This window comes from Ruegeria sp. E1 (assembly GCF_056534225.1).
In genome coordinates this window covers 57,199-168,570 of the sequence record NZ_JBQFPE010000001.1, presented here as the reverse complement: position 1 = coordinate 168,570, position 111,372 = coordinate 57,199, and the positions used below count along the sequence as shown (strand labels likewise).

Annotated in this window: 116 protein-coding genes (2 of these 116 cut by a window edge); 48 read left to right on the top strand and 68 right to left on the bottom strand. The window is 59.0% G+C overall.

The window, feature by feature from the left end; translation table 11 throughout:
* The 4 genes from ACR0FG_RS00850 to ACR0FG_RS00835 form a co-directional block, all read left to right on the top strand.
* Positions 1 to 106 carry the 3' portion of a M48 family metalloprotease gene (locus tag ACR0FG_RS00850; RefSeq protein ID WP_480889138.1) on the top strand. Its footprint begins 1,277 nt before the window's first position, so only the last 106 of its 1,383 coding nucleotides appear in the window; the start codon falls outside the window, past its left edge; its stop codon occupies positions 104 to 106.
* The gene (locus ACR0FG_RS00845; protein WP_480889137.1) at positions 103 to 861 is read left to right on the top strand and encodes a DsbA family protein; all 759 of its coding nucleotides are present in this window, start codon (positions 103 to 105) and stop codon (positions 859 to 861) included. Before ACR0FG_RS00850 ends, ACR0FG_RS00845 begins: the two co-directional genes overlap by 4 nt.
* Before the next feature lie 282 nt (positions 862 to 1,143).
* Positions 1,144 to 1,704 carry a CHAP domain-containing protein gene (locus tag ACR0FG_RS00840; protein WP_480889135.1) on the top strand — a complete coding sequence of 187 codons (561 nt, stop codon included), beginning with the start codon at positions 1,144 to 1,146 and terminating at the stop codon, positions 1,702 to 1,704.
* A 290-nt stretch (positions 1,705 to 1,994) separates the two neighbouring features.
* The gene (locus ACR0FG_RS00835; protein WP_480889133.1) at positions 1,995 to 2,570 is read left to right on the top strand and encodes a Rieske (2Fe-2S) protein; all 576 of its coding nucleotides are present in this window, start codon (positions 1,995 to 1,997) and stop codon (positions 2,568 to 2,570) included.
* Between the two features lie 16 nt (positions 2,571 to 2,586).
* On the opposite strand, the gene ispG is transcribed toward ACR0FG_RS00835, so the two are convergent.
* From ispG to hemA, 3 genes are all read right to left on the bottom strand, one after another.
* Entirely contained in the window at positions 2,587 to 3,708 is a 1,122-nt protein-coding gene (ispG, locus tag ACR0FG_RS00830) for a flavodoxin-dependent (E)-4-hydroxy-3-methylbut-2-enyl-diphosphate synthase (RefSeq protein ID WP_480889132.1), read from the bottom strand.
* A gap of 70 nt (positions 3,709 to 3,778) precedes the next feature.
* Positions 3,779 to 4,996, bottom strand: coding sequence for a helix-turn-helix domain-containing protein (locus tag ACR0FG_RS00825; RefSeq protein WP_480889131.1), 1,218 nt, complete (start codon positions 4,994 to 4,996; stop codon positions 3,779 to 3,781).
* Between the two features lie 129 nt (positions 4,997 to 5,125).
* Positions 5,126 to 6,349, bottom strand: coding sequence for a 5-aminolevulinate synthase (gene hemA / locus ACR0FG_RS00820; RefSeq protein ID WP_480889130.1), 1,224 nt, complete (start codon positions 6,347 to 6,349; stop codon positions 5,126 to 5,128).
* 331 nt (positions 6,350 to 6,680) lie between these two features.
* On the opposite strand from hemA, the gene ACR0FG_RS00815 reads away from it, so the two are divergent.
* On the top strand, positions 6,681 to 8,066 hold the full coding sequence (locus ACR0FG_RS00815) for a dipeptidase (protein ID WP_480889129.1): 1,386 nt from the start codon (positions 6,681 to 6,683) through the stop codon (positions 8,064 to 8,066).
* A gap of 132 nt (positions 8,067 to 8,198) precedes the next feature.
* Here ACR0FG_RS00815 and lpdA read toward each other — a convergent pair whose 3' ends face one another.
* Positions 8,199 to 9,593, bottom strand: coding sequence for a dihydrolipoyl dehydrogenase (gene lpdA, locus ACR0FG_RS00810; protein WP_480889128.1), 1,395 nt, complete (start codon positions 9,591 to 9,593; stop codon positions 8,199 to 8,201).
* Between the two features lie 214 nt (positions 9,594 to 9,807).
* Here lpdA and ACR0FG_RS00805 point away from each other — a divergent pair, with 214 nt between their 5' ends.
* The gene (locus ACR0FG_RS00805; RefSeq protein WP_480889126.1) at positions 9,808 to 10,242 is read left to right on the top strand and encodes a hypothetical protein; all 435 of its coding nucleotides are present in this window, start codon (positions 9,808 to 9,810) and stop codon (positions 10,240 to 10,242) included.
* Here ACR0FG_RS00805 and ACR0FG_RS00800 read toward each other — a convergent pair.
* The 4 genes from ACR0FG_RS00800 to ACR0FG_RS00785 all read right to left on the bottom strand — a co-directional run bounded on the left by ACR0FG_RS00800 (position 10,239) and on the right by ACR0FG_RS00785 (position 16,764).
* The gene (locus tag ACR0FG_RS00800; RefSeq protein ID WP_480889125.1) at positions 10,239 to 10,820 is read right to left on the bottom strand and encodes a DUF924 family protein; all 582 of its coding nucleotides are present in this window, start codon (positions 10,818 to 10,820) and stop codon (positions 10,239 to 10,241) included. The two genes, ACR0FG_RS00805 and ACR0FG_RS00800, sit on opposite strands and share 4 nt — an antisense overlap.
* 107 nt (positions 10,821 to 10,927) lie before the next feature.
* On the bottom strand, positions 10,928 to 12,202 hold the full coding sequence (locus ACR0FG_RS00795) for an MFS transporter (RefSeq protein WP_480889123.1): 1,275 nt from the start codon (positions 12,200 to 12,202) through the stop codon (positions 10,928 to 10,930).
* A 105-nt stretch (positions 12,203 to 12,307) separates the two neighbouring features.
* Positions 12,308 to 13,354 (bottom strand): tRNA preQ1(34) S-adenosylmethionine ribosyltransferase-isomerase QueA, encoded by a 1,047-nt coding sequence (queA, locus tag ACR0FG_RS00790; RefSeq protein ID WP_480889122.1) that lies wholly within the window; start codon positions 13,352 to 13,354, stop codon positions 12,308 to 12,310.
* Positions 13,355 to 13,398: 44 nt separating this feature from the next.
* The gene (locus ACR0FG_RS00785; RefSeq protein ID WP_480889120.1) at positions 13,399 to 16,764 is read right to left on the bottom strand and encodes a YhdP family protein; all 3,366 of its coding nucleotides are present in this window, start codon (positions 16,762 to 16,764) and stop codon (positions 13,399 to 13,401) included.
* Between the two features lie 67 nt (positions 16,765 to 16,831).
* Here ACR0FG_RS00785 and ACR0FG_RS00780 point away from each other — a divergent pair, with 67 nt between their 5' ends.
* The 6 genes from ACR0FG_RS00780 to aqpZ all read left to right on the top strand — a co-directional run bounded on the left by ACR0FG_RS00780 (position 16,832) and on the right by aqpZ (position 21,640).
* Positions 16,832 to 17,293 carry a peroxiredoxin gene (locus tag ACR0FG_RS00780; protein ID WP_480889118.1) on the top strand — a complete coding sequence of 154 codons (462 nt, stop codon included), beginning with the start codon at positions 16,832 to 16,834 and terminating at the stop codon, positions 17,291 to 17,293.
* A gap of 80 nt (positions 17,294 to 17,373) precedes the next feature.
* A complete protein-coding gene (locus ACR0FG_RS00775) occupies positions 17,374 to 18,192 on the top strand; it encodes a ferritin-like domain-containing protein (RefSeq protein ID WP_480889542.1) in 819 nt (272 codons plus the stop codon).
* A 177-nt stretch (positions 18,193 to 18,369) separates the two neighbouring features.
* Positions 18,370 to 19,695, top strand: coding sequence for a DUF5930 domain-containing protein (locus ACR0FG_RS00770; protein WP_170715022.1), 1,326 nt, complete (start codon positions 18,370 to 18,372; stop codon positions 19,693 to 19,695).
* A complete protein-coding gene (locus ACR0FG_RS00765; RefSeq protein WP_480889117.1) occupies positions 19,685 to 20,185 on the top strand; it encodes a bactofilin family protein in 501 nt (166 codons plus the stop codon). The genes ACR0FG_RS00770 and ACR0FG_RS00765 overlap by 11 nt, the downstream gene beginning before the upstream one ends.
* Before the next feature lie 135 nt (positions 20,186 to 20,320).
* Positions 20,321 to 20,782 (top strand): hypothetical protein, encoded by a 462-nt coding sequence (locus tag ACR0FG_RS00760; protein ID WP_480889115.1) that lies wholly within the window; start codon positions 20,321 to 20,323, stop codon positions 20,780 to 20,782.
* A 168-nt stretch (positions 20,783 to 20,950) separates the two neighbouring features.
* Positions 20,951 to 21,640, top strand: a complete 690-nt coding sequence (gene aqpZ / locus ACR0FG_RS00755; protein ID WP_480889114.1) for an aquaporin Z — start codon at positions 20,951 to 20,953, stop codon at positions 21,638 to 21,640.
* A 44-nt stretch (positions 21,641 to 21,684) separates the two neighbouring features.
* Here the strand turns inward: aqpZ and ACR0FG_RS00750 are convergent, their stop codons facing one another.
* Complete coding sequence (locus ACR0FG_RS00750) at positions 21,685 to 22,233, bottom strand: peptidylprolyl isomerase (RefSeq protein WP_170713757.1); 549 nt, start codon at positions 22,231 to 22,233, stop codon at positions 21,685 to 21,687.
* Positions 22,226 to 22,732 carry a peptidylprolyl isomerase gene (locus ACR0FG_RS00745; protein ID WP_170713755.1) on the bottom strand — a complete coding sequence of 169 codons (507 nt, stop codon included), beginning with the start codon at positions 22,730 to 22,732 and terminating at the stop codon, positions 22,226 to 22,228. Before ACR0FG_RS00745 ends, ACR0FG_RS00750 begins: the two co-directional genes overlap by 8 nt.
* A 134-nt stretch (positions 22,733 to 22,866) precedes the next feature.
* Between ACR0FG_RS00745 and ACR0FG_RS00740 the strand changes: the two genes are divergently transcribed.
* The 7 genes from ACR0FG_RS00740 (at position 22,867) to ACR0FG_RS00710 (ending at position 28,961) form a co-directional block, all read left to right on the top strand.
* Complete coding sequence (locus ACR0FG_RS00740; RefSeq protein ID WP_480889112.1) at positions 22,867 to 24,057, top strand: phosphoglycerate kinase; 1,191 nt, start codon at positions 22,867 to 22,869, stop codon at positions 24,055 to 24,057.
* 115 nt (positions 24,058 to 24,172) lie between these two features.
* Positions 24,173 to 24,472, top strand: a complete 300-nt coding sequence (locus ACR0FG_RS00735; RefSeq protein WP_170713752.1) for a septum formation initiator family protein — start codon at positions 24,173 to 24,175, stop codon at positions 24,470 to 24,472.
* Positions 24,473 to 24,645: 173 nt separating this feature from the next.
* Positions 24,646 to 25,635: a pyruvate dehydrogenase (acetyl-transferring) E1 component subunit alpha gene (gene pdhA / locus ACR0FG_RS00730; protein WP_170713750.1), complete on the top strand. Its 990-nt coding sequence runs from the start codon at positions 24,646 to 24,648 to the stop codon at positions 25,633 to 25,635.
* Positions 25,636 to 25,650: 15 nt separating this feature from the next.
* Positions 25,651 to 27,018, top strand: coding sequence for a pyruvate dehydrogenase complex E1 component subunit beta (locus ACR0FG_RS00725; protein ID WP_480889109.1), 1,368 nt, complete (start codon positions 25,651 to 25,653; stop codon positions 27,016 to 27,018).
* Positions 27,018 to 27,278 (top strand): hypothetical protein, encoded by a 261-nt coding sequence (locus tag ACR0FG_RS00720; RefSeq protein ID WP_170713746.1) that lies wholly within the window; start codon positions 27,018 to 27,020, stop codon positions 27,276 to 27,278. The genes ACR0FG_RS00725 and ACR0FG_RS00720 overlap by 1 nt, the downstream gene beginning before the upstream one ends.
* Position 27,279: 1 nt before the next feature.
* Complete coding sequence (locus tag ACR0FG_RS00715; RefSeq protein ID WP_480889107.1) at positions 27,280 to 28,578, top strand: pyruvate dehydrogenase complex dihydrolipoamide acetyltransferase; 1,299 nt, start codon at positions 27,280 to 27,282, stop codon at positions 28,576 to 28,578.
* Between the two features lie 146 nt (positions 28,579 to 28,724).
* Positions 28,725 to 28,961 carry a hypothetical protein gene (locus ACR0FG_RS00710; RefSeq protein WP_170713741.1) on the top strand — a complete coding sequence of 79 codons (237 nt, stop codon included), beginning with the start codon at positions 28,725 to 28,727 and terminating at the stop codon, positions 28,959 to 28,961.
* On the opposite strand, the gene cysE is transcribed toward ACR0FG_RS00710, so the two are convergent.
* Positions 28,962 to 29,771 carry a serine O-acetyltransferase gene (cysE, locus tag ACR0FG_RS00705; protein WP_170713739.1) on the bottom strand — a complete coding sequence of 270 codons (810 nt, stop codon included), beginning with the start codon at positions 29,769 to 29,771 and terminating at the stop codon, positions 28,962 to 28,964.
* Positions 29,772 to 29,857: 86 nt separating this feature from the next.
* On the opposite strand from cysE, the gene ACR0FG_RS00700 reads away from it, so the two are divergent.
* Positions 29,858 to 30,196, top strand: a complete 339-nt coding sequence (locus ACR0FG_RS00700) for a TraR/DksA family transcriptional regulator (RefSeq protein WP_480889104.1) — start codon at positions 29,858 to 29,860, stop codon at positions 30,194 to 30,196.
* Here ACR0FG_RS00700 and ACR0FG_RS00695 read toward each other — a convergent pair.
* The 16 genes from ACR0FG_RS00695 to ACR0FG_RS00620 all read right to left on the bottom strand — a co-directional run bounded on the left by ACR0FG_RS00695 (position 30,177) and on the right by ACR0FG_RS00620 (position 42,685).
* The gene (locus tag ACR0FG_RS00695; RefSeq protein WP_480889102.1) at positions 30,177 to 30,473 is read right to left on the bottom strand and encodes a DUF7742 family protein; all 297 of its coding nucleotides are present in this window, start codon (positions 30,471 to 30,473) and stop codon (positions 30,177 to 30,179) included. The genes ACR0FG_RS00700 and ACR0FG_RS00695 overlap by 20 nt on opposite strands.
* A 5-nt stretch (positions 30,474 to 30,478) precedes the next feature.
* Positions 30,479 to 34,444, bottom strand: a complete 3,966-nt coding sequence (locus ACR0FG_RS00690; protein WP_480889100.1) for a baseplate multidomain protein megatron — start codon at positions 34,442 to 34,444, stop codon at positions 30,479 to 30,481.
* Positions 34,444 to 34,890: an NlpC/P60 family protein gene (locus ACR0FG_RS00685; RefSeq protein WP_480889099.1), complete on the bottom strand. Its 447-nt coding sequence runs from the start codon at positions 34,888 to 34,890 to the stop codon at positions 34,444 to 34,446. The genes ACR0FG_RS00690 and ACR0FG_RS00685 overlap by 1 nt, the downstream gene beginning before the upstream one ends.
* A complete protein-coding gene (locus tag ACR0FG_RS00680) occupies positions 34,887 to 35,774 on the bottom strand; it encodes a DUF2163 domain-containing protein (RefSeq protein WP_480889098.1) in 888 nt (295 codons plus the stop codon). The genes ACR0FG_RS00685 and ACR0FG_RS00680 overlap by 4 nt, the downstream gene beginning before the upstream one ends.
* Complete coding sequence (locus tag ACR0FG_RS00675) at positions 35,774 to 36,406, bottom strand: phage distal tail protein, Rcc01695 family (protein WP_480889096.1); 633 nt, start codon at positions 36,404 to 36,406, stop codon at positions 35,774 to 35,776. Before ACR0FG_RS00675 ends, ACR0FG_RS00680 begins: the two co-directional genes overlap by 1 nt.
* A 12-nt stretch (positions 36,407 to 36,418) precedes the next feature.
* Positions 36,419 to 37,081 (bottom strand): phage tail tape measure protein, encoded by a 663-nt coding sequence (locus tag ACR0FG_RS00670; RefSeq protein ID WP_480889094.1) that lies wholly within the window; start codon positions 37,079 to 37,081, stop codon positions 36,419 to 36,421.
* Positions 37,068 to 37,277, bottom strand: coding sequence for a rcc01693 family protein (locus ACR0FG_RS00665; protein ID WP_480889092.1), 210 nt, complete (start codon positions 37,275 to 37,277; stop codon positions 37,068 to 37,070). The genes ACR0FG_RS00670 and ACR0FG_RS00665 overlap by 14 nt, the downstream gene beginning before the upstream one ends.
* Positions 37,274 to 37,588 carry a gene transfer agent family protein gene (locus ACR0FG_RS00660; protein ID WP_480889091.1) on the bottom strand — a complete coding sequence of 105 codons (315 nt, stop codon included), beginning with the start codon at positions 37,586 to 37,588 and terminating at the stop codon, positions 37,274 to 37,276. Before ACR0FG_RS00660 ends, ACR0FG_RS00665 begins: the two co-directional genes overlap by 4 nt.
* Entirely contained in the window at positions 37,588 to 38,001 is a 414-nt protein-coding gene (locus ACR0FG_RS00655; protein WP_170396490.1) for a phage major tail protein, TP901-1 family, read from the bottom strand. Before ACR0FG_RS00655 ends, ACR0FG_RS00660 begins: the two co-directional genes overlap by 1 nt.
* Positions 38,002 to 38,021: 20 nt before the next feature.
* Positions 38,022 to 38,435 carry a DUF3168 domain-containing protein gene (locus ACR0FG_RS00650; RefSeq protein WP_480889090.1) on the bottom strand — a complete coding sequence of 138 codons (414 nt, stop codon included), beginning with the start codon at positions 38,433 to 38,435 and terminating at the stop codon, positions 38,022 to 38,024.
* The gene (locus ACR0FG_RS00645; RefSeq protein ID WP_480889089.1) at positions 38,432 to 38,770 is read right to left on the bottom strand and encodes a phage head closure protein; all 339 of its coding nucleotides are present in this window, start codon (positions 38,768 to 38,770) and stop codon (positions 38,432 to 38,434) included. The genes ACR0FG_RS00650 and ACR0FG_RS00645 overlap by 4 nt, the downstream gene beginning before the upstream one ends.
* Positions 38,767 to 39,366 (bottom strand): head-tail connector protein, encoded by a 600-nt coding sequence (locus ACR0FG_RS00640; protein ID WP_480889087.1) that lies wholly within the window; start codon positions 39,364 to 39,366, stop codon positions 38,767 to 38,769. Before ACR0FG_RS00640 ends, ACR0FG_RS00645 begins: the two co-directional genes overlap by 4 nt.
* A 170-nt stretch (positions 39,367 to 39,536) precedes the next feature.
* Complete coding sequence (locus tag ACR0FG_RS00635; RefSeq protein WP_480889086.1) at positions 39,537 to 40,715, bottom strand: phage major capsid protein; 1,179 nt, start codon at positions 40,713 to 40,715, stop codon at positions 39,537 to 39,539.
* 29 nt (positions 40,716 to 40,744) lie between these two features.
* Positions 40,745 to 41,290, bottom strand: a complete 546-nt coding sequence (locus ACR0FG_RS00630) for an HK97 family phage prohead protease (protein WP_480889085.1) — start codon at positions 41,288 to 41,290, stop codon at positions 40,745 to 40,747.
* 26 nt (positions 41,291 to 41,316) lie between these two features.
* Positions 41,317 to 41,532, bottom strand: coding sequence for a GTA head formation protein, RCAP_rcc01685 family (locus ACR0FG_RS00625; protein WP_480889083.1), 216 nt, complete (start codon positions 41,530 to 41,532; stop codon positions 41,317 to 41,319).
* Positions 41,525 to 42,685 (bottom strand): phage portal protein, encoded by a 1,161-nt coding sequence (locus tag ACR0FG_RS00620; protein WP_480889082.1) that lies wholly within the window; start codon positions 42,683 to 42,685, stop codon positions 41,525 to 41,527. The genes ACR0FG_RS00625 and ACR0FG_RS00620 overlap by 8 nt, the downstream gene beginning before the upstream one ends.
* Before the next feature lie 242 nt (positions 42,686 to 42,927).
* On the opposite strand from ACR0FG_RS00620, the gene ACR0FG_RS00615 reads away from it, so the two are divergent.
* Positions 42,928 to 43,410, top strand: coding sequence for a hypothetical protein (locus ACR0FG_RS00615; RefSeq protein WP_480889080.1), 483 nt, complete (start codon positions 42,928 to 42,930; stop codon positions 43,408 to 43,410).
* A gap of 96 nt (positions 43,411 to 43,506) precedes the next feature.
* On the opposite strand, the gene ACR0FG_RS00610 is transcribed toward ACR0FG_RS00615, so the two are convergent.
* Entirely contained in the window at positions 43,507 to 44,793 is a 1,287-nt protein-coding gene (locus tag ACR0FG_RS00610) for a DNA-packaging protein (RefSeq protein WP_480889539.1), read from the bottom strand.
* A gap of 783 nt (positions 44,794 to 45,576) precedes the next feature.
* On the opposite strand from ACR0FG_RS00610, the gene ACR0FG_RS00605 reads away from it, so the two are divergent.
* Positions 45,577 to 46,836, top strand: coding sequence for a DEAD/DEAH box helicase (locus ACR0FG_RS00605; RefSeq protein WP_480889536.1), 1,260 nt, complete (start codon positions 45,577 to 45,579; stop codon positions 46,834 to 46,836).
* 112 nt (positions 46,837 to 46,948) lie between these two features.
* On the opposite strand, the gene mltG is transcribed toward ACR0FG_RS00605, so the two are convergent.
* The 7 genes from mltG to fabD all read right to left on the bottom strand — a co-directional run bounded on the left by mltG (position 46,949) and on the right by fabD (position 53,289).
* Positions 46,949 to 48,106: an endolytic transglycosylase MltG gene (gene mltG, locus ACR0FG_RS00600; protein WP_480889078.1), complete on the bottom strand. Its 1,158-nt coding sequence runs from the start codon at positions 48,104 to 48,106 to the stop codon at positions 46,949 to 46,951.
* Complete coding sequence (gene fabF / locus ACR0FG_RS00595) at positions 48,107 to 49,372, bottom strand: beta-ketoacyl-ACP synthase II (RefSeq protein WP_480889076.1); 1,266 nt, start codon at positions 49,370 to 49,372, stop codon at positions 48,107 to 48,109.
* A gap of 206 nt (positions 49,373 to 49,578) precedes the next feature.
* A complete protein-coding gene (locus tag ACR0FG_RS00590) occupies positions 49,579 to 50,322 on the bottom strand; it encodes a 1-(5-phosphoribosyl)-5-[(5-phosphoribosylamino)methylideneamino]imidazole-4-carboxamide isomerase (protein WP_480889074.1) in 744 nt (247 codons plus the stop codon).
* A 122-nt stretch (positions 50,323 to 50,444) separates the two neighbouring features.
* A complete protein-coding gene (locus tag ACR0FG_RS00585) occupies positions 50,445 to 50,984 on the bottom strand; it encodes a GNAT family N-acetyltransferase (protein WP_170713722.1) in 540 nt (179 codons plus the stop codon).
* Between the two features lie 137 nt (positions 50,985 to 51,121).
* Positions 51,122 to 51,355 carry an acyl carrier protein gene (locus ACR0FG_RS00580; protein WP_039529899.1) on the bottom strand — a complete coding sequence of 78 codons (234 nt, stop codon included), beginning with the start codon at positions 51,353 to 51,355 and terminating at the stop codon, positions 51,122 to 51,124.
* A 212-nt stretch (positions 51,356 to 51,567) separates the two neighbouring features.
* The gene (gene fabG, locus ACR0FG_RS00575; RefSeq protein ID WP_480889071.1) at positions 51,568 to 52,305 is read right to left on the bottom strand and encodes a 3-oxoacyl-[acyl-carrier-protein] reductase; all 738 of its coding nucleotides are present in this window, start codon (positions 52,303 to 52,305) and stop codon (positions 51,568 to 51,570) included.
* 45 nt (positions 52,306 to 52,350) lie between these two features.
* A complete protein-coding gene (gene fabD / locus ACR0FG_RS00570; RefSeq protein WP_480889069.1) occupies positions 52,351 to 53,289 on the bottom strand; it encodes an ACP S-malonyltransferase in 939 nt (312 codons plus the stop codon).
* Between the two features lie 174 nt (positions 53,290 to 53,463).
* On the opposite strand from fabD, the gene ACR0FG_RS00565 reads away from it, so the two are divergent.
* Positions 53,464 to 54,690, top strand: coding sequence for a cytochrome b/b6 domain-containing protein (locus ACR0FG_RS00565; protein WP_480889068.1), 1,227 nt, complete (start codon positions 53,464 to 53,466; stop codon positions 54,688 to 54,690).
* A 163-nt stretch (positions 54,691 to 54,853) separates the two neighbouring features.
* On the opposite strand, the gene ACR0FG_RS00560 is transcribed toward ACR0FG_RS00565, so the two are convergent.
* Together ACR0FG_RS00560 and ACR0FG_RS00555 are read right to left on the bottom strand one after the other, a co-directional pair.
* Complete coding sequence (locus ACR0FG_RS00560) at positions 54,854 to 55,426, bottom strand: YceI family protein (RefSeq protein WP_480889066.1); 573 nt, start codon at positions 55,424 to 55,426, stop codon at positions 54,854 to 54,856.
* A gap of 127 nt (positions 55,427 to 55,553) precedes the next feature.
* The gene (locus tag ACR0FG_RS00555) at positions 55,554 to 56,072 is read right to left on the bottom strand and encodes a hypothetical protein (protein ID WP_170713712.1); all 519 of its coding nucleotides are present in this window, start codon (positions 56,070 to 56,072) and stop codon (positions 55,554 to 55,556) included.
* Between the two features lie 267 nt (positions 56,073 to 56,339).
* Here ACR0FG_RS00555 and rpsF point away from each other — a divergent pair, with 267 nt between their 5' ends.
* From rpsF to ACR0FG_RS00525, 6 genes are all read left to right on the top strand, one after another.
* Positions 56,340 to 56,693: a 30S ribosomal protein S6 gene (rpsF, locus tag ACR0FG_RS00550; RefSeq protein ID WP_170713710.1), complete on the top strand. Its 354-nt coding sequence runs from the start codon at positions 56,340 to 56,342 to the stop codon at positions 56,691 to 56,693.
* 27 nt (positions 56,694 to 56,720) lie between these two features.
* Positions 56,721 to 56,948 carry a 30S ribosomal protein S18 gene (gene rpsR / locus ACR0FG_RS00545; protein WP_005608650.1) on the top strand — a complete coding sequence of 76 codons (228 nt, stop codon included), beginning with the start codon at positions 56,721 to 56,723 and terminating at the stop codon, positions 56,946 to 56,948.
* A 12-nt stretch (positions 56,949 to 56,960) separates the two neighbouring features.
* Positions 56,961 to 57,581: a 50S ribosomal protein L9 gene (rplI, locus tag ACR0FG_RS00540; RefSeq protein WP_170713708.1), complete on the top strand. Its 621-nt coding sequence runs from the start codon at positions 56,961 to 56,963 to the stop codon at positions 57,579 to 57,581.
* Positions 57,582 to 57,738: 157 nt separating this feature from the next.
* Positions 57,739 to 58,227: a transglycosylase SLT domain-containing protein gene (locus tag ACR0FG_RS00535; protein ID WP_480889063.1), complete on the top strand. Its 489-nt coding sequence runs from the start codon at positions 57,739 to 57,741 to the stop codon at positions 58,225 to 58,227.
* 264 nt (positions 58,228 to 58,491) lie between these two features.
* Positions 58,492 to 59,193 carry a LuxR family transcriptional regulator gene (locus ACR0FG_RS00530; protein WP_170713703.1) on the top strand — a complete coding sequence of 234 codons (702 nt, stop codon included), beginning with the start codon at positions 58,492 to 58,494 and terminating at the stop codon, positions 59,191 to 59,193.
* 98 nt (positions 59,194 to 59,291) lie between these two features.
* Positions 59,292 to 60,149 carry an acyl-homoserine-lactone synthase gene (locus tag ACR0FG_RS00525; RefSeq protein ID WP_480889061.1) on the top strand — a complete coding sequence of 286 codons (858 nt, stop codon included), beginning with the start codon at positions 59,292 to 59,294 and terminating at the stop codon, positions 60,147 to 60,149.
* A 97-nt stretch (positions 60,150 to 60,246) separates the two neighbouring features.
* Here the strand turns inward: ACR0FG_RS00525 and tig are convergent, their stop codons facing one another.
* The 3 genes from tig to ACR0FG_RS00510 all read right to left on the bottom strand — a co-directional run bounded on the left by tig (position 60,247) and on the right by ACR0FG_RS00510 (position 64,798).
* Positions 60,247 to 61,578, bottom strand: a complete 1,332-nt coding sequence (gene tig, locus ACR0FG_RS00520; protein ID WP_480889059.1) for a trigger factor — start codon at positions 61,576 to 61,578, stop codon at positions 60,247 to 60,249.
* A gap of 182 nt (positions 61,579 to 61,760) precedes the next feature.
* Positions 61,761 to 62,906: a porin gene (locus ACR0FG_RS00515; protein ID WP_480889057.1), complete on the bottom strand. Its 1,146-nt coding sequence runs from the start codon at positions 62,904 to 62,906 to the stop codon at positions 61,761 to 61,763.
* Between the two features lie 311 nt (positions 62,907 to 63,217).
* Complete coding sequence (locus ACR0FG_RS00510) at positions 63,218 to 64,798, bottom strand: NAD(P)H-hydrate dehydratase (RefSeq protein ID WP_480889056.1); 1,581 nt, start codon at positions 64,796 to 64,798, stop codon at positions 63,218 to 63,220.
* Between the two features lie 168 nt (positions 64,799 to 64,966).
* Here ACR0FG_RS00510 and ACR0FG_RS00505 point away from each other — a divergent pair, with 168 nt between their 5' ends.
* From ACR0FG_RS00505 to ACR0FG_RS00485, 5 genes are all read left to right on the top strand, one after another.
* Entirely contained in the window at positions 64,967 to 65,305 is a 339-nt protein-coding gene (locus ACR0FG_RS00505) for a P-II family nitrogen regulator (RefSeq protein ID WP_260022631.1), read from the top strand.
* A 34-nt stretch (positions 65,306 to 65,339) separates the two neighbouring features.
* A complete protein-coding gene (glnA, locus tag ACR0FG_RS00500; RefSeq protein ID WP_480889054.1) occupies positions 65,340 to 66,746 on the top strand; it encodes a type I glutamate--ammonia ligase in 1,407 nt (468 codons plus the stop codon).
* Between the two features lie 98 nt (positions 66,747 to 66,844).
* Positions 66,845 to 67,474 (top strand): MSMEG_1061 family FMN-dependent PPOX-type flavoprotein, encoded by a 630-nt coding sequence (locus ACR0FG_RS00495; RefSeq protein ID WP_480889053.1) that lies wholly within the window; start codon positions 66,845 to 66,847, stop codon positions 67,472 to 67,474.
* A 68-nt stretch (positions 67,475 to 67,542) separates the two neighbouring features.
* On the top strand, positions 67,543 to 68,331 hold the full coding sequence (locus ACR0FG_RS00490) for a lytic murein transglycosylase (protein ID WP_480889051.1): 789 nt from the start codon (positions 67,543 to 67,545) through the stop codon (positions 68,329 to 68,331).
* Between the two features lie 195 nt (positions 68,332 to 68,526).
* On the top strand, positions 68,527 to 69,417 hold the full coding sequence (locus tag ACR0FG_RS00485) for a hypothetical protein (protein WP_480889049.1): 891 nt from the start codon (positions 68,527 to 68,529) through the stop codon (positions 69,415 to 69,417).
* 35 nt (positions 69,418 to 69,452) lie between these two features.
* Here ACR0FG_RS00485 and ACR0FG_RS00480 read toward each other — a convergent pair whose 3' ends face one another.
* Positions 69,453 to 70,187, bottom strand: a complete 735-nt coding sequence (locus ACR0FG_RS00480; RefSeq protein WP_480889047.1) for a heme-dependent oxidative N-demethylase family protein — start codon at positions 70,185 to 70,187, stop codon at positions 69,453 to 69,455.
* A 123-nt stretch (positions 70,188 to 70,310) separates the two neighbouring features.
* Between ACR0FG_RS00480 and dddP the strand changes: the two genes are divergently transcribed.
* Positions 70,311 to 71,654, top strand: coding sequence for a dimethylsulfonioproprionate lyase DddP (gene dddP / locus ACR0FG_RS00475; protein ID WP_480889045.1), 1,344 nt, complete (start codon positions 70,311 to 70,313; stop codon positions 71,652 to 71,654).
* A gap of 7 nt (positions 71,655 to 71,661) precedes the next feature.
* Here the strand turns inward: dddP and ACR0FG_RS00470 are convergent, their stop codons facing one another.
* Complete coding sequence (locus ACR0FG_RS00470) at positions 71,662 to 71,856, bottom strand: hypothetical protein (protein ID WP_480889044.1); 195 nt, start codon at positions 71,854 to 71,856, stop codon at positions 71,662 to 71,664.
* A gap of 272 nt (positions 71,857 to 72,128) precedes the next feature.
* On the opposite strand from ACR0FG_RS00470, the gene ACR0FG_RS00465 reads away from it, so the two are divergent.
* Positions 72,129 to 73,349, top strand: coding sequence for a bifunctional alpha/beta hydrolase/OsmC family protein (locus ACR0FG_RS00465; RefSeq protein WP_480889042.1), 1,221 nt, complete (start codon positions 72,129 to 72,131; stop codon positions 73,347 to 73,349).
* Here ACR0FG_RS00465 and ACR0FG_RS00460 read toward each other — a convergent pair.
* The 5 genes from ACR0FG_RS00460 to ACR0FG_RS00440 all read right to left on the bottom strand — a co-directional run bounded on the left by ACR0FG_RS00460 (position 73,346) and on the right by ACR0FG_RS00440 (position 75,816).
* Positions 73,346 to 73,684 (bottom strand): hypothetical protein, encoded by a 339-nt coding sequence (locus ACR0FG_RS00460; RefSeq protein WP_170713680.1) that lies wholly within the window; start codon positions 73,682 to 73,684, stop codon positions 73,346 to 73,348. The genes ACR0FG_RS00465 and ACR0FG_RS00460 overlap by 4 nt on opposite strands.
* A gap of 11 nt (positions 73,685 to 73,695) precedes the next feature.
* A complete protein-coding gene (locus tag ACR0FG_RS00455; RefSeq protein WP_480889039.1) occupies positions 73,696 to 74,256 on the bottom strand; it encodes a hypothetical protein in 561 nt (186 codons plus the stop codon).
* A gap of 142 nt (positions 74,257 to 74,398) precedes the next feature.
* The gene (locus tag ACR0FG_RS00450; RefSeq protein ID WP_170713675.1) at positions 74,399 to 74,986 is read right to left on the bottom strand and encodes a biotin transporter BioY; all 588 of its coding nucleotides are present in this window, start codon (positions 74,984 to 74,986) and stop codon (positions 74,399 to 74,401) included.
* 78 nt (positions 74,987 to 75,064) lie between these two features.
* A complete protein-coding gene (locus ACR0FG_RS00445) occupies positions 75,065 to 75,487 on the bottom strand; it encodes a DUF6314 family protein (RefSeq protein WP_480889037.1) in 423 nt (140 codons plus the stop codon).
* Positions 75,484 to 75,816 (bottom strand): hypothetical protein, encoded by a 333-nt coding sequence (locus ACR0FG_RS00440; RefSeq protein ID WP_480889035.1) that lies wholly within the window; start codon positions 75,814 to 75,816, stop codon positions 75,484 to 75,486. Before ACR0FG_RS00440 ends, ACR0FG_RS00445 begins: the two co-directional genes overlap by 4 nt.
* Positions 75,817 to 75,905: 89 nt before the next feature.
* On the opposite strand from ACR0FG_RS00440, the gene purB reads away from it, so the two are divergent.
* The 5 genes from purB to ACR0FG_RS00415 all read left to right on the top strand — a co-directional run bounded on the left by purB (position 75,906) and on the right by ACR0FG_RS00415 (position 80,312).
* On the top strand, positions 75,906 to 77,210 hold the full coding sequence (purB, locus tag ACR0FG_RS00435; protein ID WP_480889033.1) for an adenylosuccinate lyase: 1,305 nt from the start codon (positions 75,906 to 75,908) through the stop codon (positions 77,208 to 77,210).
* A gap of 124 nt (positions 77,211 to 77,334) precedes the next feature.
* Positions 77,335 to 77,487, top strand: a complete 153-nt coding sequence (locus tag ACR0FG_RS00430) for a carbohydrate-binding module family 14 protein (protein WP_170713667.1) — start codon at positions 77,335 to 77,337, stop codon at positions 77,485 to 77,487.
* A gap of 104 nt (positions 77,488 to 77,591) precedes the next feature.
* Positions 77,592 to 78,131, top strand: a complete 540-nt coding sequence (locus ACR0FG_RS00425) for a tetratricopeptide repeat protein (RefSeq protein WP_170713666.1) — start codon at positions 77,592 to 77,594, stop codon at positions 78,129 to 78,131.
* 98 nt (positions 78,132 to 78,229) lie between these two features.
* Positions 78,230 to 79,291: a flagellar motor switch protein FliG gene (locus ACR0FG_RS00420; protein ID WP_480889534.1), complete on the top strand. Its 1,062-nt coding sequence runs from the start codon at positions 78,230 to 78,232 to the stop codon at positions 79,289 to 79,291.
* Positions 79,292 to 79,388: 97 nt separating this feature from the next.
* On the top strand, positions 79,389 to 80,312 hold the full coding sequence (locus tag ACR0FG_RS00415) for a lysophospholipid acyltransferase family protein (RefSeq protein WP_480889032.1): 924 nt from the start codon (positions 79,389 to 79,391) through the stop codon (positions 80,310 to 80,312).
* Here ACR0FG_RS00415 and ACR0FG_RS00410 read toward each other — a convergent pair whose 3' ends face one another.
* Complete coding sequence (locus ACR0FG_RS00410) at positions 80,313 to 81,011, bottom strand: DUF1223 domain-containing protein (RefSeq protein ID WP_480889031.1); 699 nt, start codon at positions 81,009 to 81,011, stop codon at positions 80,313 to 80,315.
* A gap of 225 nt (positions 81,012 to 81,236) precedes the next feature.
* On the opposite strand from ACR0FG_RS00410, the gene acnA reads away from it, so the two are divergent.
* Complete coding sequence (acnA, locus tag ACR0FG_RS00405) at positions 81,237 to 83,927, top strand: aconitate hydratase AcnA (RefSeq protein ID WP_480889029.1); 2,691 nt, start codon at positions 81,237 to 81,239, stop codon at positions 83,925 to 83,927.
* A gap of 143 nt (positions 83,928 to 84,070) precedes the next feature.
* Entirely contained in the window at positions 84,071 to 84,772 is a 702-nt protein-coding gene (locus ACR0FG_RS00400; protein ID WP_480889027.1) for an SDR family NAD(P)-dependent oxidoreductase, read from the top strand.
* 24 nt (positions 84,773 to 84,796) lie between these two features.
* On the opposite strand, the gene ACR0FG_RS00395 is transcribed toward ACR0FG_RS00400, so the two are convergent.
* The 10 genes from ACR0FG_RS00395 to yajC form a co-directional block, all read right to left on the bottom strand.
* On the bottom strand, positions 84,797 to 85,336 hold the full coding sequence (locus ACR0FG_RS00395) for a DsbE family thiol:disulfide interchange protein (protein WP_480889025.1): 540 nt from the start codon (positions 85,334 to 85,336) through the stop codon (positions 84,797 to 84,799).
* Positions 85,329 to 85,487, bottom strand: coding sequence for a heme exporter protein CcmD (gene ccmD, locus ACR0FG_RS00390; RefSeq protein WP_480889023.1), 159 nt, complete (start codon positions 85,485 to 85,487; stop codon positions 85,329 to 85,331). Before ccmD ends, ACR0FG_RS00395 begins: the two co-directional genes overlap by 8 nt.
* Positions 85,484 to 86,257: a heme ABC transporter permease gene (locus ACR0FG_RS00385; RefSeq protein WP_480889022.1), complete on the bottom strand. Its 774-nt coding sequence runs from the start codon at positions 86,255 to 86,257 to the stop codon at positions 85,484 to 85,486. The genes ccmD and ACR0FG_RS00385 overlap by 4 nt, the downstream gene beginning before the upstream one ends.
* 61 nt (positions 86,258 to 86,318) lie before the next feature.
* Positions 86,319 to 86,975, bottom strand: a complete 657-nt coding sequence (gene ccmB, locus ACR0FG_RS00380; protein ID WP_480889020.1) for a heme exporter protein CcmB — start codon at positions 86,973 to 86,975, stop codon at positions 86,319 to 86,321.
* Positions 86,972 to 87,586, bottom strand: a complete 615-nt coding sequence (gene ccmA / locus ACR0FG_RS00375) for a heme ABC exporter ATP-binding protein CcmA (protein ID WP_170713648.1) — start codon at positions 87,584 to 87,586, stop codon at positions 86,972 to 86,974. The genes ccmB and ccmA overlap by 4 nt, the downstream gene beginning before the upstream one ends.
* A gap of 179 nt (positions 87,587 to 87,765) precedes the next feature.
* Entirely contained in the window at positions 87,766 to 88,119 is a 354-nt protein-coding gene (locus ACR0FG_RS00370; RefSeq protein WP_170713647.1) for an Mth938-like domain-containing protein, read from the bottom strand.
* A 9-nt stretch (positions 88,120 to 88,128) separates the two neighbouring features.
* Positions 88,129 to 88,875 carry a TSUP family transporter gene (locus ACR0FG_RS00365; protein WP_480889018.1) on the bottom strand — a complete coding sequence of 249 codons (747 nt, stop codon included), beginning with the start codon at positions 88,873 to 88,875 and terminating at the stop codon, positions 88,129 to 88,131.
* On the bottom strand, positions 88,868 to 89,836 hold the full coding sequence (gene secF / locus ACR0FG_RS00360; protein WP_480889016.1) for a protein translocase subunit SecF: 969 nt from the start codon (positions 89,834 to 89,836) through the stop codon (positions 88,868 to 88,870). The genes ACR0FG_RS00365 and secF overlap by 8 nt, the downstream gene beginning before the upstream one ends.
* A 1-nt stretch (position 89,837) precedes the next feature.
* On the bottom strand, positions 89,838 to 91,502 hold the full coding sequence (secD, locus tag ACR0FG_RS00355) for a protein translocase subunit SecD (protein ID WP_480889014.1): 1,665 nt from the start codon (positions 91,500 to 91,502) through the stop codon (positions 89,838 to 89,840).
* A 33-nt stretch (positions 91,503 to 91,535) separates the two neighbouring features.
* Entirely contained in the window at positions 91,536 to 91,823 is a 288-nt protein-coding gene (gene yajC / locus ACR0FG_RS00350; protein ID WP_170713637.1) for a preprotein translocase subunit YajC, read from the bottom strand.
* 202 nt (positions 91,824 to 92,025) lie between these two features.
* On the opposite strand from yajC, the gene ACR0FG_RS00345 reads away from it, so the two are divergent.
* Entirely contained in the window at positions 92,026 to 93,690 is a 1,665-nt protein-coding gene (locus tag ACR0FG_RS00345) for a mechanosensitive ion channel family protein (RefSeq protein WP_480889012.1), read from the top strand.
* 71 nt (positions 93,691 to 93,761) lie between these two features.
* Positions 93,762 to 95,054, top strand: coding sequence for a serine--tRNA ligase (serS, locus tag ACR0FG_RS00340; RefSeq protein ID WP_480889010.1), 1,293 nt, complete (start codon positions 93,762 to 93,764; stop codon positions 95,052 to 95,054).
* Between the two features lie 39 nt (positions 95,055 to 95,093).
* On the opposite strand, the gene ACR0FG_RS00335 is transcribed toward serS, so the two are convergent.
* From ACR0FG_RS00335 to ACR0FG_RS00315, 5 genes are all read right to left on the bottom strand, one after another.
* A complete protein-coding gene (locus ACR0FG_RS00335; protein WP_480889008.1) occupies positions 95,094 to 95,594 on the bottom strand; it encodes a helix-hairpin-helix domain-containing protein in 501 nt (166 codons plus the stop codon).
* Between the two features lie 92 nt (positions 95,595 to 95,686).
* Complete coding sequence (locus tag ACR0FG_RS00330) at positions 95,687 to 96,673, bottom strand: fatty acid desaturase (RefSeq protein WP_480889006.1); 987 nt, start codon at positions 96,671 to 96,673, stop codon at positions 95,687 to 95,689.
* Positions 96,674 to 96,834: 161 nt separating this feature from the next.
* Positions 96,835 to 98,298, bottom strand: a complete 1,464-nt coding sequence (gene der / locus ACR0FG_RS00325; RefSeq protein ID WP_170713629.1) for a ribosome biogenesis GTPase Der — start codon at positions 98,296 to 98,298, stop codon at positions 96,835 to 96,837.
* Between the two features lie 48 nt (positions 98,299 to 98,346).
* Entirely contained in the window at positions 98,347 to 99,669 is a 1,323-nt protein-coding gene (locus ACR0FG_RS00320) for a PQQ-like beta-propeller repeat protein (protein WP_480889004.1), read from the bottom strand.
* Between the two features lie 42 nt (positions 99,670 to 99,711).
* On the bottom strand, positions 99,712 to 100,383 hold the full coding sequence (locus ACR0FG_RS00315) for a hypothetical protein (RefSeq protein ID WP_480889002.1): 672 nt from the start codon (positions 100,381 to 100,383) through the stop codon (positions 99,712 to 99,714).
* A 225-nt stretch (positions 100,384 to 100,608) separates the two neighbouring features.
* Here ACR0FG_RS00315 and ACR0FG_RS00310 point away from each other — a divergent pair, with 225 nt between their 5' ends.
* Both ACR0FG_RS00310 and ACR0FG_RS00305 read left to right on the top strand, forming a co-directional pair.
* Positions 100,609 to 101,838, top strand: a complete 1,230-nt coding sequence (locus tag ACR0FG_RS00310; RefSeq protein WP_480889000.1) for an efflux RND transporter periplasmic adaptor subunit — start codon at positions 100,609 to 100,611, stop codon at positions 101,836 to 101,838.
* Positions 101,835 to 105,653, top strand: a complete 3,819-nt coding sequence (locus tag ACR0FG_RS00305) for an efflux RND transporter permease subunit (RefSeq protein ID WP_480888998.1) — start codon at positions 101,835 to 101,837, stop codon at positions 105,651 to 105,653. The genes ACR0FG_RS00310 and ACR0FG_RS00305 overlap by 4 nt, the downstream gene beginning before the upstream one ends.
* A 92-nt stretch (positions 105,654 to 105,745) precedes the next feature.
* Here ACR0FG_RS00305 and ACR0FG_RS00300 read toward each other — a convergent pair whose 3' ends face one another.
* From ACR0FG_RS00300 to ACR0FG_RS00290, 3 genes are all read right to left on the bottom strand, one after another.
* Positions 105,746 to 106,069, bottom strand: coding sequence for a hypothetical protein (locus ACR0FG_RS00300; protein WP_170713618.1), 324 nt, complete (start codon positions 106,067 to 106,069; stop codon positions 105,746 to 105,748).
* Positions 106,070 to 106,201: 132 nt separating this feature from the next.
* Positions 106,202 to 108,007 carry an ABCB family ABC transporter ATP-binding protein/permease gene (locus ACR0FG_RS00295; protein ID WP_480889533.1) on the bottom strand — a complete coding sequence of 602 codons (1,806 nt, stop codon included), beginning with the start codon at positions 108,005 to 108,007 and terminating at the stop codon, positions 106,202 to 106,204.
* A gap of 78 nt (positions 108,008 to 108,085) precedes the next feature.
* A complete protein-coding gene (locus ACR0FG_RS00290; protein WP_480888996.1) occupies positions 108,086 to 109,465 on the bottom strand; it encodes a LysM peptidoglycan-binding domain-containing protein in 1,380 nt (459 codons plus the stop codon).
* Between the two features lie 126 nt (positions 109,466 to 109,591).
* Here ACR0FG_RS00290 and ACR0FG_RS00285 point away from each other — a divergent pair, with 126 nt between their 5' ends.
* Positions 109,592 to 110,140, top strand: a complete 549-nt coding sequence (locus tag ACR0FG_RS00285) for an LOG family protein (protein WP_480888994.1) — start codon at positions 109,592 to 109,594, stop codon at positions 110,138 to 110,140.
* 37 nt (positions 110,141 to 110,177) lie between these two features.
* On the opposite strand, the gene ACR0FG_RS00280 is transcribed toward ACR0FG_RS00285, so the two are convergent.
* Entirely contained in the window at positions 110,178 to 110,630 is a 453-nt protein-coding gene (locus tag ACR0FG_RS00280; protein WP_480888993.1) for a baeRF12 domain-containing protein, read from the bottom strand.
* 207 nt (positions 110,631 to 110,837) lie between these two features.
* Positions 110,838 to 111,372, bottom strand: partial view of a metallophosphoesterase gene (locus tag ACR0FG_RS00275; RefSeq protein ID WP_480888992.1) — the 3' portion only. Its footprint extends 347 nt past the window's final position; only the last 535 of its 882 coding nucleotides appear in the window; its start codon lies beyond the right edge, outside the window; its stop codon occupies positions 110,838 to 110,840.

Here is a 111,372-nt window from a genome sequence, read left to right as displayed (position 1 = left end):
ACGCGCGGTCGGGCAGTTGCCCGAGGGTTCTCCGGGTTGGCAAAGGGCACAGGATGTGTTGATTGCATCGGAACGCGCAAAGAAAAAGAAAAGGAGAAGGAAATGATCCTCAGACATGCAGCACCCGCCCTTCTGGGGCTTTCCTTGATTGCAGGGCCTTCACAAGCGCTGGACCTGAACGCAATGACGGATGACGAAAGGGCCGAATTCGGCGCGCAGGTGCGCGAGTACCTGCTGGAAAATCCCGAAGTGATCATCGAGGCGATCAACATTCTGGAAGCGCGCAATGCCGCAGCCGAGGCCGAAGCCGATAAACAGCTGGTCCTCTCCAATATGGATGAGCTGGTGAATGACGGCTATAGCTGGGTGGGTGGCAATCCCGATGGTGACATCACCCTGGTCGAGTTCATGGACTACCGCTGCGGCTATTGCCGCCGCGCGGTGCCCGAAGTGGCAAGCCTGCTGGCCTCCGACGGCAACATCCGTCTGGTGATCAAGGAACTGCCTATTCTGGGAGACGCCTCGGTAATGTCGTCACGCTTTGCGGTGGCAACCAAACAGGTTGCAGGCGATGACGCCTATAAGCAAGTGCACGACGCATTGCTTGAGTTTGGTGGCGATCCGAACGAAGTCACCCTGAGACGCATTTCCGACGGGCTGGGGCTGGACAGCGACGCCATTGTTGCCGCCATGGACAGCGATCAGGTGACGGCCGAGATCAACCAGACCAGAGAGCTGGCGCGCAAGATGAACATCTCGGGCACGCCTTCATTTGTGCTGGGCACCGAAATGCTGCGCGGCTTCCTGCCTGCTGATCAGATGCAACAGATCGCGAATGGTGTCAGGGCCGAACGGGGATAAGCCCAGCCTGCGCGGCATAGCTGACCTCAGCTGATATCGAATTTGAGATACAGGCGGCCTTCAGTCGAACGCCGCCTGTGTTTTGCCGAAGCTTTTTTCAGCGCTCTTACTTAAGCGAAACCTACACCACTCGAGACCCGCACCGGCAGTTCGGTGTGGCCGATGGCCCACATAGTATGCGGAACTGGCGAAATTTTGCCGGGTCGCGGACAGACCTCTTTCCATAAATATTAAGATCGCCTTAAAACTTCATTACCACTCAAAAACCGGCACCGAAGTTTCTTGCAAAACAGCATTGGCGATACGAATAGGAATTGGTCGCGCCTGCGCACCACAGCCCGCACCGCGATTGCGATGGGGCTTGTTGCGATCCTTTCTGCCTGCGCTCAGAACCCGAACGAGGTGGATCTGAATCCGGAACGTCAGGCAATGGCGCTGCAAGAGGTTTCAAGAAAACATGCCCTAGGGCAACGGGTATGGTGCGTCCCTTACGCACGGAACCTCAGCGGCATCGAAATTCGCGGCAATGCCAAAGACTGGTGGGGCAAGGCGCGCAATATCTTCCAGCGTGGCAATGAACCGGTTGTTGGCTCGGTAATGTCGTTCCGGGCAACCCGAGGAATGCCCTTGGGCCATGTAGCGGTCGTATCCGACATTGTCTCCGAGCGCGAAGTTATCATCAATCACGCCAACTGGCACCGCAACAAAGTGACGTTGAAAATGGGCGTCAGAGACGTATCCAAAAACAACGATTGGACGGTGGTGCGGGTCGAAAGCCAGCCAGGACGATATGGCAGCCATTATCCGGTGAACGGGTTCATCTATCCAAATTTCGGCGAATAATCCGGATACGATTGACGACTGAGTCGCGGCTAGCCCTGCCCGCCAGATAGTTTGTGCGCGCGGTCGAGGCAAACCTTGCGCAGTATACTGAAACCCGACTCCGTCAGGGCACCAACTCTGGTCGCCTGAATTGTTCTACTGATTTCACTGCTACGGCTCCTTTCGCATTATTTCGAACGCTGCTATGCAAATCGAAACGCGCTTCACCACAACAACGCGCCAGATATCAAATTTCAAATCTGTTCTCTCTCCAGTGAGCAGCAAATCAAACCAATTTTGAGCAGATTTCAATGAAGACAAACGGTGTTTTTCTTTACTACGCGGCCGCTGGTTGGATTGCATTGGGTGTTGTGCTGGTCCTGTATTTTCTGTTCCAGAGCATGGAACCAACGGCGGACGTCAACGCCAGATATCAAAACCGACTTCGCTCTGTCCTTGTTGAAAACTGGGAACCCGGCGACGCGAAGACCCTTATGTTTGACGACAAGCCAGTTGTTTTATGGCGTCGCAGCATTGCGGAAATGGCGGCGGCAATGGCTCAGATCGAGCCAACCATCCCCGAGTCGGACTGGTTTGCCGCGCTCAGCGACGGGTCACTTAAACGCGACCTTGGGCCCGAGAAATTTTCCCGCCTGGAATGGTTAGCCATCAGCCCCATAAACACCGGAGGGTTTGGGTGCATCGTTCGGACCAAAGCGGGGGACTACGGCGGGTTCTTCGACCCGTGCCAAACAGTACATTTTGATTTGTGGGGGCACCCCAGAAAAGGTCCGACCAATGAGAACCTAAGGGTTGCACCGTCTCAGTTCGCCGAGGATCTGAGATCGATCTATCTTGATGTCTCAGGTATGCCATCGACGCGGTGATCTGGCTGATGGCCCCTTACTCCGCCGCCTCAGCCGCTGCATCCAGCTCGGCCGCCTTTTTCTCGACCTCTTCGACGATGTGGTCGATCATCTGGTCGTTTGACATCTTGTGGCTGGCCTTGCCCGCCAAATAGACCATGCCGGACCCGGCCCCGCCACCGGTAAAGCCCACATCGGTCATCAGCGCCTCACCCGGGCCGTTTACGACGCAGCCGATGATCGACAGGCTCATCGGCGTCTTGATGTGTTCCAGCCGATGTTCCAGTGCTTCAACCGTTTTGATCACGTCAAAGCCCTGACGCGCGCAAGAGGGGCATGAGATGATGTTGACCCCGCGATGGCGCAGACCCAGGGACTTGAGGATTTCAAATCCGACCTTGACCTCTTCCACCGGATCAGCGGACAGGCTGACGCGGATCGTGTCGCCGATGCCCATCCACAGCAGGTTCCCCAAGCCGATGGCGGATTTGATAGTACCCGACACCAGCCCGCCGGCCTCGGTGATGCCAAGATGGATCGGCGCGTCGGTTGCCTCAGCAATGCCCTGATAAGCGGCTGCCGACAGGAAAACATCACTGGCCTTCACACTGATTTTGAAGTTGTGAAAGTCGTTATCCTCAAGGATACGGATATGTTCCAACCCGCTTTCAACCATCGCTTCGGGGCACGGCTCGCCATATTTCTCCAGCAGGTGCTTTTCCAGACTGCCTGCGTTTACCCCGATCCGGATCGAGCATTCATGATCACGCGCGGCCTTGATAACCTCTTTCACGCGCTTTTCGTCGCCGATATTGCCCGGGTTGATCCTTAGACAGGCAGCCCCGGCCTCAGCCGCTTCGATCCCGCGACGGTAATGAAAATGAATGTCCGCCACGATTGGAACAGGGCTTTCGCGCACAATCTCTTTCAGCGCCTTTGACGACGCCTCGTCGGGGACCGAGACGCGGACGATATCAGCTCCGGCTTCGGCCGCCGCCTGCACCTGCGCCACGGTGGCTGCAACGTCCGTCGTCAGCGTATTTGTCATGGTTTGCACGGCAATCGGAGCGTCCCCGCCCACCGCGACTTTGCCCACCATGATCTGACGGGATTTGCGGCGGTAAATGTCGCGCCACGGACGTACGGGGTTGTGGGACATAAGGATCGGTCCGGATCAGCCTAGGTTGCGCCTTAGATAGTTCGCTGACCGTCGGGCCGCAATGCCAAGATCATTCGGCGGGCGCTTCTGTCGCCTGCGTCTGCAACTCTGCCACCAGCTGTTTCAGCGCGCTGTTTTGCTCGGCCTCAAGATCGGCAACCTCATAGCGTTCGGCCACGGCATCCTTGGACAAAACCACGCCCTTGGCGACCGTACCGGGCGCACCCGCGGGACCAAAATGTTCACCATTCATCGAAAAGAACACCGAACCCGAAGCACCGGCGCGCAATAGTGGCGGTTCTTCGGTTAGGGGAACTTCGAAAACGCTGCCCTGTTCAACCGTGCCCAGCGTGCCTTCGAAAATGACACTGCCATCGGCAGATGTGACACGCATCCATGCAGGATTTACCGCGACAATTCTAAGGGTTGTATCAACTTGTTCAACCACCTGCGGCAAGGTCGGGCGTTCAACAGTATGAACCTCGGCCACCTCGATCTGCGGTGGTTCCGGCGCGCGGAACGTGCCCACATTGCGCGGATCCAGCGTAGAAATCGGAGCATCACGCGCCACCAGTACCGGAACATCCAGCGCCTGCGGGCGATAGAGACGATCCAGCGCCTCGGCATTCGGCGCTTCTACACTTGCAAACTCGGGCGCGTCCACTTGCGTGCGCGCGGCGTCCAGCGGATCAAGATCGGTCAACACGACCGGAGCCTGCTCGACCGGGCTGACCTGCACCTGCTGAATGCGGTTCAGCACGGACCAACCGCCGTAGCCAATGCCGCCAATCACTGCCAGCAGTACCAGCGATGATCCGATGGCCCGTGGTTCGATCTGGCTGACAAAGGAATCCTTGCCCGGAATATATGGCGTGTTGGGTGAGATGAACGGATCGCGCCCCATCGGCCCCCGCGCCGGCAACCCGCCCGAGGCTTTGCGTACGACCGAGGCCTCGGCGGACATGCCATGCGCCACCTCGAAACCGCTTTCCTGGCAGAAGGTGGCAAAGGTCTCATCGGGGTTCATGCCCAGATAACGGGCGTAAGAACGCACATACCCGGCAATAAAGCCGGGTGTATCAAAGGCATCGGGATCGGCATTTTCGATGGCAGCGATGTAGTTGGCCTTGATCCGCAGTTCGCGCTGAACATCCAGAAGCGACTTGCCCATCGTAGCGCGCTCGCCGCGCATGACATCGCCAAGCCGTACTTCGTAGTCGTCGAAACCCTTGGGTCTGGCGACGTCAGTATCCTCTTCGGAATCGCGCTGTGATCTGCGCCCAATCATTCCTGCTGCCCCATTCTGCCTTCATGCGTGTTACACGCCAACGACGAATCAATCCCAAACGATTCGTCCACTTCTTTTGTTAGCGTAACTTTAACACGCGACAAACGCGTTGCACACTTTAGGGTGAGGTTAACCGGCAAGTTCGGCGCGATTTAGCGCACAATGTGACCAAAGTTCGTCCATTGCTTGGATCAGCCTGTTCATCTCGCCCGGCCCATGGACCGGTGACGGGGTAAAGCGCAGGCGTTCGGTCCCGCGTGGAACAGTCGGAAAATTGATCGGCTGGACATAGATGCCATAGTCATCCAGCAGCATGTCGCTGAGCTTCTTGGTATGGACAGGGTTGCCGACAATCACCGGCACAATGTGGCTGCCGTGATCGATCAGGGGCAGGCCCATCCCTTTCAATCGCAGCTTGAGCACCTTGGCTTGGGCCTGATGCTGCTCGCGCAATTCGGATGCGCCCTTGAGATAGGCCACCGACGCCGCAGCGCCGGCCGCAACCGCCGGCGGCAGTGAGGTCGTAAAGATGAAGCCCGGCGCATAGGACCGCACGGCGTCACACATTTTCTCACTGGCGGCGATATAGCCACCCATGACGCCATAGGCCTTGGCCAGCGTGCCGTTGATAATGTCGATCCGGTGGGCAAGACGATCACGCTCGGTCACGCCACCGCCGCGAGGGCCGTACATGCCGACCGCGTGAACCTCATCAATATAGGTCAGCGCGCCGAATTCATCGGCGAGATCGCAAATCTCTTCAATCGGGCCAAAATCGCCATCCATCGAGTAGACGGATTCAAACGCGATCAGCTTGGGTGCGGCCGGATCATCAGCCGCCATCAGCTCCCTCAGATGAGCCACATCGTTGTGACGGAAAATGCGCTTGGCCCCGCCATTGCGACGTACTCCTTCGATCATCGAGGCATGGTTCAGCGCATCCGAATAGATGATCAGACCGGGAAACAGTTTCGGCAGCGTCGAAAGCGTCGCATCATTGGCGATATAGGCGCTGGTGAACAGCAGCGCCGCCTCTTTCCCATGAAGATCCGCCAGTTCCGCCTCAAGACGCTTGTGATAAACCGTGGTGCCCGAAATGTTGCGGGTGCCGCCCGAACCGGCGCCTGCGGCGTCGACCGCCTCGTGCATGGCGTTCAGAACAACCGGATGTTGCCCCATACCCAGATAATCATTGCCGCACCAGACAGTGATGTTCTGCTGCGACCCGTCCGGGCAGGTTCGCACCGCGTGCGGGAAATGACCATTGCGGCGTTCGATATCGATGAAAGTCCGGTAACGTCCTTCGTCATGCAGCCTGGCAATCGCTGAATCGAGCTGAGCAGTATAGTCCACCGGTTTCTCCTTATGCGCCCGACACCTTACCGTCGAACCCTTGTCTTCGCCGCAAAGAACAGAACAGGCTGCCTATGCAGTTTTGCGTCTCATTGATGTACCGCAGATTGCGGTTTACGCAGAGTCGCATCATTGATCTGCATCAATTATCCCCGATCTTGCCCCCGAACAAGTAAAGTTACGGCCATCAGACGCGAGGAAACGACGCAGGGCGCTACCTGTTACATGCGGCGTTTCCAACAGTATAGCCTGATTCCCGGCAATACGCACTGGACGGCGCAGACAGCGCTGCTAGGGTCCGCAGCAGTTCAAAGCATTCAGGAGAAGCCCCATGTCGTTAGACGCTGTTCTAAGCCGGATCGACGCGGATCTGACCACCTCGATCGACCGGTTGATGGAATTTCTGCGCATCCCGTCCATATCGACCGATCCGGCCTTCAAAGAGCAGGTCGATCAGGCCGCCGACTGGCTGGTCGCAGACCTTCAGAGCATCGGCATCGACGCCGAGAAACGCGAAACCCCCGGTCATCCGATGGTGGTTGGTCATGTCGGCGAAGACGGTGTTGGCCCGCATGTTCTGTTTTATGGTCACTATGACGTGCAACCGGTCGACCCGCTTGAGCTTTGGAATCGCGCCCCGTTTGACCCGGCACTGGAGGAATCCGAACACGGTCAGGTCATCCGTGGCCGCGGCGCGTCTGACGACAAGGGACAGTTGATGACCTTTGTCGAAGCCTGCCGCGCGTGGAAAGCAGTCCATGGCACCCTGCCCTGCCGCATCACCTTTTTCTTCGAAGGCGAAGAAGAATCCGGCTCGCCGTCGCTGGTGCCTTTCCTTGAGGCCAACAAAGAAGAGTTGCAGGCCGATCTGGCGCTGGTCTGCGATACATCGATGGTCGCACGCGGCGTGCCGTCGATTGCCGCTCAGCTGCGGGGGATGCTCAAGGATGAGTTTACCATTATCGGCCCGCGCATCGACCTGCATTCGGGGCACTATGGCGGCCCGGGCCTGAACCCGCTGCGCGAACTGTCCAGAATCGTCTCCTCATTCTATGACAATGAAACGGGTCGTGTCGCTGTTGAAGGATTCTACGAAGGCGTCCATGACGTGCCGGCCGAACAGCTACGCCAATGGCAAAACTGCGGCTTTGACGAGGCCGATTACCTGAACTCGGTCGGCTATACCCAGCCGCATGGCGAAAAAGGCTATTCCACCCTAGAACAGCAATGGGCGCGGCCAACTTTGGAAGTGAACGGCCTTTGGGGCGGCTATAACGGAGCAGGATCAAAAACCGTCATCCCGTCTCAGGCGCATTGCAAAATCACCTGCCGTCTGGTCGGCGACATGGACCCTGATGCCCTGCGCGACAAGATCCGCAAACATGTCGAAGATCGCCTGTCGCCAGACGCCAAAATAGTCTGGGACAATGACCTCGAAGGTTCGCCCGCGTCGGTAATGAACCTCGACCGCCCGGAATTCGAGGCAGCGCGCGGTGCGCTGTCCGATGAATGGAACCGCGAGGCTGTGTTTACGGGAATGGGTGGTTCGATCCCGGTGGTTGGGTATTTCGATACGGTGCTTGGGCTGGATTCAATGCTGGTCGGCTACGCCAACGAAGATGACGCGATTCACTCTCCGAATGAGAAATATGACGTCAATAGCTTCCACAAGGGCATCCGGTCCTGGGCTCGTATTCTGGATGCGTTGAACAAATAGTATTTTGCGAGGCTCTGCCTCGCGCTCCGGGATATTTAAGGACAGATGAAGAGCGGATCCCTTGCTTCATCTGTCTGAAAATATCCCGGGGGAGTCGCGGCTTGCCGCGGCGGGGGCAGAGCCCCCACTCTTCTACATGTGGATCACGCGCCCATAAGCGTCCAGCACACTTTCGTGCATCATTTCTGACAAAGTCGGATGCGGGAACACGGTGTTCATCAAGTCTTCTTCCGTTGTCTCCAATTGACGGCCAACGACATAGCCCTGAATCAGTTCCGTCACTTCGGCGCCGATCATGTGCGCGCCCAGCAATTCACCGGTTTTGGCATCAAACACCGTCTTGATCAGGCCCTCGGGTTCGCCCAGCGCAATGGCCTTGCCGTTACCGATAAAGGGAAAGCGACCCACTTTGATGTCATAGCCAAGCTCTTTGGCCTTGGCCTCGGAATAGCCCACGGATGCGACTTGCGGCTGGCAATAGGTGCAACCCGCTATGCTCTCAGGTTTCACCGGATGCGCGTGTTTGCCGGCAATCAGCTCGGCGACCATGACACCCTCGTGGCTGGCTTTGTGTGCCAACCACGGCGCACCCGCGATATCGCCGATGGCATAGAGGCCCTCGACCCCGGTGCGGCAGAACTCGTCCGTAACAACGTGCGTGCGGTCAATCTTGACGCCCAATGCCTCAAGCCCGAGATTTTCAACATTCCCGACAATACCAACGGCCGAGATCACGGTATCAAAGTCGTGTTTCTCAACCTTGCCCTTGACCTCGATATGCGCGGTAACCTTACCCTTGGCGCGGTCAAGCTGCTTGACCATTGCCTTCTCCATGATGGTCATGCCCTGCTTGGTAAAGGCTTTCTTGGCGAAGGCGCTGATCTCGGCGTCTTCTACCGGCAGCACGCGGTCCATAACTTCGACCACCGTGGTGTCCGCGCCCAGCGTATTGTAGAAGCTTGCGAATTCGATCCCGATCGCACCCGAACCGATGACCAGCAATTTCTTTGGCATTCTCGCCGGTTGCAGGGCGTGCTTGTATGTCCAGACCAGATCTCCATCAGCCTCCAAACCCGGCAATTCGCGGGCGCGTGCTCCGGTGGCCAGCACGATGTTCTTGGCCGCCAGCTCCTCGGTGCCCTTGTCGGTCTTGACGCTGACCTTGCCCTTGGCGGGGATCGTCGCCGCCCCCATGAACACGGTCACTTTGTTCTTTTTCAGAAGGTGGCCGATACCGCCCGACAATTGCGCCGCCACCCCGCGCGAGCGTTTGACGACCGCGTCCAGATCATAGCCGACCTTATCCGCCTTCAGGCCAAAATCCTTGGCACGTTCCATCAGATGAAACACCTCGGAGGAACGTAGCAACGCCTTGGTAGGAATGCAGCCCCAGTTCAGGCAGATGCCGCCCAGATGCTCACGCTCGACAACAGCAGTTTTCAGGCCCAGCTGTGCGGCACGAATGGCGGCGACATAGCCTCCGGGGCCCGCCCCGATTACGATCAGATCAAAGGATTGTGCAGCCATATGTACCTCTCGGCGCAGGTCGGTTGAAAACTAGTTTACCGTTAAACTATTTCTTCCAACGCATCAATATTGGTATCCGCGACATATGTGACGCAGGGTAAGAATGGCGCCTTGGCGCCGGATTTAGCCTATACCCACCTTGCACCCAACGCTAGAAAAGAGCCACATTCGCGCAACAGCAAATTTCAACAGATAAGATATTAAAGGACTTACCATGGCCAAAACGCTCAAGGATTTGTTTCTGGCACTTCTGAACGCGACCCTGATCCTGCTGGCCCTGTGCCTGTTTCTGGGCTGGAAACTGGCCCAATCGATCGACAACATTCGGGACGGGTTTGCCGAGAATCTGCAGGTCGTCGCCCCCTTACGCGAACAAGCGCAGGGTATTCGTGGCGAGTTGGCCGCGCTGCGCAGTGATCTGGCTGCGATCCGGGCTCAGGGGGATACGCTGGACTCTGACGCTCTACAGCAGTTGAACGCGACGCTGCAAAGACTGACCAATCTGGAAGCGGGTCTGGAAGGTGCTCAGGCCCGGCTGGCGGGCCTGGTGGACAATCCAGAAGACCTGATTGACCATGCAATCACGACATCGGTCGACAAAGTCACCGACAGCCTACTGAGCATCCGGGGATGCGTGCCGGCGATTTAGCGCGCGCCAGTTTGCAGCTCGCGCACCGTTGCACCGTATCCGCCGTTGCTGACATACGCAGCTTCGTGTTCAGTCGTGCTACGATCCAGGGCATCGTTGCGATATGGGAAACGACCGAATTTGCGAATTACCTCACGGTGGGCGCGCGCGTGCAGCAGATTGCTGTCACCATCCTGCGTCATCCGCTCGTGCATCAGGCGCACACAGCGTTCCTGATCGCACAGGTTTTCCGAATGCATCATCGGCAGGTAAAAGAACTGCCGCGCCGGTTCATCGATCTTCAGATCCCAACCCTTATCGACCGCGCATTTTGCTGCCGCCAGCGCCGCGCGATCCGTCGCAAAGGCCTGCCCGCTACCGCGGAACATATTGCGAGGGAACTGATCCATAAGGATAATATAGGCCAGCGAACCGCTGGGATAGGTCAGCCAGAGCGAAAACTTACCCTCGCACGCGGCCTTCCACGTCGCCAGAAATTTGTCGCGGATTTGCGCATCCAGCGCATCATCCTGCAGGTACCACCCTTTGGGGCCAACCTCATCTAACCAAAAACTCAATACTTCTTCAGGACCAACCATTGCCCGAGACTCCGTAATTGTCCTCCCCAGGGACGTAGCGTCATTAAAATGTTTTTTACAGATTTGTGACAGTAACATATTGCAACACAAAAGTCACAATTCCGGCGTCAGGCGGGTTGTTGCGTATCCTGATCCTCTTGCGCGGCCTCGATGGCAACTTCCTGCGCCACTTCCATGGCAACTGGGGATGAAGTTGGGTAGACCGGAGCGATTGCACCGGTTTCATCAACCGGAACATAGGCGCGCTGGGTCATGCGATAGGCCGCATAGGCTGCCATCGCAAACATCAGCGCCGCGATGAACAGAAAGAACCCGGCCGGGCCCAGCAAGCCAAGCCCCATCAGCCAGCCGGTGATGATCGGTCCGGCGATGGCACCCAAACCGTTGATAAAGACCAACCCGCCCGAGGCGGCGGACATATCGTCATATTCCAGATAGTCGTTCGTATAAGCGATCAACAGGGAATAAAGCGGGCTCGTCATCCCTCCGATCGAAAAGGCCGCGATCAGCAGCACCGGAAAGGCCCCCGCCCCGAATAGCATCCCGATCAGGGCGCCGACCCCACCAACCGTTGCCACCAGCAGGATCAGAATGCGCCGGTCCATGCGGTCCGAAACCCAACCAATCGGATATTGAAGCACCACGGCTCCGACATAAAACGCCGCCACAAAGGTTGAAATCTCGATCAGAGAAAGACCGGCCTGCGCGCCGTAAACCGCGCTCATCCCGAACTGGGCCGAGAACACGCCACCCAGCAGGAACATGCCAACACAGCCCAGCGGCGAGGTTTCCATCAGCTTGCGCAAGGTCATCGGCTTTGTCGTGTCAAAGGCAGGCGTAGGTGAGATCGACAGCAGAATGGGCGCAAACGAGACCGAAACCAGGATCGAGGCGATCACAAAGGTCTCGTACCCCGCTGGATCACCGACCAGCAGCAGGGCCTGCGCGCTGACCACACCGGTCATTTGCACGATCATGTAAAGCGACAGCGCCTGACCCCTGTTTTCATTGCTCGCTGCGTTGTTCAGCCAGCTTTCCGCCGTCACATACACGCCCGAGAAACAGAACCCGATCACCACCCGGCCCAGCGACCATGCAATTGGGTCGGCCAGCATCGGGTACATGATCATCACAGCCGAGATAAACGAGGCCAGCGCCGCAAAGACGCGCACATGCCCGACCCGCCGGATCATCTCGGGCGCAAGGCGCGATCCGCCCAGAAACCCAAGGAAATAGGCCGACATGACAAATGACATCTCAAGGGTCGAAAACCCCTCGATCTCGCCGCGCACACCCAGCAACGTGCCCTGCAGGCCGTTACCGACCATCAGCAATCCCATTCCAAGAAGAAGCGCCCAAGCGCTGGAAAGAACCTGAAGCATGTTGTCTGTCCAAATGCCGAATGTGTTTGTTCGCTGTGCGCTCAATTACCGCCTGCGTCGCGTTTGTCCACGACATAATCAGGACGCTAACGGGAAAAGTGATCGCTACGGTATCAAAAGCGAGGCGTCGCCGTATGAGAAGAACCGATAGCCGCGCGCCACAGCGTGGTCATAGGCCTTCTGCACCCGGTCCTGCCCGATCAGGGCCGAGACAAGCATCAGCAGAGTGGATTTTGGCAGGTGGAAATTGGTCATCAGCGCATCGGTGACGTGAAACTGGAAACCGGGATAGATGAATATGTCGGTTTCACCTTCCCAAGGCTGTATCTCACCGCTGCGGGCAGCGCTTTCGATCAGCCGCAGCGCCGTTGTGCCAACCGGTATGACGCGCCCACCGGCGGCTTTGGTTGCGTGGATTTCGTCTGCCGCCCGGGCGCTGACCTGCCCCCATTCGGCGTGCATCTTGTGGGTGGTCACGTCCTCGACCTTGACGGGCAGAAACGTACCCGCGCCGACATGCAGTGTGACATGGGTGAACTCCACACCACGCTCAGTCAGGGCCTTCAGCAAAGCCTGATCGAAATGCAGTGACGCGGTGGGGGCGGCAACAGCGCCGGAATGGCGCGCCCAGACGGTCTGATAGTCGGTCTTGTCCTGCTCGTCCGCCGGGCGCTTGGCGGCGATGTAGGGCGGCAAGGGCATGGCACCGGCCTGCTCTAACGCTTTGTCGAAATCCCCGCCCTTCAGGTTGAACTTCAGATAGGCCTGCCCTTCCCCGACCCGCTCAAGCCGGGCACTGAGCGCGTCAGAGAACACGATATCTTCGCCCAGCCGAACTTTTTTCAATGGCTTGATCAGCGCCGACCAGCAGCCATCAGCCTGCGGGTCCAGCAAGGTCGCCTCGATGGCCGCCGATACCGGCCCTTGGGCGCTCTCGCGATGGCGACGACCGCTCAGACGCGCCGGGATCACCTTTGTATCGTTCAGGACCAAACGGTCGCCAGGGCGAAGCCAATCCGGCAGATCGAACACATGCTGATCGTGCACCGCATCACCCTGCGCCACCAGCAGCCGCGCGGACGAGCGTGGGTTGGCGGGCCGCGTGGCAATCAGGTCATCGGGCAGATTGAAATCGAAATCGCTGAGTTTCATAGCCGCGCCATACATCGGCGAAACAGATTCGGCCACCGCTGCGATTAGCGATCCTCGCCCCGTGTCTGCGCGCTTGGATGGTCCCGGATCGGTGTATTCCGCGTCGCGTTGGGCCCGTCCGACACGGTCGGCGCAGGCGCGCGCATCAGGTTGCGCAGAAACAGCGGGGCCAGACCCGACAACGGGTTCACCGAGACCGATGGATCGGAAAGCGGCCCCTTCAACGTATAGTTAAAGGCAAAAACACCTTCGCCCTTGCGGGTCAGAACACTGCCCACCGCGTTCAGCAGATAGATCGGAGAGATCGCGCCGCGCAAATTCAGCATTCCGGCCACCGTATCGATGGTGCCGTCAAAAGACAGACCCATCGACGGCCCGACAGCGCTGCCGGCCAGAACCTTGATCTCGGTTGGCGTCACGCGCATCTGGCTTTCGATAGACGAGAAATAGATGCCCTGCCCGGCCATTTCATCCAGCAGCCCCACAAGGCTGATGGCGTTCAACAGGGCGGCCATCGCTGGTGCGTCCTTGATGCGCGTGTTTCCGATCCGAAGATCGACATCATAATTACCTGCCTCGGCAATCGGATCCAGTTGCAGCGCAAACGAGCCGCCGCGCGCCTGCGTGATCACCCCGGCGGACCGCAACACCGCCCCCGCGTCATCCGAAGTCAGGCTGACCGCGCTGCGCCCGGAATGTGGTGCCACCTGCCCTCGGATCGCAGCGCCGCCATTGACCAGCGCGGTAAATGCGCCAGACAGACCTCCTGTGGTTTGAAACGCGCCTTTTAGCCCGGTCAGCGCGACGGTTTCCGTCACTTGCAGCCGATCCAGCGTGACATCCAGTTTCGGCCCCTGTCCCGAGCCGCCACCACTGCTTTCGCCAAACGTGGATTTGCCCAGATCCATCACCCCACCAAGCACACGAATATCCGGCACCGCCTTTCCGCGACCGATCAGCTCGGCAGGGACAGCCAGCCAGTCACCCAGTTCGAATGAGCTGAAGCGAACGCGATCCAGATCACCGTCCCGAAACGAGATCGAGCCGGAACTGCGCAGTCCGGCGGCATTCAGCTTCAGCGCGTTAACGGCAAGCTGTGCACCCAAAGTCGCGTCCACAGTCAGCGTGCCCTTGGTGCTGGGTGATTTGCGCCAGCCCAGTTCAGGGATCGCAAGACCCACCCCGACCAAATCAGACTCTGCGCTCAGTGTCGGGGCGTCGCCGCCGCCGATGTTCAGCGTGAAATCGGCCAGCCCCAATCCCGTCACCATCCCCGAGGGCAACCCGGCGCCGATTTGCTGCATCAACTGGTTTGACAGTTCAATCCGCCCGGTCAACTGGCTGCGACTTTCTCCGACAGGCTGCGTCCAGGCTGCGCGAACAGGAACATCTCCGAACAGCCCGTTGCCATCAATCGAAACCTGCGTCTGATCGCCTGAAAGGCGCAACTGGTCCGCGCTGACATTGGTGTCGGGCACCAGCTTGTCGCTCGCAACATCAGAAATCACGCCAGTATAGTGAAATTCAGTATCCTCGAATTTGAGGCCCTTCATCATCGGCAATGCCAGGGTGCCTTCCAGTGCCACCTGCCCCTGTGCCAGATCAACGGGCAGATTGGCCTTGGTCATCAGTTGCAAGGGCGGTCGATCAAGCAGCGACATGGCCGCCGTCACGCTGCCTTTCGCCTTGATCCGCGCAATAGCTGGCGCTTTTTTCTTGATGCTGATGTCGGGCAGGATGAACGACGTCCCGGATGCATCGACAGTGCCCCCCTGGTCCGCAGTCACAAGCCCCTTTTGCGCGGTAACTGTAAAGCGCCCATTCAGCAAACTGACCTGCCCTTGCGCGTTTTCCACCGGAGGCAGCGTCTTGGCGAACCGCACGCTGGTGTCATCAAACTCGAAGCTGGCAAAGATATCCGGCTTGGCGTCGGGTTTCAGGCGGAAGGCAAACTCAAGATCTGACATCTGCCCGTCATGGATGTTCTCTTCCACCCAAAGACGTGGTTTGGGGGCGAGGCGCGGCGGCCAATAACTCAGAACCTGCCCGACGCGCATCTTGTCGATCTGGCCGTCGATGCCTGCAACCCAGCCTTCGGGCAACCCGGCCAGATCGCCGCTCAGCCGCAGACGGTGATCTCCATCTTCGACCCGCATCTGGCCGATCTTGACCCGGAATGGGGCCAGTTTCATCTGAAAGTCGATGTCTGCATGGGTCAGGGTCAAAGGCTCAAGAAACAGATCGGCCGGATTGACCCGGATGCCGCTCAGCCGGAACTGGGCATCCATGCTGTCCAGCCCACCCGCCGAGACGCCCTGCAGATAGGCGGTGCCTTCACCGTGTACATTCCCCCAAGCGGAATCGACAGAAACCTCGTTGAAATCCAGCACCTGTCGAACCGGATCATAAGTGAAATAGGTTCGCGCGGCCTCGAACTTGATCGGCACCGTCTCGGGTGTGGGCTGCACAGCCCCGGCGCCCAGATTCAGCGTTGCAAAAACCGGCCCCAGTGCACCATCCGCATCAATACTGCCGCGCAAGGCCCCCGAAATCGGAGTGCGCAGAACCTGCATCCAAGCCAGCGCCGGAGAATGACCGCCGATATCTTCGGCAGGTAGATCCGTGATCGAGACACCGAACCCCGCCTCTGCGCTGCCTAATACACTGGTATAGTTCGCCTCGATCGAGCTGACATAGTCGCGCCCGGACAGAACCGAAAAGCCGGTCGCCAACCGAACTTCATTGGCGCTGCGAGTCATCTGAATATGACCGCCATCCAGAACCCAGGACCGTCCCTGACGCAGATCGCGATAATCCAGCGTGATGGCATCCAACTCTACCGAAGTCAGCGCCGACAGGTCGGGGGACAGAAACACCTCGTCCGATGTTTCGATCAACTGCGCCAGATCCGGTGCCTTGCCGACGGGTGCACTATCGGTTCCGACGGTCAGGGACAAAGTGCCATCAACACCGCGCGTCAGCGCAATCTGTGCACCCTGCAGCATGATCCGTTTGGGCCGCACATGCCCGCGCAGCAAGGGACGCATCGCAAGGCTTGCGCGCATGTCCGACACTTCGGCGATTTGCTGCCCCGCCGCGTCGCTGATTTTCACGTCGGTCAGACGAAGACGTGGACGCCAGCCTTCGTGAATAATCAGGCTGACATCTCCGAACCGGATCTGCACCCCGCCCAGCGCCTGATCCAGTCGCGCCTCGACCCGGTCGCGCAGCCAGACCGGCGCGTGCATCCGATGGCCGACCACCATAAAGGCAGTGATCACACCCAGCAGAACCAGAACCAGCGTTCCGCGCATGGCCCACAGCCCCGCCGCGCGACGGCGTGACCGGCGGCGCGGTTTCCTGGCCCCCTGATCATCCTGCTGTTCTGGCTGCACCAATTTGCGTTCCACGTCTTTCAACCTGCCCGGTGCGCCCTATGATACAGGGCAACCGAAATTTTCAAGCCGGAGTTTGCATATGCCCGACGTTTCAGACATCGCCCCCGATTTCACTCTGCCCCGCAACGGCGGTGGCGAAGTGAGCCTTTCGGATCAGCGTGGCCAGGCCGTCGTTCTGTTCTTCTATCCCCGCGATGATACGCCGGGCTGCACCAAGGAATCCATCGGATTCTCGGAACAACTCAAGGACTTCGCGGATGCGGGCGCTCACGTTTTTGGTATCTCGCGCGACAGCGTGGCGAAACATGACAAGTTTGTCGCCAAGCACCAGTTGACGACGCCACTGTTGTCCGACGAGGGCCAAAGTGTTTGCGAGGATTACGGCGTCTGGGTCGAAAAGAACATGTATGGGCGCAAATCCATGGGGATCGAACGGTCAACCTTTCTGATCGACTCCGAAGGCAAAATCGCCCGCGTCTGGCGAAAGGTCAAAGTCCCGGGCCATGTGGATGAGGTGCTCGAGGCCGTGCGCGCCCTGTAGACCTGACCTGCCATCTGGTCTATGCCCCGCCGAAACCCTGATACCGGCGGAGCATCCCCTTGCCCAAAACACTGACCCAGATGGCAACCGAGGTTCTGACAACTGCGGATGGGCGGGCCAAGACCGCCCTGTCCAAACGCTATGCCGCCGACTGGTTTGCAGCACGCAAAGGGGACGCGCCCGAGATACCCGTGGGCACCGCAACGCCTCCGCAGTCCCCCGCGCGACCCGACAGGCCCGAACTGCTGTCGCCCCGCGATGTGCCAAAGCGCCGCCCCGGAACCGAGGCCGGGCGTATCGCGCTGCTTCATGCCGTGGCGCATATCGAGTTGAACGCGGTTGATCTGCACTGGGACATCATCGCGCGCTTTGGCCATGTGCCGATGCCGATCGGCTTCTACGACGATTGGGTCAAATGCGCCGAAGAGGAATCGCGCCATTTCGAGATGGTATGCGATTGCCTTGAACGGATGGGCAGCCACTATGGCGCCCTGCCCGCCCATGCAGGCATGTGGCGCGCTGCCGAAGACACCGCTGAGGATCTGATGGGCCGACTTGCGGTGGTTCCCATGGTGCTTGAGGCACGCGGCCTGGACGTAACCCCCGGCATGATCGACATTTTCCGCAAAGCGAAAGATGAACAAGCGATTGCCGCGCTGGAAGTGATCTATGCCGAAGAGGTCGGGCACGTGGCCTATGGCTCTAAATGGTTCCATTTTCTGTGTGGTCGCGAAAACGCCGATCCAAAGGATGTGTTCCACGCGCTCGTCCGACGCTATTTCCACGGCGTGCTAAAGCCGCCCTTCAACGAAGAAAAGCGCGCCGAAGCCGGGTTGCCGCCCGATTTCTACTGGCCCCTGACCGAGGACCTGCCCGCCCCCGGAACCACGGCAAAGTAACCGTCCGCGCGCCTTTTCGGCAATTTCCCGCCGATATTCTGCGGGAAAACCCCGGTTACGTGACGCTCTGCGCCAAGATTGTTGCCCCATAGCATCTGTCGCTTTATGCAAACGCCCCAAGAGGCGGCTACTCACTCACAACCGGCCTCGCATATGGGGACAATTGAGGTGCAGAGCGTGCGAACACGTCTGGCAATCAAACTACACTCACTGCTCGAGCGGCACTTTCCGGAACGCCGACTCTTTTTGAAATCCGACACCGATACACGGTACATCCGACTCAGTTCCGAGACCCAGATCGCAGCCGTTGCAGGCGTGGCGGTCATGGTCGGCTGGACAGCGGTTGCAACCGCGATTCTGCTGATGGACAGCATCGGATCAGGAAATTTCCGCGAACAGGCAAAACGGGATCAGGCAACCTATCAGGAACGTCTGAACATTCTGTCCGCCGAACGCGACGCCCGCGCCGCCGAAGCGCTAGCTGCACATGACCGGTTTAGCGCGGCTTTGGCCCAGGTCTCGGCGATGCAATCTCAGCTGCTGGAATCAGAAAACCGCCGCCGCGAGCTGGAAACAGGCATCGAGGTCATCCAGACCACCCTTCGAGCAACAATGAAGCAACGTGAAGAAGCCCGTACAGAACTGGCCGAGTTGCAATCCGCCTCGGACGCCGACGCGCCTTATGTGATGGCATCGGCCAATCCGGCGCAAATGGCGTTCATGACCGATGCTCTGGCGCGCACGGCGATGGAGCGTGACCAGATCGCCGCCGACGCCCAGGGCGCGCTGGATCAGCGCGACGAGCTGGAACTGGAAATCCGTCTGATGCAGGAACGCAGCGACGAGATTTTCCGCCAGTTGGAAGATGCCATGGTGATCTCGGTCGAGCCGCTGGACAAGATGTTCCGCAAGGCGGGAATGCCCACCGATCGCATCATCGAAGAGGTCCGGCGCGGATATAGCGGTATGGGCGGTCCGCTGACCCCTTTATCCTTCAGCACCCGCGGTGAGGAACTGACCCCCGACGAGGTGCGCGCAAATACTCTGCTGCAACAGATGGATCAACTGAACCTGTATCGCATCGCTGCCGAAAAGGCCCCCTTCGCCAGCCCTGTGAATGCCGCCGTTCGTTACACCAGCGGCTACGGCACCCGCCGCGATCCGAAAACCGGCGGCCGCCGTATGCATAACGGCGCGGATTTCGCGGGCGCACACGGCACCGACATCTTTGCCACCGCCGACGGAATCGTGACCCATGCGGGCTGGCAATCGGGGTTTGGACGGCTGGTGAAAATCAAGCACGCCTTCGGAATTGAGACACTTTACGCTCATAACACCAAGATCCGCGTAAAGGTTGGTCAAAGGGTCTCGCGCGGGGATCATATTGCTGATATGGGTAGCACCGGACGGTCGACCGGTACCCACCTGCACTATGAGGTGCGCGTGAACGGAAAACCTGTAAACCCAATGACTTACATCAAGGCTGCGAGAAATGTTTTCTAAGAGCAAAATCAACGAGCCCGGGTCGAAAGAAACCGAGGCAGCAAAACCCGCCGCACCGGCCACTCCGGCGACCCCTGCACCGGCTGAAACCAAAGCCAGCACCCCGCCAAAGCCCAAGCCGCCCGCATCGGTCCTGTCCTCTGACCTGCACATCACCGGTAACCTCAAGACCTCGGGCGATATTCAGGTCGAAGGTACTGTCGAAGGCGACATTCGCGCGCATTTGCTGACCATCGGCGAAACCGCGACCATCAAGGGCGAAGTCACTGCCGACGACGTTGTCGTAAATGGCCGAATCGTTGGCCGCGTACGTGGCCTGAAGGTCCGTCTGACATCGACCGCGCGGGTCGAAGGCGACATTATCCACAAGACCATCGCCATCGAAAGCGGCGCGCATTTCGAAGGGTCAGTCCAGCGTCAGGACGATCCTCTGAACCCTGGCCGCAGCGCCAAGTCGGGCGCCAACCCGGCGGCAGAGGTCAAGCAGTAACACTGCTGAATATCCAAATCCAAAAACGCCGCAGCCGCGCCTGCGGCGTTTTTTTCTTCGCCTCTCCTGATCTTGCCAAAACGCGGCGCTCCGTTAGCGTGGACTGATACCACATTTTCACCGGAGGCCCTTGAAATGATACGCAACCTTATCCGCAGTCTTGCCACCGCGCTGTCGATCGCTCTCGCGGCACCCGCCATCGCCAACGAAGGCAGCGGCTTTCCCCAGATCGTCGGCACATGGACCGGAACCTATCTGGTTGCCTTTGCGAAATCGAACCCGAACCACGAAAAGGGCCTGCTGCAGACCGAAATGGAGCTGGAAATCACCAAGCTCGACGGTAATCTCATCACGGCCACCAACCGCTGGCGTCGCATCGGCGACAAAGAATGGATCGTGGAAGAAGCGATGGGTACCTTCAGCCTTGCAGACCCGAACAGCTTTGTCCTGGCCGAGGCAGGTATATCAGGCGATGATGTTTCATCGGGTATCTTTCAGGGCGTCTATATCGATGACGTGATCATGGTGACCTATGCTGGTCCGGGCACCGGCGTTTCGTTTGCGGCGCAGCTGGTGAAGAAAGACGACAACAAGTAACCCACCGCCGATATGATCGAACTCCGACACCCGACGCAGGGTGTCGGGCATCCGCTTACACCTAGGTGTCGGGCTGGCAAAACCCTCGAAAAATTCCCCACACCCATCAATTTCACAAATTATGTTTTTTGATTAAACTGAAAGCCATTGTTTTCAGGAGGAGTTTCCATGTCATCTAAACTCATGGCCGAGTTTTTCGGCACATTCTGGCTGGTTCTGGGCGGTTGCGGCAGCGCGGTTCTGGCCGCTGGTGTTGCCGATGTCGGCATCGGCTGGCTGGGCGTTTCCTTCGCCTTTGGCCTGACCGTTCTGACCATGGCCTACACGGTCGGCCATATCTCGGGCGGGCACTTCAACCCTGCGGTCAGTCTGGGCCTGATGATCGGCGGGCGGTTTGAGGCCAAGGATCTGCTGCCCTATTGGGCCGCTCAGGTCGTCGGTGCAATCGCAGCCGCGCTGGTGCTCTACCTGATCGTCAGCGGCGCACCGGGATTCGAGGGCGTCGGCGGGTTCGCCTCGAACGGCTATGGCGAGGCGTCGCCCCAAGGTTATTCGCTGATGTCGGCCTTGATCATCGAAATCGTCCTGACCGCGTTTTTCATCGTGATCATTCTTGGGGCCACATCCAAAGGGGCCCCAGCAGGCTTTGCCCCCATCGCCATCGGTCTGGCGCTGACCCTGATCCACCTGATCTCGATCCCGGTGACAAACACATCCGTTAACCCGGCAAGATCAACCGGCGTTGCCCTGTTTGCCGATGGGCCGGCGCTGGCGCAGCTCTGGCTGTTCTGGGTCGCCCCTTTGATCGGCGGCGCAATCGGCGCGATCATCTGGAAAGTCCTCAGCCCCGACGACTGATCCGTCGGAATACCCCGGCACCAGAACAGGTGCCGGGGACAATCTTATTCTGTCACGGTGACCTTTTTCATCACATCCGGCTGTCCGATGACGGCCCCGTTCTGACCTTCACCGCGTTTGATCGCGTCAACGACGTCCATACCATCGGTGACTTGCCCAACCACGGTATATTGGCCGTTCAGAAACGGACCCGGCTCAAACATGATGAAGAACTGCGAATTGGCGCTATTGGGGTCCTGAGCCCGCGCCATACCCACGACGCCCCGGTCAAAATTGACGTCCGAGAACTCGGCAGGCAGATCAGGACGATCCGAGCCGCCCGTTCCAGCGCGGCCAAGGTTTCCGCCCAGGCGGCCATGTTCCACATCACCGGTCTGCGCCATGAAGCCATCGATCACGCGGTGGAACACCACGCCATCATACTGACCCGCGGCAGCGAGGGCGCTGATCTGCTCCACATGTTTGGGCGCAACGTCTTCGAACAGATCGACGGTGACGGTGCCGTTGGCGCCCTCACCTTCGATCTCGATCTGCAATCCGGTGGCCAGCGCAGGGCTCGCCAACAGAGCGAATACGGCGGCTAGCTTATGCATCGGCGGCCACCTTGACGCTGATCATCCGGTCGGGGGTCGCTGGCGGCTCGCCACGAACGATGGCGTCCACATGCTCCATCCCGTCGATGACGCGGCCATAGACCGTATACTGACCGTTCAGGAAATGGTTGTCCTTGAAGTTGATAAAGAACTGCGAATTGGCCGAATCCGGGTTGGCCGACCGCGCCGCGCCCAAGGTGCCGCGATCATGGGGCAGTTTCGAGAATTCAGCCGGAACATTCGGCAGCGACGAACCACCGGTGCCCGCCATACGCAGGTTGAACCCGTCTTCCATATCGCCGTGCTGCACATCACCGGTCTGCGCCATGAAACCGTCGATCACACGGTGGAACGCCACGTTGTCATATTCACCACCACGCGCCAGTTCTTTCATCCGCGCCGAATGCTGAGGGGCCACGTCCGGCAGCAGCTCGATGACGACATTGCCGTCCTTCAGTTCTATGATGATTGTGTTTTCGGGGTCTTTGATCTCGGCCATGAGGCCCTCCTGTCGTTTTAACTTGCGCAAATACCTATGACGCGGACGCGCGAATGCCAAGTGACGCATTGACCTGAGGGCAAAATGCAGGAAAAGAACCGCCTAAAGCGAATTCAATTTCTGGGGATTGCACGATGGGCTGGAAAACGCTGGATGATATGGACCTGAATGGCAAGCGCGTGTTGGTGCGTGTGGACATTAACGTACCGGTCGTTGAAGGCGTTGTGACAGACGCCACCCGCATTCAACGGATCGTGCCGACGGTGCGCGATATTCTGGCCGCAGGCGGCAGACCGATCCTGCTGGCGCATTTCGGTCGCCCCGGCGGTGAACGGCGCGAGAACCTGTCGCTGAAACAGCTTGTTCCGACGCTTGAGGCTGCCTTTGACACGCAAGTCCTGTTTGCCGCCGATTGCGTCGGCACCGAGGCCGAACTGGCTGCCGAGGCACTGCAACCCGGTCAGGTGCTGCTGTTGGAAAACACCCGCTTTCATGCGACCGAAACCAAGAATGATGCCGATCTGGCTGCAGGCATGGCCAAGCTGGGCGATGTGTATTGCAATGACGCATTCTCGGCGGCGCACCGCGCCCACAGTTCGACCGAGGCGATTGCCCGCCTGCTACCCGCCTGCGCCGGTCGCCTGATGCAGGCCGAGTTGCAAGCGCTCGAAGGCGCTCTGGGCGCGCCCAAACGCCCCGTGACGGCGGTTGTTGGCGGGGCCAAGGTCTCGACCAAACTGGAACTGCTGGGCAACCTGATCGACAAGGTGGATTATCTGGTGATCGGTGGCGGCATGGCGAATACGTTTCTGGTGGCGCAAGGCATCAACGTCGGCAAATCGCTGGCCGAAACCGCCATGAAGGACACCGCTGCTGAAATCCTTTCCAAAGCCGAAAATTCAGGCTGCGAAATCGTCCTGCCCCGCGATGTGGTCGTGGCCGAGACTTTCGAAGCCAACGCACCCCATCAAACCCTGCCCGCCGATCAATGTCCCGATGATGGCATGATCCTTGACGCAGGCCCCGAAAGCGTCGCTGCCATCACCGAGATCTTCGGCAAAAGCCAAACCCTGATCTGGAACGGCCCCCTTGGCGCGTTCGAGCTAGAGCCATTCGACGCCGCCACCAACGCCGCCGCATTGAAAGCAGCAGCGCTCAGCCGGTCGGGTCAGTTGATCTCGGTCGCCGGGGGGGGCGATACGGTTGCAGCCCTGAACGCATCCGGCGCGGCTGCGGACTTTACCTATATCTCGACAGCGGGCGGTGCGTTTCTTGAATGGATGGAAGGCAAGACCCTGCCCGGCGTTGCCGCGCTTGAACAATAAGTACTGTATTTTTGCGAATCAGGGGATTCACATCGCGAATCCCCTGTGACATAGTGCCGGAAGAGGCCCGGATAAGGGCCCGTTTTGAGGCAGAGTTCATACGGCGGTAAACAGAGTGTCCCGTTCCCATCGGCCCGGTTTGGGCGCAGTTGTCTTTTTCTCGGTGGCTTTCATGCTGGGTGTCTATTTCACCTTTGCTGCCGTGCAGGGCGACTATGGTCTTTTCCGCAGGGTCGAGATCGCGGCGGAACGGGATGCTCTGTCACGCGATCTGGCAACGCTGAACGCCGAGATCACCGAAATGGAAAACCTGACCCGCCGGTTGTCAGACACCTATCTGGACCTCGATCTGCTGGATCAGCAGGCACGCTCGGTCCTTGGCATGATCCGCGCCGACGAGATCGTCATCCGCTGACAAGATTTCTCGCAGAAATATCTCTGCACCCTCTCGCCCAGAAATTTAGCAGACACTGGCCGCAAAACACGCGCCCTGCCCCCGCGTCACTTTTCCCCTCGCCAGATGGGCCGAAATGTCTTAGTAAATAGTTTAACGCTAAACTATCTTGCCGAGAGGGGGAGATCGCCACAATGGCTGCGCGAAAAACCACAAAGAAACCAAATGTTTCTGCGGAAGAACTCAAAACCTACTACCGGGAAATGCTACTGATCAGGCGATTCGAGGAAAAGGCGGGCCAGCTGTATGGCATGGGCCTGATCGGCGGGTTTTGCCATCTCTATATCGGGCAAGAAGCTGTCGTCGTGGGCCTTGAGGCCGCAGCCGAAGAGGGCGACAAGCGCATAACCTCTTATCGTGATCACGGCCACATGCTGGCCTGCGGCATGGATCCGGGCGGCGTGATGGCCGAACTGACCGGGCGCGAGGGCGGCCTGTCCAAAGGCAAGGGCGGCTCGATGCACATGTTCTCGAAAGAGAAGCATTTCTATGGCGGCCACGGTATCGTTGGCGCACAGGTTCCGCTGGGTGCGGGTCTGGCCTTTGCCGACAAGTACAAGGAAAACGGCGGCGTCACCTTTACCTATTTCGGTGACGGCGCGGCAAACCAAGGTCAGGTCTATGAGACCTTCAACATGGCCGCCATCTGGGATCTGCCCGTTGTGTTCGTAATCGAGAACAACCAATACGCAATGGGCACCTCGCAGGAACGCTCGACCTCGACCAAGGACATCTACCATCGCGGCGAGGCCTTCGGCATCCCCGGCGAGATCGTCGACGGCATGGACGTGCTGGCCGTCAAGGCCGCCGGGGAAAAAGCTGTCGCTCACTGCCGCGCGGGCAAAGGCCCCTATATCCTTGAGGTCAAAACCTATCGCTATCGAGGCCACTCGATGTCCGACCCGGCCAAGTACCGCACGCGCGAAGAGGTTCAGAAGGTACGCGAGCAAAGCGATCCGATCGAACATGTGCGCGAGTTGCTGCTGACCGGCAAGCACGCGACCGAAGATGACCTGAAGGCGATCGACAAAGAGATCAAAGAGATCGTCAATCAGGCCGCCGAATTCTCAAAAGAAAGCCCCGAGCCCGCGCTGGACGAGCTCTGGACAGATATCTACGCCTGAGAGGACGAATAAGATATGGCAACCGAAATTCTAATGCCCGCCCTTTCGCCCACGATGGAAGAGGGCACGCTGGCCAAATGGCTGGTCAAGGAAGGCGACACCGTATCCTCGGGCGACATCATGGCCGAGATCGAAACCGACAAGGCGACGATGGAGTTTGAAGCCGTTGACGAAGGTATCGTCGGCAAAATCCTGATCGCCGAAGGCACCGAAGGGGTCAAGGTGAACACCCCCATAGCCGTTCTGGTTGAAGAAGGTGAAGACGCCTCCGCCCTGCCTGCGGCTGCGCCCGCAGCGGTGGCCGAGGCCGCCCCTGCGGCGGTTGAGGCCCCCGCTCCCGCCGCCGCAGCGCCTGCTGCGCCGGTTGTGGACCTGTCGCCTGACTGGCCAGCCGATGCCACGATGAAATCCGAGACCGTCCGCGAAGCCCTGCGCGACGCGATGGCCGAAGAAATGCGCGGCGACGAAGACGTCTACCTGATGGGCGAAGAAGTCGCCGAGTATCAAGGCGCCTACAAAATCAGCCAGGGCCTGCTGGACGAGTTTGGCAGCAAGCGCGTCATTGACACCCCGATCACCGAGCACGGCTTTGCCGGTATCGCAGTCGGCTCGGCCTTTGGCGGTCTGAAACCGATTGTCGAGTTTATGACCTTCAATTTCGCCATGCAGGCGATCGACCAGATCATCAACTCCGCCGCCAAGACGCTTTACATGTCCGGCGGTCAGATGGGCTGCCCGATCGTATTCCGTGGCCCCAACGGTGCCGCCGCCCGCGTGGCAGCGCAGCACAGCCAGGACTACGCCGCGTGGTACATGCAGATCCCCGGCCTGAAGGTTGTGATGCCATATTCGGCCGCCGACGCCAAAGGCCTGCTGAAATCGGCAATCCGCGATCCCAACCCGGTTGTGTTTCTGGAAAACGAAATCCTCTACGGCCGGTCTTTCGACGTACCGCAGGTGGATGACCTGACCATCCCACTGGGCAAAGCCCGCATCTGGCGCGAAGGCTCGGACGTGACCATCGTCAGCTTTGGCATCGGGATGCAATATGCACTGGAGGCCGCCGACAAACTGGCTGAAGAGGGCATCAGCGCCGAGGTCATCGACCTGCGTACAATCCGTCCGATGGACACTGGCGCGATCATCAACTCGGTGATGAAAACCAACCGCCTGGTAACCGTCGAAGAGGGCTGGCCGCAAGGCTCGGTCGGCAGCTACATCAGCTCGGTCGTGATGCAAGAGGCGTTCGATTATCTCGACGCCCCGGTCATCAACTGCACCGGCAAGGATGTCCCGATGCCCTACGCTGCGAACCTCGAAAAGCTGGCGCTTATTACCACCGATGAGGTGATCGCGGCGGTGAAACAGGTGACCTACCGGTAATGGAGATCAGGGGCCGCGATCCAGCAACCGAATGCTACCGTGTCGAGATTGATCTCGACAACCGCATCGTTCGCGCACTTGTGCCCGAACGGCTTGCGGCGGATAGGCTGTTGATCGGCGCGCGCCCCTCGCATCAGACAGCCTATGTCTGGATGGCCGAAAACAAAGACAAAATCGAGGCCGCGATTGCTAAACTCGCACGCGGCACCGGGCGCCCCAAGGCGCCCTTTGACCAAATTACTCTGATTGAGGAGCGCTGAGATGCCCACCGAAATCCTGATGCCCGCCCTGTCCCCGACGATGGAGGAAGGCACCCTTGCAAAATGGCTGGTCAAGGAAGGCGACACCGTCTCCTCCGGCGACCTGCTGGCTGAAATCGAAACCGACAAGGCCACGATGGAATTCGAGGCTGTCGACGAAGGCACCGTCGGCAAGATCCTGATCCCGGAAGGGTCCGAAGGGGTCAAGGTCAACACCGTCATAGCCGTTCTGCTGGAAGATGGCGAAAGCGCCGATGACATTGGCACGGCACCTGCCGCAGCACCCGCGGCTGCACCCGCAGCCGCAGCGGGTAACGAGGCTGCCGCGCCAGCGGTATCCGAGGCACCCGCCCCTGCACCGGCTGCTCCGGTTAAGGCTGATGGCGGTCGTATCTTCGCCTCACCGCTGGCGCGTCGCATCGCGGCGCAAAAGGGCCTCGATCTGGCGCAGATCTCGGGTTCCGGCCCGCATGGCCGCATCGTCAAGGCCGATGTCGAAGGTGCAACCGCGACTGTCCCGGCAGCGGCCCCTGCCGCGGCCGCCCCTGCACCCGCCGCGGCTCCGGCTGGACCTTCCGCTGATGCCGTGGCCCGGATGTACGAGGGCCGCGATTACGAAGAAATCAAACTCGACGGGATGCGCAAGACCATCGCAGCGCGCCTATCCGAGGCCAAACAGACCATCCCGCATTTCTACCTGCGCCGCGATATCAAGCTGGATGCGCTGCTCAAGTTCCGCAGCCAGTTGAACAAGCAGTTGGAAACCCGCGGCGTCAAGCTCAGCGTCAATGACTTCATCATCAAGGCCGTGGCCAACGCACTGCAACAGGTTCCCGAATGCAACGCCGTCTGGGCGGGCGACCGGGTGCTGCAACTGAAACCCTCGGACGTGGCCGTTGCGGTCGCCATCGAAGGCGGTCTGTTCACCCCCGTCCTGCAGGATGCCGACACCAAATCGCTGTCGGCGCTGTCGACCGAGATGAAAGACCTCGCCGGTCGAGCCCGCGAACGCAAACTGGCCCCGCATGAATATCAGGGCGGTACCTTTGCGGTCTCGAACCTCGGCATGTTCGGCATCGACAATTTCGACGCCATCGTGAACCCGCCCCATGCCGGTATCCTTGCGGTCGGCACTGGCCTCAAGAAACCGGTTGTCGGTGACGACGGAGAGCTGACGGTCGCCACCGTCATGTCCGTTACCATGTCGGTCGATCACCGGGTCATCGACGGTGCGCTGGGTGCACAACTGCTGCAAGCCATCGTCGATAACCTCGAAAACCCGATGGTCATGCTGGCCTGATCAATCCCGCCGTCGGGGCTCACCCCCGGCGGCACCTCTCACGATCACCGCCATGATGTGAGCAAGCGTGATCGCCCCTCCGGTTGCCCGAATGGGCACATTCCCCCACTTTTGATGCAGACGGCTTTGCAACCCAAAGGTGGACCATGCGTTTTTCTGACTTGATCAAAACTCTGCTTGTGGTCGCCGCAACTGCTGCGCCCGTTGCGGTTGCCGCAAAACCCAACAGCTACCCGGGCGAAAACTCCCGATTCAAATCATCCGACCCCGCCGTGATCGCCCAGCAAAAAGCCGAACGCCAGCGGCGCATTGAACTGCGGAAACAAAAGCGCGAAGAACGGCGGCGCGAGCGGCTGAACCGTCGGAACACCCGCTCGGACTGATTACTGGTCCTTGCCCAGCATGTGATCCATCGAGATCGAGGGCTGATCACACCCTGCCTCGCCCACGATCTTGGCCGGAATACCGGCCACGGTTTTGCAGGCCGGAACCTCTTGCAGAACCACCGAACCGGCAGCAATGCGGCTGCAATGACCAACTTCGATATTGCCCAGAACCTTGGCACCAGCGCCGATCAGAACACCGTTGCCAATGGTGGGATGGCGTTGTTCCTCTTCTTTTCCGGTCCCGCCCAGAGTCACCGAATGCAGCATCGAGACATTGTCTCCAACCACGGCGGTTTCACCGATCACGATGGAATGCGCATGGTCGATCATGATCCCTTTGCCGATCTTCGCGGCAGGGTGAATATCGATCCCGAAAATCTCGGACGACCGCATCTGGAAGAAATACGCCAGATCATGCCGCCCCTTGCGCCACAGCCAATGGGCCACGCGATAGGCCTGCATCGCCTGATACCCCTTGAAGTACAGGATCGGCTGCAACAGCCGATGGCAGGCCGGGTCACGTTCATAGACGGCCATCAGATCGGCGCGCGCGGCTTCGATCAGACTGCGATCTTCGGCATAGGCTTCGTCCACAATCTCGCGCAGGACCATCATCGACATCTCGTTCGAACACAGCTTGGCCGCAATCCGGTAAGACAGCGCCCGCTCAAGGCTGCGATGGTGCAGGATACAGGCGTGCACCAGCCCGCCCATCAGCGGCTCTTTTTCGACAGCGGCGTGGGCCTCATCTGTGATACGATCCCAGACCGGGTCGACATTGGTCACTTGGCTGCGCGTTTCAAACATGGCTTTTCATCCTTTGCTGCGCCTAGAATAGCCACTTAGGCCCTAAATGGCCAAACGCAAACCCTTGATGTGCATTGCAACAAAAAATGAACACAGCTGATCTGAAGGAATTTGAACGCCTCATCCGCGACCGCCTTGCGCAGCTCGACGCTGATTCAGCATCGGGGGCAGAGGCGCAATCCGTGGTCGAACTGGATCAGCAGGCCGTTGGGCGGCTCAGCCGGATGGACGCCTTGCAAAATCAGGCGATGGCCAAGGCTCAGCAAGCTCGGCGCGATCTTGAAACGCGCCGCCTTGTTGCCGCGCTCGCCCGCATCGACGAGGGCGAATACGGCTATTGTGAAGATTGCGGCGAACCAATTGCGCGCGGGCGGCTGCAGCTTGATCTAGCCGCCAGCAAATGCGTCAGCTGCGCCTCTGGCTGATGTGAAACCGGATCAGCTGCTGCAGAACCATTTCAAAACACTGGCAATAGTGCAGGTTGTCAAAACCCGGCTCATCCGCCAGCGATCGATTGCGCGCCACTGCCATAAGTGATCCATTGCCGTGCACCGGATGCAACCGACCTGTGGCTGACACATGCTGATGCGCCAGTTCGGCCTCGACCAGCATCCGCGCGCACAAGGCCCGCCGCGCAGCTGGCGGCGCGGCCAAAAGGGCCCGCGCCGCGGCACTGACATCACCATGCAGGACCGGACGCACCCGCCTCAGCCCACCAGCCGCCGCGCAAACGGACCCGGACCATAAACGGCCGACACCTGAGCGACCTCAAGCGTATAGGCGCCGCTCACCCCATCAGCCGCCTTCATCGCCGCCGAATATGTCCATGCGGGCGCGATCGTCACCTCTTCGCGCAGAACCATACCACCGGCACGCACCCGCACCAGATAGGCTTCGCTTTCTTCACCCAGCGGCACGTCCAGCCCGTTCCAGTCATCACCATCGATCCGCGTCCGGCGTATCCACGACGCACTGTCCCCGCCCGACGCGCGCCGAACGCTCAGATGCACCGGCGCATAGGGTCTCAGCCCATTGCCCGCAAAAGTCTCGACCTGATGCACGTAGGCCGGATCGTCATACCCGCGCGAGGCAGGACCGATGCGATAATGCCGCGACACCTGCCGCTCACTGCGCAGCAGATTGACCTGAGACACCCGGTCATCCAGCAGGACAAAGACCGAACCTGCGGGCCAGATTTCCGGCACAAACGCATCCGTGCCAAGCTGACCGCGCAGACGGCCCGTCAGATCGTAGACGCCGGTTTCGATCAGCGCGGCGCCCGCGAACTGAAACACCTCCCAATTGCCGGGGGTGCCATCACCGATCGCGGCCAGATTGGCCCCGTTCAGCAAAGCATCCCGCGTCCGCGATTCTAGCAAGCCGTCGATCAGGTTGACCCGCAGCGGCGCGCCTTCGTCCCAAACCCCGGTGCTGGCAAAGCGCAGCGGCGTTTCGGTAAACCCGATCACCGCCTGATCCGGGATCACCTGCCGCAATCCGTAATCCTCGTCCTGAGCTGCGGCATAGACGGCGACATTCCCGGGCCAGGGATCAGCCGACACCGCCAGATAGGGCGCGTGCGGGCTCTCTGCCCCGGTGATCAGCGGCAGGTCCATGAACATCGGCAACACCGGAACCGGCGCGATATGAGGTTTGGCTGTGACCTCGTCCTCTTCGATCTCGGCGGGGGCGTAAACGCCCGGCTCAATCCGCACCGCATCCGCCAGTTGCATCTCGGCCTGCTCCATCCGGTCGATCCGGAACAGGGTGCCCGAACTTTGGCCGTCACCGGCCAGCCGCACCACATCGCCTGCCCCCAGATGCAACTGCGACGGAGGCAGCGCAAACCGGGCCGTTTCCCGCGACACCCGCGATTCACTCAGCCAGCGCTCGACGGTCTGCCGCCCTTCAGCCCGCGTCATCGACAGCGGCATTTCACTGACCGACACGGCATGGGTCCGGTCATCCGGCAACACCGCCTCTTCCGCGACAATGTCATGATCGGCATCCGACTGAACAAAGCGCAACCGCGCGCGCCCGGTCATCTCAGCCTCGGCCTCGCGGCGGTACTCGACAGACCCATCGATGTCCGAGGCGATGGCCAGCTTGTCCGCGTCCACATCTACAGGCTTGTGCCCGTCCCGCGTGCGGAACACCAGCTTGCCGTCCCGCTCGATGGCATCAAACCCATACCGCAGCATCAAGGGCTGCAGCGCCTGCCGTGCATTCATCACGTCCTCGACCGTGTAGCCGCGCACCACACCATACAGCGCCGAGGTATCAATCTCGGTCACACCCGCCCGGAAGCAGATCTCGGTCACGACCGAGGCCAGCGTGCGCGACCCGGACCGCCCGTTCAGCCAGTGCCCGCGCGGATAATTCACCCCGTCGGTCCATTGCGACCGCAAGTTTGGAAAGGTCGGATAGGGACGCGCATCCCAGGCCCAGACATAGGCATTGGCCATATCGATCATGGGCCCGCCGTAAATCTCGGACACCGGGTTGTTCTGCGGTTCCGACCAATAGCCCAGCATTGCCTTCAGATACTGCACCTGCATGAAATCGTCCCGCTGCCCGTTGGAATACCGGGGCAATTTCGATTCCGACGATTTCGGGTCCAGAAACTTGTTCGGCTGATTGGTGCCCTTGTCGATGGCGGCACAGCCCAGCTCGGTGAACCAGACCGGCTTGGACTCCGGCACCCATGCTGTCGGCGCGGCCTGCCGCACGCCACCGATGCGTTCGTGATGACGATTCGACCACCAGCCCCGGATATCCTTATAGCGCCAGACCCAGGGCTCATTATGCGCACCATCCTCGATGGGCGAGCGAATCTGAGCCTCGGCCTCCTCGGGGCTGGCATAGTACCAGTCAAACCCCTCGCCGCCTTCGATATTGCTGCGCAGATAGTCCAGATCATAGATCGCATTTGCGCCCTCGGCATCCAAATGCCCGGTACCATCGCGCCAATCGGACAGCGGCATGTAATTGTCGATCCCGACAAAGTCGATGTTCTTGTCCGCCCATAGCGGATCGAGGTGAAAATACCTGTCGCCGCTGCCGTCATCCGGCATATAGCCGAAATATTCGGTCCAGTCGGCAGCATAGCCGATCTTGGTGCCCGACCCCAGAATCTTGCGCGCCTCAGCGGCCAGCGACCGGAACTGCGCCACCGCCGGAAACCCAGACGCCCCGCGGATCTGGGTCAGCCCGCGCATCTCGGATCCGATGCAGAACGACGCAACGCCACCCGCCGCCTTGCACAGGGCCGCGTAGTGCAGAATGAACCGCCGCAGGCCCCACTCATTGGGGCCGCTATAGGAAACCTCGCCGTCCCGCACCGTGAAATCCGAGGCCTTGGCCTGACCAAAGAACGCCCGCACCTGTGTATCAGCCGCCGCCGTTCCATCGGGTGAGCCCGCCTGACCCGGCGCCTTCGACAACGTGATCCGCCCACGCCACGGCAAATGCGGCTGGCGGCTGGCATCCGACCACGGATCGGGCAGAGAATTCCCCTGCATCTGATCCATCAGGATGAAGGGATAGAACATCACATCCTGCCGGTTCTTTTTCAGATGCTTGATCGCCTCGATCACCGACGCATCCGCCGGAGTACCGCCATAGATCGGCCGACCGTTGCGACGCTGGACCTCCTGCGCGGTGGATTTGGTCAGCCCCGATACCGTCCACGGCATATTCTCGCCATCAATATTCTTGCGCTCGACCTTGGGCCGTATATCGCACTGCCCACAGCGCAGGTCATCCCCGAACCACGACACGATCAGCGAGGTCGCCCGGCACGCCGGAACCTCAAGACGCAGCGCCCGGATCGAGGCCGCAAGGTCGGTCTTACCCACCCGCGAATTGGCATTGGCCGCCCAGCTTTTGCCGCGCCCCTTGGTGTAATTGACCTGCGAGTTGGCCAGCGCGTATTCACCCGTTCCTGGCATCAGCGCCACACCCCGGACCGTGCGCGACAAGGCCTCGCGATAGTCGGGAACATCCGGTTGCTCTTGCCGCACCACCTCGAACGAGAATTGCGGCACGCGGTTGCCATAAGGCTCCAGCGGCAGATCCTCGATCACCACATAGGCCGTGCCGCGATAGGCCGGAACCCGCCCGGTGCCTTCAATCGCTTCGATCAGCGGATCGGGCAATTGCGTATCCGATCCGCGATAGATCCGCATCCCAAGCGAATACAGCTCGACCTCTTCCCCATCCAGCCAGACGCGCGAGACATCGCGGATCACGCCCTCGCCAACCGCAACGGCCAGCGAGACGGAATAGGAATAGCTATGCGTCTTGGTCTCCACCTTCGCCGGTTTCGGCGACCCTTTGCCCCCGCCGGTCGACTGGCTGGTCGTCGTCGTGGTGCGCGTCTCCAGAAAGTCCGAGGCCCAGATCACCTGCCCCCCGACCCGCATCCGCCCATAGACCGTTGTAACCGGCGCGCCCTCGCCGGTTTCGGTCAGGCGAAACCTATCGATGCGGCCGGTCTCGACCACCTCGCTGCCGCCGCCCATGACCGATTGCCCCATCAGCCGGTTGTCGATCACCCGCCCCAGCGTCGCGCCCACGGCACGCCCGATGATTGCGGTTGACAACCCGGCGACCGTGCCACCGATTGAACCACCAATCGCGGCACCCGCCGCAGACAAAAGAATTGTCGCCATCAGAGTTCCTTTCGCGGAAATTCGAAACAGGCGACAACACGACGTCGCCAAGGGTCGCTCAGGGCGTTTTCGACAACGCCATGGCCCGAATAGGCATGAATGAAACGCAAAACCGGGTCGGTCTGGCTGACGATGCCCAGATGCTTGGCAACGCCGTGCTCGCGCATCCGGAACAGCAGAACATCCCCCGGCGTCAGATCATCGATGCGCTTTTCAACCAGATTGCGCCGCGCGGCGGCCCACATGCGCTCTTCGCCCTGCGGCTCGGACCAGTCCATGCTGTAAACCGGCACCGCCTCGGGCTCGTGCCCCATCACGCCGCGCCACACGCCGCGCAATAGCCCCAGACAATCCGTCCCCGCCCCCCTGACCGAGGCCTGATGCACATAGGGTGTTCCCAGCCAGTTGCGCACCTCGGTCACGATATCCTGTCGGCCTTGTGTCACCGCCTGCTCCCCCCCTTGTTCGGATTGGCTTTCTTGGGCACCGCCATCACCCAATCCTCGCTGGGCAGGTCCGGGAAACCCCGAAAGTTCAGGATGTTGGCAAATTTATACCGGCAGGTATTCATCCGCTTGTCGCACCCGGCGGTCAGCTTGACCCGGTCGCCCACGGCCAGCCCGCCACCAATGCCGGACCACAGCACGATACTGCGCCCGTCGCCCACGCTCTGATCCTGCTTGATCGCCGCCCACAGCCCCTTGGCCGAGCCCGACACGACATCCAGACGCCCCCGCTCGAACCAGCCCAGGCTTGGCGTCTCGGCGCCACGCAACCGCAGGCTGGCACCGCCTTCCATGCCGATCACCTCGGCCTCGGCCCACAGGTTGGGTGCATCAAGATCAACCTTGCAGGCCCTGTCGCCAAGAACGGCGGTACAGGGCTTTTGATAGATGCGTCCCATGGGCCGGTTCAGCAAATCGGTCAGCCCACGCAACTCCGCGTGAAACGCACCACCCGCCCGCCGCAACTCACCGATCGAGCCGCGAAACTGCAGCATCCGCTGCTCGGTGTCGGCCCAATTGACCAGCCAGGCCCGCACCTCGGCCCCGTCAAAGCGGCCCGCCTCGATATCCTCTTCGCGCACAGCGGCATCGGACAGCGCGCCCATGGCCTCGGAATTGTCAATCGACAGCCCGGTCGCCTGCTCGATCGCTGCCGCCGTCAGGCCGGTGCTGGCGCGAAAACTCAGCCCCTCGAACGCCAATTCGCGGTCATGGTCGGTGAACCCATAGGCCTGTCCGTCGGTGCGCGTGATCGCCCAGCACCGGCACGTCGTTGTCATCCCGGTCTGCAGATGATCCAGCAGTGCTTGTTTGTTCCCGCTCATCACACACGCACCTCGATCACCGGCACGTTCGGCGCATCACCGGCCTGAAAGCTGGCCACGCTGGTCTGGATCTTGTCGGTGTCGAACCGGACCGGCACGTCAAATTCAAAACCCGCCGTAATATCAACCTGTTCCGCCGGAGCAGACGCCAAGGTGACAATCCCGGTCTCAAGATCGACGTCAAAATCGACCCCCTCGCGCAGCGCGTCCTGATCCAGTCCGATCTTCACCGTCCCCAGCACCGGCTTTACGATGGGCCGCACATAACTGACCCCGCCGGACGTGTATGTCTTAATCAACTGAAACGCCGTCTGCGCACCATCACCCCGCGCGATCACCTGATCGCCCTTGTCGATCTCAGCCGTCGGAGCACTGGATTTGAAATCCGACCAGTCCTTCCAGCGAAAGCCAAACATCTGCCCCTGCCGCGCCTCGAAGAAAGAGATCAGCGTCTCGATGTCGTCCAATGACCGCATCCCCAGACCCGCGTCATAGCGCCTGCGCGAATGCGCCCAGGGGGTGTTGCGCTCTTCAAACCCGTTGGCCAGCGTCACGATATCCGTGCGCCGCTCGGGCCCGCCGACCGAGCCAAAACTCAGACCGGCGGGAAATCTCACCTCGTGAAAATTCATGCTCTGCTCCCCTTACCTGTTGCGATTGCCGCGCCCCAAAACACGGCTCATCTGCGCCGCGATCTGACCCTGAGACCGGCGGAACCCCTGCACATCGGGGGTCGAGATATTCATCACCACATTCACCGCCCGACCGCCGCCCTGCGTCCGTACGCCCAGCTTGCCATCCGCCCCGCGCGCCAGCGGCATGATCGCCTCGGGGCCTGCTTCACCCATCAACCCGGTGCCGCCGCGCATCGGGAACATGGTCGGGCTGCTGACCACGCCGCCATTGGCAAAGGGCATCACGCGGCCCTGGGCAAAGCTGCCGCCATCAGCAAAAGGCAGAATGCCCTTCACAAACCCGCCGACCGTATTCGCCAACATGCCGCCGAAATGATCCGTCACCGGCTTGATCGCCGCCGCATAAGCCGTCTGGATCATCGAGTTCTTCAGCACATCCAACGCCCCCGACAGGCTCATCCCGTCCAAAACCACACCGTCAAACGCCTTGCGCAGCCCGCTGGACATGCCACGTTCCAGCGTTGCCACGTCCTTGCCAGTCTCGGCAAACGCCGCACTGATCCGCTTCATCTGCCCGTCAAACGCCGCCGCCATCCCGGCGGCATCCCCCAAAGCATCGCCCAGCGCCTCGCCGCGCTCCTGCAGGTCGTCAAACCCCTCACGATCCGTCATCACGCTCTCCTTGTTCCTTGTCCGGATAGGCCGCCAGCAACGCATCCAGCCCCGCCCGGTTCATCGCAAGCATCCCCGCGCCCTGCCCCAGCATCAGCCGCAGCTCAGCCGGGGTCAGACGCCAGAACTGCTCTGGCGTCAGACGCAGGCCCAGAAACCCGGCCCGCATCAGCGCGGGCCAGTCGAACCCGCTCACTCAGCCACCATGAAGGCGCGCGCCAGCAGTTCCGCTGCCGCCCGCGCCCCCGCCATCGGCCCGCCCGCGATCTCAGCATGCAGCAGGTCATCACGGCTCACCTGCGCACCCCCACCGCGCAGCCCCGCGACAAGCAAAGCCAACACATCGCCGCTGGAATACCCGCCGCCCTCGAACCGCTGCACCAGCTCGACCAGAGACCCGACCTGCAATTCCTGCTCCAATTCCGCCAAAGCACCCAAAGTCAGCTTGAGCACCCGCTGCTCCCCATCGATGGTCAGCGCCACCTCGCCCGTCCACGGATTGGCCATCAGAGCGCCGTAAAGCTCAGCGCACCGGCGCTTGCCATGCTCATCTCATAGGTCGCCTCACCGTTATGCGAGCCCGCATATTCGATGCTGCTGACCTGAAACGGCCCTTCGACAATGCCGAAATCCGGGATGATCACCTGAAAACCCGGCGTCTCACCGTCAAAGAACAGCTGACGCGCACGCTCGTCGGTCCCCGCATCCTTGAACACGCCCGAGCCGGAAATCGCAGCGGATTTCACCCCCGCCCCCGACAGCAACTCGCGCCACCCGCCCTGGCTTTCGAGGCTGGTCACATCCACGCTTTCCGCGTTGAAACTGATCCGCGTGGCTCGCAGGCCCGCGATGGTCTCGAACAGACCGGTGCCATTCATATCCACTTTGACCAACAGGTCTTTTCCGTTCTGGGCAGCCATATGCTCTCTCCGTTGATTGCTTAGTCGTCTTCCACGCGGGCGCGGAATCTCAGGTCGATCTGGCGGATCGCGCCGCCAGTTCCCGTGCGCCGGGCGCTGGCGCGTTCGAACCACAGGCCAACCAGACGGCCCCGGTCCAAGCTCAGCGCCGCACCTTCCAGCGCGTCACACACCGCACCAGCAAGTGTCTTGGCCGCACCAAAGCCTGCCGCTTCGGACACCACCGAAACGGTGAACCGATGCACCGCGCCCACGCCCGTCCGGTCCGAGGCATCGCGCACCTCCTCCGGCCCCAGCGTCACATAGGTCTGCGGCAACACGCCCGAGGGCACCGCGTCATAGATCGCCCCGCCCGATAGCGTGCTGACCTGCGCATCCGCAGATAGCTGTTGAAACACCGCCGCCTGCAACGCGGCTGCAACGCCATAGCTCATGCCGCCACCTCTTCATCTGCAAAACAGGTCAGGTACTGGCCGCGCCCATCGCGCTCAGCCACCGCGCGGATCACAAACCGTCGCGCGCCTTCGCGAAACCGCTGATCCGGCGTAGGCCGCATTTCGGACCCTTCGGGCGCCCCGCGCACCACGATCCGATACCCAACCCGCGACACCGAGGCGCCACCCACGGCCCGCTCCGCCCCGCTGCGCGCCGTCACCTCGGCCCAAAGCACGCCCATGGCGGCCCATGTCTCGGTGTACCCACCCGCTCCATCGGCCACGCGCGTGGGGGCCTCCAGCACCAGCTTGCGGTTCAGTCGCGGCGCGCTCATTGCATCACCCCTGCGCCAAAGCGCACCGTGCGATAGCGCTGGATCAGGCTGGTCACGCCAAAGGGCATACACCCCGCGCCCAGCGCCGTTTCATCGCGGTATTCATAATAATGCGCCGCCAGCAGCAGCACCGCCTGCCCCAGATCGGCGGGCAACCCGCCCCAATCCGCCGCCATCCCGGCGGTAAAGGCGATCTTGACCGACCCGCCCGTGGGAATGGTCGGCAGGGTTGCACCCGCCGGACGCAGACGCGAGCGCTGGCTGTCTTGCGCCAGACGATACCGGCCATTATCCACAACCGTATCGGTGCCGGACGCGTCGGTAACAGTCACCGCGCTGATCGCCGTGACCGGGGCCACCGGCAACACCTCAACCGCCGTATCGCGCCAGCTGTTCAGATCCCATGAAAACCCGCGCGAGATCAGCACCTTTCCAGTGCGCGCTTCAATCGCTGCAATCGCCGCCCGCAGAAAGCTTTTCAACACTTCATCTTGCACACTGTCTTCGGCAAACCCCGTGCCCAGCCGCAGATGCGCCTTGAACTGATCCACCGGCAGCGCCGCATCCGCGATGGCGGTTTCTTCGATCAACATCATCCATTCACTCCGCAATCTCGGACCCCTCCGGGGCCGACCTTCAAAAAATGACGGGCACGCGCCGCCCCACGTTGCTCGGACGGAGGGGAGCAGCTAGACAACGCGAGGGTTCACCCCGGCCCGTACCCGCCGCCCGAGGGGCCATGCAGCCCCCCGGGATTCAGCCCGCGTTAGGCGGTGCCGAATTTCACCAGCTTGATCGCGGCAAAGTCGCTTACGTCACCGCCCACACGCTTGGTCGCGTAGAACAGAACATGCGGCTTGGCGCTGAACGGATCGCGCAGCACGCGCAGATCAGGACGCTCGGCAATGGTGTAACCCGCCTGGAAATCGCCAAAGGCAATCGAGAAGCTGTCGGTGCCCGCATCCGGCATATCCTCGGCAATCAGCACCGGGTATCCCATCAGACGCGCTGGCTCACCCGCCGCCAGACCATCCGACCACAGGAAACGACCATCGCTGTCCTTCAGCTTGCGGAGCAAACCAGCGGTTTTCGAGTTCATCACGAAGGTGCCGTTAACCCGGTACTGCGCACCCAGCGCATAGACCACATCCACAATCGCATCCGCATCGACACCGCCATCCGTACCGGTCGCCACATAGCCCAGATTGCCCCAGGCCCAGACGTCATTGTCGACCTTGGCATGATCCAGAATACCCTTGGGCTTGTCCGCCCCATCGCCTCCAATAAATGCCGCCGCCTCAGCTCGCGCGAACTTGTCGGCGATACGACCGGCCAGCCAGCCCTCGACATCAAACGCACTGTCATCCAGCAAACGCTGCGAGGCCTTCGGCAGAGCGCTCAGCTCGTGCAGCGGAATGGAAATCCGATCAATCGACGGCGTCGCGGTCTCCGCCGTGGCCGAGGTCTCATCCGCCCAGCCCGCGCCGACATCCGTATGGTCGATCAGCACATCGAACGAGTTCGCCTCGACATTCACCACCGACGCAATAGACCGGATCGAGGCGGTCGAGTTCAGCACCGACTTGATCATCTCAGCCGTCTGCGGATCAACCAGATAACCGCCATCGCTGTTCACCGCGCTCGACAGCGATTTGGCCTCAATCTCCAGCCCGCGCAGCCCGTCATCCTCACCCGAACGCACATACGCATCGAATGCCTTCTGGTGCGGTGCGCCGTCCTCAATGGATGCGGCAAGATGCGGGCGTGCCGCGATGGTTGATTTACGATCCAGCATGGTCAGTCGCTCTTCTGTCTGTTGCAGTTTGGTTTTAACTTCGGCCTTGAGGTCCTTGAATTCATTCACGAAGCCAGCCATCGCCTGCTTCACCTCCTGAACCAGGGGCGCACCCTCTCCGGTCAAGGCCGGGGTCTCGGTCTTGCTCATCAGCACTTCCTTATTGGGGGGTTGAGGCGCTAGATCCGCGCCAGCTCCTGCCGGGCGTCATTGAACACCTCGGCAATACTGCGCCAGGTGTTTTCAACGTCAGGCTCACCACCCTTCGCCGCCACCCGCGCACTGGGCAGCATCGGGAATGTCACCAAGGACACCTCCCACAGCTCCAGTTCGGTCAGGACCCGCTGGCCCTTGTCATTCTTCACAGCCCGCTTTGTGCGATAGCCAATCGACAGGCCATCCATCGCGCCTGCCCGGATCAACTCAGCCGCCTCACGCCCCTTCTGCGTGGCCTCCAGCAGACGCCCCTTGACCCACAGGCCCTTGTCGTCCTCGCGCACTTCATCCCAGACGCCAATAGGCTGCGCCGGATCATGCTGCCACAGCATCTTGACCCGCTGGCCCGCCTTGGACAGCCCGTCAAGCGAGCCTTGATACGCCCCGCGCTGCACCACATCGCTGCCCTGATCGACCTGCCCGAACAGGCTGGCATAGCCCTCGATCACCGCATCCTCGGACACCGACAACCCGTCGCCAAACCGCGCGAATTTATGTTCCAAATCCATGAACTTCTCCATGTAACCCACTGATATTACGGCGCTGCTACCAACAACGACTGAAACGCCTGCGCCAAAATCACCGCCGCCACGCCGTAAACCGTCAGCCACAACCGCTTCTCCAGCCGCTCCATCATCTCTTCGATCTGATCCAACCTGCGGCACAGATGCGCGTGCTGGATCTCGGCGACCCGCTCGTGCGCGGCCAGCCTCAGCCCCGGCGCACACTCGAACGAGGGATAGTCACCCATCGCCACGCTCCGGCAGCCCCAGCAAGGCGCGCTTTTCAGCATCGCTCAGGAAATCGGCCCCATTGACCCGCGCCCATTGCGCATCGCGCTCGGCCGACAGCGCGGGCACCTGATCCAGATCGGGCTTCAGCACCAGATCCTCACCCGAGAACCCCGCCAACCATTCCGACACCGCCGCCGCCACCCGCGTCACCAGGGGCAGCACGGTCAGGCGGTAAAACGCCCGGTTGGCCTCCTGATAGTTCGAATAGGTCGCATCGCCCTGGATCCCCAGCAGCATCGGCGGGACCCCAAAGGCCAGCGCGATCTCGCGGGCGGCGGCTTCCTTGGTCTTTTGAAACTCCATGTCGGACGGCGAAAAGCCCATCGGCTTCCAATCCAGCCCCCCTTCCAGAACCATCGGACGGCCAGCATTCCGCGCCCCGCGATAGTTCTGCTCGATCTCATCCGACAGACGCCGGAATTGATCCTCGGCCATCACCCCGTGGCCATCACCTTTCCACACCAGCGCCCCCGAAGGCCGCGCCGCATTATCCAGCAGAGATTTCGACCACCGAGACGCGCTGTTATGCACATCGATCGCCATCGCCGCCGCCTGCATTGGCGAGAAGCCATAGTGATCGTCCTGAGGGTGAAACGACTTGATATGACAGATATTTTCCGCCGCAAACCGGTGCTTCTTGCCACCCACCGCGTAATCATACGCCTTGGGCCAGCCATCCGCCCCCGGCACCACGCTCATCCGGTCCGAGCGCAACACATGCAGTTCAACCGGCAAGCCTTCCTCGGCCTGAACAGCCTCAACATAAGCATTGCCCGACAACAGCAATTGCCCGAACAGCGCCTCCATCAACTCTGCCCGCCCCTGCGCCGCATTCGGACGGCGTATCAGCGACAGGATGGGATGCGTATCAAACCGCTGCGCCTGATCCTGCAGAACCAGAGGCATAGCCGCCGCCGCCTCGGCAATCAGCTTGACCGAGCGGAACCCCACCGGGTTCCCGGAAAAACCCGTCCGCGTCAGCGACACCGCATCCCGAGGGCTCCACGCCACGCGCCCGCCCGTCTGCCACGCCACCACAGGCCCCGCCGCGCTCGCCTTCGCCTCGGGCGCTTCGCCCGCCGATCCACGACGCAAGAAATCGAATACCATCTGTGCTCCTTTCTGCCGCCGCTCTGCCCGGCTTGTTGAAAGGAGTTATGACGGAAAGAAGTTTAGGGCTTGGGAATGGGGCGTACGGGGGTTGGGCAACGGCTTTCCTATAACTCCGATCCCTCTGCATTAGGAACGAACAACCTTGGATAGCTAAAATATATTCAGCCCTTAACTTGCAGATTTGGCTCAAGTTCTGTACCGCTCAATGCCTTAGTTGCTACTACTTATTGGCTAAAGAGATGTTCGCTATTCGCTTTATATATCTTGGGATACTGTCAACTATCGCCAACATTACATCGGCACACGCTCAAGTCGGTGACCTTCCGACCGGTATTGCGATTGGAAATACGCTTCAAGAACTAGAGGCAGCGGGCGAAGCAAATGGCTGGGCACTCGCACCCGGTAATTGGTTCCCGGAGACTATGACAGTGGAAGGTACCGATTTAACACTCTATTTTTGCGACCAAGTGCTCTGGACAATTGATGAACACTTTCCCGGAGGCTTTAGAGAATTCGTCGAAACAGTACTTCGGCTGGAAATTGAGCACGGAGAAGCAGAAACTGACGTGGCATTCCTTCCGGCCCCCACATCGCTTTATTTGTCCGATGCAAAATTCAAAACTAAGGATGGCCTAGAAATCAATGTGCAAGTCTACACTAAAGACGACCAGATGACTCTATGGTCACGGACTTCGACTATTGCCATGTGTGACGCTGATTGATTCACGATCGCGATCGGACCGAAACGTTGCAAGTCAATCCTACGTCTACCATAGCACGGAACAGTGATTGCATAGAGAGATGTCATCTTACAGCCTTCACAAAGCCCTTACCCTCGGCCGCCGATACCCCCCCGCAGGCCCCACAACCAACTCATGCAGTGCCCAGACCAACGCGTCGACACGGTCCGGCGAGCCCTGCCCCTCGAACCCCCGCGCGGTCATCTGGCACATCTGTTCCTCCAGCGCGTCCAGCCCGGCCACATGGCGCACCCGCCCTTGCTCGTACAATGCCGCCACAGGCTCGGCCCGCGCGACCTTGCCGCGCGACGCCCGCACCGCACGATAAGGGACCAGAGGGTCCACCTGCCGCACGACCTCTTCCACCAGTTGCCCGCCCTGATTGACCTCGGCCACCAACCGTTCGGCCCCGAATTCATCCATCGCGTCAATCGCCGCCTGCGCCCAGCCCGCCGGACCAACGCCCTGCACCGTCCGGTCGGCCAACACATAGGCGCGCCACGCCTCGGGCGTCCCCTGCACCTGCGCGCCAACGACCACGATCCCGCAGGCATCCGCATCCGCCCCCGCCGTCACCGCCGGGTCCAGCGCCACCACGATGCGATCCAACGCAGGCACCCGCGCGCACCGCGCCGCCTCCAGCATCGAACCTGTCCAGAGCGCCCCTTCGGCATCCGACAGAAGCACCCCGTCCAACTCCTGCCGTCCCAGTCGCGTGCCGGCATAGCGCGCGCGCACCTCATCCAGAAACGAGTCCGCCAGATTGGCCCGGTTCGCCTCGGTCGGCGCGTGGGTCTGCATGGTCGATGGCGACGCCAGCAAGTCCTTCAAAACCTTAACATTGCGCGGTGTCGTGGTCACGCACACCCGCGGCTGATCCCCAAGGCGCAACGCAAATTGCAACATATCCCAGGTCTCGCCCGCCTTCTTCCACTTGGCCAACTCATCCACCCAGGCTGCGTCGAACTGCGGCCCGCGCAGCCCCTCGGGATCATGCGCTGAAAACGCCTGCGCCTCGGCCCCGTTGGGCCAGACCAACTTACGTTCGGATGCCTTCCACGTGGGCCTGCGATCCGGCGGCGAACACTGCAAAATCCCGCTGTCGCCAAAGATCATCACATCGCGCACCTGATCAAAGGTCTCACCGACCAAGGCCACCCGACACGCCTCGCCGTGATCCAACGGCAAAGACCCCTCGACCATCGACCGCACCCACTCAGCCCCGGCCCGCGTCTTGCCAGCCCCCCGACCGCCCATGATCACCCATGACCGCCAGTCGCCTTCGGGCGGCAACTGATGCGGCAGCGCCCAGAACTCGAACAGGAAAGGGAGGGCGCACAGCCCTCCCTCCCCGATCTCACTCAGAAACCTGTCCTGCACCGCAGCAGGCGCGGAGGCGAGCCAGCCTGCACCCGATCTCAGATCGTGCCCGATCAAGGTCGAGCGCGTATCCCCCTTGGGCAATTCCGGCTTGTCTGTGATGTTGTTCGACAAAGCTTGTCTCCACTTTCTGGCAACTGCGGATCAGCCCCTCTAGCTGACCCAGTTGCTTGCCTGTTCCGGCAAGGTCTGCATCCTCCCCGGCACCGATCTGTTTTCGCAGTTCTTCCGCTGCCTGACGCAGATCGCGAATGGACCTCTCCAGCGACATCAACAAATCCGCCGTCTGTGAAATCCGCTCTTCCGGGGTAATCAAAGTCATGTTTGGCTATTGACCTCATGCGTGAGTTTTTCCGCACGAGAGAAACGAAAAACGACCGCCGGGTCGCCCCGGGGCCGTCGCCCACTTCTTCTAGCATGACATAAGGTATACGAGATTAAGTGCGCAAAGTCAATGTGTTACGCAACATATACGCAACAACCAGCGGGCGCATTGTTAACCATTGGGCCATCCAGAGCTTGACATTTCCACCAAGACCCATCATCTGCCGACCAAACCAAAGCGCTGCCGCGTGAGCATTCAGGCCAAGTCTGGCCCCCACAGCGCCCGATCCACCATAGTTCCCCATCACGCAGGGTTCTTGACGCGATGACCGGATGACGCAGGAATCGCCTGCCCGTCCCGAGGTCTCGCAGCACCCCCTGCCGGTCGCCGACGCGGCCCGTCTTGCCCCTGCGCCATTGCAAGGGGCTGTAAAGGATAGTTTTTTGTTCGACTTCGACATGCTGGGCCTTGCGCCCGCCCTCAATGATGCGCTCAAACGCGCCAAGTTCAGCCAACCCACCCCGATCCAGAACCAGGCCATCCCTTTGGCGCTGAACGGCCACGATATACTGGGGCTGGCCCAAACCGGCACCGGCAAGACGCTGGCCTTTGGCCTGCCGCTGATCGATCACCTGCTGGCGCAACCGGGCAAACCTGCGCCCAAAACCGCCAAGGCGCTGATCCTTGCGCCCACGCGCGAGCTGGTCAATCAGATCGCCGACAGCCTGCGCAACCTGACCAAAGACACCAAACTGCGCGTTGCTACCGTCGTTGGCGGCCAGTCCATCAACAAGCAGATCATGTTCCTGTCGCGCGGCACCGACATTCTGGTCGCCACGCCCGGTCGCCTGATCGACCTGATGGAGCGTCGCGCGGTTGACCTCAGCTCGGTCCGTCATCTGGTGCTGGACGAGGCTGATCAGATGCTCGACATGGGCTTTATCCACGCGCTCCGCAAAATCGCGCCTACCCTTGGCACCCCGCGCCAGACCATGCTGTTTTCGGCCACCATGCCCAAACAGATGGAGGAGATCAGCCGCGCCTATCTGACCAACCCCCAACGGGTTCAGGTCTCGCCCCCCGGCAAGGCCGCTGACAAGATCACCCAGTCGGTGCATTTTGTTGAAAAGCCTCAGAAACCCGCCAAACTGCGCGAGATTCTGTCTGCGGATATGGACGCCCTGACGCTGGTCTTCTCGCGCACCAAACACGGGGCGGAAAAGTTGATGAAGGGGCTGGTGGCCGACGGCTACAACGCCGCCTCGATCCATGGCAACAAAAGCCAGGGTCAGCGCGACCGCGCCATCAATGCCTTCCGCGCCGGAGAGATCAACGTGCTGGTCGCCACCGATGTCGCCGCGCGCGGCATCGACATTCCCGGCGTGGCTTACGTGATCAACTATGACCTGCCCGAGGTGCCCGACAACTATGTCCACCGCATCGGCCGCACCGCCCGCGCCGGTCGCGAGGGCGAGGCGATTGCCTTCTGCTCAGCGGAAGAGGTCGACCTGCTGATCCAGATCCAGAAGCTGATGAAGATCGAAATCCCGGTCGCCAGCGGCACCATGCCTCAGGCCGTGGCCCCCGCCAAACCCGCCCGCCGTCAGGGTAACCGCCGCCGTGGTCCGAAACCCCAGACCGCCGGCGCGCCGAAACCGGGCGGTCAGAAACGTCGCCGTCCTCGTCGTCCCAAGGCGGCCTGACACGCAAACGGCCCGGTCGATTGATCGGGCCGCTGCTTAAAAATCGGTTAATTCAGGTTTGTACAAACCGGACAAAGCGCCGGTTTAGCCTTGTACAAAACGTAAGATCGGCTCAGTTGCCCGAATTGCGCTCGGCCTCGATCTCGCGCCATTTGGCGACGTTGCGATTATGCTCTTGCAGCGTTTCGGCAAAGGCATGGCCCCCGGTTCCGTCGGCAACAAAGAACACAAAGTTCGTATTGTCCGGGGCGACCGCCGCCTCAAGACTCGCAAGGCCGGGATTGGCAATCGGCGTCGGCGGCAGACCATCAATCTGGTAGGTATTCCAAGGCGTTGGCCGATTCAATTCACTCCGCCGCAGGCCACGGCCCAAGGTACCGCGCCCCTTGGTGACGCCATAGATCACCGTCGGGTCCGTCTGCAATTTCATGCCTTGATTCAATCGGTTAACAAAAACGCTGGCCACCTGCCCGCGTTCCTCAGGCACACCGGTTTCCTTTTCGATGATCGAAGCCAGGATCAACATCTCTTCGGGGCTGTTCAAAGGCAGTCCATCCTGACGACCCTCCCACGCGGCATTGATCCTAAGCTGTTGTTTATCCTGCATTTTTGTTAGGATGCCGTTCCGATCATCGCCAGGTGTGACCTCATAGCTGTCGGGCGCCAACATACCCTCAACGGGGATTTCGGCGACCTCACCATCCAGAAAATCCGCCGCCTTCAGCGCCTCAACCACTTGCCAACTGGTCACCCCTTCGGCCAGAGAAACGCGATAGCGGGTATCCGCCTCATTCCGCATTTGTCCATATCTATCAGGAACTTCACCCTCACCGACTACGAACTCTGCAACATCGACAAAGTTCAGAGTCGCCGGGTCCAGCTCTCGCACACGGGTCTGAGTGCGGGTCACACCGATCCGGTACTCGATCTCGGTCCCACAGGTGCTGGCCCCGCTTTTGGTGATGTCATCGACAATCTGCTGCATCGATGCACCTTCGCGCACCAGAAAACTTCCCGCTTTCAACTGCTGCGATTTGTCGGTGTAGTCCGCCCCCATCCGAAAGATCGTAGCACTGCTGATCGCACCCTGATCTTCCAGATCACGACTGACCCGCGTCATGTTGGAACCGCTTTTCACCTGCAGGCAAATCGCGGTTTCCAGCGGGCCTTCGGTCTTGTATTGCGATTGACCCCACAGGATCACACCGCCCACCAGAAACAGGCTGACCACCAGAATGGTCAGCATGTTCGACGCAAGGGCCCGCCACATTTAGTTGACCTTTCCGAAGATCACACTAGCGTTTGTGCCACCAAACCCGAACGAGTTCGAAAGCGCCACGTTGATCTCACGCTCGCGCTTGGTATTCGGGGCCAGATCAATCGGCGTTTCCACAGCCGGATTGTCCAGATTGATCGTCGGTGGCGCAACCTGATCCCGGATCGCAAGGATCGAAAAGATCGCCTCGATCGCACCCGCAGCTCCCAACAGGTGGCCGGTCGCGGACTTGGTCGAGGTCATGGTTGCATTGCTCGCATGATCACCCAATAGACGTTCCACCGCGCCCAGCTCAATCGTATCCGCCATAGTCGAGGTGCCATGCGCGTTGATATAGTCCAGATCCTTCGGCTCCAGTCCTGCACTGCGCAGCGCGGCCTTCATCGAGCGTTCAGCCCCGTCGCCATCCTCGGAAGGTGCGGTGATATGATACGCATCGCCCGACATGCCATAGCCCAGAACTTCGGCATAAATCTTGGCACCGCGCGCCTTGGCGTGTTCGTAATCCTCAAGCACGACGATACCCGCACCTTCGCCCATGACGAAACCATCGCGGTCAATATCATAAGGGCGGCTCGCCTTTTTGGGATCGTCTGCATACTTCGTCGAAAGCGCTTTACAGGCGTTGAAACCGGCAATCCCGATCTCGCAGATACAACCCTCGCCACCACCGGCGATCATCACATCTGCATCCCCTGCGCGGATAATACGGCTTGCGTCACCAATCGCGTGAGCACCGGTCGAACAGGCCGTAACGACCGAGTGGTTCGGACCTTTGAAACCAAAGCGGATCGACACCTGACCCGAGGCCAGATTGATCAAAGCGCCGGGAATAAAGAATGGCGAAACGCGGCGCGGACCCTTGTCACGGATCAGGTTGGCGGTCTCAGCAATCGACCCAAGGCCACCAATGCCGGATCCGATCAATACACCGGTCCGCAAACGATCTTCTTCGTCTTCGGGGGTCCAGCCAGCATCCTTACAGGCCATTTCGGCCGCAGCGATCGAATAGAGGATAAAGTCCTCGATCTTGCGCTGCTCTTTCGGGGGCATCCAGTCATCGGGGTTGAACGTTCCGTTTGTTCCGTCCCCACGCGGCACCTCGCAGGCATAGGTCGTCGTGACCCCGCTTGCTTCGGCGTCAAACAACGTGATCGGGCCCGCGCCGGATTCTCCGTCCAGCAGCCGCGACCAGGTTTCCTCAACCCCGCTGGCCAAAGGAGTGACCAATCCCAGACCGGTTACAACGACTCTGCGCATGAAATGCCTCTTGCCTGCTTCCTGTTATGAGAACCGTCCATACCCCGCCCCGGGGGCCGGGGGCAAGAGGAACGGCGGATTCTGATCCGGCATCCTCATGCCAAAACGCATTTGGCACGACCCAAAAGACGCCCAAGTTTTTTTCGAGACACAAAAAATCCGCCCCTCTGGCCAGGCAGCTGGGCGGATTCTTTGCAGTTCAGGAGTTACTGGAATTCGGCAACCGGCTCGTGCGCCAGCTTTGCAACGTCCAGAGCCTCGGCCAGATCAACCGTCTTGCGGAACAGAGCCCGGCCAACAATTGCGCCCGAGATGTTCGAGATATAGGCCAGACGCGAGATGTCATCCGACGTCCGCACCACACCGCTGGCGATGATCGGCGTGCGTGACTTTTCAGACAGACCTGAAATCAGCCCCAGTTGCGCTTCGACATCTTCCATGTCGCTGTCGATATCCGTGACCAGAATCGCGGCAAACGGAGTATCTGCAAAGGCTTCGATGAATGCATCCGGCGTAAAGGCGCTTTGGCTGCGCCAGCCTTCGGTCATGACATGCCCCTGCCACACATCCACGGCCAGAACGATCTGATCGGGATGCAGTTTGGCCAGTTCCTTGACCAATTGCGGATCCCACGCCGCCAGCGTCCCGATGACGATCCGGCCTGCGCCCTTGTCGATCCAATGTTCGACCTGCTCGCGGGTGCGCATACCGCCAGCCAGTTGCACAGGAATTTCGGCGGAGCGAATGATCTCTTCCACCAGTTGCGCGTTGGAATCGCGCCCTTCGATCGCGTCAAAATCGGTCAGGTGCATCCACTCGGCACCCGCAGCGGCCCAGCTGCGCGCCGTTTCAATCGGGTCCACATGCCAGATCATCGCTTCGTCAAGGCGTCCCTTGTCCAGGGTCACACACCGCCCGTTCTGCAATTCCATCGTGGGGTAAATCCGCATGAGCCTTCTCCTCTGCCCAATCGCTCTGGAAATCCACCATAGCATACACGGCGAGGAAATGGTGATTCCACCAGTTTCGGCAAACGGCGGTCAATTTGCGGCATTGCAGCGTAAATCGTGTTTCACGCCCGCGCCGGCGGTCCGTTTCTGCGAAACAGATGAACCGGAGTGTTCTGATACTCGGCCTCGCGCAGCAACGTGTAACCCAGCTTTTCAGCCAACCGGCGCGAGGCCGTATGATCGGCGTCAATCAGCGCAACCAGCGGGCCCGGAATAACCCTGTCGAACCAGTCATGCGCGGCCTGGACCGCCTCGTGCCCATAGCCTTGCCCCTGCATATCCGGGGCCAGAACCCATCCGGCCTCGGGGAAGCCATCGAAATCCTCACCCAGAGAGCGGTTGCTGTAGAAAAACCCGGCCTGCCCGATCAGAGTGCGATTCGATTGCAGCACCACACCCCATTGGCCGAACCCGGTCATCTGCCAGTGGCCTGCGTTACGCAGAAACTTGTCCCACGCTTCCCCCCGGGTCAGGGGGGTGCCGCTGATGTGGCGTACAACATCGGGATCGCGCCAGATCTCGGCGAACCGATCAAAGTCTTCGGGTCGCATCGCAGACAGCGTCAGCCGCGCCGTGTTTATCATCGGGGTGGATCTTATCATGCCCTTGCCCGTCTGGAATTTGCCTCGGCGTTCAGAGTGCGAACACCCCACGCGCCGCGCAAGCGCGAATTTCGGGCAGGCACAAAAAACGGCGCCTCCGTTGCCCGGAAGCGCCGTTTTCTAGGGATTCAAAGCGATCAGGACGCTTCGGTGATGAATTTGACGGCGTCGCCAAAGGTCTGGATGGTCTCGGCGGCATCATCAGGGATTTCGATACCGAACTCTTCTTCGAATGCCATGACCAGCTCAACGGTGTCCAGGCTGTCGGCACCCAGATCGTCGATGAAAGAAGCGTTTTCCGCTACTTTGTCTTCTTCCACACCCAGGTGCTCAACAACGATCTTTTTAACGCGATCTGCGACGTCGCTCATGTCTATTCCTCATTCCTTTTCAGGGCGGTTTGCCCGGTTCTGCCCATGCCCGCGCGGGGTGGCCTTGTTTGCCCGATCCGGGCCGTTTGGGTCCCGGATACCCGGGAAATCAAGAGAACCGGTCAATTCGACCGGCCCCTCAGCATTGATGCGCCGCCTATAGCACAGACAACGCCCGACGCAAACGCTTTCGCGTCTACCCCGGGTTGCGCCTACAACATGGCCATACCGCCGTTCACATGCAAGGTGCTTCCGGTGACATATCCAGCCTCGGGGCTGGCCAGGTACAGCACAGCAGCGGCGATTTCCTGCGGATCACCCATGCGATTGGCCGGAACCTTAAGCAGCAGGCCTTTCTTTTGCTCTTCAGTCAGCTTTTCGGTCATCGCCGTGGTGATAAAGCCCGGAGCCACGGCGTTCACGGTAATTCCACGGGTTGCGACCTCATGCGCCAGCGCCTTGGAAAAGCCGATCATCCCGGCTTTGGACGCGGCATAGTTCGCCTGCCCAGGATTGCCGATCGCAGCCACAACGGAAGACACGTTCACGATCCGGCCCCAACGCGCCTTCATCATGCCGCGGATCACGCCTTTGCACAGCTTCATGGTCGAGGTCATGTTGACGTCAATCACGCTCTGCCATTCTTCGTCTGACATGCGCATGAACAGGTTGTCGCGCGTGATGCCTGCGTTGTTGACCAGAATGTCAACCGATCCCATCGCCTCGGCTGCCTGCTTTGGCAGCGCCTCAACGGCTTCCGGGTCGCTCAGGTTGCAGGGCAGCACATGGGCGCGTTCGCCCAGCTCATCCGCCAGCGCCTGTAGCGGCTCGACCCGCGTACCCGACAGACCAACCGTTGCGCCCGCACCGTGCAGCGCACGCGCAATATCACCACCAATACCACCCGAAGCACCCGTGATCAGGGCATTCTTACCAGTCAAATCAAACATTCTGTTTCCCTCGTCCAGCGCCCCTGTCCGGGGCGCATGTTTTGCTTACGATTCGGCCTGCAGGGCCTTTTCCACATCTTCCGGCGTTCCAACCGCCTTGCCCGCAATAGAGCGATCAATCTTGCGGATCATACCCGACAGCGCCTTGCCCGCGCCGATTTCCCAGGCCTCAGTCACACCTTGCGCGGCCATATACTGAACGCTTTCACGCCACCGAACCGAGCCAGTTACCTGCTCGACCAGCAATTGCCGGATCAGATCCGGGTCGCTAACCGCCTCGGCGCGCACATTGGCCACCAGAGGAACCGCCGGGGCCTTGATGTCCACGCCCGCCAGAGCCTCTGCCATTACATCTGCAGCAGTTTGCATCAACGCACAGTGAAATGGAGCACTTACGGGCAACATAACTGCGCGTTTTGCGCCTTTTTCTTTTGCGATCTCCGCCGCACGTTCAACAGCGGCCTTGGAACCGGACACCACGACCTGCGTTGGGTCGTTGTCATTTGCGGCCTGACAGACCTCGCCCTGAGCGGCTTCTTCTGCAACCGCACGCACAGCTTCCAGATCCAGACCCAAGACCGCCGCCATGGCCCCTTCGCCCACCGGAACAGCGCTTTGCATGGCTTGTCCGCGTGTGCGCAAAAGGCGCGCAGTATCTGCCACTGACAGCGCACCGGCAGCGGCCAAAGCTGAATATTCACCCAGCGAGTGCCCAGCCACAAAAGCCGCTTTGGAAATCGACACACCTTCGGCCTCAAGCGCGCGCATCGCTGCCATCGAGGTCGCCATCAACGCAGGTTGCGCATTCTGAGTCAGGGTCAGCTCGGCAATATCACCTTCCCAGATCAGGCTGCTCAGCTTCTCACCCAGCGCTTCATCCACTTCGTCGAAAACGGCCTGTGCTGCGGGATAAGCCTCGGCCAGTGCCTTGCCCATTCCGATGGTCTGGGCACCCTGCCCCGGGAAAACGAACGCGAGTGTCATTGCAACCTCATGGATGACGTCAAGTTGCGGCGCGGTGTAAACCGACAAGCCACGCGGCACAAGCATTGCCTGCGATCTGCATCAGGGCACCGTTTATGTGCGCCACGCACGGTTGTGTCTGCCCGTTCTGTCTTTAACCTAGTCTCAGCCCATATTCAGCGGAGCGTTCGACTCATGGCCTCGACCAATTCTTTCTCAAGCTACGGCAGCGTCGCCAAGACCTTTCATTGGCTGACCGCCCTGCTGATTTTCACGGCTTTGCCGCTTGGCTGGTTCGCCAACACTCTGGCACACGCGATTTATGACCCGGCCATTCCCACGACCGAGGCCGATATTGCCCGGGCTGCACGACTGTTTTCGTTGCACAAGACCATTGGCCTGAGCGTGTTTTTTGTTGCATTGGCCCGAATCTTCTGGGCGCTGACGCAGACAAAACCCGGCCTATTGAACGCCGATAACAAGCCCGAAGCCTTCGCAGCCGAGACCGTACATTGGCTGCTGTATGGGTCTCTGGTTCTGGTGCCCTTGTCGGGTTGGGTCCATCACGCCGCCGCCGAAGGGTTTGCACCGATCTGGTGGCCGTTTGGACAGAACCTGCCGTTTGTTCCAAAATCCGCCGCTCTGGCCGAGGTCACGGCGACGCTTCACCGGCTTTTCATCCTGATATTGGGCGGATCGATTGTCTTGCACATTGCGGGCGCTCTGAAACACCACGTGGTCGACAAGGACAGCACGCTGCGCCGGATGCTGCCGGGGCGCGCGGATCTGCCCGAGCCACCTGCACAACATCACTCGACCGTTCCAGTCTTTGCGGCGCTTGCGGTCTGGATCGCGGTTCTGGCCGGTGGCTGGTTTACCGGAGCATTCTCGCATCAATCGGCGGCCAGCACGGATACCGCAGAGCTGGCCGAGGTGCAGTCTGACTGGCAGGTACAGGACGGCACGCTTTCGATCACCATCACCCAATTGGGCAGCCCTGTCACCGGAACCTTCGCCGACTGGACCGCCGCCATCGCATTTGAAGAGCCTGCTGCCCCCGGTCTGGCCGGGGCAGTCGATGTCGAGATTGCGATTGGCTCGCTTAGCCTGGGCACGGTCACGGATCAGGCGATGGGCGCGGATTTCTTCGACAGCACGCAGTTTCCGACCGCGCAGTTCAACGCTGATATCTATAAAACCGAAACCGGATATGAGGCCCGCGGCCCGCTGACGATCCGCGACAAGACCATCGATATCGTGCTGCCCTTCACGCTTGAGCTACAGGACAACACCGCCGCGATGTCAGGAATGGTCGACCTGAACCGGATGGATTTCGATGTCGGCACCTCGCAACCGACCGAAGCTTCGCTAGGCTTTGGTGTAACCGTATCGATCGAACTGACGGCGAGCCGCGCGGAATAAAGCGTTTCGAGTTTACGTTGAATCGCTTGTTCGGTGCCTCTCCCTTCGGTCGAACGCGAAAAGCGATGCATGGGTGTTTCAACAAAAAACCCGAAACGCCATAGACAAAAAGAAACCGCCGGAGTTTTACGTCCGGCGGTTTCGCAGTCAAAAGACAGAGGGCTTAGTCGGCCTTCTGCGCCTCAACCGAAATTCTGACTTCGACCTCGTCGCTGACAAAAGGCGCAAACTGGCCCAGATCGAACTCGCTGCGCACCAGCGTGGTGGTGGCGTCAAAACCGGCCCATGGTTTGCCTGCCATAGGATGCTCGCCAACCTGGTTCAGCTTGGCATCCAGAACCACGGATTTGGTGACACCGTTCATCGTCAGGTCGCCTGTGATATTGGCGGTATTTTCGCCGGTGACTTCGATCCCGGTCGAGGTAAAGGTGATCAGATCACCCTCGGCCACGCCAAAGAAGTCTTCGGTCATAAAGTGATCTTCGCGCGGCTTCCAGCCGGTGAACATCTCGACAACCGGCATCGATACGCTGACGCTTGAGGCGGCCGGATTTTCCTGATCGAACATGATCTCGCCCTCAAAGCCCGAGAACATGCCGTAGGTGGTCGAAAAACCAAGGTGGTTATAGTTGAAGATGACCTGGCTGTGGCTCGGATCCAGGACGTATTTCTCGGCGCTGGCAAATGCCGAGGTCGCCGATACGGCCAGTACAGCAGCAAGAAGGGTGGATTTCATAACAATCTCCGCAAATTTTTTGAATGCAGCCCCATGGGGATGCTCATAAACAAAAATGTGCCGCCCGAGGGCGGCACACAAGTTTTTTTGATTCACAAACTCTGTTCCTTTTTGAACAGAATAAATTTCAGCCGAAAATTGTTACGTTTTGGCTGAGTTGCCCTTTCAGCGCTCGGCTGACATCCGCCGATTCCAGCGGCAGCTTCATCAGCAGGCTTCCGTCGACGTCGAACAATTCAACCTGCTTGTCCTCGAACCGGGCGCCACCCAGCGAGTCGTAGCTGCGGCGCAGAACCGTCTGCGGACGGCCATTCGAGTTTTTCTGCAGAATCCGAACCTCGCGGCGGATCGGATCGAAATAGGCATCCGGGCGGCTGTCCATCACTTCGATCGTCAGCAGGCTGACGCCACCGATCAGGAACATCAGCGAAGCAACCAGTTTGATCGGCCAAACCTCGGCACCCATTACAGAGCCGGGCATCAGCCACATGGAAAAGGCCGATACGACCAGAAAGGCACCCAGCATACGGCACAGTACCAGTCGCGCCTTCCAGTTCGGTGCGAAAGTGATCAGTACGGGGACGGATTTGTCAAAAGCGGCATTAGGTGCTGCCTGTTCGAAAGTGTTCGTATTCATCACGGCCATTGTCTCGCCCTGTCTGTTTCTCGGTCTCCCGGGTGCTCCCGGCTTCATGAACAACCTCGGGGCGAAAAGCGTCAGGAATTGGGCACCCTAAAGGAAATTGGGCGGCGTCTCAAAGGCATGTGTGGCAGGGCTTGCCCCGCCGCCATAAACGTGTATACGGGGCCATCCTTCGCAAAGGTTATGAATCGCGCAGCCTCTCGTGGCAGGGTCGCGAAGGACCAAATGGCCCCGCCTTTGAAATGCGCCTTGATATAAACAGGAGTGCACATGCCACTGTATGAGCATGTAATGATCGCGCGTCAGGATCTGTCCAACGCGCAGGCAGAAAGCCTTGTCGAACATTTCGGCACCGTTCTGGCTGACAACGGCGGCAACGTCGTCGACAGCGAGTACTGGGGCGTCAAGACGATGGCTTATAAGATCAACAAGAACCGCAAAGGCCACTATGCCTTCCTGAAGACCAACGCCCCTGCTGGCGCGGTTCAGGAAATGGAACGCCTGATGCGCCTGCATGACGACGTTATGCGCGTTCTGACCATCAAGGTCGACGAGCATGCCGAGGGCCCCTCGGTCCAGATGCAGAAGCGCGATGAGCGCGAAGGCCGCCGCGAGCGCCGCTGATCAACGCCTGACGAAAGGACATATACCATGGCCGCAAAACCATTTTTCCGCCGCCGCAAGGTCTGCCCGTTCTCGGGTGAGAACGCGCCGAAGATCGACTATAAAGACACCCGTCTGCTGCAGCGCTACATCTCTGAGCGTGGCAAGATCGTGCCTTCGCGCATCACCGCCGTTTCGGCAAAAAAGCAGCGTGAGCTGGCTCGTGCTATCAAGCGCGCCCGCTTCCTTGCCCTGCTGCCCTACGCCGTGAAGTAAGGAGAGACTGATATGCAAGTTATCCTGCTGGAACGCGTTGCGAAACTGGGTCAGATGGGCGACGTCGTTGACGTCAAGCCCGGCTTTGCCCGCAACTTCCTGCTGCCCCAGGGCAAAGCGCTGAGCGCGTCCGAGGCCAACATCGCTTCGTTCGAAGCCCAGAAAGCGCAGCTTGAGGCCCGCAACCTGGAAACCAAGAAAGAAGCTGAAGCGCTGGCTGAAAAGCTGGACGGTCAGCAGTTCATCGTGATTCGCTCGGCATCGGATGCTGGCGCGCTGTACGGCTCGGTCACCCCGCGTGACGCCGCGGACGCAGCGACCGAGGCCGGTTTCACCGTTGACAAGAAACAGGTCATTCTGATCGCTCCGATCAAAGAACTGGGTCTGCACTCGGTCGCAGTCAAACTGCACCCCGAGGTCGAGGTCGAAATCAAGATGAACGTCGCCCGTTCGGAAGAAGAAGCCGAACTGCAGGCATCGGGCAAATCGATTCAGGAACTGGCCGCTGAAGAAGAAGCCGCTGCTGAATTCGAGATCGCCGAGCTGTTTGACGATATCGGCTCAGCCGCGTCTGAAGACGACGATCTGGTTGCTGAAGAAGCACCGGCTGAAGAAGACGAAGCCAAAGCCTGATCCGGCCCTTCGCTTTTTTGATTTAAGGGTCGCGCCACTAGCGCGACCCTTTTTCGTGGCGAGTGATAGGCCAGCAAAAAACGGCCACATTCGCCACCTATGGTTGCGGCCCGACGCTTGATCCATATCATCCGCCCCCTGAGTATCGGAGCCCCCTATGCAGACCTATCTTCGCCGCAGAATTTTGACCCTGTTGATCGCAACCCCTCTGGCCGCCTGCGGCGGCTTTGGCAGCGTTTCCCAAAACGCCAACAGGTTTGATCCGCCGCTGTATCCGAATGAAACGCCGGAACTGCGCGCCTCGATCAACAAATGGGCGGATCACTACGAACTGCCGCGCGAGCTGGTGCATAAACTAGCGATCCGGGAAAGCACACATCGGCCCTGGGCCGTCAACCGGCCGTATTACGGGTTGCTGCAGATCCTACCGGCGACCGCGCGCTCGATGGGCTATAAGGGTAGCGCCGAGGGTTTGCTAGATGCCGATACCAATCTGGAATTTGCCGGAAAATATCTGCGCGGCGCCTGGCTTTTGTCGGACGGAGACCAAAAGCGCGCCATCTTCCTCTACGCCAAAGGATACTGGCCCGAGGCCAAAAAGCGCGGGATGCTGGTGGAAACGGGCCTAGTTCCGGCCTCGAACTGACAAATTCCGAAATTTCGAGCGAGATATGAGCAGTGTTTTTGCCTCGCACCTGAAAATAGATGCAAAAAACACACAAAATCGACATTATGTCCGCTAAAATTGGTGTCTCGGGCACAACTCAACCAAAAAGGCAGACATTTCCCCCGTGTTCTTGTCATATAGTGGAAAGTATGTTGTGGTATTTGACGTCAGGGAAGATCACTCTCTGTTTCCTGACGCAATAGGGGTCCCTCCGCATGTGCGGAGCTAACTGGTCGTTGACGAATGGAAATTGTTGATCTCAGCACCCTACCCCAGCAGGATACTCATTACGATGAGTTCCTTAAGCAGGTGTGTGAGAAATATGAGATGGACCACGCGGCCTACGCCGGTATGAACCCGGCAGCGGGGGCTATTCATGGTCACGTCACATATGGCGACGACTGGAAAGCGCACTATCAGGAACAAGGTCTTCACCTGATTGATCCCACGCTTCATATGACCCAACGCAGTATCGCTCCGGTTGACTGGAGTCGGTTGGAACGTGGCAAGGATTTTCAGCGTGTCTTTCGGGATGCACATGATTTCGGCATTCCGGATCAAGGTGTTACGATCCCCGTGCGCGGTCCTTATGGCGACATCGGATTGCTGAGCGCCGCGCGCGAGTGCAGCCGGGAGGAATGGAAAAAGCTGGTCGGCAACGTTATTACCGACCTGCAATCGCTGGCCGTACACATCCATGACAATGTGATGACATCGGACTCGGTCAGCCGAATGTTGTATCACCCGACATTGTCCAGCCGCGAACAAGAGATCCTTCAATGGGCCGCTGCTGGTAAGTCGCAGCAGGATATCGGCGATATTTTGTCCATTTCGCACCGTACGGTGGAAGTACACTTGCGTTCTGCACGAGAAAAGCTTAATGCCCTTACCACCCCGCAGGCAGTCGGTCGCGCGATCGGAATCGGGCTAATTTACCCAGGTTAAAACAAAAAAAAGCCAAACTACGGGAAACCCCCAATAGATTCGGTGTGAAAACTCGGTAACGATTGAGTTACGGACACACCACTCTAAGGGGGAAAATTATGATCTTAGTAGTTGACGGCCTGAACCGACACCTGTTCAGCGATGTACTTGACGAGATGTTTGAACTGCGCGCACGCGTATTTGGCGGACGACTTGGCTGGGATGTCAAAATCGAAGACGGCAAGGAAATTGACGAATTTGATCATCTGGACCCTGCATATGTAATCGGCCTCGACGATGGGGGAAATGTCGTCGCCGCTGTACGTGCTCTCCAGACCACCGGCCCACACATGCTTTCTGACGTATTCTCCGCAATCCTTTGCGGCGAAGCACCACTGCGCAGCGCAACCATGTGGGAATCCACCCGCTTCTGCGTCGATACCCAACGCCTGAATCGCGGCAAGGACAAAAATTCTGTGTCCTACGCCACATGCGAGTTGATGGTTGGGTCGCTTGAATATGCCCGCAGCGCCGGTATTCAGGATATCATCACTGTGATTGATCCTATCATGGACCGCGTTCTGAAACGGTCGAATTGTGCGCCATACGACTATGTCGGTGAAACCGTCCCGATGGGCAAGGTTTCGGCGCTCGCGGCCCTGCTGGATTGTAGTGAAGAACGGATCTCCGGTGTGCGCAAATTCGCGGGCATCGAAGGTGACGTGTTCATCGAAGAGGAAAAAGCGCTGGAAATGTTCGCCGCCAAGAAAAAGGCTGCCGAACTGAGCCCGGCCAACCGTGACCACCAACCACTAACAGACCTTGAGAAGTACTTTGTGGAACAGATGCACGCCGCCAAAACTGAAAGCGAGCGTCAGGATGTTCTCAAACTGATCGAGGCCCTAACTGAAAAGTTCACACCAGAGCAAAAGACCGCTCTGCTAGGAACCCCCCGTGCTTTTGCTCATGAGGCTTGACCCCCTCACCTCATAGTTCAAAAGCCACCCACGCGGAGCCGCCTAATTTGAGGCGGCTCCGTTTTTTTTGTGCCCCGTGTCGGGGCAAGAAAGAGGATTATTCCTCTTCCAGTGCCTCAACGGCTTTTTGCAGATCGTCTTTGCTGACTTCCTTGTCCGAGACCTGAGCCAATTCGAACACATAGTCGACAACCTTGTCTTCGAACAAAGGTGCGCGCAATTGCTGCTGCATCTGGGCGTTCTGCTGAACGAATTCAAAGAACTGACGTTCCTGACCCGGGTACTGGCGCGCCTGGTTCATGATTGCCTGCGTCATTTCCGCATCGGTCACTTCGACCTCGGCCTTCTGTCCCAGCTCAGCCAGCAAGAGGCCCAGACGCACGCGGCGTTCGGCCAGCTTGTTGTGCTCGTCATTGGGCTCGATCGGGTCGTGGTCGTGACCTTCAACCTCGGGGTTTTCCTCGTGCCACAGCTGATGCGCGATCTGCTTGGCTTCGGCCTCGACCAGCGACGGCGGCAGGTCGAACGACACCTTGGTGTCCAGCGCATCAAGCAGCGCGCGCTTCATCACGGCACGCGACGCACCTGCATATTCGGCTTCCAGACGCTCAGCGATCTGGGATTTAAGCGCAGCCAGATCTTCGGCCCCGAATTTGGTGGCCAGCTCATCGTTGACCTCAGCAGCAACGGGCTCCTTAACCTCTTTGATGGTGCAGGAGAAAACCGCGTCTTTACCAGCCAGATGCTCGGCACCGTATTCCTCGGGGAAGGTGACGTTGACGTCTTTTTCTTCCTCTGCCTTTACACCGACCAGCTGCTCTTCAAAACCAGGGATGAAGCTGTTCGAACCCAGAACCAACGGATAGTCTTCAGCCGAGCCGCCTTCGAACTCTTCACCGTCAACCTTGCCTACAAAGTCGAACACGATCTGGTCGCCGTCCTTGGCTTTTGATCCCTTGCGGCGCGCTTTGAAATCCTGCGCGGTTTCGGCCAGGTTGTTCAGCGCTTCTTCAACAGCCGCGTCATCAGCTTTGACAACCAGCTTCTCCAGCTCGACCGATTTCAGATCAACTTCGGGAATTTCAGGCAGCGCCTCATAGGACATCGCGACCTCGACGTCGTCGCCTTCTTTCCAGTCCTCATTGGTCATTTTGACCTCGGGCTGCAGCGCAGGACGGTCGCCGCTGTCTTCAAAGTGCTTGTTCATCGCACCGTCGATGGTTTCCTGCATCGCTTCGCCCAACAGGCGCTGGCCAAACTGCTTTTTCAGCAGCGCCATCGGCACCTTGCCTTTACGGAAACCCTTCATCTCGACTTCGGGTTGGGCTTCGGTCAGCTTTTCATTGACCTTGTCGTCCAGCTCGGCTGCGGTCACAACGATGTTGTAGCCGCGTTTCAGACCTTCGTTCAGCGTCTCGGTAACCTGCATTATGGTAGTCCCCATAGGATTCGGGGCGCGCAAAACGGCGCGCCGGGCAAATTTGACGCCTTCTATTTCTCCCGCCGCCCGCGTGCAAGGGGCAATGGCCAGATCAGCCTTGTTTTGCCGCTGATTTGAACAAAAAAACGCCCCAGGCCGGACCGGGGCGTTCAACCGTCGATTTGCGCAGATCAGAAGCGCCAGCGCGCACCCAGAACCCAGGCTTCGTTCTTATCGAAATCGACCATGTCATCAAAATCGTGATTACGGTATTTCAGATAGGCATCGGTGTTGATGCTGTCGATCCGCTGCACCAACGCGATCCCCCAGGACTTTGTGCTCGACCCCTCGTTTTCAAAATCCGAGCCGTCGAAATAGTCAATACCGATGCCGGTCTTGCCCCAGGACACCCAATCTTCGGTCTCATAGGCCAGCTTGGTGTACCAATAGTCTGGATCGCTGGCCCCCTCGCCCGTATCATCGCGCGTACCCAGCGCGGCGGTAAAGCTGAACCCGCTTGGCAACAACACCGAGGCCGACCCGATCGTGTCCTTGCGCTCACCTGGTCTGCCGTCGAAATCCCGCACGGCATAGGCCACCTTGGCCGCGAATTTCACACCGCTTGCGAAGGTCTCGTTATAATACAGACCGATGTCATAGTAAGTATCGTCATCGCTGCTGGACAGGATGTTTTCGCCATAGGCGATGGCCGCCGAAAAACCGGTGTCGTCCGAGCTTCCGCCGAATTTGCGAGTATCATAGCGGATACGCCCCCGGCGCGACCCGTCAAAGTTGCTGGACGAGTCGCCGACAGTTATATCGCTCAGCACCCCATCCGGAGCGCGATAGAAGAACGCCCCGTTTTCGTCGTTGGTAAACGAATAAAGTGCGGTTCCGACATAAGACAGGTCAACCTCGGCCGCACCATCCGAGGCCATGCTACCCTGCCCGGCGGAAAACTTGCCGTATCCCCCGTCAAGCGAGAAATCCACATGCCGGATATCCTCGCGCGACCACCCGCTGGTGTTGGTGCCGTCCTGATTTGCGGAGCCCGTGCTTGGCAGACCCAGTCCGGTTTCGAATTTGAACCTGAAAGTGCTGCTGCCATAGGGCTGAACCACGTCCAGTCCCACACGGCTGTTTGACAGATCGTTGTCAAGCAAACGGGTCTCGGTTTCCTCGCCATCATCGACCGAGACAATAGCGGGGTTGAACTGGCCGTACAGCTTCACATAGCCGCCGCTATTGTTTTCGTATTTCAGCTCGGCCGCAGCAGGAATGGCCGTCGTCGCTGCCAGAATTGCCGTGATCGAAGTCAGTTTATAATTCACTGTCATGTTGTTCACCATGAATGGTTCAAGTTATTACCTGTCGTTCAAATGCCCACGCAACCCTGCGTTTCCGAATTTGGAACAGCCTTTTTGCGGGCATTCTTCCCCTGCTATACAAACACTGATGCGTGCAGAGAATATCTATTTTTGTCAGCCCTTTAGATCAAAATCTTCTTCATGCGGGGTCCGTGCGATCAATCATACGTATCTGTTGCTCTGCGCCTTTTTGCAATCGTGGCGCATCCATGTTTCGGCGGTCCGATCTGCCAATCCACTCGGCCCGCTTTTTGTCTAAAACGCAGTTCGCTCAAAAACACTTACATATTAAGCTGTTTGAATGCCAAAGGCAATTGTTCAGGCAAATCCTCGGCAATTAGTCCCGGCCCAAACAAGCGGGCGCATTGAACATGTAGCCAGGCCGCTGTTTCCGCAGCCTGCATCGGATCAAATCCCCGGGCCATCAGACCAGTGATGAACCCGGCCAGAACATCTCCTGATCCGGCGGTTGCCAGCCAGGGCGCGGCGCGGTCATAAAACGCTGCATTGATGGCGCATCGCCCGTCGGGTGCCGCGATGATCGTATCAGGCCCCTTGAACAGAACAACACATCCCGCCCGCCGCGCCGCCTCTCGCGCGGCATCGACCTTTGAATAGGCCGGACCTTTGGTCGGAGGTTGCGCCAGCCGTTCGGCAAGATCCGGAAACAGGCGCGAGAATTCCCCCCCATGCGGGGTTAGAACACAGTTTTCGTGAAGCGCGGCAAACAAGGTTGCAGGATCATCTGCAAACGCGCTCAACGCATCCGCGTCCAGAACCGTTGCACGCTCCGCCCCCAGCGCAACCGGTACCAGTTCCCGCGCCCGCTCTGCGCCAAGCCCGGGACCAAGGCACAACGCGTTCAGCCGCTCGTCCAATAGCACTTCGGACAATTCCTGCGCCCCATCGGCACGCCGTATCATGATGGCCATTACCTGAACGGCAACTTCCATCTGGGCGGCTGGCGGAACCGCCAATGTCACCAAGCCGGCCCCAATCCGCAACGCCCCCCGCGCCGCCAACCGCGCGGCACCGGTTTTGCCCGGACCACCCGAGAGGATCAGCGCGTGGCCGTGGTCATATTTGTGCTCATCCCCGCCCTTTCGCAACAGAGGCGATGATCCAGAAGCTGCCAATCGAGAATAGCCGGGGCCTGGATCATCCAACCCGATATCGACAAGCCGCAAAGCCCCACAATAATACGGTCCGCATTCAAGAAACTGCCCTAGACGCTTCCGATGAAAGGTTACCGTCAGAAATCCGTGAACCGCTCCAAACTCCGCGCTCAGCGCACGACCACTATCCATACAAAGACCTGTCGGAGCGTCGATGCAGACCAGGCGGTCATAGGTTTCACCTGCGACGTGTAACTTCGCCAACGGGTCCAGAATCTCGGCCGCGGGGGGCCGCGTCAGACCAGCGCCGAATATCGCGTCTACATACAGATCATAACCGGACAACCCGGCAATATCCGAGGCCGACCATGGCCGCACATCTCCAACTTCACACCACCGCGCATAGTTCACTCGTGCATCGGGCGGCAACCTCTCTGGGTCACCGTACAAATAGACTTCTATCTCCCATCCAAGCCCCTGCAGCAGCCGCGCAACGACAAACCCATCCCCGCCATTATTCCCCGGCCCGCACAGCACAACCGCGTGCCGAGGCCCCCCTTCATCTTTTTGAAGATACTCCGGGGGTGCGGGGGCTGGCCCCCGCTTCAAATCCGGCCATTCCTCAAAGATCGCCTCGACAACACCACGCCCGGCCCGCTCCATCAGCTCCAGGCCACTGACCTCACCAGACTCAATAGCCGCCTGTTCAATGGCCCTCATCTGCGCTGCTGTCAGCAATTCCGTCATCTCACCCCTCTTGCGATTCATTTTTGATTATTTTTTGTGCATATCGATCAAAATTTAATCCAGCGACCTATTTTTGGGCATCCACCCCCGGTGAAACCCGCATTCAGATTGCCGCATGATCTTAGACGTGATCAGTGCCTTCGTGACAACCATGCAAGGTGAGCCGGAATGAAAAAGATCGAAGCGATCATCAAGCCGTTCAAACTGGACGAAGTGAAAGAGGCGCTGCAGGACGTGGGCGTGCAGGGTCTCAGCGTGATTGAGGTCAAAGGATTTGGCCGTCAGAAAGGTCACACCGAACTGTATCGCGGTGCGGAATATGTCGTCGATTTTCTGCCCAAGGTGAAGGTGGAGGTCGTGCTGGACGACGATCAGGCCGATGCCGCCATCGAGGCCATCGTCGGCGCCGCGAAGACCGACAAGATCGGCGACGGCAAGATCTTTGTCTCGCCCGTTGAACAAGCCATTCGCATCCGTACCGGCGAAACCGGTTCGGACGCCCTGTAAACTTACCCAATTCTCCAAGCAGAGGACCAAGAGAATGAGCAAGGACGCAGTTCTTCAGCTGATCAAGGACGAAGGCGCCGAATATGTCGACGTTCGTTTCACCGACCCGCGCGGCAAGCTTCAGCACGTGACGCTGATGGCCGACCAAGTCGATGAGGACTTTCTGGAAGAAGGTTTCATGTTCGACGGTTCGTCGATCGCGGGCTGGAAGTCGATTGAAGCCTCCGACATGAAGCTGATGGTCGACACCGACAGCGCCTATGTCGATCCGTTCTATGCAGAAAAAACCATCTGCGTTCACTGCTCGGTAGTCGAACCCGACACCGGCGAAGCCTATGAGCGTGACCCGCGCGGAACCGCCCAGAAAGCCGAAGCTTACCTGAGAGCCTCGGGCATCGGCGATGTCGCCTATATGGGTCCCGAAGCTGAATTTTTCCTGTTCGATGACGTTCGTTTCTCGAACAGTATCAACAAGGTATCCTACGAAGTTGATGCAACCGACGCGTCGTGGAACACCGACACCGAGTACGAGATGGGCAACATGGGCCACCGTCCGGGTGTCAAGGGTGGTTACTTCCCAGTCAACCCGATCGACGAAGCGCAGGACCTGCGTTCGGAAATGCTGTCGACCATGAAGCGTCTGGGCATGAAGGTGGACAAACACCACCACGAGGTTGCCTCGTGTCAGCACGAGCTGGGCCTGATCTTCGACAGCCTAACCAAACAGGCCGACGAGCTGCAGAAATACAAATACGTCATCCACAACGTTGCACATGCCTACGGTAAATCGGCCACCTTCATGCCGAAGCCCATTGCAGGCGACAACGGCACCGGTATGCACGTGAACATGTCGATCTGGAAAGACGGCAAGCCTTTGTTCGCTGGCGACAAATACGCTGATCTGTCGGACGAAGCGCTGTACTTCATCGGCGGCATCCTGAAGCACGCCAAGACCCTGAACGCCTTCACCAACCCGGCGACCAACAGCTACAAGCGCCTGATCCCCGGTTTTGAGGCACCTGTTCTGCGCGCCTACTCGGCTCGCAACCGTTCGGGTTGTGTCCGTATCCCGTGGACCGAAAGCCCGAAAGCCAAGCGCGTCGAGGCTCGCTTCCCCGATCCGGCCGCGAACCCTTATCTGGCCTTTGCCGCGCTGCTGATGGCTGGTCTCGACGGCATCAAGAACAAGATCGATCCGGGCGAAGCCATGGACAAGAACCTGTACGATCTGCCTGCCGAAGAACTGGCCGACATCCCGACCGTCTGCGGCAGCCTGCGCGAAGCTCTGGAAGCTCTGGCAGCTGATCACGACTTCCTGCTGCAGGGCGACGTGTTCACCAAAGACCAGATCGACGGCTACATCGCGCTGAAGATGGAAGAGGTCGAAACCTACGAGCACACGCCGCACCCGGTCGAGTACGGCATGTACTACAGCTGCTGATAAAGAATTTTCGACGAAAATTCTTGCAAGGGCGTCCAACCGGGCGCCCTTGTTTCATTTGGGCCGATCTTCCACACTGCATTGCAGAAGGAGATCGCATGGAGACTGAATTTACCAACTTCGTGACCACCCCCGAAGAGCTTGAGCGCATCACCGGCGCGCCGCTGCCACAGATCATCGCCAAGGAATTGCCAGCGCTGGATCAGATGTGCCGCGACTTTATCGCAACCTCACCATTTTGCCTGATCGCCTCGGCCAATCCGGACGGGCATCTGGATATTTCCCCGCGCGGTGATCCGGCAGGCTTTGTGCATGTCATCTCTGACGAACTGATGGCGATCCCTGACCGTCCCGGTAACAAACGCGTGGATACGTTTCACAATGTTCTGCTGGATCCGCGCGTCAGCCTGATCTTTTTTGTTCCGGGTAAAATGGAAACGCTGCGCATTCGCGGAACCGCACAGATATGCGCCGACGCCAAATTGCTGGACGGAATGGCCGTGAACGATCACGCGCCCAAACTGGCCTTGCTTGTGCATGTCGAGACGGTGTTTGCCCATTGCCCCAAATGCGTCATCCGGTCGAATCTGTGGCAGCCCGACGAATGGCCGGACTCATCGCATTTGCCGAACATGAACGCGATGATGGTCAAGCACGCCAAAATCGACAAAACGCCTGATGAGTGGTTCGAAACCCTGAAAGAGACCGGAGAGCTTGATTTGTATTAACCGCTTTGCGGATCGCCAGATGCGGCTTACCGTGATCTCAGGCATTTTCACTTAGACGGATTACACCGATGCTACGCTTTGCACTCATTCTCGCCCTGTCAGTCCCGACAATTGCCACAGCTGCCCCTTGCGGCAACACAAGCAGCGGCTTTGAAGCTTGGAAACAGGATTTCGCAAAGCAAGCTCGGCGCGCGGGCGTAAAAAAGAAGGGCCTGCAGGCGCTGGCGCAGACGCAATACGCCACTCGCACCATTGCTGCCGATCGCAACCAGAAAAGCTTTAAATACTCGCTGGAAAAGTTCATGCAGGTTCGCGGCGCCAATACGATTGTTGCGCAAGGCCGCAAACGCAAGGCCAGAAACCCGCAATTTTACGCCGCGCTTGAACGCCAATATGGTGTGCCGGCCGGGGTTCTGATCGCCATTCACGGCATGGAAACCGGCTTTGGCAACTTCATGGGAGACAGCCAAGTTGTTTCCGCAATAACGACATTGGCCTACGATTGTCGCCGATCCGAGTTCTTTCAGCCGCACGCGATCGGTGCCTTAAAAATGGTCGATTCCGGCAGCATTACGATGGCGACAAAAGGGGCAAAACATGGCGAGTTGGGCCACACGCAGTTTCTGCCCGGCAACGCCCTGACATATGGTGTGGATGCGACGGGCGATGGTCGCGTGGACTTCTACAACCTGACAGATGCACTGGCCTCGACCGCGAATTTTCTGCGTAAGAAAGGGTGGAAACCCGGACGCGGCTATCAGCCCGGAGAGCCGAATTTCGCCGTGATCCAGCAGTGGAACGCCGCCTCGGTCTACCAGAAATCCATTGCCATAATGGCGTGGCGAATCGATAACTGACCTGAAAGGGCGCGAATATCCGCGAACCCCAATTCGGCCACATTCCTGCCACAGAATTTAAACAAACCCCCTAGTTTCTTGGTTTCCAAAGCGTAATCAATCCCGAAGAAAACTCACTTTTTTGCATTTTCGTCAAATTTTGCCCGCTATCGCTGCGTATGGTGATCCGGTCTTTGTCCGGTAAAGGAACATCCTGTGACCTCGAAGCACAGTTATCATGGCGGCCTTCAGTTCAACGGCAGCGCGGATGGTGCGCTGGACCGATCGATCGATATCGTTGCCGCCACGCTGGAAGATTACGGCCATCTGGTTGAACGCAAGACTTTCCTGACTCCCTCTGAAGCGAGCATCGTCACCAGCCAATACCTGATCCGCCTGACCCTGGAGGTCGATGAGCAGGCGTCGTTTGATCGTTATGAGCGAATGGATCGCGCTGCAGGCCTTAAAACACTGGTGCGCAAGCCGGTGACCCTGCCCTGCAACCGTTTGGTCGTCACGATCTCGCCGGTGTCGCAACTGCTGGATGACAGTGAGCTATCTGAATTGATGATGGTCGTCATTCTGTATCGCATGGTCGACATATGCTCGACCCAGCGCGTGGAATGGTTAGCGCCCAACACTGTTTTGACGGTCGAACAGTTTCTGAGTGCATTTGATTCTATTGCGCCGCGCAAGCAAAGGGACCGCAAACAGATCTTCGAGGCGGTCTCGGGCCCATTTGCTGGCCTCGATTTGCCGGACGTTGAACTTTCAACCCCCGCCCCGGCCAAGGCTCGTCCGATCCAGCTGAGCGACGAGCAATTGCTGAGCATCGCCTTCCGCGACGAGTCCGAGCCGGCGATCGATACGCCGCCGGACATCGAAGACGATGATCGCCCAAGCGACATTCTCCGGTTGACCAGTTGGGGCATGACCGGAGCGGTGGCAAGCATTTCGGGGCCCGTTGCGCTGTCGATGGCGGCGGTTAACCTGATCCGTGGCGAAGATTTCCGGTTGAACACGCAGGTTCTGTCGCTGACCACCGCGATCTTTGCTCTGAATACAACCAATGCCTTTGCCGAGGTCGCAAACGTGTTGGGCATGTAGAAGAATTAACCTAAGACCCTCCTAGGAAGGCCCCGCTATTCGGCGGGGTTTTCCATTTTCAGCAGTGTGTCTGCAGACAAGAGATAGGTGTGGATCGAAAACACAACCGCCTTCGTGCGCGGCAGGCGCAACAATGTCTGACGTTCGCTGCGCAGATACCGGGCATCGCCGCGATCCCTGACATCACGCGGACGGGGCTGAAACAACTCGGGATCGTGATACCGCAGAGCGTTGAACCGCCAGAGCGGACGACCCGGTTGGATCCCATCGAACAGCCGCTGAACCCGACGCGCGATGTTGGCGTCATAGGGCTCGATCCGGTCGTGAATTGCAATCAGCGGGCGCATGAACTTCTTGGATAATTCCCAACTGGCCGGGAAACACAGGATGGCTCCGGTCAGGACATGTTGGTCACCGTGTTTCTGCAAGATACAGAAATCCTCCTGCACCAGATTACACAGGGTGTCCAAAGGCCGTTCGCGATCAATGGAAACCTCGACACCGTCGGGGCGTAGAACAGCGTTTCGGGCCTTTGGATAGACCTGCTCCAGCACCAGATCCAGCAGTTCCTGCGCGGGGGCCATGGCTTGTGGATCCATCGCCAGAACCAAATCCCGGTGTTCTGCCAGCAACCGGGCGCGAAGGTTCATCTGGGCGGCAAAGGCGTCATCGCAATGCAGCCAATCTTCCATACTGGCAGGTTTGACCCCGGGCAGCGGGTTCGGCGACAACGGGTCATAGGGAATATCTTGCTGCAAAATCTCTTCCATAGAGACCACTTAACACCTTGGCTGCGTGGCAGCGGTCAAAAAGCGACCTGAACCCGGTCGCAAATACCTCAGACGCGGCATCGGCCGGTTTGCAAGCTGACAGCGCAAGCAGAGAGGCAAGCCATGAACGTACCCTATCGTGACACGCGCAAGATCGACCCCACACGCGGCGCAACACTGGGTGATGGCACTCCGAACGATAATGACCGTATCGAGATCGGGCCGACCCAACTGGCATTTGACGAATGGGCGGCTGCTGGCCTGACACTGCCCAATCTTGAGCGGATGCGCGAATACCGCTGGAAACGGCTGACGCAGGCCATCGTTGATCGCGGCTATGGCGGGCTATTGATGTTTGACCCGTTGAACATCCGCTATGCCACCGACAGCACCAACATGCAGCTTTGGAACACGCATAACCCGTTCCGCGCGGTTCTGCTGTGCGCCGATGGTTACATGGTGATCTGGGACTACAAGAACTCGCCTTTCCTTTCGACCTTCAACCCGCTGGTGCGCGAGCAGCGTTCGGGCGCGGACCTGTTCTATTTCGACAGGGGAGATAAAGTGGATGTGGCTGCGGATGTCTTCTCGAACGAGGTGCGGGTTCTGATCGACGAACACAGCGGCGGCAACCAGCGGCTGGCGGTGGACAAAATCATGCTGCACGGGCTGCGCGCATTGGAGGCGCAGAGCTTCGAGGTCATGGAGGGCGAGGAGGTCACCGAAAAGACCCGCGCCATCAAAGGCCCCGACGAAATCCTTGCGATGCGTTGCGCCAGTCAGGCCTGCGAAACCGCGGTGGCCGAGATGGAGAGATTTGCCCGTGCCAATGTGGGTGACGGCAAGACCTCAGAAGATGACATCTGGGCTGTCTTACATGCCGAGAACATTCGCCGGGGCGGCGAATGGATCGAAACCCGTCTGCTGGCCTCGGGTCAGCGCACCAATCCGTGGTTTCAGGAATGCGGACCCCGGATTACGCAACAGAATGAAATCATTGCCTTTGACACAGACTTGATCGGATCTTATGGCATCTGTGTCGATATCTCGCGCACATGGTGGATTGGCGATCAAAAGCCGCGACCAGACATGGTTTATGCCATGCAACATGCGCATGAACACATCATGACCAATATGGAAATGCTGAAACCCGGCGTCATGATTCCTGAACTGACGGCAAATACACATAAGCTGGACGACAAATTCCAAGCCCAGAAATACGGCTGCCTTATGCATGGCGTGGGACTATGTGACGAATGGCCTTTGGTGGCATATCCCGACAAAGCGGTCGAAGGAGCCTATGACTATCCGCTCGAACCCGGCATGGTCCTGTGCGTCGAGGCAGCCGTGGGAGAGGTTGGCGGAGATTTCTCGATCAAGCTGGAGGATCAGGTTCTGATCACCGAAGATGGTTATGAGAACCTGACCAAATATCCGTTTGACGCAGCCTTGATGGGGCTGACCTAATCCCTCATCACTTCGTCCAGTGGGACCGTCTGACATTGCCGTGCCAATCCTTTTCCAAAGGCTGAGGAGTTGATACGGCTGGGCCTTTTTCGACCGGCCAGCTTTGGCCAAGGGTGAATCCGACCGCCGCCGCTATTGCCAGCGCGGCCAGAACGGCCGGGACGGTCGCAGATGCACGGGGGGCGGTGTAAGCATGAGCCATTGAACTCTCCTTGCAGAAGTTTCTGTTACACCGGCATTGTGGTGGCGTTTATAACTTAATGAAAGCGAATATATTTTAGGTATATCATCACATTTTTTGATCTATCTTGGAAAGCCACAGTGATCACAGCAAAGGATCGACAAAACACGCGCCAGAAAAGGTCGTATACTGTCCCGATAGCTCACCTTCCCGTGACGCTCGTGACACATGGGTTGAGACGCCTGTTGGATCACCACAATATTGGGCGGACCCGAACAGCCGAAGGAACCCCAATGCCCACCGAACGCATCACTTTTCCCGGCCATGACGGCGGCAAACTGGCCGCGCGGCTTGATCTGCCGGATGGACCGGTTCTGGCGACGGCCTTGTTTGCCCACTGCTTCACCTGTTCCAAGGACATCCCGGCGGCACGGCGGATTTCAGCACGGCTTGCTGCGATGGGAATCGCTGTTTTGCGGTTCGACTTTACAGGCCTCGGTCATTCGGATGGAGAGTTTGCGAACACCACCTTTTCTTCGAATGTCGAAGACCTGATCGCAGCTGCGCATTATCTTGCAGGGCGGAACATGGTGCCGACGCTGCTGATTGGGCACTCTTTAGGTGGAGCCGCAGTTCTGCGGGCACGCGCGGGAATTCCATCGGTTAAGGCTGTTGTAACCTTGGGTGCTCCGGCAGATCCGGGCCATGTATCGCACCATTTTGAAGAGGCATTGCCAAAGATCCAGCAGGATGGCGAGGCCGAGGTCACATTGGGCGGGCGTCCGTTCCGGATTGGCAAAGCCTTTGTCGATGACATCTCGGAAACGGCCCTGACACCGGCCATTGCGGACTTGAAAGCCGCACTTTTGATACTGCACGCGCCGCGCGATGAAACGGTCAGCATCGAAAACGCCAGCACGATCTTTTTGGCCGCCAAACACCCCAAAAGCTTTGTGACACTGGATGATGCAGATCACCTGATCACACGCGCCTCTGATGCGGAATATGCCGCTGATGTCATCGCGGCCTGGGTGTCGCGCTATGTCAAACTGTGCCCACCTGCCCCGCCCCCAGGTGCACCCGAAGGCGTTGTTCGTGTGACCGAGGCAGACCCGAGTGGTTTTCTGCAGGATATTCAGTCAGGTCCCAAGCATCACGCGGTTGCGGATGAGCCTGTTTCGTATGGCGGGACAGACCGGGGCATGTCACCCTATGGTTTTGTCGCCTCGGGGCTTGGGGCCTGCACCTCGATGACGATCCGCATGTATGCGCGCCGCAAAAAGTGGCCACTTTCGGGGGTCATCGTCGACGTATGTCACGACAAGGTGCACGCACAGGACGCTGGATTGGCGAGCGAGGGCAAAGTGGACCAGTTCCGCCGCAAGATCAGGTTGGATGGCCCGCTATCTGACGAACAGCGCGCCAAGCTATTGGAAATTGCCGACAAATGCCCCGTTCACCGAACTCTGGAAGGGTCGGCCCATATCACGACCGAGCTTTTGCCCCCGACCTAGCGACGGCGCGGGGACGGACGGTGGATCGGTGGCCGTGCAGCCGGGGGACGTGCCACTGGTGGGCGCGGCCTTGACGGCGGTTTCGATACCGGTGGTTTGGGTCGGTCTGGTCTGACTGGCCGGTCCGGGCGATCTGGTCTGTCCGGTCGATCTGGCCGATCCACATCAATGTCTACATCGACGTCGTGGTAATAGTCGTTCCACAGCATCGAGTCGTAAAATGGATCATACCCATATCCGACACCCACTGTAACGCCGTCACAGGCAGACATGGTAAAGGCAGCGCCGCCAAGCCCCAGCGCCAGCAATGACCGTTTCAGAAACGTCTTAGCCATCGTACTCGCCCTCACCGTATCGCCCGAAATGAATCAAAAACCGCATTCAGATCTTCGACATAGGCCGGGTCAGCGTCGTCGCGCAGAACCGCCACCGCCACAGCAACGCGGCCCCGAGGAAGATCGATCACCGTCGCCGTGAAGTTCACGCCGCGCCCATCCCTGCGACCGGATCCTTTGTAAACCTGCGCGGGCAGTCCACCGATCGAACGTCGCTCATCCCCGGTCACTTTGGCGTCCTTGACCAGGAACTTGTCAATATCGCGCAGGTACTGAATACCGTCATCGATGGTGGCCACGCCCTGTGGCGAAACAAATCCCATCCAGACGGTATCGTCCGTCACCGGACGCAACCCCATAACCCGTGCGACAGCGCGGCTGTCGCCAAGATTGGTATCTTCGATTTCCCGGGCACCGCCAACACGAAGAGCCCAGAAATCAGGAACGACAAATTGGAACAGAGCCTGGCCATCATCCGTGTAAGTGACCGGAGTGTCCGCCGCCGCGGGTGTCAACCCACATAACCAAGTTGCGGCGCACAAGGAAATCGCCTTCGAAGTAAAAACGCGCATATCTCAATAACCTGATGGTTTCATTGCCATCAGATTGAACCCTGACAGGTCACTTTGTCCAGCACTGCGTTGGTTTGGAAAGAAAAAACCCGCGCTCGGGTTAACCGAGCGCGGGTTTGTGATTATGCTTTCGCGGTGGAAGTCAGGTGCGGGCGTTGCCGACCATCTTCCAGATCGCGGGAATCAACAACGCGGCCAGCGCCAGCTTGATCACATCACCGATCAGGAACGGTGTCAGACCCCATTGCAGGATAGGCTGATCCCAACCATAGAGCTGGCCCAGCCACAGCAGGCCCGGCACGTAAATTACGACATTTGCCAGGACAAGTGCCAATGCCAGCTTGCCAACCGAGCGATCCCAGCCGCGCGCAGCCAAAGCACCAAGCAACACAGTCGCCAGCAGATAGCCGACCAAGTAGCCACCAGTGCCACCCATCATATAGGTCAGGCCGAACTTTTCAGCCGACGAGTTTGCAAACACGTCAAAGCCCAGCGCACCAATCAGCAGGTAGCCAAACATGGTGATCAAACCCAGTCGCGCACCATAGGCCGTACCAATGGTCAGAACCGCAAAGGTGCCCATCGTGATCGGAACCGGCCACATCGGAACCTTGATCTTGGCGGCAACAGCCAGTGCGAGAATACCCAGAGCGACCAGAACAACCTGTTTGACGCGCAGCGCTGTCCCCTCGCGCGGGCCGATTGCACCGGCCAGAACATTTGTATTCATTTTTCACTTCTCCCCAATTCGGATCGGAATTCTGCAACAGCAATGCCTCTTCCGGGCGATCACTGCAAGGTGATTGCGCTATCGCAGTACATATTGCGTGTCCATTTCGTAAGACTTTCGCGGGCCAGACACGATCCAGCGCACGTTCCAACGCGGCCAGTTCGAGAAATCATAGAGTGCGTCATAGCTGTCAGGGGCGCAATCATGGTGGTCTGTGGCTTGGCTCGACCCCAGCTTGAGCCGGTGAAAGTACCGACCGTCGTCGAAAAAAACCGCCACCCCGTCGCCGTCCTTGCGCCACAGATAGCGTCGGGTGCCCTTCATTTCGGCCTGGCCGGGAATGCGCAGCGTGACCTCTTCGTCATAAATCAACCCGTCGTCAGCGCGGTGCAGGCAAGCCACTCCGTCCGCTTGCACGACCTGGCCCGCCCGTGCGTCGCGGATAGTACGTGTCAGGGCCCAGCGACCTTCGAATTCTGACAAATCATTCGGAGCGGTCATTGGGGAAGATATCCGTCCGTGATCTCGCCCTTGTCGTCAATGAATCGAATGATCACACCGCTTTGTAAAACATCATAGCAAGCCCAAAGCTCTGACGGCGGCCAGATCGAACAATACCTATCCGCTCGCACAGCCCAGCGTCCGGTGCTGGGCCGCCCCGAAAAATAATGCGTTACCCCGCTTGCATCAAAGCTTTGCGTTACGCCTTCGCCATAGCTGAGTGTCCGCCCTGAAAGCGTGGATACAATCTGATCTCCGGTCAGCGGCCAGAACTCGGTAGCGCCTGCCAATGCGGGCCAAAGGGCTAAAATCAGGGCAAACCGTCTCATCTGCGCACTCGTATCTTGTTCCTGTGGCAAGGCGGGTTTAAACCGCGCCGCAACGCCTCCTGCCAAATCACAATAAGGTGCTGCCGCCAATGATTCCACGTTATTCCCGCCCCGATATGGTCGCCATCTGGTCACCCGAGAGCAAGTTCCGCATCTGGTTCGAGATCGAGGCGCACGCCTGCGACGCCATGGCCGATCTGGGCGTGATCCCGCGCGAAAACGCCGAGGCCGTGTGGAAAGCCAAGGATGTGGAGTTTGACGTCGCCCGCATTGACGAGATCGAGGCCGTTACCAAGCACGATGTCATCGCCTTTCTGACCCATCTGGCCGAGCATGTCGGCAGCGAAGAGGCGCGGTTCGTGCATCAGGGCATGACCAGTTCGGATGTTCTGGACACCTGCCTGAACGTACAACTGACCCGCGCCGCCGATCTGCTGATTGCCGACCTCGAAAGTCTTCTGGCTGCCCTGAAGCGCCGCGCCATCGAACACAAAGACACCGTCCGCATCGGTCGCAGCCACGGCATCCATGCCGAACCCACCACAATGGGCCTGACCTTTGCCCGGTTCTATGCCGAGATGGACCGCAACCTGTCGCGTATGCGCGACGCCCGTGCGGAAATCGCGACCGGAGCGATCAGCGGTGCGGTTGGCACCTTCGCCAATATCGACCCGGCGGTTGAAGAGCATGTCTGCGACAAGCTGGGCCTCGTGCCCGAGCCGATCAGCACTCAGGTCATCCCCCGCGACCGTCACGCCGCCTTCTTTGCAACCCTCGGCGTCATCGCCAGCAGCATTGAAAACATCGCAATCGAAATCCGCCACATGCAGCGGACCGAGGTGCTGGAAGGGGCCGAGTTCTTCTCGATGGGCCAAAAGGGCTCATCTGCCATGCCGCACAAGAAAAACCCTGTGCTGACCGAGAACCTGACCGGTTTGGCGCGCATGGTCCGCGCGGCTGTGATTCCGGCGATGGAAAACGTGGCGCTTTGGCATGAACGCGATATCTCGCATTCCTCGGTTGAACGTATGATCGGGCCTGATGCAACGATTACGCTTGATTTTGCTTTGGCGCGCCTGACCGGCGTGATCGACAAAATGCTGATCTTCCCCGAAAACATGATGGAGAACATGAACAAGTTCCCCGGTCTTGTGATGAGCCAACGGGTGCTTCTGGCACTGACCCAAGCAGGTGTCAGCCGTGAAGATGCCTATGCCATGGTTCAGCGCAATGCGTTGAAGGTTTGGGAGCACCGCACCGATTTCAAGGAAGAGCTGCTGGCAGACGCGGATGTCACCGCCGCCCTCAGCCCCGCAGAGATCGAAGAAAAGTTCGACCTTGGCTATCACACCAAGCATGTCGATACGATCTTTGCGCGGGTATTTGGCGAATAACGCCTGAAATTTCAAACAGCTTTGCAAAGGCCCGGACGGTTTCCGCCGTCCGGGCCTTGTTCTTTTGCCTGAAAGGGCAATGTGCGCTATGATGGCGCTGCATTTTCCGCAAAGGAGAGACGCCATGATCCGCACCCTGATCTGCAGCATTGCCCTGACCGTCGCCGCGTCGGCTGGTCTGGCCTGTACGGGCCATTCGGCCCAGAAACAATCCTGTGCCGAAGGCACGATCTGGGACAGTGACGCTCAAACCTGCGTGAAATTGGTCAATAGCTGACGAAAATTTCTCCTACTCGTGAATAAATGCGACTGACAGGTTGTTAGCTTTTCTGAAGACCACGCTATTGTTTCAGACAGCAGCCCAGAAAACGGAGTTGGATTATGCGTCTCGTATTAGCTTCTGCAATTGCATTTCAGGCATTTGCCTTTGCCCCTGCGGTTCACGCCGCCGGTGGTGACAGCAACCCGCCCAAGCCGACAAATACCACTAAAAAATGTCTGTTCGGGCGCGTCTATGACGAGGCTGCGGGCCGCTGCGTCAAGCCAAACAGATCAAATTTCACCGAAGATCAGCTATATGACGCCGTACGCGAACTTGCCTATGACGGGCAATTTGAGAATGCGCAAGGAATCCTGCGCATTATGGACCAGGATGACGACCGCGTAAAAACCTATTGGGGTTTTACCTACCGCAAAATGGGCAAGCTTGAGCTGGCCAACCTGTTCTATGAACAGGCCATCGCCGCCAACCCCGACAACATTCTTGCCCGCAGCTATATGGGTCAGGGCTTTGTCGCCGAAGGCAAGACTGATCTGGCGATCGAGCAATGGCGCGAGATCAAAGCCCGTGGCGGTGAAGGAACCTGGGCCGAGGCATCCCTGCGCGAGGCCATCCGGACCGGGCTGACTTATAGTTACTGAGTTTCAGGGTTTCTTTACCCGTCTCTCCTTACACTCTGCTTTGCGACGTAATTTTTGGGCAACGCAAGCAGATGCAGGACACACAAGCACTGGTACAGATGACGCCCGGCGCGCGGGAACCGGAACCGCACGAAGATACGCGCGTCGTCCCTCGGACGCTGAACAACAAGGAAAAGGCAGCCGTGATCGTGCGGCTGCTTTTGAACCAAGGGGCCGATATCCCACTTGAGGAACTGCCCGACCCCCTGCAGGAAAAGCTAACCCATCAACTAGGGCGTATGGGGCTGGTTGATCGCGCAACTCTGGCCGCCGTGGCAGCCGAGTTTGCCGATGCGCTGGACAGTGTGGGACTATCCTTTCCACATGGGCTGGCGGGGGCATTGGACGCCGTAAACGGCAAGATTGCCCCTACAACTGCCGCCCGCCTACGCAAGGTGGCCGGGGTCCGTCAGGTGGGCGACCCGTGGGAGCGCCTGCGCGAGGTGCCCGCCGAAGACCTGGCCGAGATGGCGCAGGCCGAAAGCACCGAAGTTGCGGCGGTCATGCTGTCAAAGTTGGACACCGCGAAGGCCGCGCAATTACTTGGCCACCTGCCCGGTCCTGTCGCGCGGCGCATTACCTATGCAGTGTCAAAAACCGCAAATGTCACGCCCGAAGCCGTGGAACGCATCGGCTGGTCCCTTGCAGGCCAGTTGGATCAACGCCCGGTTCCCGCCTTTGATGACGCCCCCGGCGCGCGGGTGGGTGCGATCCTGAATCAGTCAGCCTCGACCACGCGGGATGGTCTTTTGTCCGCGCTTGAAGAGGAAGACGCCGATTTTGCCACTGTTGTCCGGCAATCGATCTTTACCTTTGCGCATATCCCGGCGCGAATCCTGCCCCGGGATGTTCCCGCGGTCCTGCGGGGGGTCGAGCAACCGGTGCTGATCAGTGCGCTGGCAGGGGCGACTGCAAACGAAGATCAGGCAGCAGCAGAGTTCATCTTGTCGAACATGTCGTCGCGCATGGCTGACAATCTGCGCGAGGAAATGACCGAACGCGGAAAAGTAAAACAAGCCGAGGCAGAAGACGCCATGTCGGCTATCGTCGGGGCCATTCGGACCTTGTTGGACGAGGGTGCCATTACGCTGGTCGAGCAAGAGGAAGAGAACGCCACCTAGCATCACAGACGCGCCCGGCAATCTCACAGGTACTTGAGATCGTTCTGGCACGATAGTATGTCTGGCGCTTCAGATCATAGTATTCGATGAGCCCCCCATGCCAGCAGCAAAATCCAAGCTAAGCCGTTTCGAGCTTGGAAAATATTACGTCGCCAATCTGTTCCTGACAGGGGTTATCGGCGGGATGCGTCTTTTGCCCTACGAGACGCGCATCGCAACCATGGGCCGGATCGTGCGCTGGCTGGCCCCTCTGGTCGGGTTTCGCACCCGCGTTCGCCGCAATCTGAAACTCACCCGCCCCGACCTGCCCGAGGACGAGGTCAAACGCATCTGCAAGGCGGTTCCCGACAATGCAGGCCGCGCCATCATGGAACATTTCTCACCCGAGGGTTTCATCGAGCGACAAAGCACAGCCAGTATTTCAGGCCCGGGTGTGGCTGCCTTTGATCAGGCGGTCGCCGAAGGGAAGCCGGTTATGATGATCACCGCTCATTTCGGCCACTATCTGGCGGCCCGCATTGCCCTGCAGGCGCGCGGTGGCAAACCCATCGGATGTCTCTATCGCCGGATGGCAAATCCGTATTTCAACGACATGTATGTTGAGGCGTTCTACAAGACCGGATCGCCCATGTTCGAACAGGGCCGCCGGGGCATGGTCGAGATGGTGCGCACCCTGAAAAAGGGCGGCATCATTGCCATCGTGTCCGATCTGCACGCAATGGGTGGCGAAGAGCTGACATTTTTTGGCAAACCGGCCGTCACATCAGTTCTGAATGCAGAACTGGCGATCAAATACAAGGCTGTCATGATCCCGTGTTATGCGGTGCGTCAACCCAACGGCATCGATTTTGAAATCGTTCTGCACGACCCTGTTCCCCACACCGACCCCAGCACCATGACCCAGTTCACCAATGATGATCTTGAGGCGATGGTGCGCAAACATATGGGGCAATGGTTCTGGATCCACCGCCGCTGGAAAGCGTGGAAGGGTCTGGGCGTTCAGCCGCAGGATATGCCCTGATCACTTGACCCGCGCGGCGGCCACAATCGGCCCGTGGCCAACGCGCTGGATCAGCACCACGGCAGGCAAGTCAAGGTCCACAGATGTGGTAAAGGCCTGAGGCGCAACGCCGTCCCACTGCCCCGCAACCTGCCAGCTTTCGACCACGTTGGCATAGTCCAACTCGTGCCCCGCAAGCTCTCCGCGCCGGATAGAAGCGTGCCGCATCGGTGAATATTGCACGATGCGCACATCATAAGTCGTGCCCTTCGGCAGTTCCACCGGGGCAACCTCGACCATCACGTCATCGCCGGCGCGCGTCGCTGTAACCTCGGCCTCAGGCGCGGCGGTCAGATGGGCCGTGATCAGACGATCCAACTCGCCCGCCTTGGCCCCCACGACATCCTGCTGGCCATTCACCACCATCTGCGGCGTGTAAATCATGGTGCGCCCGCCTTCGCGCGCGTAGGCACGTTGGCGCAGGGTGTGACCGGGCTTGGCGTATTCGTCTTTCCAGCCGATGTAGTCCCAGTAATCCACATGCAGTGCCAGGCCAATCACATCCTCGCGCTGTGCCAGCTGTTCCATGATCCGATCCGCCGGTGGACATGAAGAACACCCCTGCGAGGTGAACAGCTCGACCACAACCGGGTCAGCCTTAGCCGTGGCGGTGGTCAGGAGAAGTGAGGCAAGCGCGGTCAGGGCGGCGGATCTGAGCATGAATTTTCTCGGTCTGTGTGAGCGTTCGAAAGGTCTAAACCGGAATCACGTAAACCACCAATCAAGGTTTCTTGAGAGCGTACGAGCGAAATTTCGCAAAAATGTGTGCAATGGTATACAAAAATTGCCGCAGGTAGCCTATTGGACCTTGAACCGAGGGCCAACGTCATGCAGATACCCATCAGCGAATCCCATATTCCACGTCATTTGAGAGGGAGGCCACAGATGCCCATCAAAGTCGGACAGGATACCGCCAAGACACGCCGCAGCCTGAGCGTGAATGGCAAATCCATTTCCTATTACTCGATCCCCGCCGCGCAAGAGGCCGGTCTGGGCGATTTTTCAAAGCTCCCTGCCGCATTGAAAGTCGTGTTGGAAAACATGCTGCGGTTCGAGGATGACGGGTTTTCCGTCTCGGTCGATGACATCAAGGCCTTCGGTGAATGGGGTGCCAATGGCGGCAAGAACCCCCGTGAAATCGCCTACCGCCCTGCCCGCGTGTTGATGCAGGATTTCACCGGTGTTCCGGCGGTTGTTGACCTCGCTGCGATGCGCGACGGGATCAAGGGTCTGGGCGGCGACGCGCAGAAGATCAACCCGCTGAACCCGGTTGATCTGGTCATCGACCACTCGGTCATGATTGACGAATTTGGCAACCCGCGCGCGTTCCAGATGAACGTGGATCGCGAGTATGAACGCAACATGGAGCGTTACCAGTTCCTGAAATGGGGCCAGAACGCGTTCAACAACTTCCGCGTTGTGCCCCCCGGAACTGGCATCTGCCATCAGGTGAACCTGGAATATCTGGCCCAGACCGTCTGGACCGATACCGATCAGGACGGCAACGAAGTCGCCTACCCCGATACGCTGGTCGGCACCGACAGCCACACCACCATGGTCAACGGCATGGCCGTTCTGGGCTGGGGCGTTGGCGGGATCGAGGCCGAGGCCGCAATGCTGGGGCAGCCGATCTCGATGCTGATCCCCGAGGTTGTCGGCTTTGAGCTGACCGGCGCGCTGGTCGAAGGTACCACCGGCACCGATCTGGTGCTGAAAGTCGTTGAAATGCTGCGCGAAAAGGGTGTTGTGGGCAAATTCGTCGAATTCTACGGCGAAGGTCTGGATCGTCTACCACTGGCCGATCGGGCAACCATCGCCAACATGGCCCCTGAATATGGCGCGACCTGCGGCTTTTTCCCGATCGACGGCGAGACGCTGCGCTACATGCGCAATACCGGACGCGACGAAGATCGTATCGCGCTGGTCGAGGCCTACGCGAAAGAAAACGGATTCTGGCGCGACGCGGATTATGCACCGATCTACACCGACACCCTGTCGCTGGATATGGGCACCATCGTTCCTGCGATCTCGGGTCCGAAACGCCCGCAGGACTATGTTGCGCTGACAGACGCCAAGGCCGCTTTCACCAAAGAGATGGAAGAGACCTTCAAACGTCCCATGGGCAAAGAAGTCGCCGTCAAAGGCGAAGATTACACCATGGAATCGGGCAAGGTTGTGATCGCCTCGATCACGTCCTGCACCAACACGTCGAACCCCTATGTGATGATCGGGGCGGGTCTGGTGGCACGCAAAGCGGCTGCTTTGGGTCTGAACCGAAAGCCGTGGGTCAAGACCTCGCTGGCGCCGGGAAGCCAAGTTGTGAGCGCCTACTTGGAAGCTGCTGGCTTGCAGGAAGATCTGGATAAGGTTGGATTCAACCTTGTGGGTTATGGCTGCACCACCTGCATCGGTAACTCGGGGCCCATTCAGGCCGAGCTGTCCGAAGCGATTGCCGAGGGCGACCTGGTTGCCACCTCGGTTCTGTCGGGTAACCGCAACTTCGAAGGCCGCATCTCGCCGGATGTACGTGCGAACTATCTGGCCTCGCCACCGCTGGTCGTCGTCTATGCGCTGGCCGGGACACTGGATATCGACCTGACTTCGGAACCGATCGGTCAGGACAAGGACGGCAACGATGTCTACATGAAGGACATCTGGCCTTCGACGCAGGAAGTTGCCGAACTGGTCGAACAGACAGTGACCCGCGAGGCATTCCAATCGAAATATGCAGACGTCTTCAAAGGCGATGAGAAATGGCAGAGCGTCGATGTTCCGCAGCAGGAAACCTATGATTGGCCTCCGACTTCGACATACATCCAGAACCCGCCTTATTTCCAGGGGATGAGCCCCGAGCCAGGCACGATCTCGAATATCGACGGTGCCAAGGTTCTGCTGATCCTGGGCGATATGATCACAACCGACCATATCTCGCCCGCAGGCTCGTTTGCGACAACCACTCCGGCTGGCAAGTATTTGGTCGACCGTCAGGTGCAACCGCGCGAGTTCAACTCGTATGGCTCCCGCCGTGGCAACCATGAGATCATGATGCGCGGCACCTTTGCCAACATTCGTGTCAAGAACGAGATGCTGGATGGTGTCGAGGGTGGCTATACCAAAGGCCCCGATGGCGCGCAGACTTCGGTCTATGAGGCGTCGATGGCCTATCAGGAACAAGGCACCCCGCTGGTCGTCTTTGGTGGCGAACAGTATGGCGCCGGCTCGTCGCGTGACTGGGCAGCCAAGGGGACCGCACTGCTGGGCGTCAAGGCAGTCATCGCCGAAAGTTTTGAGCGTATCCACCGGTCCAATCTGGTTGGCATGGGCGTGATCCCGTTCGAGTTCACCGGCGGCGACACCCGCAAGTCATTGGGTTTGACGGGGGATGAGACCGTCTCGATCCACGGGTTGGATACGATTGAGCCGCTGCAGGAGGTTCCCTGCACAATCGTCTATGGTGACGGGACCGAGAAGACCATCACCCTGAAGTGCCGCATCGATACCGCGCCCGAGATCGAATACATAGAGAACGGCGGCGTGCTGCATTATGTTCTGCGGAATCTGGCCAAAGCGGGCTGAGTTTTCGCCACTTGAGAGTTCGGAGAGGACGCCTGAGGGCGTCCTTTCTTTTTGCGAGGCTCTGCCTCGCGCTCCGAGGTATTTTTGAACAGAAGAAGTTGTATTCGTGCCGCTTTCCGGGTCTGGTATGCGCAGGAGGTAGCATGGACAAGGTGGCATTGGTAACAGGCGGCGCGCGCGGGATCGGGCGGGCCATTGTCGAAGACCTGATGCGCGATCATCGGGTGGCGTTTACCTGGCTGTCCACTGAACCCGCGCCCGAGCTTTTGACCAGCGAGGTTCTGGCGGTCCGTTCTGATTTGGCTTTGCCGGGTCAGCCAGCGGCGGTGATTGCGCAGGTGATTGAGCGGTTTGGGCGGCTGGATGTGATCGTGAACAACGCAGGTCTTGTCCGTTCGACCCCGAAGGAGGCGTTTGAGCCCGACGATCACCGCGCCATTCTTGACCTTAACCTGCTTGCGCCCATGGCCCTGCTGAGCGCTGCCCTGCCCCATTTGCAGCCCGGTGCATCCATCGTCAATATTTCGTCAATGAACGCGACACTGCCGCCCCGCGATGCTGCGACTTACGGGGCCAGCAAGGCGGCGCTGAACCTGTGGACCCGCGCGATGGCCAAAGAGCTGGGGCCGCAAGGCATCCGCGTGAATGCGGTTGCCCCCGGCGCAATCAACATTCCCGAAGCCCCGCGCCCGGATGATCTGACCGCGCTGTTTGTCGAAGAGACCGCCCTTGGGCGGGCTGGCACGCCTGAGGACATCGCAAAGGTAGTACGGTTTCTTGCGTCCGAAGAATCAGGCTTTGTTACAGGGGAGATTCTGGGCGTGACCGGTGGATACCGGCTATAGCGACAAGCCCACGCAGCAAAGCGTCTAGCCGCCTGCGGCCTTTTCCAATGCGGGCCGGATCGTGCTTTCGATTACACGTTGGGTGATCGGCCCAGCAAAACGCAGGATGATCTTGCCCTTGCCGTCGACAACATATGTCTCGGGCACGCCATAAAGCCCCCAGTCCAGCGCCATACGGCCCTGTTCATCGCGCCCGATGGCTTTGTAAGGGTCGCCAAGTTCGATCAGAAAAGCCTCGGCATTGTCCAGCTTGTCTTTGTAATTGATGCCGTAGACCGGAATCCCCTCATCCGACAGTGCTTCGAGGTTGGGATGTTCGGCGCGGCATGGTGCACACCAGCTGGCCCAGTAGTTGACCAGCTTGACCTCACCATCGCGCAGGGTTGCGTCGTCGAACAGGCCTTTGCCCGGGAATTCGGTCAGGACAACGGGCGGTGCGGGTTGGCCTTCGCGCGCGGATGGCAGGGCATCGGGATCGTCGCGGAACATTCCGATCCCGGCCAGGACAGCAAATGCACCGAAGATCAGCGGCGGGGCGATCATCAGAGGAGAGATCTTAGCCATCGCGGCGCATCCTTTGTTCAATACTTTCCATCTCGGCGCGAACCTTACGCCCGCGCAGAATGCTAACGACGATCAGGGCGACAAGCAGAGCGATGGACGCACCATAGGCTGACAGGACCGTATCGGAGTATTTTCCCAGATCGGGTATCATGAGTTCACCCTTTCCCGCGCCTGCAACGCCTTGATCCGGCGTGCGCGGATTTCTGTTCCCGTCCGGTACAGAACCAGCGCGATGAACAACAACACGAAGCCGATGATGCACAAAAGCAGCGGGTAGAAAAAGACGTTGCTGACCTTTTCCTCGGTATCCGTGCCGGTGATGGCACCCGCGCGCATGACCGATGCGCCCTGATGCAAACCCTGATTCCAGAAGTTCACTGCGTAGCGGCTGAGGATCGCAAAGACCGAGCCTACAAGGCACAGGATCGAGGTCAGGTCGGCCGCCGTATCGGGATCATCGAAAGCTTCCCACAGGGCGACATAACCCAGATAGAACAGAAACAGCAGCAGGAACGAAGTCAGGCGCGGGTCCCAGGCCCACCAAGTGCCCCACATCGGCTGGCCCCAGATGGCTCCGGTCGCCAGCGCGATCAGCGTCATGACGATACCGACCGGGGCCGCCGCCCGTGCGGCCAATGCGCTGACATGGTGACGGCGCACCAGCCAGACCAGCGAGGTTGCCAGCATCATCAGCCAGCAATTGATCGCCATCAGCGCTGCAGGCACATGCAGGTAAATGATCTTGACGGTCGAGCCCTGCTTGTAGTCATCCGGCGTGAAAAAGAAGCCCCAGACCAGCCCGACAACAATGCAGGTCAGCGCCGTTGTCCAAAAGAACGGCAGCACGCGTTCGCTGGTCGCAAGAAACTTGCGCGGGTTGGCATATTCCCAGAGGGCGTTGGCTTTGGCTGCGATGGTCATGGGCCCTATCTAGTCCGACTCTGCCTTGTTCTCAATTGACCTTGATCAAACTTGTGGCGCTTCACCGCAGATTGATCCGCAAAACCGCCGCGCTGGCAAAGGGCAGCAGTGCGATGGTTGCAAACGTGATCCCGGCCAGCATCAGTAGCGGCGTCTGGGTTTCCATCCCGGTTGCACCGCGCCGAGCCACCTCGGCCCCGAAGATCAGCGTCGGCACATAGAGCGGCAGCACCAGAAGCGACATCAGCAGTCCGCCACGTTTCAGGCCAACAGTCAGCGCCGCACCAAAGGTGCCAATGACGCTGAGTGCCGGAGTGCCAAGTAGCAGTGAAACCACGAGCCATGTAAAACCCGGCACTGGAAGGTTCAGCAACACGCCCAGAACAGGGGCCGCCAGCACCAGAGGCAAACCCGTGGTGAGCCAATGCGCCAGCGCCTTAATCGTCACCACCGATTCCAGCGGTAGGGGAGCGGTGGCCAGCAGGTCCAGCGACCCGTCCTCCCAATCCAGAGCAAGGATGCGGTCCAGCGACAACAGGCAGGCCAGCAACGCCCCCAGCCACAGAATACCCGGCGCGATTGTCGATAGCAGCGACGATTGCGGTCCCACCGAGAACGGGACCAGAACTGTCACGATCAGAAAGAAGGCCAGCCCAAGGCCAAATCCGCCGCCTGCGCGGATTGACAGTTTCAGGTCGCGCGACAACAGGGCGATCACAGGAAGCCTCCGTCAAAATCGTCAAGGGGCTTGGGTTTGGCTTTGTTGCGGCCAACGTCCAGTATCTCTGCTTCAAGACCAAGATCGATATGTGTGGCGATCAGTGCCGAACCGCCCTGCCCCAGATGCGCCTGAACGGCTGAGGCAAACATCTGCACTGCGTTGCGATCCAGCGATACGGTTGGTTCATCCAACATCCAGATCGGGCGGCCCGTTACCAGCATCCGCGCTAGACCCAGTCGGCGTTTCTGTCCGGCAGAGAGATTTCCCGCGTGCCGGTCTGCAAGGTCCTTTAGATCAAAGGCGTCCAGCGCAGGCCGTATATCAATTGTGCCGAACACAGAGGCCCAGAAGGTCAGATTTTCGGTCACGGTCAGGGTTGGTTTCAGACCGTCGGAATGTGCGGCATAAGCGATACGGTCGGCAGCCCCTTCGATCCTGCCGGACAAGGACGGCTGAAGCCCTGCAAGCGTGCGCAGCAACGTCGTCTTGCCGATCCCGTTTGGCCCGCGCAGGATCAGCGCCTTTCCCGGTGGCAAGGCAAAGTTAAGCCCTTCAAGCACGGGAATACCCCCGCGGGTGACGGTAAGATCGGTCACGGTCAATGTCATGACGTTCCGCTTATCCCATTGCGGTCAGGGGCAAAAGGATGGAATTGCCGCAGGGGGTTTTCCGTCGTGGATGTGGCCATGGCAGGAGCAAGGGGCCAGCCCCGCCGCCATTGGCGCTCGAACCAATGGCGCACCAATGGCGGCTCCCCGGGATTTTTTTGGACAGATGAAGGGGCGGATCAGACCGGGATCACGGCCAGTGCGATGCGGCGGCCTTCGGCGAGCAGGACATTATAGGTTCGGCACGCGGCAGGAGAGTTCATGATTTCCACGCCGATTCCTGCACCTTCCAACGAGTCGCGCAGGTCTTTCGGGATATGTGTCAGCTCGGCACCGGTTCCGATCAGTGCAACGTCAATATGTTCGGACAGCTCCAGCAGTGGCGCAGGGTCCGCAAATCCGCCCCACCCTGTGGTGCCAGCCGGACTGGTCAGGGTTGCCCCTTCATGCACATGGCCACCGATACGGAAAAAGCCCGGGCCGTACCCATCGACCGGGGTCGCGTTGTTGTAGGTGATCTCATTCAGGCGCATGGATGCTTTCTAGCCCCAAACTGGCAGGCCGAACAAGGCAGCAAGTGCGATCACTGCATAGGCCATTCCTCGATAGAGCCGCTCTTGATCCGGGTTAAACAGCCGACCGCCCAACCCGTTACCCAACAGGTTCGGAAGAGCCAGGAACAGACCAACCCCGACGGTCTCGGCTGTGACGCGGGACATTCCTGTGAGGTATCCGAGCAAAAGGAAGTCGAAACCGAACAGGAACAGAAGGATTGTCGCCCGGATCACCTCGACCGGCAGTGGGCGGGACATGTAGAACAGGATTACTGCAGGCCCCGGCAGTCCGGCAACGCCGCCCAAAAACCCCGCGGCGCCACCGATGGCCCAGACCATCGCGCGCCGGACGTGACCCTGATAGCGAAGCCCGAGGACCAGGATCGCCAACATAAGCAGAGCCAGAATGCTGACGGCATAGCGGAACACGTCTGGCGCAACCTGCGTCAACAGCCACAGGCCTGCGGGCAGAACCGCTGCGCAGCCGATCAGCAGTCGCACCAGGTCGCGCTTATCTACGGCACCCCACGCGCGACGCAGGTTCGGGATCGGGCCCAAGATGTCCATGATCGTCAGCGCGATCAATGCTCCGAACGGACCAAGATGAGGTGTGGCAAGGGGCAGAAAGACAAGTGCGGTGCCAAATCCGGAGAAGCCGCGCACTACCCCGCCGAGAAACGCTGCAAAAATGATAGTGGCCAGCCCCGCAGGGGACTGGCCGAGAATATCAGGCATCTATGTTTGCGAACTGGTTGCCCGCTGTATTCGACGGTTTCGACCAATCACGCTTGACCCCCAGCCACAGCAGGATGGTCGAGGCGACAAAGACCGATGAATAGGTCCCCACGATTACGCCCCAGATCATCGCAAAGACAAAGCCCCGGATCACGTCGCCGCCCAGCACATAAAGCGAGATCAGCGCCAACAGCGTAGTGACCGAGGTCATAACCGTCCGGCTGAGCGTTTCGTTGATCGAGATGTTCAGAACCTCTTTGAGGTCTTTTTTCTTGTACTTGCGCAGGTTCTCGCGAACACGGTCAAAGACAACCACTGTGTCGTTCAGCGAATAGCCCACGATGGTCAGCAGGGCCGCGATGATCGCCAGATCAAATCGGATCTGCAGTTCCGAGAAGATGCCGATGGTCAGGATCACGTCATGCACCAACGCAGCCACTGCCCCCAACGCAAACTGCCATTCGAACCGCAGCCAGATGTAGACCAGCACCGCTCCGATCGCGAGCATGACCGCGATGACTGCAGTCTGGATCAACTCGCCCGATACTTTGGGGCCGACGGATTCGACGGAAACGAACTCGATATCAGGCACAACCGACTGCAGCGCCTCTTCGACCGCAGTCACCGTAGCAGCAGAAACGGCCTCGGCATCTGCCTGCGCCTGGATACGAATCATCGCGACGTTTTCGTCTTCACCAAAAGTCGGATCGAAAATCTGCGTGATTGTCACATCGCCCAATTCCAGCGGTGCGATGGCATCGCGGTAGGCACCCACATCGATCTCTTGTGCGCTTTGGGTCCGGATCGTGGTCCCGCCGCGGAAGTCGATGCCGAAGTTCAGCCCCTGCAACAGGAAAGATGTAAAGGCGATCACCATCATCAGGCCCGAGATACCCAGCCAGATCTTCCAGCGGCTGAAGAAATCGAACGAGGTGTTTTGCGGTACGAGTTTCAGTCTCATGTCAAACCTCGATCATTTTCGGACGACGGCGTTCGAACCAGATGACGATCATCAGGCGGGTCACGAAGATCGCCGTGAAGACCGAAGTCAGAATACCAAGACCCAGAGTAATCGCGAATCCGCGCACCGGCCCGCTGCCCATGGCAAACAGGATTACGGCGGTGATGAACGTCGTCACGTTCGCGTCCAGAATGGCTGACAGCGCCTTTTCATATCCAAGTTCGATCGCCCTCGCAGGACCTTTGGCGGATTTCAGTTCCTCGCGGATACGCTCAAAGATCAGAACGTTGGCGTCCACGGCCATACCCACCGTCAGAACGATACCGGCAATGCCCGGCAAGGTCAGAGTTGCCCCAATCAGGGACAGCAGGCCAAACAGCAGACCCACGTTGATGATCAGCGCAATGTTCGCGAACAGGCCGAACAAGCCATAGCTGAGCGCCATGAAGGCCAGCACAGCGACAAAGGCCACGATGGTGGCCACCTTGCCGGCATCGATACTGTCCTGCCCCAGTTCCGGGCCGATTGTGCGTTCTTCGAGGAATTCCAACCCTGCGGGCAAAGCGCCTGCACGCAGCAGAACAGCCAGATTGGTGCTTTCCTCTACGGTAAAGTTACCGGTGATGATGCCGGAACCACCGGGGATATGGCTTTGGATCACGGGGGCCGAAATCACCTCGTCATCCAGAATGATGGCGAAGGGCTCGCCGATGTGTTCCAGCGTATAGTCGCCAAACTTTCGCGCGCCCGAGGTGTTGAACCGGAAGCTGACCGCAGGGCGGCCGTTCTGATCGAAGGACGGCTGTGCGTCGACCAATTCCTCGCCGGTGACAACAGGCGCGGAATCGATTGTGTAATAGAAACCTTCTTCGTCGATCGAAGGCACAATCTTTTCACCGGGTCGCGGTACGGCATCCGGATCGGTTCCGCGCCCGATAACCGGGTTAAACGTCAACTGAGCGGTTGTGCCGATAATTTCCTTCAACTCTCCGGCGCTGCCGATGCCAGGCACCTGAATCAGGATACGATCCGCGCCCTGCCGTTGTATGGTGGGCTCGCGCGTGCCGACCTCATCGATACGACGGCGGATGATCTCCAACGCCTGACGCACGGTGCGGTCGTTCGAGGCGAGTTTCTCTGCCTCAGACAGTTGCACAACAATTGTGTCAACACCATCGGCGCGTGCTTCGATATCTGTCGCGCCAGCGCCGGTCAGGGTCTGGATCTGACGAGCCAGTCCGCGCACAACCTCCAGCGCGCGGGGCATTCCATCGGGCTGGCTGATGCGGACGCGAATCTCATCCGGTGCAGATTGTTGTTTGCGGATCGTGCCCACGGTTGCGCGCTCATCGCGCAGGGCGTCACGGATTTCGGGCCACATCGCCTCCATCCGGGATTCGTAGACATCTTCGACCTTAACTTCGGCCAACAGATGCGCACCCCCACGAAGATCAAGTCCCAGATTGACCAGAGACGATGGCATCCAGTTTGGCCATTGCGCCGCCTCGGCCTGCATCTCGGGCGTGTCGATGCCAAGCTCGATGGCGGCCTTGGCGTCGTTCGATTGCTCGACCCGAGTATAAAACGCATTCGGCAGGGCAAGGATCAGGCCGATCACACAGACCGACCAGATCAGAACCCGCTTCCAGGTATCAATTTGCAGCATTACCCTGCCTTTTCAAGGAATTGTCGCGCGAAGTTACTTCGCCGGCTCGGTCTTGTTCAGCACCTGTGCGATGGTCGATTTGACCACGCGAACCTTGACACCATCGGCGAGCTCGACCTCGATCTCGTTCTCGCCTTCCTTGACCTTTGCCACCTTGCCGATCAGCCCGCCTTGCGTGACGACCTGATCGCCGCGACGGACGGCCTCGACCATGGCCTGATGCTCTTTCATCTTCTTCTGCTGCGGACGGATCAGCAGAAAATACATGATGCCGAAGATCAGGATCAGCGGGAGAAACTGGGCGATTGCGCCACCTTCCATGGGATATTCCTTTGTTCAGATGATGCGGAGCGCTCTCCGCAAATTTGGCGGGAACCTATGCTGTGGACCCGCCGTTTGCAAGCAATGGCCGCATCAAGTCTGGCCATGTGATGGCAATATCGGACCATGTTGTTTCCCAGCGTTGCAGATATGCCCTAGGAACATGCGCCCAACAGGATATAGTCAAGGTATCGGAGGGGACATGGCGACAATCTTCAAACCCTTGCAAATGCTGGCGCATTTTCTGTTTGCCGCCGCCATTGTGTTGCTGTTGTCCACTTCTCTTCAGGCGCAGGATGCCCCCGCAGACGAGCCCGAGAATGAGGAGGCGCAATCCGACATTTTCAAAGCGCCTGTCATCATTGACGGGGATATTCTGTTCCGGCTTAGGGGGTCCAGCGCCCTGCCCGCGCCTGAACGCGCGGAACGCGTCCAAAACGTGATCATCGAAATCGCCGAAGCCTCAGAGTCCTCTGAGGTTGAGATAACGTTCGAAGAATCCGAATTTGGCACCCGAATCCTTGCCGACGGCCAGTTCGTTTCCATCGTGACCGAGGCTGATTCTGAGCTGGATCAGATGGAAGTCAGCGTTCTCAGCGTGTTGCACGGCGATGCGATACGCGAGGCCATCCTGTCCTATCGCGCCAATCGCACGGATGAGGCGATTGTCTCGGGCGCTATTGAAGCGGCGGCCTGGACCGTGGGGTTCATCGTGTTTGTCCTTTTGATCCTTTGGCTGCACCGCAGGATCAGGCGTCGAACACTGCGTTTTGTCCAGCGTTACCTCAAGGGCATGGAAACCGCGACTGCAAAGCACGTGCAGGCCGAAGCGATGGCGGCCCTGATACGATACGGTCTGAATTTCGTTCTGCTCGTCCTCTTCTTTCTGGGTTTTTACTACTACCTGTCTTTCGTCCTGCTCGCCTTTGCCGAAACACGGTATTTCGCACAGTTGCTTCTGACCTATCTGACCGAGCCGGTTCTGCTGATCTTCAAGGGCATCATCAGCTATTTCCCCAACTTGATTATGCTGGCGCTGATCACCTGGGTAACATTGTATGTTATCAAAGGGATGCGTGTCTTTTTTGAAGCGGTCGAGGCCGGCACATTCGAACTGGGTGATTTTGAAAAGCACTGGGTCAGTCCGACCTTCAACATCGCCCGTGTCGTCGTCATTCTGATCGCGCTGGTCTTTGCGGTTCCATATATTCCGGGCTCGGATTCAGCCGCGTTTCAGGGGCTGACCATTCTTGTTGGCGCAATGTTGTCGTTGGGCGCGAATTCGGTCGTCTCAAACATGCTGGCTGGTCTTTTTGTGATCTACCGCCGCTCGACCTCGATCGGGGATCGTATCCAGATCGGGGATCACATCGGCGACGTTGTGCAGATCAAACTGATGGAGACCCATCTGAAGTCGATCAAGAACGAGCTGATATCGATCCCAAATGCACAGTTGATGAACTCGGACGTGGTCAATTTCTCGAAGAAAACCGACGGCAGCGGGCTATTGCTGCACACGACGGTTGGTATCGGCTATGAAGAGCCCCCAGAAAAGGTCGAGGCGATGCTGATCGAAGCCGCGAACCGGACCAAGGGCATCAAAGCCAAGCCCGAGCCATTCGTTCTTTGGACCGCGTTGGCGGACTATGCGATCAACTATCAGATCAACGGCTACACAACGCGTGGCAGCATCATTCCAAAGATCAGATCGGACCTGCATCGAAACATTGTGGCTGTGTTCAACGAGAACAACGTTCAGATCATGACGCCTTCCTATATTGCTGACCCGGCCGAGCCAAAAATCCCGGCCGAGGAATGGGATGGCCATCTGGCGCATGAATCGCATGAGGACGCGGATAAGTCGTAACCAGCGCTACACCCCGCCCAACAGATGGTGCATAAGCAGCTTTAGTGATTCACGCATTAAGGATCTGAACCATGCACGACATCCGCGCCATTCGCGAAAACCCAGCCGCCTTCGACGCCGCCCTTGCGCGCCGCGGGGACGCGCCGGTGTCGTCAGACCTGCTGCGACTTGATGAAAGCCGTCGGGCCAAGATTCTGGCGGCTGAAACCGCGCAAGCCGAACAGAACAAAGCCAGCAAAGAGGTTGGCGCCGCCAAAGGTCGCGGTGACGAAGCTGAATTTGAACGCCTGCGTGCTTTGGTGGCCGAGAAAAAGGCCGAAATTGCCCGGATGCAGACCGAGGCCAAGGATTTGGACGCGCTTCTGACCGATCAGTTGGCCCGCATCGCCAACCTGCCTGCAGACGACGTGCCGGAGGGCGCTGACGAGGACGACAATGTCGAGATCAACCGCTGGGGCGCACCTCGCAACTTCTCGTTTGCTCCCAAGGAACACTACGAAATCCCCGCTGTTGCTGCAGCGATGGATTTTGAAACGGCGGCCAAAACCAGCGGCAGCCGCTTTGTGAACCTGTCCAAAGGTGTCGCCCGCATCCATCGCGCGCTGGCACAGTTCATGCTGGACACGCATATCGACAAGAACGGCCTGACCGAGATGCAGACCCCCGTTCTGGTCCGGGATGAGGCGATGTACGGCACCGACAAGCTGCCGAAATTCGGCGAAGACAGCTATCAGACCACAAATGGCTGGTGGCTGATCCCGACATCCGAGGTCACGCTGACCTATTCGGTCTCGGGCGACATTCTGGACGAGGCCGCCCTGCCCATCCGTATGACGGCCCATACTGTCTGTTTCCGGTCCGAAGCTGGTAGCGCAGGCAAAGATACTGCGGGCATGTTGCGCCAACACCAGTTCGAAAAGGTCGAAATGGTCTCGGTCACGCATCCCGACACGTCGGATGAGGAACAAAAGCGCATGTTACGCTGTGCCGAAGACCTGTTGGAGCAGATGGGCATCCCCTATCGCACCGTTGTTCTGTGCACCGGCGACATGGGTTTTGGCGCGCGCCGCACCTATGACATCGAGGCATGGCTGCCCGGTCAGGACACTTATCGTGAGATCAGCTCGGTCTCGACAACAGGTGATTTCCAGGCCCGGCGCATGAATGCCCGGTTCCGCCCCGATGCTGGTGGAAAGCCCGAATATGTGCACACGTTGAACGGATCGGGCCTTGCAGTCGGACGCTGTCTGATTGCGGTGCTGGAAAACGGACAGAACGAAGACGGCACCGTCACCCTGCCCGAGGTTCTATCGCCCTATCTGGGCGGTAAGCTGACTTTGCAACTGGACGGTACGCTGGCCTGACAAATCGAAACAGGTTTTGACCGGACAAGGCGAAGAAGACTACTTCTTCGCCTTTTTCTTATCCTTCTTGCCTTTGGATTTCTTCGACTTCTTGTCCGACTTTTTCTTGTCGTCCTTTTTCGATTTCTTACCCTTCTTGGACTTTTCCTTGACCTTGTCCTTGGCGTTTTTGATGGCTGCCTCCATCTCGGACTTCTTCCGGGCCGCTTTCTCGGCCTTGGCTTTGGCCTTTGCCTTTTTCTTGGCCTTAGCTTCAGCCTCGGCCTTTTCCGCAGCCACCTTGCGTTCCGCTTCGGCCTTTTTGGCCGAAGCGCTTTGGCGCGCTGTCTTGCGGGCCGACGCCTTGGCCGCAGGCTTGGCGGAGGTTATTTTTTTTGCGGCGGCAATCAGAACCGGCGCGCGTGCGACACCGATGCGCGGGACTTTGACCAATTCCCCGGGTTTTGCTTTGGCCAGATCTTCGGCGGATTTGATACCCTGCGCGCTCAGCGCCTGTGCCAGCGCCGGTCCAACGCCACGCACCTCGGTAACTGCGGTCATTTCAGGTCCTTTCGTTGTCTCGTGACCCGTTGATTTGGTCACGACGGGTTTCGTCCTACCAGCGCGCTCTTTCATTCGATGATGTTAGGGCATCAGCCACTATGTGCAAATTGCCGATCCGACCTTTTCGGCGGGAACGGAACCAGCCGGTTCGCCTCTTCATCCCAGAGTTTCAGATTCAATGCCGCGACCGCCTCGGGGAATTTGATCCGTCGCGGTGTGTATTCGGGTGGCAGGTTATAGTGGCAGGCGCGCAGACGATAGGACGGGATACGTGCATTGAAATGGTGAATGTCATGCAGCGTTATGCAGGCCACGGCGTTGTCGAACCACCAACCGAAATCCAAAGCCGACGATCCCTGCAGCGCCGCCAGCTGAGGGTCAAGATCAGGACGACGATCCCAATAGGTGTCTTCAAAATTGTGCTGAAGATAGACAAGAAACACCCCCAACATCCCGCCCAGTAACGAAAATACCAGCCAGACCAGAATGCCGGTCATACCGGCGATCAGGTACAAAAGGCTAAGGAATATGATGATCGAGACGTTGTGAAGTAGCACACCCTTAACGCCAAAACGCGCGGTGTTCTTGGGCCAGCGATAGCGGATGAAATAGGTAAACAACGCGCCCACCGGTACAAGGATGAACGGGTTGCGATACAGGCGATAGTACAAGCGCGATTTCCAGTTGGCCTCGTTCCACTCTCGCAGGGTCATGGTGTGAATTTCACCGGTTTCGCGATGCTCGAGGTTACCGATGCCTGCATGATGCAGGTTGTGGTTCTGCTTCATCACTTCAAACGGCGCAAATGTGAACGGTGACAGCCCATGCCCCGCCCATTCATTCTGCTGGCGCGTTTCGAACAGAGAATGGTGCCCGCAATCATGTTGCAGCACGTATAGACGTACCGCCGAAAAGGCGAACACGATCCCGGCGGGAACCATCACATACCACCGGTCAACATAAACGATCGCCAAGGTCAGCGATGCAAAATACACCGCAAATGTTCCGAAATAGCTGAGTGCAGCCAGCCTGTTGTCCTGCACCGCGTATTGTCTTGTATATTCCCTCAAATCCATCAAGCCCGCTCCCCACGATGGCCCGGTTCAAAGTTGTTTCAAAGCTAAAGCGGTAAATCCGCATGGCAGGGCGTGCGAAAACAAATGCACGCCACTGAATGCTAACGCGGCAAAAAGGGGCTGTCACGCCCCCTGTCCGAAAATGCTGAAAATTAGCGCAGTTACGCCCCGCGCTTGAGATGTTTGGCCAAGGCACCAGCGTTCTTTTTGCGCCGACCCTTGTAGGGGTTCTTATCGCCCTGCCCACGCAGCGTCAGGCGGATGGGGGTTCCGGGCATGTCGAAATCTTCGCGCAGGCCGTTGACCAGATAGCGCGAGTAACTGTCGGGCATCTTGTCGGGATGCGAGCACATTACGACAAAACCCGGCGGACGGGTCTTGGCCTGCGTCATGTAGCGCAGTTTGATCCGGCGGCCTTGTGGGGCTGGCGGGGGGTGCTGTTCCAGCATGGCCGTCAGCCAGCGATTCAGCGCTGCGGTCGGCACGCGGCGGTTCCACACGTCATGCGCCCGCAGGATGGCTGCGCGCAGACGTTCCAGACCGCGACCGGTCTTGGCCGAGACGGTGATCAGCGGCGCGCCACGTAGTTGTGGCAACAGACGCTCGAATGACTCTTTCAGTTCGCGCAGCTTTTCCTGCTTGTCCTCTTCGATGTCCCATTTGTTCACCGCGACGACAACAGCGCGCCCTTCACGCTCGGCCAGATCAGCGATGCGCAGGTCTTGCTGTTCAAAGGGTATCGCAGCATCCAGCAGAACAACGACCACTTCGGCAAATTTCACCGCACGCAGACCGTCGGAAACCGAGAGCTTTTCCAGCTTTTCCTGCACCTTTGCCTTTTTTCGCATCCCGGCGGTGTCAAAGATACGCATTGGCGTGCTATCGCCATCCGGTGCAGCCCAATCCACCCGCAAGCTGATCGCATCACGCGTGATTCCCGCCTCGGGGCCGGTCAGCAGGCGATCTTCGCCCATGATCTTGTTGATGAGCGTCGACTTACCGGCATTCGGGCGGCCAACGACGGCCACCTGCAAAGGCTTGGCGTCCGAGATCAGAGGCGCTTCGCCCTCACCATCCTCATCCAGTTCAATGTCGGTCTCGGGTGCTGTGTCATCCTGTTGCTCTTCAGCGGCATCGGCCAATGGCATCAGTTGCGCATAAAGGTCCGTCATCCCCTCGCCATGTTCGCCGGACAAACGTACCGGCTCACCCAGCCCGAGGTTATAGGCCTCTAGCACACCCGCATCGGCGGCGTTGCCCTCGGCCTTGTTGGCGGCGAGGATCACATGCTTCGAGCGTTTTCGCAGAATCTCGGCAAACAGTTCGTCGGTCGGGGTCAGGCCCACGCGTGCGTCGATCATGAACAGACAGACATCGGCCATATCCACCGCACGCTCGGTCAGGCGGCGCATCCGGCCCTGCAAACTGTCGTCAGTCGCGTCCTCAAGCCCCGCAGTGTCGATCACGGTAAAGCGCAAATCACCCAGACGCCCTTCGCCCTCGCGCAGGTCGCGTGTCACGCCGGGCTGATCGTCGACCAAGGCCAGACGCTTGCCGACAAGGCGGTTGAACAGAGTGGATTTGCCCACATTCGGGCGCCCCACGATGGCGAGGGTCAGCGACATGATACCAATCTTTCAAGACTCAGACGCGCCCTTTAGCGCATCTTTTCGTCAACGGAAAGCGTGCAGTTCGCCCTTGGTCGAAACGACGTACAATGTCTGACCGGCCACGACCGGTGCGGTTGTCGCCCCACCCGGCACTTCGACCTGATGAGCCAACGATCCGTCAACCGGATTAAAGAACCGCAAGAACCCGTCGTTCGAGGCCACAACAACGCGGCTACCCGCTACAATCGGACCGTAATGAGCAAAAATCGGACCCCGGCGACCGGGGCGATCTTTGACAAAGCCCGGTAAGTCCTGTGCCCAGACGATTGATCCATCTGCCGCGTCCAGCCGCACCAGCTGGCTGCGGTCACTGATCAGGAAAATGCTGTTGCCGGCAGGCCAGACCGTGTCCACGGCCCCTTCGGGTGCGGTCCATTTGCGCTCGCCATTGGTGGCGTCAAAGGCGACTGTGCGGCCCGAGTGGTTGCCGATATAGATCGTGCTGCCCGACACCATCGGCCCGCCCGTGACATCCACGATACGCGCGGCCGCCCGGCCACGACGGCCACCCGCAACAGATGCGTTCCAGCGCCGGATGCCGCCCTTACGGAAGGTCGCAGCAATATCGCCGGATCCGAATGCAAAAATCACCAGGTCTGACGTCACCACTGGTGCGGGCGCACCCAGAACATTGCCCACGCTGGGCGTGCCCTGAATCTGCCAGGCGATACGTCCATCCTTGGTATTCACCGCCCAACCGGTTTCATCACCTGCCACCAGATACAGCAACCCGTCGCTGACCAAAGGCGCGCCGCTGCCGGTCGCGTTCAAACGCTTTTGCCAGCGTTGCGCACCGGTTTTCGCGTCCAGAGCGGTCAGGCGTCCGAACCCGGACGAGACATACAGAACGCCGTTCGCATAAGCGATACCGCCGCCAGTCGCGTCCTGTTCCTTTTCGGTGGCGGGAATGACATTGGTGCTCCACGCAACCTGCCCTTGCGGCGTCACGGCGGACACCGTCGCGCCCGCATCCAGCGTATAGATCAACCCTCCGGCGACGACGGGATCGGCTGTGATCCGCTGCTTGCGCGCGTCACCGGCCCCGATCGAAGTCGACCAGATCCGCTGCGGCGCTGCCCTCAGCGCCGCATTTGTGGTCCGAAAGGCCGGAGTTCCAGGGCTTTGCGGCCAGCTTGCATTGGCACTTTGCGATGGCAGGCTGATGGGTTTCGATCCGCGCAGCTCAACCGTTTCGTTGTCGATGGCGGGGCGGATATCCTCTCGCTCGCCGGGCAGAACCACCTCGGGCTCTTCACAGGCGCTGAGCGTCATCGCGGCAACCACCGAGGCCACCAGTCCAAACCGTGAAAAATGTCTTGTTACCATATTCTGTTGAACTCGCCTGGTTTGCCTTGGGTCCGCCACGTATCAGCCTTGCTGCGCCACAAGCGGCTCGGGTTGACCACCCAGCGCTATGATCAACTGGGCAGCACGCTGTTGCAGGTCAAAGCTGGCTTCTGCGTCCTGACGCAGAGCTTGCAGACGATCAATCGCGGCTTGCATTTCACCCTCGGTCACGTCGATCAGAGCCAGTTGTTCTTCGGCCAGCAACCGCAAAGGCGCACCCGGAGCGGCCAGGGCTTCAAACTGCTGACGACGGTCCGCTGCGGGCAGTGTCTCGGTCTGTAGCAGCAGCGCCTTGAAACTGGCGATCGCACGGTAGATTTCCGGCAGGTCGCCCTGCAAGGCAATGGCGTTCAGGCTTTCCACCGCCTCTGCTTCGGACCCGGCCTCGACCTGCGACGCTGAAAGCAGCATGTTCAACACAGCTTCGCCACCCGCCGATTGCGTATCCACCCCGGCCAGGATGGCCGCACGTTCCGTCGAATCGTTCTGCTCAAGCGCAGACAGTATTGCATCGCCCAACGCCTCGGCCTGACTGGCGTCGCGTGCTTTGCGATATTCGTTGAACGCGGCACCGCCAACAATAGCGACGACGGCAACGACACCAACCCAGCCCCAACGCCGCAAAAGCAGATACATGCGGTCGCGGCGCACCTCTTCGGTGACCTCATCAATGAAACTGTCGACGTCGCTCATCCTGCCCCCGGGCGTTGTAATCGGCTTTCTGGCGCCATGTCATACCCCGGTGCCACGGCCAAGCCAAGTGTCGGAATTTACACATTTGCCGATATACGCCGACCTCTTGCCTAAAAAGCGATTCCGAACTATTCAGTTCAGTATGGACATATAGGGGTTCCGGCCCCATCTCAAATCGTGTGCGCCCTGATTCAACGAGGCGAAGATATCTGAGAGAGGCTTTCTATGCGCTTGATTTCCCTCATCAATGCGGTTTTGGTCACTGTTGTATTGTATTTTCTGGTTTTCCAGCGCGACGCGTTATTTGCATTTGCAGGTCGTGGAGAGGACAATGCTGAAACCACTGGCGCAGCGACCGATGTCTCAGTTGACGTTACGGAAAACGCCGTTGGCGTGGTCGCCTATCGGTCGATTGCGCGCGAAATTGGCAGCGCCGTTCAATTGCGCGGTCAGACCAAAGCCAACCGTCAGGTCGAAGTCCTGGCCGAAACCACCTCAACCGTCGTGTCAGAGCCCAAACGCAAAGGGGCCTTTGTCGAAGCTGGCGATCTGCTGTGCGAACTTGACCCCGGCACCCGCCCCGCCAATCTGGCCGAAGCGAAGGCGGGTAAGTTGGAAGCCGAAAGCCGCATCCCCGAAGCCGAAGCGCGCATTGAAGAGGCTCATGCTCGCGTTGCCGAAGCGGAAATCAACCTGAAAGCCGCGCGCAAGCTGTCCGAGACCGGGTTCGGCTCGGAAACCCGCCGCATTTCAAGCGAAGCCGCTATGAGCACAGCCGAGGCTGGTGTGAAATCCGCCGAGGCAGGTTTGGAAGCAACTCAGGCCGGGATCGAAGCGGCCTCGGCCGAGGTTGCTGCCGCGCATCGTGAGATGGATCGCCTGACCATCGAAGCACCGTTCAAGGGCCTGCTGGAAAGTGACACCGCAGAATTGGGCAGCCTGATGCAGCCCGGATCGCTGTGCGCGACGGTTATTCAACTGGATCCGATCAAGCTGGTGGGGTTCGTGCCGGAGACCGAAGTGAACCGGATCATCGTGGGCTCAACCGCTTCGGCACAGTTGATCACCGGGCTGGCGGTCGAAGGTCGTGTAACCTTCCTGAGCCGTTCAGCGGATGAAACGACACGAACCTTCGAGGTTGAAATCACGGTCCCGAACCCCGAGCTGCTGATCCGCGATGGTCAAACCGCCAACATTCGCATCGATGCCGAAGGCGTCAAAGCCCATCTGCTGCCGCAATCAGCCCTGACGCTGAACAACGACGGTCAGTTGGGCGTGCGTACCGTCGGCACCGGCAATATTGTTGATTTTGTCCCCGTCCAATTGCTGCGCGACACACCCGATGGTGTGTGGGTTGATGGCCTGCCCGAGACATCGGACGTTATTGTGATCGGGCAGGAATTTGTGACAAGCGGTGTCGCAGTGGCGCCGACCTACAGGGAAGCCTTGAAATGACGGGTATCGTCAGTTGGGCCGCAGGCCGCGCCAGAATGGTTCTGGCGTTTATTGCAATCTCGCTTGTGGTTGGCGGGTTTGCCTATGTCAGTCTGCCCAAAGAAGGTGAGCCGGATATCGACATCCCGATGCTGTTTGTGTCGGTGCAATTCCCCGGCATTTCCGCCGAGGACAGCGAAAGCCTGTTGATCAAGCCTATGGAAACCGAGATGGCCGATCTCGACGGGCTAGATAAGATGACCGCCACCGCCGCCGAGAACTATGCGGGCATTCTGCTCGAATTCGAGTTCGGCTGGGATAAGTCGGCCACCATCGCCGATGTGCGCGACGCGATGAATACAGCCCAGAGCGATTTCCCCGACGGGGCCGAGCAATACACGATTACCGAGGTCAATTTCTCGGAATTCCCCATCGTGATCGTCAACCTGACAGGCGCAGTGCCCGAACGCACAATGGCGCGTGTTGCCAAAGACTTGCAGGATGAACTCGAAGCGCTGGATTCCGTGCTGGAAGCCGGGATTGCCGGGGATCGCGACGAAATGCTGGAGGTCGTGATCGACCCGCTGCGCCTTGAGGCTTACAACGTAACAGCCGATGAACTGATCAGTGTTGTTCAGAACAACAACCAGTTGATCGCCGCGGGCGAAGTTGAAACCGAACAGGGCACGTTCTCGGTGAAGATCCCCTCGTCTTTCAAGACCGCACAGGATGTCTATGCACTGCCCATCAAAGTCAACGGCGACCGTGTTGTCACCTTGGGCGAGTTGGCCCAGATCAACTATACGTTCGAAGATCGCGCAGGCACTGCCCGATTTGACGGAGAGTCGACGGTGGCCCTGCAGGTCGTCAAGCGCAAAGGTTTCAACCTGATCGACACCGTCGCGCAGGTGAAAGCCACCGTTGCCGAGGCGCAATCGAAGTGGCCCGCCGAATTGCAGGCGGCGGTGGATGTCGGCACCTCCAACGACCAAAGCCGCATAGTCGATTCCATGGTGCGACAGCTCGAAGGGTCGGTTCTGACCGCCATCGCGCTGGTGATGATCGTGGTTCTAGCCTCTCTGGGAACACGCGCCGCGCTGCTGGTGGGCTTTGCGATTCCGACGTCGTTCCTGCTGTGTTTTGCCTTCCTTGCGATGATTGGCGTCACGATCTCGAACATGGTGATGTTCGGACTGATTTTGGCCGTGGGTATGCTGGTCGATGGGGCCATCGTGGTGGTGGAATACGCCGACAAGCGCATCAAAGAGGGCGTCGGTCCGATGCACGCCTATGTCGAGGCGGCGCAGCGAATGTTCTGGCCCATCGTTTCATCTACGGCCACTACGCTTTGTGCCTTCCTGCCCATGCTGTTCTGGCCCGGTATCCCCGGCGAGTTCATGAAGATGCTGCCGATCACGCTGATCTTTGTCTTGTCGGCATCTCTCGTTGTTGCGCTGATCTACCTGCCCGTTATGGGCGGTGTGTCCGGTCGGCTGAGCCGGGTTTTTGATCGTATGTCGGATTGGCTGCGTGCGCGCACCCCGTGGTGGGCGCGGGCTGCGATGGTGCCCCCTGTTCTGTACCTGATGTTCCTGGGTGCGATGCAGATGGTGAACCCTAGCTATCTGATGCCTGGATCGTCGATAAGCGGCGTGATCATTGGTGCAATTCTGCTGATGCTGGGGGCCTTTGGCGGGTCAATCACGCTCAGCGCTGCTAAAATCCAGCGTGCACCAGAGGATCACGTTCATACAGCCAAGGAACACACCGCCTTTGGCTATGTGATGAAGTTTCTGGTTGGCAACTCGATCATGCCAGTAGTCTCAATCGCCGTTGTATTTGCGTTGGTCTTCTGGGTCGCGTTCATTTTCTTCCCGCAGAACGCGCGCGGTGTGGAATTCTTTGTCGAAACCGAGCCGGAACAGGCGACGGCCTATGTCCGGGCACGGGGCAACCTGTCGCTGATGGAAAAGGACGCGATGGTGCTGGCCGCCGAGGATGTCATCGCCGCGCACCCGGCAGTGATCAACGTGTTCTCGTTCGCTGGCGAAGGCGGGCTCAACCAGAACACGGGCGGGGCCGAAGCGCCTGCAGACACGGTTGGGCGTGTTCAGTTCGAACTTATTCCTTGGGAAGATCGGCCGATTACTTCAGAGCGGATCACCAATTGGTTCTGGGGGCCGATTGCTGGTCTGCTTGGGTTTGAAAAGGAAGAGATCGCCGCCGAATATGACGGCAACTTTGTACTGGACGAATTGAACGCTGAACTGTCCACGCTGCCCGGGATTATCGTCGAAATTCTGCCGCTGGAACAAGGCCCTGCCTCGGCCAAGCCGGTTCATCTGCGGATCAAGGGCGACAATTGGGACGACCTGACCAGCGCCACCCTCGCCGCGCGTTCGGTGTTTGATCAGACCCCCGGCCTGATCAAGATCGAGGATTCGCTGCCCCTGCCCGGCATCGACTGGCAGATTGACGTCGATGTCGCCAAAGCGGGCCGTTTCGGCGCGGACGTCGCCACCGTGGGCGCAATGGTGCAACTGGTCACGCGTGGTATCCTGTTGGGCGAGATGCGCCCTGACAGCACGGATGAGGAAATCGAAATCCGCGTCCGACTGCCCGATGAAGACCGCGTGTTGTCCACGCTCGATACGCTCAAGGTGCGCACTCCGGACGGGCTCGTGCCTCTGTCGAACTTTGTCACCCGCAAGCCAGTGGCCAAGCTGGCCGAGATCAACCGCGTCGATCAGGAACGGTATTATGATGTTAAGGCGGATGTTGAGGCGGGCCTTAGCAAAGCATTCGTCGAAAACCCGGACGGTACCCAGCAAAGGCTGGCGATCATGCGGGCAGTCACTGAAGATTCCGCGCCGACCGGGGCTGTTTTCGACGACCCCAACGGCGTGAGTTTCGAGCTTGTCCAACTGACCGGTGCCGATAGTGTCGCTGACCTGCGCATCGCGCTGGATGACGGAGACCTCAAGTTCGGGCTGATCAACCCCAACGAACGGATCGCAGTTCTGACCGAATGGTTGAACACCGCTCCTTTCGCCAACGCAATCAGTTGGGAGTGGACCGGCGATCAGGAAGATCAGGAAGAATCTGGCGCCTTCCTGATGAACGCCTTTGCGGGCGCTCTGGGCCTGATGTTCGTGATCCTGCTGGCGCAGTTCAACTCGTTCTATAACTCGGTTCTGGTTCTGCTGGCGGTGGTTCTGTCAACAACCGGCGTACTGCTGGGGATGATCTGGATGGAACAACCATTCTCGATCATCATGACCGGTACCGGCATCGTGGCGCTTGCGGGGATCGTGGTGAACAACAACATTGTTCTGATCGACACCTATCAGGAATACAGCCGCCAGATGCCCCGGATCGAGGCCATCGTCCGCACCGCCGAGGCGCGAATTCGTCCGGTGTTGCTAACGACGCTGACCACAATGGCGGGTCTGACACCCATGATGTTTGGCTTGTCGCTTGATTTCATCAACGGCGGCTATTCCATCGACAGCCCGACCGCGCTCTGGTGGAAACAGCTGGCAACGGCAGTTGTGTTCGGCCTGGGCACGGCGACGGTTCTGACGCTGATCGTAACGCCCTCGTTCCTGGCTTTGCGGGTCTGGGTAACGACCTATGCGATCTGGCTGGCCCGGGTTCTGGCGCGGCTGACCCAAGGCCGATCCAGCCGGATCGCGCAGGATATGCAGATCGGACGCGCTGCGCGTGAGATGCAATCTACCGAGGTTGTCTGGGGCGAAGCGCCTGACGCGATCAAGGACGGGCAAGACGACCGCCCCGACCATCCGCCTACAACGCCGTTGAAGGCCGCCGAGTAGGGATTGGGCTTCGGTTGAGGAAATCCGCCCGACTTGGGCGGGCAGCAAAAAGGGTAAGCCTGTCGGCTTACCCTTTCCTTTTGGCCGATACCTTATTCGGCAAAGACGTATTCACCGAGTTCGCACAGATCCAGGCCGTAATCCTCGACCGTTTCCCCATCGCTGAACGAACCGCGAATATCATAGACGCAGGTGGTCAGCCCGTCCGCGATCAGAACGCCGATTTCATAGTCCGGGGCCAGATAGCCGCCGCTTAGCAGGTTCTCTTCCCAGCTGTCGGACGACGCCGGGGAAACGTTGAACCCGACCAGATCCGCGCTGGTTTCGTTGACGATCAGAAATTCAAGATCCTCGGCAAATGCCGAGGTCGCCATCAATACTGTTGCAGTCAAAGCTGCTACTGCTCGCATCTTCATAGATTTTTCCCTTTGTTGGACCGCGCCAATTGCACCGGGCATGGCACGTATCCTACATCTCGCTGTCAGAGATCAGCGTCAAACAGAAACCGGGATATTCGCGCCAAAAAGCGACGGATCAGTTGCCAATAATCACGCTGCCTGAGTATCCGATTGTTGGCGATTCCAAAGCTGTGCATATCGCCCTTCGCGCGCCAGCAACTCATCATGCGTGCCCTGCTCGATAATCTCGCCCTGCTCTAGCACAACAATCTGATCCGCTTCGGCGATGGTGCTGAGACGGTGCGCGATGGTAATCACCGTCCGCCCTTCGCCAGCGCGCGAGAGTGCGTCCTTGATGTCCTGCTCAGTGTCGGTATCCAGCGCCGAGGTCGCCTCATCCAGCAATAGGATCGGCGGATTTTTGAGAAGCGTTCGCGCGATACCAACACGCTGCTTTTCACCACCTGACAGTTTCAGGCCGCGCTCGCCGACCATGGTGTCATACCCTTGGGGCAGGCTTTTGATAAAGTCGTGGATCTGAGCGGCCTTGGCGGCATTTTCCACGTCCGCCTGGCTGGCCCCGTCCCGGCCATAGGCGATGTTATAGCGGATCGTGTCATTGAACAGGACCGTGTCCTGCGGAACCACGCCTATGGCCGCGTGCAGACTGGTTTGCGCAATGTCTCGAACGTCCTGCCCATCAACTTTCAGGGCACCACCAGTCACATCATAGAACCGGAACAGCAACCGCCCTATGGTGGATTTGCCTGACCCGGTCGCCCCCACAATCGCCACCGTTTGCCCCGCCGGAACGGTCAGAGAGACGCCCTTGAGGATTTCTCGGTCCGCTTCATAACCGAAACGCACATTTTCTAGCGTGATTTCCCCGCCATTTACTTTCAGGTTTGGTGCACAGGCCTTGTCAGTCACTTCAGCCGGTTGTTCCAGCAGATCAAACATCTGCCCCATATCGACCAGCGACTGACGAATTTCCCGATAGACCGTCCCCAGAAAATTCAGAGGCACGGTGATCTGGATCATGTAGGCATTGACCATGACAAAATCACCAACCGTCAGCGCGCCATTCTGAACACCAATAGCGGCCAGAACCATCACACCGATCAACCCGGCGGTGATCAGCATGGATTGACCAAAATTCAGAAAGGCCAGCGAATATGCCGTTTTCAATGCCGCTTGCGCATAGGCTTTCATCGACACATCATAGCGTTCAGCTTCGCGCATTTCCGCGTTAAAATATTTGACGGTTTCAAAGTTCAGCAGGCTGTCGATGGCGCGTTGATTGGCCTCGGTATCCTGATCGTTCATCTCGCGGCGCAGCTTCACCCGCCATTCGGTGACGGCAAACGTGAACCAGATATAAAGCGCAATCGTGGCTGCGACGACGACCAGATACCAGACATCGAACAGCCACATCAGGATGATGGCCACCAGCAAAAGTTCCAGGATCAGCGGCCCGATCGAGAACAGCAGAAAGCGCAGCAGGAATTCTACACCTTTGACGCCGCGTTCGATGATCCGGCTTAACCCGCCCGTGCGCCTTGATACATGATAGCGCATAGAAAGCTGATGGATGTGCTGAAAGGTCTCAAGCGCCAGCGCTCGCAAGGCCCGCTGCCCAACGGGTGCAAACAGAGCATCCCGTAACTGCTGGAACCCGACCGTCATCATACGCGCCACGCCATAGGCAACCGTCAGGCCAATCGCGCCCAATGCCAACGGTGGAACGCCTTCACCCGCCAGACTGTCCACCGCGCCTTTGTAAAGAATGGGGGTGTAAACGGCGATCAGTTTGGCCAGCACCAACATCGCCATGGCCAAAACGATCCGCCGTTTGACCCAGGGCTCATCAACAGGCCACAGATACGGGGCGACCTTACGAATGGTTCTCCACCCCGAGCGTCGTTCGTCCGGGGCCTGCATATCTTCGGAACGCATCGGAGGCGTTTTTCTCATCACGTACCTTAACTGCGGTCTGAGATTGGCTCCGGCCCGAAATGGGCCAGAGAAGGGTTTTTAGTCCGGAATCGTAAAGATTTGCCCAGGATAGATCAGGTCCGGGTCGCGAATCGCAGCGCGATTGGCTTCGAACAGTTTGACATACAAGACGCCGTCCCCGAACCGATCACGCGAAATCGCCCAAAGCGTATCGCCCTTTTGAACCGTAACCGACCGGATCGGGGCAACCTCACCCGTTGCGTCGGGGTCGGTGGCAACATCGGCTGCACGCAGGGTTTCAATCGGTTCGCGTTTGAACGGTGTCTCAATCCGGCTGACCACATCGCCTTCGGGTGAAACCTCGTCAACGCGCAGAGTGTACACACCGGGATCAACGCCTTCGATCTCACCGCGCCACTGACCGTCATCAACCGGATCGAGATCAGCCACCAGTTCGTTGTCCAGATAAAGGCGAACCGTCGATTCATCCTGAACACGGCCGGTCAGCTCAACCTCGCCGCTCTCGGAATAGCCAATCGTGTCCAGCGCGACCTGATCCGGCGGGGTTTCGTCCTCGGTTGGCGGTTGCACCAGTTCAACACCTTCCTGACCAGAACGCAGAATTGCAACCTGTTGATCTGTTTCTTCAGTCGTTTCTGGCGTTTCCTCGGTCGGGGTCACGTCATTTGGCACGGGGTCAGCGACCGCAGTTTCTGTTTCTTCTGCCGCAGAGCCTTCAGGAACCGGCGTCTCAGACGCCTCATTGCCCGGTACGTCCGCGGCGGTTTCGGCTTCGGGCACCTCTACCTGTGCGACGTCTTCCTCAACGGTCTCGGCGGGTGTCTCTGGCACGGCGGGTTGTGCCTGAGCAACCTCCGGAGCTTCCTCCTGCGGTTCAGGTTTTGGCAGGGCAGCAATCAGATAGTCGTCGGATTGCACGACCTTTTCGCCGCCTTCGGTTTCAAGAACCAATCCTCGTGCAGTGTCGGCAAATGGAATCGCCACAAACTCGGCAAACTGCCCACTGTCATCAACAGTAAAGCTGTGCACGGTTTCGCCATCCAGCACGACGTTGATTTTGGCACCGGGTTCGGCGTTGCCGGACAACAGAGCATTTCCGTCCGGTTCGACAAAGATCTGATCCAAAACGGGGGCTACGGCCGTTGCCAGAGTAGGTTCATCTTCTTCGGCAGGCTCTGCTTCAGGTGCCGGGGTTTCTGCCGTTTCCTCGTCCGCCTTGTTTTCTGCCGGTTGCGCCTCGGTTTGCGTTTCTTCGGCTGGCGCGGGCTCAGCAACGGGTTCCTGAACCGCAGTCTCAGCCTCCTGCGGCTGTGGTGCGGGGTCATTGCCAAACAGACCAGACATGTACAGACCACCTGCACTCAGCAGGGCGACGAGACCCGCAACCAGCCCCCAGACAAATGTTCCAGAGTTTCCGCTTCCCGATTTGGCGTTCATTCTGTTCCTTTCACTCCGCCCCGTAAATGCCCGGAGTGGCAAGCATTCCAACGGACGGTTGAGCCAATCTATCAATCCCGCTATCAGGGGTCAAAACCTCTGACACAAGCCCGGAGACGCCATTACATGCCCCAGAAATCCGTCTGTGTGTATTGCGGGTCACGCAATGGCACGAATCCGGCCTATTCACAGGCCGCCAGTCAATTCGGGACCTTGCTGGCCAAGGAAGGCTGGCGGCTGGTTTACGGGGCTGGCGATGTGGGTCTGATGGGAGAAGTCGCGCGTGCTGCGCAATCGGCTGGCGGCGATACGTTTGGTGTCATCCCGGTCCATTTGCTGCGACGCGAGGTCGGCAAAACCGACCTGACCCGCTTTGTCGTGACCGAGACAATGCATGAGCGTAAGAAGGTCATGATCATGAATGCCGACGCTGTGGTCGTCCTGCCCGGCGGCCCCGGTTCACTGGACGAGCTGTTCGAGGCGCTGACATGGCGCCAATTGGGCCTGCATGACAAACCCATTCTGGTGATGAATGTGGATGGGTACTGGGACGGCCTGCACAAGCTGCTGGACCACGTGATCAGTCAGGAATTCGCTGATCCGTCCTTGGCTGGGTTCATCACCTGGGCCGACAGCCCCGAAGCTGCCATATCCAGCCTGCGTGACCTGATCTGACAACGGGCGGCGCGGGCCGCCCGTGTTCATTGCCCCCTTACGCAGGTTTTGCCAGTCGCGTGGTCAGGATTTTCTCGACCTTGTGCAGTGGGTGATTGGTCAGTGTCTTATCGACCTCAGCCACCACCTTGGCCAGAACGTCACTGTGCAGCCTGCGGCGCAGCAGACCCAGCACATGCGGGCTGGCCACCAGAACCAGTCGTTTGAAAGCGCCCTTCAACCCCCGCCGGTTCAGCAAATTTGCCACATCCTGCACGAACAGAGATTTGGCATGGGTTTTCCACTGATCCTCTTCCACCGCGGATTTCTGGTTCGGCCCGCCATCATATCGACGTCCAGCCCGGTCTGTTGGCTTGGTGTTAGGAGCATCCGTTTCCTCAACCGACACAACAACCAGATTGGGATCCTGCGCGTCTGTGATGTTTTCCATCACCAACGCTTTTTCTCCGTCTGCGATGATAACCCATGTTCCCTGTTCAAGTGCTGCCATAGTGCTCTCCTGTTCAGAATGCTCTGCTGGTCCCCCGCTCGGCCGGCGCAACTTATCTGTCGCGCGATTGGTGTTTTCGCGCGTAACAGTGTTGCTTTTCAACTATTTGGCGGTTCTCTCCCTCCGCCTGCTATATAGCTAGGTATTGCCGCAGGCCGTACAATAGGTTCGGGTCCGAAAGTTGACGGATCGGCAAGATTTCACTTGTCAGGCAGACAGTTCAACAACCGTAATCTCGGGTGTCACTCCAAACCGAATTGGCAAAACCGAGCATCCAATTCCCCCAGACACAACCAGATCGCGGCCATTTTCACGGACATGCCCATAAGCGTACCGTTCGCCATAACGAGACGGCACGACCGGGGCCCGACCGAATAAACGAATTTGCCCGCCATGTGTGTGACCAGATACAGTCAACGCGACTTGATCGGGCAGATCTGGGAAGATGTCAGGCTCATGGGCCATCATGATGACCGGTGCGTTGTCAGTGATCTGTGCCATGGTAGCTGGCAAATCATCCAGACCTTGAGTTTGTCGCAAACCACGCCGTAACGCTCTTTGATCTTCAAGGCCTACCAGCCAAAATCCTGCACTTTCTAGCTTAGTTGCAGAGTTGGAAAGTACAGGTATCCCGCTTTGCTCCAGAGCCTCTGCAAACATGTTCGGACCACATCTGCGCCGTTGCGCATTTCGATCCTCCCACCAATCGTGATTTCCGAGAACAGCATACACACCTAAAGGA

Excerpts from the sequence above, each read along its gene's own strand:
- dddP (WP_480889045.1), top strand. The coding sequence starts at position 70,311 with ATGAACGTACCCTATCGTGACACGCGCAAGATCGACCCCACACGCGGC.
- cysE (WP_170713739.1), bottom strand. The coding sequence starts at position 29,771 with ATGTTTGAAACGCGCAGCCAAGTGACCAATGTCGACCCGGTCTGGGAT.
- ACR0FG_RS00280 (WP_480888993.1), bottom strand. The coding sequence starts at position 110,630 with ATGGCAGCACTTGAACAGGGAACATGGGTTATCATCGCAGACGGAGAA.
- yajC (WP_170713637.1), bottom strand. The coding sequence starts at position 91,823 with ATGGAAGGTGGCGCAATCGCCCAGTTTCTCCCGCTGATCCTGATCTTC.
- ACR0FG_RS00495 (WP_480889053.1), top strand. The coding sequence starts at position 66,845 with ATGGAGACTGAATTTACCAACTTCGTGACCACCCCCGAAGAGCTTGAG.
- ACR0FG_RS00750 (WP_170713757.1), bottom strand. The coding sequence starts at position 22,233 with ATGCATAAGCTAGCCGCCGTATTCGCTCTGTTGGCGAGCCCTGCGCTG.
- ACR0FG_RS00465 (WP_480889042.1), top strand. The coding sequence starts at position 72,129 with ATGCCCACCGAACGCATCACTTTTCCCGGCCATGACGGCGGCAAACTG.
- ccmA (WP_170713648.1), bottom strand. The coding sequence starts at position 87,586 with ATGACATTGACCGTGACCGATCTTACCGTCACCCGCGGGGGTATTCCC.
- glnA (WP_480889054.1), top strand. The coding sequence starts at position 65,340 with ATGAGCAAGGACGCAGTTCTTCAGCTGATCAAGGACGAAGGCGCCGAA.
- ACR0FG_RS00490 (WP_480889051.1), top strand. The coding sequence starts at position 67,543 with ATGCTACGCTTTGCACTCATTCTCGCCCTGTCAGTCCCGACAATTGCC.
- ACR0FG_RS00565 (WP_480889068.1), top strand. The coding sequence starts at position 53,464 with ATGGCCTCGACCAATTCTTTCTCAAGCTACGGCAGCGTCGCCAAGACC.
- ACR0FG_RS00400 (WP_480889027.1), top strand. The coding sequence starts at position 84,071 with ATGGACAAGGTGGCATTGGTAACAGGCGGCGCGCGCGGGATCGGGCGG.
- ACR0FG_RS00525 (WP_480889061.1), top strand. The coding sequence starts at position 59,292 with ATGATCTTAGTAGTTGACGGCCTGAACCGACACCTGTTCAGCGATGTA.
- ACR0FG_RS00530 (WP_170713703.1), top strand. The coding sequence starts at position 58,492 with ATGGAAATTGTTGATCTCAGCACCCTACCCCAGCAGGATACTCATTAC.
- ACR0FG_RS00590 (WP_480889074.1), bottom strand. The coding sequence starts at position 50,322 with ATGCGGATTTACCCCACGATGGAATTGCAGAACGGGCGGTGTGTGACC.
- ACR0FG_RS00630 (WP_480889085.1), bottom strand. The coding sequence starts at position 41,290 with ATGGATTTGGAACATAAATTCGCGCGGTTTGGCGACGGGTTGTCGGTG.
- ACR0FG_RS00310 (WP_480889000.1), top strand. The coding sequence starts at position 100,609 with ATGCGCTTGATTTCCCTCATCAATGCGGTTTTGGTCACTGTTGTATTG.
- tig (WP_480889059.1), bottom strand. The coding sequence starts at position 61,578 with ATGCAGGTTACCGAGACGCTGAACGAAGGTCTGAAACGCGGCTACAAC.
- ACR0FG_RS00505 (WP_260022631.1), top strand. The coding sequence starts at position 64,967 with ATGAAAAAGATCGAAGCGATCATCAAGCCGTTCAAACTGGACGAAGTG.
- ACR0FG_RS00410 (WP_480889031.1), bottom strand. The coding sequence starts at position 81,011 with ATGCTCAGATCCGCCGCCCTGACCGCGCTTGCCTCACTTCTCCTGACC.
- ACR0FG_RS00800 (WP_480889125.1), bottom strand. The coding sequence starts at position 10,820 with ATGGTTGGTCCTGAAGAAGTATTGAGTTTTTGGTTAGATGAGGTTGGC.
- ACR0FG_RS00335 (WP_480889008.1), bottom strand. The coding sequence starts at position 95,594 with ATGACCGCAGTTACCGAGGTGCGTGGCGTTGGACCGGCGCTGGCACAG.
- ACR0FG_RS00370 (WP_170713647.1), bottom strand. The coding sequence starts at position 88,119 with ATGCGCCTGAATGAGATCACCTACAACAACGCGACCCCGGTCGATGGG.
- ACR0FG_RS00555 (WP_170713712.1), bottom strand. The coding sequence starts at position 56,072 with ATGGCCGTGATGAATACGAACACTTTCGAACAGGCAGCACCTAATGCC.
- fabG (WP_480889071.1), bottom strand. The coding sequence starts at position 52,305 with ATGTTTGATTTGACTGGTAAGAATGCCCTGATCACGGGTGCTTCGGGT.
- ACR0FG_RS00440 (WP_480889035.1), bottom strand. The coding sequence starts at position 75,816 with ATGAGACGGTTTGCCCTGATTTTAGCCCTTTGGCCCGCATTGGCAGGC.
- ACR0FG_RS00295 (WP_480889533.1), bottom strand. The coding sequence starts at position 108,007 with ATGCGTTCCGAAGATATGCAGGCCCCGGACGAACGACGCTCGGGGTGG.
- ACR0FG_RS00455 (WP_480889039.1), bottom strand. The coding sequence starts at position 74,256 with ATGCGCGTTTTTACTTCGAAGGCGATTTCCTTGTGCGCCGCAACTTGG.
- lpdA (WP_480889128.1), bottom strand. The coding sequence starts at position 9,593 with ATGGCTGCACAATCCTTTGATCTGATCGTAATCGGGGCGGGCCCCGGA.
- ACR0FG_RS00725 (WP_480889109.1), top strand. The coding sequence starts at position 25,651 with ATGGCAACCGAAATTCTAATGCCCGCCCTTTCGCCCACGATGGAAGAG.
- ACR0FG_RS00300 (WP_170713618.1), bottom strand. The coding sequence starts at position 106,069 with ATGAAGATGCGAGCAGTAGCAGCTTTGACTGCAACAGTATTGATGGCG.
- ACR0FG_RS00290 (WP_480888996.1), bottom strand. The coding sequence starts at position 109,465 with ATGAACGCCAAATCGGGAAGCGGAAACTCTGGAACATTTGTCTGGGGG.
- ACR0FG_RS00515 (WP_480889057.1), bottom strand. The coding sequence starts at position 62,906 with ATGACAGTGAATTATAAACTGACTTCGATCACGGCAATTCTGGCAGCG.
- ACR0FG_RS00745 (WP_170713755.1), bottom strand. The coding sequence starts at position 22,732 with ATGGCCGAGATCAAAGACCCCGAAAACACAATCATCATAGAACTGAAG.
- ACR0FG_RS00835 (WP_480889133.1), top strand. The coding sequence starts at position 1,995 with ATGAAGACAAACGGTGTTTTTCTTTACTACGCGGCCGCTGGTTGGATT.
- ACR0FG_RS00580 (WP_039529899.1), bottom strand. The coding sequence starts at position 51,355 with ATGAGCGACGTCGCAGATCGCGTTAAAAAGATCGTTGTTGAGCACCTG.
- ACR0FG_RS00615 (WP_480889080.1), top strand. The coding sequence starts at position 42,928 with ATGTTCGCTATTCGCTTTATATATCTTGGGATACTGTCAACTATCGCC.
- ACR0FG_RS00680 (WP_480889098.1), bottom strand. The coding sequence starts at position 35,774 with ATGAGCGGGAACAAACAAGCACTGCTGGATCATCTGCAGACCGGGATG.
- ACR0FG_RS00700 (WP_480889104.1), top strand. The coding sequence starts at position 29,858 with ATGAACACAGCTGATCTGAAGGAATTTGAACGCCTCATCCGCGACCGC.
- ACR0FG_RS00655 (WP_170396490.1), bottom strand. The coding sequence starts at position 38,001 with ATGGCTGCCCAGAACGGAAAAGACCTGTTGGTCAAAGTGGATATGAAT.
- ccmD (WP_480889023.1), bottom strand. The coding sequence starts at position 85,487 with ATGATACCCGATCTGGGAAAATACTCCGATACGGTCCTGTCAGCCTAT.
- ACR0FG_RS00765 (WP_480889117.1), top strand. The coding sequence starts at position 19,685 with ATGTTTTCTAAGAGCAAAATCAACGAGCCCGGGTCGAAAGAAACCGAG.
- ACR0FG_RS00775 (WP_480889542.1), top strand. The coding sequence starts at position 17,374 with ATGGCAACCGAGGTTCTGACAACTGCGGATGGGCGGGCCAAGACCGCC.
- ACR0FG_RS00510 (WP_480889056.1), bottom strand. The coding sequence starts at position 64,798 with ATGACGGAATTGCTGACAGCAGCGCAGATGAGGGCCATTGAACAGGCG.
- ACR0FG_RS00560 (WP_480889066.1), bottom strand. The coding sequence starts at position 55,426 with ATGAAATCCACCCTTCTTGCTGCTGTACTGGCCGTATCGGCGACCTCG.
- ACR0FG_RS00395 (WP_480889025.1), bottom strand. The coding sequence starts at position 85,336 with ATGGCTAAGATCTCTCCTCTGATGATCGCCCCGCCGCTGATCTTCGGT.
- queA (WP_480889122.1), bottom strand. The coding sequence starts at position 13,354 with ATGAAACTCAGCGATTTCGATTTCAATCTGCCCGATGACCTGATTGCC.
- ACR0FG_RS00780 (WP_480889118.1), top strand. The coding sequence starts at position 16,832 with ATGCCCGACGTTTCAGACATCGCCCCCGATTTCACTCTGCCCCGCAAC.
- rpsR (WP_005608650.1), top strand. The coding sequence starts at position 56,721 with ATGGCCGCAAAACCATTTTTCCGCCGCCGCAAGGTCTGCCCGTTCTCG.
- mltG (WP_480889078.1), bottom strand. The coding sequence starts at position 48,106 with ATGTGGCGGGCCCTTGCGTCGAACATGCTGACCATTCTGGTGGTCAGC.
- ACR0FG_RS00385 (WP_480889022.1), bottom strand. The coding sequence starts at position 86,257 with ATGACCATCGCAGCCAAAGCCAACGCCCTCTGGGAATATGCCAACCCG.
- ACR0FG_RS00650 (WP_480889090.1), bottom strand. The coding sequence starts at position 38,435 with ATGAGCTATGGCGTTGCAGCCGCGTTGCAGGCGGCGGTGTTTCAACAG.
- ACR0FG_RS00415 (WP_480889032.1), top strand. The coding sequence starts at position 79,389 with ATGCCAGCAGCAAAATCCAAGCTAAGCCGTTTCGAGCTTGGAAAATAT.
- ACR0FG_RS00805 (WP_480889126.1), top strand. The coding sequence starts at position 9,808 with ATGGCCAAAACGCTCAAGGATTTGTTTCTGGCACTTCTGAACGCGACC.
- aqpZ (WP_480889114.1), top strand. The coding sequence starts at position 20,951 with ATGTCATCTAAACTCATGGCCGAGTTTTTCGGCACATTCTGGCTGGTT.
- ACR0FG_RS00450 (WP_170713675.1), bottom strand. The coding sequence starts at position 74,986 with ATGAATACAAATGTTCTGGCCGGTGCAATCGGCCCGCGCGAGGGGACA.
- ACR0FG_RS00825 (WP_480889131.1), bottom strand. The coding sequence starts at position 4,996 with ATGATTGGGCGCAGATCACAGCGCGATTCCGAAGAGGATACTGACGTC.
- ACR0FG_RS00645 (WP_480889089.1), bottom strand. The coding sequence starts at position 38,770 with ATGAGCGCGCCGCGACTGAACCGCAAGCTGGTGCTGGAGGCCCCCACG.
- acnA (WP_480889029.1), top strand. The coding sequence starts at position 81,237 with ATGCCCATCAAAGTCGGACAGGATACCGCCAAGACACGCCGCAGCCTG.
- rpsF (WP_170713710.1), top strand. The coding sequence starts at position 56,340 with ATGCCACTGTATGAGCATGTAATGATCGCGCGTCAGGATCTGTCCAAC.
- ACR0FG_RS00635 (WP_480889086.1), bottom strand. The coding sequence starts at position 40,715 with ATGAGCAAGACCGAGACCCCGGCCTTGACCGGAGAGGGTGCGCCCCTG.
- ACR0FG_RS00320 (WP_480889004.1), bottom strand. The coding sequence starts at position 99,669 with ATGGTAACAAGACATTTTTCACGGTTTGGACTGGTGGCCTCGGTGGTT.
- ACR0FG_RS00625 (WP_480889083.1), bottom strand. The coding sequence starts at position 41,532 with ATGGGTGACTATCCCTCGTTCGAGTGTGCGCCGGGGCTGAGGCTGGCC.
- ACR0FG_RS00815 (WP_480889129.1), top strand. The coding sequence starts at position 6,681 with ATGTCGTTAGACGCTGTTCTAAGCCGGATCGACGCGGATCTGACCACC.
- ACR0FG_RS00720 (WP_170713746.1), top strand. The coding sequence starts at position 27,018 with ATGGAGATCAGGGGCCGCGATCCAGCAACCGAATGCTACCGTGTCGAG.
- ACR0FG_RS00715 (WP_480889107.1), top strand. The coding sequence starts at position 27,280 with ATGCCCACCGAAATCCTGATGCCCGCCCTGTCCCCGACGATGGAGGAA.
- ACR0FG_RS00345 (WP_480889012.1), top strand. The coding sequence starts at position 92,026 with ATGGCGACAATCTTCAAACCCTTGCAAATGCTGGCGCATTTTCTGTTT.
- ACR0FG_RS00470 (WP_480889044.1), bottom strand. The coding sequence starts at position 71,856 with ATGGCTCATGCTTACACCGCCCCCCGTGCATCTGCGACCGTCCCGGCC.
- ACR0FG_RS00670 (WP_480889094.1), bottom strand. The coding sequence starts at position 37,081 with ATGACGGATCGTGAGGGGTTTGACGACCTGCAGGAGCGCGGCGAGGCG.
- der (WP_170713629.1), bottom strand. The coding sequence starts at position 98,298 with ATGTCGCTGACCCTCGCCATCGTGGGGCGCCCGAATGTGGGCAAATCC.
- ACR0FG_RS00845 (WP_480889137.1), top strand. The coding sequence starts at position 103 with ATGATCCTCAGACATGCAGCACCCGCCCTTCTGGGGCTTTCCTTGATT.
- ACR0FG_RS00460 (WP_170713680.1), bottom strand. The coding sequence starts at position 73,684 with ATGGCTAAGACGTTTCTGAAACGGTCATTGCTGGCGCTGGGGCTTGGC.
- ACR0FG_RS00285 (WP_480888994.1), top strand. The coding sequence starts at position 109,592 with ATGCCCCAGAAATCCGTCTGTGTGTATTGCGGGTCACGCAATGGCACG.
- ACR0FG_RS00480 (WP_480889047.1), bottom strand. The coding sequence starts at position 70,187 with ATGGAAGAGATTTTGCAGCAAGATATTCCCTATGACCCGTTGTCGCCG.
- secF (WP_480889016.1), bottom strand. The coding sequence starts at position 89,836 with ATGAGACTGAAACTCGTACCGCAAAACACCTCGTTCGATTTCTTCAGC.
- ACR0FG_RS00795 (WP_480889123.1), bottom strand. The coding sequence starts at position 12,202 with ATGCTTCAGGTTCTTTCCAGCGCTTGGGCGCTTCTTCTTGGAATGGGA.
- ACR0FG_RS00430 (WP_170713667.1), top strand. The coding sequence starts at position 77,335 with ATGATCCGCACCCTGATCTGCAGCATTGCCCTGACCGTCGCCGCGTCG.
- ACR0FG_RS00760 (WP_480889115.1), top strand. The coding sequence starts at position 20,321 with ATGATACGCAACCTTATCCGCAGTCTTGCCACCGCGCTGTCGATCGCT.
- ACR0FG_RS00535 (WP_480889063.1), top strand. The coding sequence starts at position 57,739 with ATGCAGACCTATCTTCGCCGCAGAATTTTGACCCTGTTGATCGCAACC.
- ACR0FG_RS00740 (WP_480889112.1), top strand. The coding sequence starts at position 22,867 with ATGGGCTGGAAAACGCTGGATGATATGGACCTGAATGGCAAGCGCGTG.
- ACR0FG_RS00675 (WP_480889096.1), bottom strand. The coding sequence starts at position 36,406 with ATGAATTTTCACGAGGTGAGATTTCCCGCCGGTCTGAGTTTTGGCTCG.
- ispG (WP_480889132.1), bottom strand. The coding sequence starts at position 3,708 with ATGTCCCACAACCCCGTACGTCCGTGGCGCGACATTTACCGCCGCAAA.
- serS (WP_480889010.1), top strand. The coding sequence starts at position 93,762 with ATGCACGACATCCGCGCCATTCGCGAAAACCCAGCCGCCTTCGACGCC.
- fabF (WP_480889076.1), bottom strand. The coding sequence starts at position 49,372 with ATGCGCAGAGTCGTTGTAACCGGTCTGGGATTGGTCACTCCTTTGGCC.
- ACR0FG_RS00690 (WP_480889100.1), bottom strand. The coding sequence starts at position 34,444 with ATGGCGACAATTCTTTTGTCTGCGGCGGGTGCCGCGATTGGTGGTTCA.
- ACR0FG_RS00660 (WP_480889091.1), bottom strand. The coding sequence starts at position 37,588 with ATGGCCAATCCGTGGACGGGCGAGGTGGCGCTGACCATCGATGGGGAG.
- ACR0FG_RS00315 (WP_480889002.1), bottom strand. The coding sequence starts at position 100,383 with ATGAGCGACGTCGACAGTTTCATTGATGAGGTCACCGAAGAGGTGCGC.
- ACR0FG_RS00330 (WP_480889006.1), bottom strand. The coding sequence starts at position 96,673 with ATGGATTTGAGGGAATATACAAGACAATACGCGGTGCAGGACAACAGG.
- ACR0FG_RS00420 (WP_480889534.1), top strand. The coding sequence starts at position 78,230 with ATGACGCCCGGCGCGCGGGAACCGGAACCGCACGAAGATACGCGCGTC.
- ACR0FG_RS00365 (WP_480889018.1), bottom strand. The coding sequence starts at position 88,875 with ATGCCTGATATTCTCGGCCAGTCCCCTGCGGGGCTGGCCACTATCATT.
- ACR0FG_RS00710 (WP_170713741.1), top strand. The coding sequence starts at position 28,725 with ATGCGTTTTTCTGACTTGATCAAAACTCTGCTTGTGGTCGCCGCAACT.
- ACR0FG_RS00585 (WP_170713722.1), bottom strand. The coding sequence starts at position 50,984 with ATGATAAGATCCACCCCGATGATAAACACGGCGCGGCTGACGCTGTCT.
- ACR0FG_RS00305 (WP_480888998.1), top strand. The coding sequence starts at position 101,835 with ATGACGGGTATCGTCAGTTGGGCCGCAGGCCGCGCCAGAATGGTTCTG.
- ACR0FG_RS00425 (WP_170713666.1), top strand. The coding sequence starts at position 77,592 with ATGCGTCTCGTATTAGCTTCTGCAATTGCATTTCAGGCATTTGCCTTT.
- purB (WP_480889033.1), top strand. The coding sequence starts at position 75,906 with ATGATTCCACGTTATTCCCGCCCCGATATGGTCGCCATCTGGTCACCC.
- ACR0FG_RS00640 (WP_480889087.1), bottom strand. The coding sequence starts at position 39,366 with ATGATGTTGATCGAAGAAACCGCCATCGCGGATGCGGCGCTGCCGGTG.
- secD (WP_480889014.1), bottom strand. The coding sequence starts at position 91,502 with ATGCTGCAAATTGATACCTGGAAGCGGGTTCTGATCTGGTCGGTCTGT.
- ACR0FG_RS00445 (WP_480889037.1), bottom strand. The coding sequence starts at position 75,487 with ATGACCGCTCCGAATGATTTGTCAGAATTCGAAGGTCGCTGGGCCCTG.
- ACR0FG_RS00620 (WP_480889082.1), bottom strand. The coding sequence starts at position 42,685 with ATGGTATTCGATTTCTTGCGTCGTGGATCGGCGGGCGAAGCGCCCGAG.
- fabD (WP_480889069.1), bottom strand. The coding sequence starts at position 53,289 with ATGACACTCGCGTTCGTTTTCCCGGGGCAGGGTGCCCAGACCATCGGA.
- rplI (WP_170713708.1), top strand. The coding sequence starts at position 56,961 with ATGCAAGTTATCCTGCTGGAACGCGTTGCGAAACTGGGTCAGATGGGC.
- pdhA (WP_170713750.1), top strand. The coding sequence starts at position 24,646 with ATGGCTGCGCGAAAAACCACAAAGAAACCAAATGTTTCTGCGGAAGAA.